The sequence below is a fragment of the Mucilaginibacter sp. 21P genome (genome assembly GCF_019331605.1).
Lineage (GTDB): Bacteria > Bacteroidota > Bacteroidia > Sphingobacteriales > Sphingobacteriaceae > Mucilaginibacter > Mucilaginibacter achroorhodeus.
Genome location: NZ_CP063061.1, coordinates 4,035,175 through 4,150,517 on the forward strand (window position 1 = coordinate 4,035,175; position 115,343 = coordinate 4,150,517).

The following is a 115,343-nucleotide window of genomic DNA, read 5'->3' on the forward strand; positions in this document are numbered from 1 at the left end:
TCTATTTTCAATCGCTTAGGAAACGTTTATACCTGCTTTATAGCGGTAACAACGTATTCTCGGCAAGTTTTTCAAAAGAGCTGATAAATGATGCAGCCAACTACAAACCGCAACGCGAGCAGCATGTTTTTATGCTGTTACCTGATCAGCAAAACGCTAACTCCCTCATCAATCTCTACGTAAACTACCAGCACCTCGACCCGTTGTTTGGTCAGTTATTTAAGGAAAACACAGACATATTCAAACCATTCAGGATGTTACCTGCCTTGGCTGCGCTGAACATCAACTTTAAAAATAATGCGGTAATGTTTACAGGTTACACCAATATTGAGACTAATAAGCCGGGGAGCTATCTTAATATTTTTGCCAACCAACAACCAATTGTCAACAATCTCAAGGACATCTATCCATCTACTACGGCTTATGCAATAGATATGGCCATATCAAATAGTCCGCAGTTCTTTGCCGATCTATCTACTTTTCAGCAAAAGGCGGGTTTACAAAAAGAAAAAAATGCCTTGTTGGCTAAAGTAAAACAGGAAACGGGCATTAACATAAAACCTGAGTTTGAAAAATTGGTAAGTAATGAGTTTGGAGTGGTGATAACTCGTTTTCAGGAAAGGTTTGCAATAATATCTGTGAAGAACGGATCGCTGTTGCGCCCATTCATGACCAATATTAGCACAATGGTGACAGACGATATTGGCCAGTTCAAATTTCAAAAATTACCCTACTTCTTATTGGGGGATGCATTTAGTGCTTTCAGAAGACCATACTTCCGAATTATTGATAACTACCTGATATTAGCCAACAGCCAAACGGAACTGACCAGCTATGCCGACACTTATCTTAACAGGAAGTTTCTAAGCAAAACAAACAGCTACCTTCCTTTTGATGATCTGCTTGCCGAACGAAGCAATATTTCGTTCTTTTTACACTTTAAGAATGCGCAACAAATTTTAAAACAAAGTTTAAAAGACGACTTCTATCTTTCTTATAAAGACAACGATTTATCATGGCGAAATTTCTACGCTGCTTCTTTTCAGTTTGGCGCAACTGATAAAAATTTCTACACTAATTTTTGCTTATTAAAAAATACGCCTGATAGTACCGCTTCTTCTAAAAATGATTAGAACCTTTAAAAAACGCAACCCAAGGCCTTTTTTATACGTTTAAATACCTGATATTAGCAGCCCATTAAAAGCTGATCGCTGCGAACATTATACAGATATATGAATCGTTTTTTACTGGTTGTATGTTTCTTATTTGTTTCTGCTACAACATTTGGCCAGCAATTTTCACAGTATAATACCGGTACTTTATTTGACTCGTTCGAGAATCCGGCGCAAACCAACTTTACGCCTGATAGCAGCCGATACGTATCCTTCAACTTTTTTATACCAAATTTTGGCGCAAACATCTTCCTTACCGGGAACGGACAAATTCCGCTAAAAACACGTGCTTTTACCGGCAGGTACGTTAATACAAACCTTACTCTTGATCCTAACAGATATAGCCGCGCAAATGCTGATGCAAACACCTACCTGCTGATGCTGCGCATATTTAAAAGCCTTGATGGCGACCAGGAGATAGGTTTTTCCTGGCAAACGCGTGCCGAAGGCAAAGGCATATTTACAGATCAAACGCTAATGCTGCTTAACGGCGCAAAAGAATTTCAGGACGGTGTTACTTATACCGGGCTAAATAACAATTATCGCTATCAGGGCTATCATCAGATAAGCTTTGCTTACAGGGAAAAGTTCAGTAAAAAGTTTTCTTTCGGGGTGAAGTTGAGTGCGCTTTTGGGAATCCAATATCAGCGGTTAAACATCAATCAATCTTCATTGCAATTTGATAATGCCAACAATACCGCATTGCTTGGTTTACAGGGCGATTACCGAATAAGCTATACATCCGGAAAATTTAACCGGGGCGATCTGATCCCAAACTTCAGAAATCCGGGAGCTTCAATAAGCATAGGTACAAGGTTGCAAACACGCGATAACTTCATTATACAAGCCAACATCAAAGACCTTGGTTTTATACACTGGTACGGAAAATCTGCACAGAACGTGTTTAATAATGTAGCAAGCCCTGATACGGTAGCTAATGTTAACGGAACAAGACTTGAAGACAGGCTTTATGCAACAGCATATCAAATTGTACGCTCTAACGGCCAGCAAACGGGCTTTACAACACCTACCAATGCCAAATTTGAGCTGAGTGCTAACAAATCCTACTGGCTGGATAACGAGATGCAATACAAATATTCTCCTACACTTATCTTACAGAAGGAACTGTTTTATGAGGGTTATACAGCCGCTTTATCAAATCCGTTTCAGTACAAAAATTACACCGGTACTATCGTAGCTGCTATCAATAATTATAAAGTAATCAACGCCGGGCTTCAGTTTATGGTAAAATCAACCAACGCTGAGTTTTTCATCGGCAGCGACAGGTTATTGCAAACTGTAAGTTTAGCGCAGGCATCAAGAAAAAACGAAAGCCAGATCAATAGCTCGGGCTTTTACAGCGGTGCCGACGTGTTTATGGGGTTCTCCCTTAAATTCGGCCACGTAATAGAGCATCCGCTTAATGCCAATCTTATCCCGATAGGCGAACGCCCGGGACTTCTAAAACGCCTGTGGAATGGTATATGGGGTAAAGATAACGGCGATTAAACGTTTGCCTTTTTACCTGCTATAAAATCTTTAAGATAATATGGCTCAAAGTAAGCCACATCCTCAAATTCCTTATCAGCAAATTTCTGTTGTGCCAACGCGGTAAGATCACATGCTGAATTTGAGAAATCAGTATCAAATAATGCGTTAGGATTTTGCCCCAGTACATCAATACATTTAGCCGCACCATCTCCGAAGAATAACACCTTATTGTTTAAAAGCAGATTGGCAAAGCTTTCATCTGTAATGATTTCAGCGGCAGTCGGTTTTACTAACGTACCATCAGCTTTGTAAACAGCAGTATAAACTTCCATGCGGCGGGCATCGATCATGGGGCAAAGTAAAGTATCGGTGCTCAAGTCTATCCGTTGCGCTACGCCTTTAGCCATTGCTTCAAGTGTATTTACAGCTATCAGTGGCTTGTCCAAGGCAAAACATAATCCTTTTGCGGTAGAAACGCCTATACGCAAACCTGTGTAAGACCCGGGTCCACAGCTAACTGCTATGGCATCAATGTTATCATACGTGGCGTTTTGCTGCTTTATCAGGTCGTTTATATAAACGGTGACAACCTCGGCATGTATATTACGTTCGTTGATCTCCTTAAAAGAAATAAGCTCGCCATCGGCAGCCAATGCCACAGAACAGGTTGTAGTTGCAGTTTCTATCTGTAAAATCATTTTCTGAAGTCAAAAGTAAAAATTCAAAATTCAAAATTGCTCATCGATCTGTGTTTTTGACTTTTTAATTTTGAATTTTGGCTCAACAAAGGAGCAAACTTAAGCTCCTCCCCAACCCAAAGGAAATTTCTTTTGAATTTTACCTTTTGAATTTGACTTACAATCAAGGTACCGGATCATGCCCGTGCCCGCCCCAGGGGTTGCACCGGGCAATACGTTTTAATGCTAACCAGCCACCTTTAAAGGGTCCGTATTTTTTTATAGCTTCTGCTCCATATTGCGAACAAGTGGGCGTATAACGGCATGAGTTAGGTAGTATAGGAGAAATAAGGTATTGATAAAGCTTTATCAGCAGCAAAAAAAAAGCGCTGAATATGGCTTTTATTGCATTCCAAAGCGCATTCATTTGGTAGCCTCCGCTGCAAGTTGCGTTAACAGCTTAGCCATTTTTTTTTCAAAAAAATCGTAGGGAGCAATCTCTTTGCCTATATAGCTTATAAATAACAACAACTTTTTATCGCTATTATTTAACGCATCGTAAAGAAGAGATTGTTTATTGAGGCGATAAGCCTCGCGCATGCGGCGCTTAACCGTATTACGGTCTACAGCGTGTTTATAACGCTTTTTAGCTACTGCGAATACCACTTGCACAGGATATTGCTGCATAGCATCGGCAGGCATCCACGATACCTTGAAGGGATAACATAAAAAAGAAGAACCGTTATGAAAAAGACCATCGATAAGCCTTTTATTACATAATCGTTCTTCTTTTTTGAAAGTATACATAGTTGTTAATGCCGAACCGCAGCTATCAAACACAAAAACGGTTAGCCCCTCTGCTTAGCAGAAGATACAACCATTATTATGCTTTGTGTGTGCGTTCGTCAGATACAGTTAATCTTTTTCTGCCTTTAGCTCTTCTTGCAGCAAGTATTCTTCTGCCGTTTGCAGATGACATGCGCTCACGGAAACCGTGCTTATTTTTTCTTTTCCTTACTGAAGGTTGGAACGTTCTTTTCATGGCTATACTTTATTCTATTCGTATTCTAATCTTTTTGCTTTTAAAAACAAGAGTGCAAATGTAGCGTAATTTTTAGTTTTTTCAAATACTAATGCAGTTATTTGGCTAATTTTATTAACATTGAAATCAACATCAATTTAATGAGAAAGATTATTGCCTTTTTGCTGCTGTTAGCCCCTGTTGCCACCATTGCGCAAGATACCATGCTATCTCATTATAAAATATATAACACAGCTAAAAAAGCGCCGGCTACGGTTGATGATATCATAAACAGCATGGATAAGGCTGATGTGATTTTCTTTGGCGAGGAACACAATGATTCTACCGGCCATTACCTGGAAGCTTTATTATTTAAAAAGCTTACAGAGAAATATCCGGGCAGATCAGCTTTATCATTGGAGATGTTCCAGACCGATTGCCAAATTGTTTTAAACGAATACCTGGCAGGCCTCATCCGCGAGAAGAACCTAATCACCGAAGGCCGCGCCTGGAATAACTATAAAGACTATCGCCCCATGATAGAGCAGGCAAAACAAACCCACACACCTGTGATTGCCGCCAACGCCCCCACCCGCTACACCAACATGGTAACTCGCGGCGGTTTAGCCAGTTTAAACCAATTAAGCGCACAGGCCAAAGCGTGGCTTGCCCCCTTACCAATTGATACCGCTACAGGGCCCTACTATGAAAAATTTGTGACCATAATGGGCGGCCACAATGCAATGGGCAGTATGAAGATCTATCAATCGCAAAACGTATGGGATGCTACTATGGGCTATAACATCGCCCAATTCCTTAAAGTACATAAAGATTTTAAAGTAATGCAGGTAAATGGCGGTTTCCACAGCGAAGAGAAACTGGGTACGGCAGCGCAGTTAAAGAAATACTCGCCCAAAGTGCGCATAGTAAACATTGCCGCCTACGCCGATGACAGCTTTGATAACCCCGACTGGACCAAATTTGAAAAACTGGGCGACTTTATTATCCTGACTGATCCTAAATTGCCGAAGACTTTTTGATCATTGGGTCATTGGGTCATTAATGACAAGCTTGTTTTTAGCGGACGATTTTAATCCTCCTTAAAAGTTATTTGGGCGGCGAGGTGTTTGGGAGCGATGCCGCAGTAGGCTGTTTTTAATATCTCGGTGAGCATGTTGGCTTGCACTAATAACAGGTTGATATGCGTCCAGCCTTGTTTGCCCCACTTGTTGGGTACTGGATAGATCACCTTATTATCAAAAGTGCAGAAGATATCCTGCTCTTCCGGGGTAAGTTTAACAGTGGCGCGGTTTTGTTCCGCCACCACTGTCGCAAAGATCTTTTTATTTACCCTGAAGGATGTTTTCTCGAAGTGAGGCTCTTCGGTGACTTCAGGAAGCGAGAAAGCTATCTCGCGAAGCATTTTTGAATTATCCATCATCAATATTTTAATCACCAAAGCGGGCGGGCTAATTCAGGATCATTAGGCAGGCAAACCATTTTTACGGTATCATTCACGTTGTAATTAGGCCGGTCAGCAATATCCTGAAGGTATGTTTTATCACCATAAACGTATTGCACAATAGCCCATTTGCTTGAAGAGCCACGGCTGTATGTACTCCCCTTGCTAATAATAATGGCTTTTACTTTCACGCCGTGCGCTTTAAGTACCCTGGTTTCTCGCTGCCCTTTCAACGTAAGAAGGGTTGCAAAAAGCCCAACTCCTATCAACAGATAAACTACCCACGAGGCAATTTCTAAAACCCGGTGCAGGTTGCCGCGTAAACTAAACCAATTTAAACCCAGCCCTGTAAAGCCTATAGCCATGGCAACGCACGCCCCTGTTGCAAATAAACTATTGCTTTTATATGAGTAGAAATAAAACATAAAAGCCCCTGCCGTAAGTATAACAAACAGCAAGAGCATATTGCTAAATCGGCCCAAAATGCTTAGCCTTTCCTTGCCAACAGGTCGCGTATTTCTGTCAATAATATTTCTTCTTTTGTTGGTACAGGCTCAACTGTAGGTGCAGCGGCTTCTTTCTTTTTAAAGCTATTAAGGCCTTTAATGATCAGGAACAACGCTAACGCAATAATGATAAAGGAAATAACCTGAGATATAAAGTTACCATACTTAATGGCAGTACCGGGTATCACCAGTTCGCTAAGGTTGCTTAGGTGTGCGGCTTTAAGTGCCGGGGTAAGTATTGCGGGGGTAATGATATCATCAACCAATGATTTTACGATGCTGCCAAAGGCCGCACCAATAACAACCGCAACTGCCAGATCTAATACATTGCCCTTAACGGCAAACTCTTTAAATTCTTTTACAAATCCCATATCCTTATTATTTGTTGTGTTATTAAAGTTATCAATAAAAAGTTGACTGCTCCAAACAAAACCTGCTTAAAAACATTTTAGGATTATTATTACAGCAACAAAACCATTTTAAAACATAAGCTAATTGCTGTACTTTTGACCTCGCGTCTTACACTATGTTAAAACAGAATCTCCAGCAAAAGCTCCTACAGAAACTTTCGCCTCAGCAAATTCAATTTATAAAATTGCTGCAGGTGCCTACCGTGTCGCTCGATACCCGTATCAAAGAAGAACTGGAGGAAAACCCTGCGCTTGAAGATATGAGTTTGACCAATATCAATGAGCCTGAAGAACAGTACCCTGACCGCGACCCCGACGATAATTACGATAGTGATAATGAGGGTGGCGAAATGGATGAGTTTAACATAGACGATTACCTGCAAGACGATAGCGTGAGTGATTACGGAAGCCGCTACGATAATAACGGTGATGATGAAGATGACCGCAAGGAAATTCCAATTGCCGTACAAAGCTCTTTCTTTGAAAACCTGCAGGCACAATTAGATCTGCTGCCACTATCTGACCACGATTTTGCCATTGGCCGTCAGATTATAGGCAGTTTGGACGATGATGGCTACCTGCGCCGCCCCATCATGTCCTTAACCGACGACCTTGCTTTTTCGCAGAATGTAATGGCCGAGGATGAAGAGGTTGAGGATATGCTTAAGGTTATCCAATCCTTTGACCCACCGGGCGTTGGTGCCCGCACTTTACAAGAATGTTTGTTGATACAGCTTCGCCGTAAAGATGGGAACGACCCGATTGTAAAGAAAGCTATCCTGGTGGTAGAAAACTATCTTGAGGAGTTTACCCGCAAACACTATGATAAGTTAGAAAAATCGCTAAGCATGAACTCGAACGAGTTGCGTGCAGTGGTTGGTGAGATATTGAAGCTTAACCCCAAACCGGGTGATAGCAACGAGGTTAGTACCAAGCAAATGCAGGTGATACCTGATTTTCACATCAAGAACAATGATGGTGTACTATTATTAACTCTTAACTCTAAGAATGCCCCGGAACTAAAGGTAAGCCGCTCTTACCAGGAGATGTTTCAGCATTACGATAAGGCATCACAAAAAGATAAAAAGCTGAAAGAGGCCGTTCAGTTTGTAAAACAAAAGCTCGATTCTGCTAAGTGGTTCATCGATGCTATTAAACAGCGCCAGCAAACGCTGCTTAAAACCATGAACGCCATTATGCAGTATCAATACGATTTCTTCCTTACCGGAGACGATAAGAACCTTAAGCCAATGATCCTGAAAGATATTGCCGACCGCATCGGTATGGACATATCTACGGTATCGCGCGTAGCCAACTCGAAATACGTACAAACCGAGCATGGTACCTACCTGCTAAAATCATTCTTTAGTGAGGCTATCCAAACTGAAAGCGGCGAGGAAGTGTCAAATAAAGAAGTGAAAAAAATATTGGAAGAAAATATCGGCAAAGAAGATAAACGCCATCCGCTTGCCGATGAGAAATTGACTGAAATATTAAAAGAGGCCGGCTATAATATTGCCCGCCGCACAGTTGCCAAGTACCGCGAACAAATGAACATCCCGGTGGCAAGGCTCAGGAAAGAGCTATAAAGAGGATCAAGACTTTTAGAGTCAGGAATCAAGACAAAAGAAAGCCCTTAAATTTTTAAGGGCTTTCTTTTTTTACACAATCACGCGGTCTTGATTCTTGGCTCTTGATTCTTGTTTCCTCTGTGAAATTACCATCCATGTTGAGGCGCCGTTAGTCTGTATTTGTTATTGAGTAAGATCCCGATCACCAATTCGTGTGATCCATTGCTTACCGTATTTAACGGAGAAGTGGTAATGTCATAAGCATAGCTAACGTTGATAAGCGAATTGAGATTAAAGCCCGCAAGCACACCAAATGAATCATTACGGCGATAGGAGCCACCAAACCAAAACCTATCGCGGAAGGACAGCTTCATATTGATATCAAAACTTGTTGGCGTGGGTTCTATAAATTTAAGCAGCGCAGATGGTAAAAGCATCACATCGTCTGACAGGTAGAACTTAACTCCTGCTGTGGCAAAAAAATGTGGCACAGTACGGTTCAGAGATGAATTAGCCGTTCTGGTTGAGATGTATTGTACCTGCGGTAAGATTTGCTGAGCAGATACGCCGAAGTAATAATTTGCAGCATAGCCCCAAATACCAACTCCTAAATCAGGCTTCCATTTATTATTCTCAATCCCCTGTAAAACAGGATCGTCAGGGTTTTCAAATGCAAGTTCTGACGTAGCCAGATGCAAATGATTAGCTCCTGCAGATACACCTACTGAAAGATTAAAATTACTAGTGATACCCAAATGGTAAGCATAAGAAGCGGCAACGTTAGTTTGATCGAGCGGGCCAGCCTTGTCGGTCACCACCATAAAACCGATACCATGGTGCGGTGCCGATGCACGGTAATCAGAAGTGTACATCCGGCTGTAAGGGCTCTCGCCATCATAAGGCAAAAAGCCGGCAGCATCTCCTTGTGTAAACTCAGAACCTAAAGGAGCAGTGATACTTGCATAAGCTGTTACCGGTGCACCCTCAATACCTCTCCATTGGCTGCGATAGCCTAATTTAACATCGGTATAATTCTCTATGCCGGATACCGCGGGATTTAATAAAAGGTTATTGAATATATACTGCGTGTACTGTGGCTTTTGCTGTGCTAAAGCAATTGTCCCAATAAAGCAAATTGTGATAATAATTGGTAATGCTTTTTTAAGCATTTAATTGGTTTTAGAAAAATTTGTCAGGATTGGGAACCAAGTTAAGAAATTTCTCAAACTTTTCTTCATAATGAGACTGATCCAACTGGTAGTAAAAAGCCCCCTTTTTTGATGACTGTTTATCCTTCTCATTTTGCTTCACGAGCAAACCGGTAGATAGTAATTTGCGGCTAAAGTTCCTGTCATCGAATCTGGTTTGATAAACCCCCTCGTAAAGTGCCTGCAATTGCGGGATGGTAAATTTACCGGGTAATAATTGGAATAATATGGGATGCAAAGCCGCCTTGTAGCGTAACTCCTTTAAAGCGAGTTTAACCATTTCGGCATGGTCAAATATCAGATCGGGCATATCGGTAAGCAGGAACCACTCGGGGTGATTATCGCTTACCAACTGTTGCTGGTATTGTTGTATATCTATCAAAGCAAAGTATGCAATTGAAAGTGTGCGCTCAACCGGGTCGCGGTCTGGCTTACCAAACACCCTAAACTGCTCCATGTATACGTTGTTGAGTCCTGTGCGTAGCTGTAACACACGATTGGCCGCATCTTCCGGGCTTTCGTTGGGGCGCATAAAACCGCCCATCAGGCTCCACTTACCTTTATCAGGCGCAAGGTCGCGCTCTACCAGTAGTATTTTGATATCTGATCCGTCGAATCCAAAAATGATACAGTCAACGGCAACTAAAATTCGCGTTTGGCCGGTATACTCGCCCATAAGTTAAAGGTTATCAGCTACAAGGTTAATAAATCTTGCTGATTTAAAAAATTATTTAAGCGTTGGCCAAAGCACGGTCTAAATGCACGTATCCACCGTCAACATAAACGATCTGTCCGGTAGTATGGCTTGATCTGCCGGACAGCAAGAATACAACAGCATCACCTATCTCAGCGGTAGTGGTCATCCGGTTACCAAGGGGTATTTTGGCCTCAATTTCTTTTCGTTTACCATTAGGGTCGGGCAGTGTTTTTATCCAGCTTTCATAAAGGGGTGTCCAGCATTCGGCAACTACCACGGCGTTAACCCGTATGCCATATTTAAGAAGTTCTACAGCCCATTCGCGTGTAAGCGCGTTTCGCCCACCATTGGAGGCAGCATAAGCGGATGTATTGCCCTGCCCGGTTTCGGCAGTTTTTGAGGTGATATTTACGATAGGCCCTTTTGATTCCTTTAAGTATGGCAAGGAATGATGCGCCATTAAGTAATAATGCACCATGTTTTTATGCAGAGAAGCCATAAATCGCTCATAGTCGCCATGCTCTAAACCTACACCATCGTTCGCACCGGCATTGTTCACGAGGCCGTCGATACGGCCGTATTTCTCTGCAACTGCCTTTACTGCTGCAACACATTGTGCAGGGTCGCTAAGTTCAGCTTGCACCTGGAAACTTTGAACGCCTTTAGCCTCAAGCGCATTAACCACTTTAAGATTATCCTGCTCACTACGGCCAATAATAACCGGGATGGCACCTTCTGCCGCAAGCGACTTAACAATGCCCTCACCTATACCTTTTGCACCACCGGTAACGATGATCACTTTATCTTTTAAATTCAGATCCATAAAATTTTCAATTAATGGCCGCCCACAACATCAAGTTTTTTCACTTTGAGGTTTTGCAGCGCAAACCAAAGTATTACTGCAAAGCTCACCCCCGGTACAACATAAGCGATTTGTATGTTAAACATATCTGACAGCTGGCCCATTATCGGCGGCATAATTGCGCCGCCAACAATACCCATTATCACTAATGATGAACCTAACTTGGTTTGCGGCCCTAAGCCCCTTATACTTAAAGAGAAGATAGTTGGGAACATGATAGACATAAAGAACAGCACCGCCATCAACACATAAACCACAAACGGCCCATGCAAGGTTACTGCAGCTGCTATTAAACAAATATTGATGATCGCATAGGTTACAAGCAGCTTAACGGGGTTAAAAACCAGCATTAAAGCAGTGCCGGATAAGCGGCCCAGCATAAATAACAGCAAACCAATGCTCAACAATTTTGCAGCGCTATGTTCGCCAAAGCCGGCTACGTGTTCACTGTATCGAATAAAGAAACTGGTTACGCACGCCTGCCCTCCTACGTAAAAAAACTCTGCCACTACGCCCTTCATCAAATGTTTGTTTTTGGCAAGGGCGATTATCCTGCCCAGGAGAGGTTTATTTTCTATCGCTTTTGTTTCGGCAGATTCTTCTTTAATGGCCGGGAAAGCAGTACGCCAAACAAAGATGGCCACCAGTAAAACTGCAATGCTGATTACAAGGTAAGGGACCTGTACTGAGGATGCCTCATGATTTAAATACGCCTCCAACTGTTGCGACGACATTGCCTTTTCCTGGGCATCTGTTAAAACAGTGCCTGAGAGTATGAAGGTGCCACCAATAAACGGCGCCAAAGCAGCCGCCATACCGTTAAATGATTGTGCAAAATTAATACGTTGGGTAGCACTTGCAGGGTCGCCTATTAAGGTGATCAACGGATTGGCAGCGGTTTCCAGGAAAGCCATGCCTGAGAAAACCACAAACAATGCACCTAAAAAAAATGCGTAGTTACGTACAGCAGCAGCCGGATAAAACAGCGCGGCCCCAACAGAGAACAGCAAAAGGCCGAGTATGATGCCACCTTTATAGCTGTAGCGCTTCATAAACTGTGCTGCAGGTATAGGCAACAGAAAATAGGCTATGTATGATGCTGAATCTATTAATGATGATTGAAAATCTGTTAATTGGCAGGCCTTTTTCAAGTGTGGGATAAGTATCGGGTTAAGGTTTAATGCAAACCCCCACAAAAAAAACAAGGATGTAATGAGCGCAACCGCGGCCAGGCTTTTGTCTTTAGACATTAATGTGTGTATTTAACAATTAATAATTGGAGGGCTCAATATAATTATTTAAAGGCAGCTAACAACAGTTTTAATTAACTTCCAGTTCATCTTTTGTTGGCAGTTTAGGAAATGCGCCATGCGGACCTTGTTGATACCAGAACACGGTTGATGCCAGATCGTCCTGCAAGGGCAGGTAGCGGCCGTCGCCACGCCAGCCAAGGTCCTGCAGGGTTACCCTAAGGCTTTTTTCAAAACGGATGGGGTCTGCGATGTGCCAGCGATATAAGCCAAAGCGTTGCGCTACATTGTACAACCCGTCCCCTTTTATCACCTGCGCCAAACCTGTGTAAGGGCCCGAGAATTCGGTGTAATTACGGGTTTCTCGTCCCTGCTCGTCTCGTTTGCGGGTCTCGAAATTGTATGATCCGCAGAAATAATCTTCGGTACCGGTGCCAATGATGGTTGGGTACTTGGCGTCTCCGTCCATGTAGAACTTGATCTCCCCTTCGCCCCACCAGCCATTTTTGTTTGAGCCATAGGCAAGGTAAGTACCTACATACTGGCCCTTGCCTTTAATGCTATCTACCAATACAAAGTCTTTTTTATATGGCAGCGGGTTTACACGCCTGAACTGCGCGTGGAAATAACCCGCATCCTCGGGCACCTTGGTCAGGGTATAATCTACCTGGTAATAAAGCACCATGTCGTTGTCATCGATATTCTCCATGGTAATGCGGCACTTTTTGCGGAACGGCATCGGCCAGTAACAATTAAAGGCACTACCAGGGTTAACGGTTACCGCCAGTGAATTAACAGGTGCGTATTTGCCCCAGCCCATGCAAAAGAAATCGCCAACAGGTGCCTCTACAGATGGTGTGCTCTCGTCGTCCCAGTACATCCTGATAATAGAATACCGCCAGTTACCTGTCGGGGTCATCCATATGTGTTGGATGGCACCTTCGCCGTTTATCTCGGCCACGGTGAACGTAGTATGTTTTTTTATGATTACACTGGGGCTCACCTTCCAACCCTGGCCCAGGTCGCGTGCAGCAGCCTTACCTGTACCCTCTGTGGCCATCCCACCTTTCCCTTTTTCACCTGTAAAATTCTCCGGACTAATAGAACGGCTAACCGCATCTGATGTACGGAAGATGGTACCCATGTTATTTTCTAATCCGTTAAATTTTTGCTGAGCGTGGGCGCTTAGGCCAAAGATGCCCAGCATCCCGGCAAATAAAAAAAGCTTTCTCATGGTTTTTCAGGTTAGTAAACCTAAATGTAGTAAATATCTTTATATGGGTTATTTCAAAATGTTGTCTGCAATAGCTATCATCAGCGGCAAATATTTATTAGTTATCTTTGCAGCTTTTAAAGTTGATATGGCCTGGGCAGAAAAATTTAAGCTGAACAAACAGCTGGTACGATCATTAACGGAAGCGGGATTTGATAATCCTAAAGAGTTACAGCAAAAAACCTTAAGCCGTATCAATGGCGGGCAGGATGTAATTGCTATTGCGCCAGAGGGCGGTGGTAAAACCACTACCTTAGTACTTGCTACGCTTAACCGTTTTAAACATAGTGCCGATAATATACCTGCCGCGCTTATTTTATCGCCAGACCAGGAAGGTGTTGAAGCTATTAACGAACGCTTTAATCTGCTTAACCGTAATAAAACTATCCGCATAGTTTTATTACATCCCGGTACCGGTGTGGACCAGCAAATGGACGACCTTGCCGAAGGTGCTGATATTGTAATTGCCACGCCTGACAGGGCCCGCGCCATTTACCTAAAGCTGGGCTTAAACCTTAATAAGGTTGAGTTATTGGTGATAGATGATGCACATGCCATTGTCAAAAAAGGTTTGCAGCTGCCAACCACGGAGCTATCAACAAGCATAGGCAAAGCGCAACGCCTTGTGTTTACCGAAGTAATGCACGATAAGCTTGCCAAAATGATAGATCCGCTTATGCATCTGCCATCTACCGTTGAGGTTGAGGAAATGAGCGAAACTCAATTGGGTGTGCTCCCGCAGATGTTATACCACGTACCTAACTTTGGCACCAAGATAAATTTGCTAAACCTGTTTTTACAGGATGTTGAGGTGTTTACTAAAACGGTTGTATTCACCAATACCAGGCTTACTGCTGAAACCATCTACAAAAGCCTGCTTAGGAAAGCACGATTATCGAGCGCTTTTATTAAACCATTATCATACGAATATCCAGTTGCAGATAACGTTGCTGATTTTTTACGTAACGATAAACTAAGGGTATTGCTGATAGCTAACGAACTGGATGAGCAGGTTGATCTTACTGATGTACCGTTTATCATTAATTTTGATCTCCCGGCTGATAAAGAAGTTTACATTAAACACATTGAAATCCAAGCCAGTGACGAGGAAAGCGAAACCATCGCTTTAACTTTTGCCACAGATCTTGAGCTGGATCAGGTAAGGCGAATTGAGCAGGCCACCGGCCAAAAAATGCAAAATGCAGACCTGCCCGATGAGCTGGTGATAGAAAAAGACCGTAAGGAAAAAGAAGCTGAGAAAGCCGCCCGCCCAAAGCAGGTACATAAAGCAGAGGATAAATACACACCCGGCCCGGCGTTCCACGAGAAAAAGCCTGAGAATGCCAAAACCTACAATATCAGTTCATCTAAAAAAGCAAAGATGAACAAGGCTAAAAAGCATTAAGAATTTAACTCTTTGTAGTACTCCACGTATAGGTCTTCTACCTTTTGGCGTGCCCATGGTGTTTTGCGCAGGAACTTTAAACTTGATTTGATGCTGGGGTTATCCAGGAAGCAATTGATGCGGATGCGATAGCCCATCTCAGGCCAGCCCAAATGAGCAACTAATGCTTCAAGTATAGCCTGTAAAGTTTTACCATGCAATGGGTTATTGGGTTGTTGATGCATTATTTGTAAAATTAAAAAAGTCCCGCAAATATGCAGGACTTTATGCTATCGTTCCAAGTCAGGATCAGATTATTTAACCACCAAAACGCCATCAGCCATAATGCTTATATCGCGCTTTGGCTCTTTTATGGCAGCTATCTCTTCTTTGCTTTTACCCGCGTCTGCGGCATAGTGCCTAAGGCGCTCAACTGAAGTTTCTTTAACTTTAGCCTTACCTTCAACCACTACTGTTTTACCCACAATATTTTGCGGCATAAAGTAAGCGTAATCTGTAAACTGAACCATTACAGGTGTGCCATTAGCCTGTTCCAGTTTCATAAAGCAACCCTTCTTCTTGCAAACTTCCACAACCGTACCGGTGATCTTGCCGTTGTAAACAGAATCTGTTGAAAGCGTTTTATTGAGATCAGCAGTGGTAACAGCATTATCAGCAGTAACGGATTTGCCGTAAGTAACACCTGCTTCTGCAGGCTTTATGGTTGTTTGCGCAAAAGTAATGGTGGTTAAACCTAAGCATATCGCAAAGAGAATAATCTTTTTCATTTGGTTTATTGTTTGATCGACAAACAAATATAGTGGATTATTTTAAATCCTTTAAAGCCTGCCGGTACGCTTGCTCCAACTCATAATCAGGGGAAGATTGCATTTTTTCAGCACTGATCTTTATTTCCTTATCAAGTTTAACGCCCTGCCCCTGCTTAAAGCTATTGTTAGGTCCAACAACTTTAACTGCAGTGTAAGCGGCAGCTATTCCGCCTGGGTAATCGGTAAAAAACATATTACCGGTTGCTCCTGCCGTTTGCCTGCCCATTACAATAGTGTTTGGACGGCATCTTAGCGCCGCTGCAACGCTTTCGGCAAGGCTTTGGGTAAACTCGTTCACAAGTACAATCAAGCGCCCTTTATAGTGCGGCAAATTCAAAGTGTCCGTAGTTATATCGCCAACCTCTTTGTGAGCCTTATACATCCCTGGATAAAATAGTTCGGCATTGTAATTCACTTCCTCGCTCGTTTCGTTTCCAAATAGACCAGGGCGATAGATCTGCGTTGTAGGGAAGTATGGATAATCACGCATCTCCCATATCACTGTTTTAGCATTTTGGATAGCTATATACATTTGCTTCAATTGGTTGCTATCGGTTATTTTACAGAAACGTACGTAGAATACACCATCCCCCATATCTTCCCAAAGTTTTGGTTGGTGCTTAATGCGGTATTGGTAAAGCTCACTGTAAGAATAGAGTTTCAATTGTTGAGTAATGATTTTTCCGTTGCGTCGTATGGTTATCTGAACGCTTTTGGCGGTATCCATTCTAAATAGGTTTCTACCAATCTCTCTATGCAGCGTTGCTTCGTTACTCCCTGTACAATATTGCGTTATATGATCTTCACAAGTCCTTATATTTTTTTTGTTTATCGAAATTATCTCATCACCTGGTTTAATATCTTGTTTGTTTAAAAGCTCAGGATATTGGTCGTTCCCAACGAGGTATTTACCGCCAGAGTAATACACAAGGAAAGGTGCGTTTTGCAGGTGTTTATTGTAAAATTCATTCTGCCTGAAAAAAGAATGACTGTCTTTTATCTGAGCCGTAAGTTTTAAAAATACCAGCCGATATTGTTCTTTATTGGCTGCATTGATAAATTGTGGAATAAAATCGGTAAGTACCTTGTCCCAGTGCGGCGCAAACTCCCGCTTATGAGGATACCAGTGTTCAATGATATTCCAGTACCTTACCAAAGCCAGTAACCGGTGCGCTTCATCAGGATAGTCTGGCTTTGGATATTCCTCCTCTTTGAAATAAACATAATCAAGAGTAACATCGGGCTTATAGCGATTATCGACATAGCGATTAGAATCCGGCTGGCGGTGAAGGTAAAGATCACTGAACTCTGCTTTCATCTGAGCAGAAATGTTGAAATCCTTCAAGTCATTTTTGTTAAATACATGAAAAACGGAGTCACCGTTTGGTGGCATCAAACTATAATCAATTTTTTGTTTAGGTAAACTATTATAAAAGCTGATTATAAAATTATTATATTCATTTAATGCACCAATTTTCTTTATAGTTAACACCGAATTTAGCAATTTTTTATCCCAATTTGCAGTGTCTTTAGCTACCGCCGGATGATAGTATTTTAAAAATCCCCACACCTTAGCAAAAGTAGCGAGATGATCAACCTGCCTGCGGTTTTGCGCGTGCGTAACACATATGGTAAAGGTTAAAATTATGATGAGAGTTAAGGTTAGCTTTTTCATACCTCAAACATGCAAATGACTCCAGCAAGCATTCAATATTTTCGATTAACTGCCCTAACAACTCGTTAAATCATCGCTTTTAAAATTCAACGAGCAAAACAGGCCATTCATCTAAAAACTCAATATCTTAACGTATGTAAACTTACCTTTGTTTCTATGCCCTACCCCACCACCCCGCTCACTTATAAACAAAAAAGCCTTATTGCCGAGCTTTCGTATCTTGTGTTTGTGAGCGTGTTAAGCCCGTTTGCGGTGGGCTATCAAATTTGGGGTAATCTATCGTTCACGTTTAGTTTGGTGCTCCTAAACATACTGGATATCCTCGCGATAGTATTGTATTACCGAGCATATCTCCCACTAACAGTAGGTCGCAAGAAATACTGGTTGTTTGTATTGCTTTTACCGGTCTATATCATGATTTATGAAGTTTGGGGCCGCCTCACAACCATTGCAATGATCCATATGCCGTTTGTGCCGAAGGCCTACAGAGACAATCTTCAATCAGCCCATCCGGAAGATTTCTCTCACGGATATTTTAATCAAACGCTCGGTTATACCAGCCTTGTTCTGCTGGCTGCAACGTCCATCTATGTGATACGCCTACTGTTTAAAAACCAGGAGAATTTGAACACGTTAGAAACCGCTAAACTTCGCTTGGAGTTAGACCATCTAAAACAGCAGGTGCAACCTCACTTTTTCTTTAATACATTGAATAATATGTACGCGCTAAGTGTGCAGGCTTCGCCTAAAACTCCGCAAATGATTGCAGACCTATCAGCCATCATGCGGTATGTTTTGTACAACAGCCGGCATGAAAAGGTGAGCCTTGAAAGGGAAATTGATTTCATTAAAAGTTACATTCATCTCGAAAACGTGAGGCATGATAAGCCCGAAGCAATAGAGTTTATGATACAAGGCAATATTAGCCACATTGATATTGAACCCCTGCTGTTTTTGCCTTTGATAGAAAACACCTTCAAGCACTCGTTACAGAAAAACATTTCAGACAAGTGGGTGAAGATAGTACTGGCTATTGATGATGATGAACTGATATTCCAAACTACAAACCCCGTTGCGTGGACTGCCGAAGATGATATTGAAGGGGGTATCGGCCTTCATAACGTAATAAAAAGGCTTGAACTGCTTTACCCGGGTAAACACACCTTGCTTATGCACCAGTCCGATGGCATTTATACCGTAACTTTAACTATCCAATTACCCCAATGATCAATTGCCTTGTTGTAGATGATGAACCGCTTGCCCGCCATTTGCTGGAGGGTTATATAAGCCAATTGCAGGGATTTAATTGCCTTGCCGCTTGCCAAAGCGCTGTTGAGGCTTTCGGTTTGCTGCACCAGTATAAGGTTGATGTACTATTTCTGGATATACAAATGCCAGGCATTACAGGGATCAATTTCATCAAGTCTTTAAGAGATTCGCCAAAGGTGATATTTACCACTGCTTACAGTGAATATGCCGTTGACGCCTTTGAATTGGAAGCGATAGATTACCTGCTGAAGCCCATTACCTTTGAGCGATTCTTAAAAGCTATCCAGAAGATCAGGACTACCAATGACGTAGCTACCGATAGGTTAGTAAGCACTTTGCAGCCGGATAACCCTGCTCATATATTTTTAAAGATCGACAGACGCCTGGTTAAGATAGATCTTGCCGATATTATTTATATAGAGGCCTATGGCGATTACCTGAAAGTGCATACTACTACCCAAACCTATGTGACCTACATGACCTTCGCCAGGATGGAAAAATTGTTACCTGCATCAGGGTTTATCCGCATCCATCGCTCAACCATGGTAAATACTACTTGTATTAGCTTTATTGAAGGTAATTTTTTGCGCGTGGGTGAGCGTGATCTGGCTATAGGACAATCATACAAGGAGAGGTTGATAGCGAGTTTAAATCAAAAAGAGATGTAACTTGCAGCCCCTACCCTATCACCCTAAAAGTTAAATTTATCCTTTCCTTTACTGCTTTGGTTGATTTGGGTACCCGGTGCTCCCAATTGTGTTGCAGGTCGCCTTTCATAATGAGGAGTGAGCCGTTCTCCAGTTCTACCGAGTGGCGCAACTTGTGGTCTTCCTTGTGGCGGATATCAAACCGGCGTGCCTGACCAAAACTTACTGAAGCAATGATCGGGTTATGTCCAAGCTCCGGCTCATCATCGGCGTGCCAGGCGACAGAATCGTTACCGTTGCGGTAGTAATTTAACAACACGCTATTGAAGTTGATGCCTGCAGCGTCGTCCACACGCTGTTTTATCTGCAATAATTCGGGCGTCCATGGCATAGGGAAGTATTTGTTACCGCTGTAGGCGTACGTCTTTTCGTTATCGCCGTACCAGGCGGTGAGGCGGGGCGTATTCAATAGCTTACCGTACATCTGTATGGTTTCCTGCTTCCAGTCTATATCCGTTTTAAGCTTCTCCATAAAGTCCTTGCTCTCCCCGGCAGTGAAGAAGTTTGAGCGATAATCAAGCAGATGAAGCGGCAGGTGCCTTGTACTTTGCAGGCCGCCATCAAAAAAGCTAAGCTGTTCCATCTTATTTATAACAAGGTTTCGGCACGAATAGTGTTATACCTAAGCTTTAAATATACTATTATGAGTTCAGCATTTGTTAAAGAGGGCGATAGCCAGTGGTTGCACGAGATAGGGCCATCCATGAACGCCCTTATGGTTTTTTTGCAACGAGAAAACAATGGCATCAGGATTTATGAAAGGCGAAATTATTACAGCAGTAATGAAGGCCGGGATGTACACCAAATGAGCGATGGCTTAAGTTATGCAAAAAACGATGATGGAAAATGGTACGTGGTGTGGGATTAAGCCGCTAAGCAAGTTGCTTTTTAATGGTGAAGGTAAAAACAGAACCTTCTCCAAGCGTTGATTCAACCCTGATATCTCCCTGCAATTTATTCACAAGTGATTTAACGGTATACAATCCTAAACCTTTACCGGGTTTGTTAAATCTATCAACCTTGTTAAGGGTTACCGACCGGTCAAAAATACGATCAATGTTTTTAGCGGCTATGCCTATGCCGTTATCTTTTATGGTGAAGCTGTGATGTTCACCTTCGTCGGTGTAACTTATTTTAATATCTCCTGCTTCCTTATCATTATACCTAACGGCGTTATTAAGCAGGTTCATAAAAATCTGCTCAAGCGCCACGGCTGATGTACGCACAATGCATTCGTGCTGTGGTAAACTAATATTAATGTTGTTTGGAAGATCGCTATAATCCACAATGCTTTTTAGCAACGTGGGCAGGCAAACATCTTGTTGTTTCAGCACTAAAGCAGATGGCTCTTTGGAATAATCGAGCATCTCGTTAAGCAGATTTATAAGGCGTTTGGCAGCTTTATAAACCATTACAGCCAATCCTATGCTTTTTTCGTCACCAACGGCTTTTAACCTTGCCTCAAGCGCCTGTGCCGTTAACATAATGCTGCTCATTGGGTTTTTAATGTCATGCGCGGCCATGTGCGCAAACTTCTGGATAAAGATATTGGCTTCTGTTAACGCCTTATTGATATCTTCCAGCTGAGCGATCTTCCTGCGCAACTCCATTTGTGTAAGCACCTGTTTGGCAAGCGTACCTAAAGCCTTAATCTGCGAATCGCTCAGTTGTTTTGGTTCATGATCAATAACGCAAAGTGAACCTAAGGCAAAACCATCCTCGTTAACCAACGGGATACCCGCATAAAAAACAACTTGTGTATCACCGGTTACCAGCGGATTATTCTTAAACCTGTCATCACGCCGCGCATCCTGAACAATCATCGGTTGCGACTGATCCATTATGGTATGCGAACAAAAAGCGTGTTCTCTGGGAGATTGTTTAAGTTCTGTTCCATGCGCCGATTTGAACCATTGGCGGCTACCATCCAATAACGTTACCAGCGCAATGGGTGTTTGTGCTATTTCTGAAGCAAGCGCAGTAAGTTCGTCAAAAGCGGTATCTGCTTCGGTATCCATCATATCGTAAGCAAAAAGCGACTTTAGCCGGCCGTCTTCATTTTCAGGAACAGGAAAGGTATCGTTCAAATTAAGATCTTAAAGGTGATTTAAAGTTAATCTATTTTATGGGCAATGTAAACCAAAAAGTGCTGCCCTTTCCTAACGAGCTATTAACACCTATTTGTCCGTGATGTTTCTTAATGATCTCAGCACTGATAAATAACCCCAAGCCTAAGCCGGAATTATTGTATCCAGATGGATCTGTCTGGTAATACCTATCAAATAAACGGGCTTGCTTATCAGCAGGTATACCCGGCCCATTGTCTACAACCGACACCTTTACCCGGCCATCGGTTTTATCAACGTTCAGCGTTATCTCTTTAGAGTTAGGTGCATATTTAACGGCATTGTTAACCAAATTGACCACTACCTGATCTATCCGGTGTTCGTCTGCAAAAACTTCGAGATAATTTTCTCCTGTTTGCAAAATTACATGTTTACCAGTTGCTCGCACATGGCTGCAGCAATCGTCAATCAATTTAACAATATCAAACGTTGACTTGCTTAGCTGCAACTGTCCTTCGTTCATACGGCTCAGGTTAAGCAGGTCTTCTATCAGGCTGCTTATCTTATCCATACTTCGGTTGCTTTGCTCTATGAGGCGCGCCATCATGCCGGGAGATGGATTATCTTTCATCCTATCCAACAATTGCAGGGCGGCCTTTAGGCTGGTTACCGGCGTTTTAAGTTCATGGCTGGCAATACTTATAAAATCATCTTTCTGCTGGTCGTGCGCCTTGCTTTCGGTGATATCCAGCATGGTACCTGCAATACTCAACGCTTTACCGCTGTCGTTATAATAAGCTTGTCCGGTAGAACGCAGCCAACGTGGGCTGCTGCCATCCATCGGAGTTATCCTGTACTCAACCTCAAAACTCTCGTGCGTATCTATGCTGCGTTGTATGCTATCCTGAACGGGAATAACATACTCCGGTAATATAAGCCTGTATGATTCATCCAATGTGATGTTTGCATCAACAGGGATAGATTGCAAGCGCAAAGCCTGGTCTGAAAAAGTAAGTTTACCGGTTTCCAGATCAGCCGACCAGGTGCCAATATCAGCCGACTCTATTGCCAGCTTTAGTGTGTCGCGGGCTTGCTGCAATTCCCTGCGGGAGTTTACCCTTTCGGTAATGTCCATTACCGTTGCCATAATAGCCTCTACGTTGCCTTCCATATCAAACAATGGATCGTATGAAAAATCAACTATATAGTTAACCATCCCCATAGCAGTAGAAACATCTACCGAAATTTCTGGCAAAGCAAACTTTTTACCTGTGTCAAATACACCCTTCAGCATATCGGGAAAGGGCTGCCCTATCAGTTCAGGAAAAACATCCAGCAATTTTTTATTGATAACCTGGCCCGGCGTACGCCCCCATATCTCAAACATGTGTTGGTTTGCCAATTCTACTACCAGGTCGCGGCCCTTTAACACCGTCATAGCAACCGGCGCAGTCATTACCATACTGGCAAGCCGGTTTTTGCTTTCCTGAAGTCGTTTACGGGAGTTAACTTGTTCGGTAACCTCCGTAGCTATCATCAATATAGCATATACCACGCCATCACTGTTTTTAAGCGGATGGTAGATAAAATCGTAATAGCCGTGGTAAAGCTGCCCATCGTGCATAGTATTGGTAACCGCCTCAGAACCATAATATTCTTTACCCGTGTTAAAGGTATCGTTGAGCAATTGCAAAAAGTCCTGGCCTTGTAACTCGGGTAAGGCATCAGCTATTGGCATACCTATGATATGATCCGTTCGCCCCCAAATATTAAGTACGCGTTCATTAGCTGCCTCAATCACGAGATTCGCACCGGTAAACATGGCTATAGCCACAGGTGCCTGTGTGATCATGTTCCTGAACCGTGATTCGCTTTCGCCTAAGTTGTAGTTGGCCTCGTTAAGCTCCTCGTTGGTACTAAGCAATTCCTCATTGCTGGCAGCCATCTCCTCGTTACTTGCAGCAAGTTCTTCATTAGCCGCAGCGAGTTCCTCATTGGTGCTAATTAATTCTTCGTTTATAGCCTTTAACTCAGTTTGTAAATTAGATTCGCGCTGATGCGCAAGAACTTGCTCGGTAACATCTTTTGCTGTATGCAATATGCAACGGGTGCTACCATCCGGGTTTAAAACAGCCCTGTATTCAAAATCATAATAAAACTGCTGTAGTTTCCCGTCGCGGGTTAAAAACGCAGGCGTTTCCTCTCCCATATAGGTTTGCCCGGTACGCCAAACGTTGCGAAGAATATTTATAAATTCCTGATCTTTTAAAATAGGTACAGCTTCCTCAAGCGGTTTACCAATAACCTCCCGGCCAACATCCCAAAAACGGAGCATGGCATCGGTTGCTGTTTCAATAATAATATCTTTTCCGGTGTATACGGCTATAGCTTTATTGGCTAAAGAAATAATTTCAAGGAGTTCTTCGCTGCTTAAACGGGTTGTATCGGTATCCATCAAGTAATTATGCTGCTGCTAAACTAATAAACTTAATACAAACCTTAACCTTTTGGGGTTTCTTATTTGAACTTTTAAGCGCCAAAGCAACAGCCTTAAGTGGTAAAAACATTACTCTGTTCCTGCATTTCCTGATAAGTATAGAACCCGGCAACAGGCAGGCTGGTGTTGTAACAGATACTTACCCGTAAAGCCTTTAATCCCGATACGCCTTGCAGGTCTTCAACCTCCAGCATTTCTACTTCATCTTCTAACAACTTCTTTGCCTGCAGAAAGCGGATATAGTTAAGATACTCTACCTCTTCTTCGTGGTTAGAGTACACAATTGTCATCTTGCCTATGGCAGTGATCCTTTGCTGTGTTCCCTTGATAAATGCCTTGTCTATACGTTTTTTTACAATCTCGAACCGGGCGTTATAACTGCCATCCACATCAAAGCGTTTTTCATCCATGCGGAAACGGATAGACATTTCATGACTGTATACCAATATCAGCGAAGTTACATCCAGCGGGTAAGGCAATTTACTTTTCAGGAAACGTTGTTCCAGTTCCATCTGGCACATCACCTGCAATTGCCATAAGCGCAGGTTGTAAAGCTTGGTAACATCGTAGATCTTAGCCGGGCTGATGGAAGCACCTATATACATGTTATGCTCTACCCCATCAGTTTTAAAACGCTCGTAATAGTGCGGATAGGCTGCCTGTGCACCAACCTGGGCCATGTCAATAATTGATGCCATCTTTTGGTTGATCAGCGCTACCGTATCCTCATACTTGCGGCGATTGTTATGAAACTTACCGCTCTTTTCGGTCTGCGTAAAATAATCATCAATGGCGTTACGCTGGGCAACAGTAAGGTTGCGGGCAGATCGTAATATAGGGTGTATATGTGTTTCTAAATAATTCTGTATAAATTGTTCGGTATCAGCCTTTAATGTGCTCTGCACATCCATTACAAGCTCCTGCAGGTTTTTGATGTTTTGTTTAAGGTCAGGATCCTTTGAACCCTGGTGCAAATCTTCAAATAAAGGTATCAGATCAGTCAACTGCGTCTGCAAATCAAGCTGTACGCTGCGGTTGCGGGTATCTGATGAACCTTTAATATCTATTTGCCCGTAAAGCGGCACAACATCAGGGAAGGTCACCTCTCTCAGATTATACTCTTTCTTCTCAGCGCGGGCTTTAAGTGCCTTTTGTGCTTCTTTTCTAAATTTCCAGTAAACGCTTGGGTGTATGGTGGTGTATTCATTCTGAATAAGGGCCTGTACCTGGTTTTGCATAAAGCTGTACTGCCTGTCAATAGTGTCCGTAATGTACGGCATTACGATCTCTAACTGGTTGGCATTAACGCTATTCAATTCGCCAACATTTTCTGATGCCACCTCAATAATACCCAGCAAATGACCATTCTTTACAACCGGTGCAAGTATTATGCTTTGTACGCCCTGGTCTAATAGCCGCTGCGCCATCACGTTGCCCGGCTCCTGCTGCAGAAAACGGTAAACGTTTGCGATAGCAAAATACTTTTGTTCCTGAACCAACTGCTGCATTGATTTTACGCAGATAGCCTCAAAACACTCTTCGTCATCACCATCCTTTAACAAAAAACTTTTTAGTTTAGAGTTGAAGGTAGCCTGGCTGAATTTGTTCTCTGCCTCATTAAATGAAGTAAAACCAAGCTTAAGATCAGGTATCTTGAAAATAGAGCGAAACACCTCCAGTACCTTCTCCCGCAGGTCGTTACCCTGAGATCCTCCAAGCAAGGTGCCTTTAAGCGCCGATACAGCGTTTTCAACCGTTGCATCATACATGTTCAAAATGGCAAAGCCCTTTAATATCCAGCTGCCGATTGGGAAATACTTTTTCCAAAGCGCCAGATCATCAAAATTATCACGAAGCAGCTCAATGTCCTCAGGCGTTATATCTACAGCTTTATCTGTAGGTATAAGGTCCATAAAATCTGCATTGTATAATATGCGATAATGTTTCATGATACCCTGCGCGTTAGGTATATCATAAAATAACGGGCGGGAGAAATTGAAGTTAGTACCGTAATGCTCATTTAAAATAAGGCAGCAGGTACTTACATATATCTGGTGATCGGTAAAATCTCGTATAGAGATATCAAAAGCAGGACCTGCTTCCGCTAAAATATTCTGTAACCTTTTGGTTGGATTTAGCAGCACATCCTGGAAAGGCACAGTTATGGCCTTTATCTCGTTTTTTGTGAGGATAGCCGGGAAAAGATCAGCCAAAAGCTCTTTGATCAGGTCGATATGTTTTTCAATCAGCTCAATATCATCTGTCCCTTCCCTTAGCTCCGGGAAAGGTTCAACCCGTTCAAGTAAATGTTTTGCCCGTTCCGCATCAAATCCCTGGCCGGTTGCCGCAACTTCTTCAAGGTGCTCAATCAGCGCGTGGAAAGAGATACAATTCTCTAACGGGCTATCAATATATCTTTTTAAATTCATTAGTAACAAAGTGGGCTAAAAGCTTAGCGCCAACAAATTATAATACAAAATTATACAATATCATATACGATATTATTGTAAAGCCGATTTTATGACTTTAATAAGAAGAACGATTGAGGCAAATTAATCTTTTAAAATAAGTATCAAGAAGCTATTTTATTCGTACAGAAGTGTTCCTGTTCGGTGGGCGTCTCACTGTCTACTCACGTGCATTAGCTTCTCACCCTCTTTTCGCGAAGCGAAAGAGAAGGTGGTTCAGCGTAACGCAGACCGGGTGAGTCAGAGCTTCTTTAAGGGCTGCAGCAGTAATGCTGTGCCTGTACCTAAAATAGCACCGGTAGTAACATCAGTAGGATAATGTACCCCCAGGTACATCCGTGAATAGGCAACAGAACCCGCCCATAAGAACGATGGCGCTATAACATACCATTTTGGATAAGCATTTGACAGCGCCATAGCGGTTGAAAACGTGCTGGTAGCATGGCCCGATGGAAACGATGTGCTGCTTGCACGGTAAACCGGCACAATGTTAATGTTTTGCACAAAAGGTCTTGGCCGTTTGGTGAGGTGCTTTATAAGCAGCATGGCACCGTAAGATATTGCCGTGCTGCTGGCTATGTACATAGCGTTCTGGCGCATTTGCTTATCATTGCTAATGATGCCGCCTACCAGCAAACCGGCAGGAACACCAACATCAACATATTTGTAGCTTTTTGACAGAAAAAGCATTACTTCGGTTTGCCCGGGGGTGCGACTGGCCGCCAGATCAAGCATTATCCTGTCATCAAATTGTTGAATTTGCGACTGTGCAAATGAAGTAACAGCGGTAAATAGCACGAGAAAGGACTGTATTACAGCTATAAGCCACAATTGATATGTTCCGTTAACGTGCTTCATTAACTTTTGGGTGATATTTATTTTTATTTTTACCAAAGTAAAAAATATTTACACGTTTAAAAGGTCAGTGGCGGGTAATAAAGCAAATGGGCCGCATCTACTTATTCAAAAGCTCATGAGTTATACAGGCCTGCTTCACAAGGTTAAAGATTATGCCCTGCTTTATTATAAAACACACGCCGATGACCGGCTGGTTTATCACAATATTGAGCACACCGAAAACATGCTTACGGCCGCAACCCAGATCGGCAACCACTACCAGTTAGATGAGCGAAAATTTTTTATCATACATGCTGCTGCCTGGTTTCATGACCTGGGCTACATGGTTGATATGCAGCGCCATGAAGAAGAGGGTGCTAAACTGGCTGCCAACTTTTTAAAACAGTATGACGTTGACCCGCAGATTATTGGTGAAATAGAAGGCTGTATTATAGCTACCCAAATGCCACAAAGCCCCAAAACAGAACTCGAGAAAATAGTTTGCGATGCCGACCTGTTCCATTTAGGTACCGATGATTTTTTTAAGACAGATAAACAACTGCTTAAAGAGCTTTCTACTGTACACGGCATCGAAATGAGCAAGAACGAGTGGCGCAAAAAGAGCATCAGGTTTTTAGAGGCTCATCAGTATCATACTGATTATTGCAACGTACTGCTCAACAGCGGCAAACAAAAAAACATTCAAATATTAAAAGATAAGTTAGCAGCTTACGAAGCCAAGCATAAACTTTCACCTGGCACACTTGCCCCCCAACCTCAAACACATCACGAAGTGGAAATAGAAGAACCCAAAAAGAAGAAAAAGGAAGACCGCCCGGACAAGGGTATCGAAACCATGTTCAGGATAAGCAGCGGCAACCACCAACGCCTTAGCGATATGGCCGACAACAAAGCCCATATCATGATCACGGTTAACTCCATCATCCTATCGGCTATAATCAGTTTGCTGTTGCGTAAACTTACCGAGTATGAATATCTCATTATTCCTACTTTCATATTGCTGGCAGTAAGTTTACTGGCTATGACGTTCTCTATCCTATCCACCCGCCCGTCAATACCAAAGGGCACCTTTCAGCGCGATGATGTGGACCAGAAAAGAGTTAACCTGTTGTTCTTCGGCAATTTCTACAAAATGTCGTTAGATGATTATACCTACGGTATGGTAAAGATGATGGAAGATAAGGACTTTCTATACGGTAGCCTTATCCGCGATGTTTACGCACAAGGTGTGGTACTTGGTAAGAAGTACCGCCTACTGCGAAATGCCTATAATATCTTCATGTTCGGATTAATTATTGCTGTGCTGGCTTTTGTTATTGCCGCAACCGTTAATAATGCCAAAGACAAACATTAGCATGCTGAAGCCTAAATATTTTAACCGCGATATTAGTTGGATAACCTTTAACGGCCGTGTGCTTGAAGAGGCCGCCAAGCCCGAAGTACCCCTAATAGAGCGGATAAAGTTCCTTTCTATATACTCATCTAACCTGGATGAGTTTTACCGCGTGCGTTTCCCGGTGCTGCAGGCTTTAAAAAAGATAAGCAAAAAAAGCGACGAGCTGGACACCGATGAGCAAACCAACGTTTTGCAGCAAGCTAGTGAAATGGTTATGGCACAACAACAGCATTTTGGGCAAATATTAACCAAACAGCTTTTGCCTGCTTTAAAACAGAAGGATATTTCGCTGCTATACAATGAGCCATTACCCGACTTTTTAAAAAAAGAGACAACGGATTATTTCCAGTCGGACATACTGGCTTTTTTACAGCCGGTATTTATCAATGCCGATACCACCTACTTCCCGGAGAATAATAAGCTTTACTTTTTGGTACAGTTGTACGATGGCGTTAAGGCGGAGAAGCTGGTGCTCATCAACATACCATCAGATAGCTTACCTCGCTTTTACAGCAGCAAAAAAGGCAGCGAGCAATACATCTGTTTTATTGACGACATTGTTCGGGACAATCTACCTGCTTTATTTAAGGCTTACACCGTTGGCGGCTGCTACAGCATTAAAGTAACCCGTGATGCAGAGCTTGACCTGAAAGATGAGTACCCCGGCGAGTTATCAGACCAGATAGAGCGTCAACTTCAAAAGCGCGACCAGGGATTTGCCACCCGTTTTCTTTATCAGGCAGATACACCGTTGAGGATCGTACAAATGTTAACCGATCATCTTGGTTTGGAAAAGGCCAATGCAGTAGAGGGCGGCAGGTATCATAACCTTAAAGATCTGATGGCTTTTCCTGCAAGCAAACCGGAACTGGTTTACGACAAATGGCCTTCGCTTTCACTTAGCATACCAACACACGAACCGCTGGCTGATACCATTGCCAAAGGTGACCTGCTCATTAATACCCCCTATCAATCATACAATACGGTGCTTCGCTTTTTTAACGAAGCGGCCATCAACCCTGATGTAGAGGAGATCAACGTAACACTTTACCGCGTTGCCAGCGATTCACGAATCGTGAATGCACTGATCAGCGCTGCAAGGAACGGCAAAAAAGTGAACGTTGTAGTGGAGTTAAAGGCCCGTTTTGATGAGGCTAACAATCTCAAGTGGGCTAAAAAAATGAAGAACGCCGGCGTGCAGATCATTTACAGCGTTACCGCACTTAAGGTGCATGCCAAGATAGCGCTGGTGAAAACCCGCAAAGGCGACCGCATTACCTACACTGGTTTGCTGGCTACAGGCAACTTTAACGAGGGTACCGCAAAGTTTTATACGGATCATATCCTGTTTACGGCTAACCACAAGATCCTGCGCGAGGTTGAGCTACTGTTTATCTTCTTGGCTAAACGCGAGAAACCCACTGCAGATAACCAGATAGATTTTAAGAACTTGTTGGTAGCGGGTTTCAACCTTCAGCGCCGTTTTATGGATCTGATTGATCGCGAGATTGAATTTGCAAAGCAGGGCAAAGCCGCAGCTATCAACATTAAGCTTAACAACCTGGAAGAACAGGTGCTGATCAATAAATTATATGAGGCATCGCAGGCCGGGGTGAAAGTGCAGTTGATAGTGCGCAGCATTTGCTGCCTGGTGCCCAACGTTAAAGGCCTAAGCGAAAATATCACTATCAAACGCATTATCGACCGCTACCTTGAGCATGGCCGTGTTTTTATCTTCAATAACGATGGCGAGCGGGAAGTTTACATGGGATCGGCTGATTGGATGAACAGAAACATTTACCACCGTATTGAGGTTTGTTTCCCGGTTTATGACGAAGCCATTAAACAACAAATTGAAAAATTGATAGAACTGCAGTTGAATGATACCGCACAAGCTGTAATTTTAAATGAGCATTTGGAGCAGCTAAAGCCCGAAACACACGGTGAACTATTAGCTTCGCAAAAGGCAATCTATCAGCATCTGAAAACATCACTATGAAAAAACTAAGCTACTTCATAACCATACTTTTTATTGGTATTACAACGATTTCATGCGGACAAGGTAAAAGCGCATCGGGCAATCTGCCGGGATACGATCTTAACCACCCGGTTAAATATGATATGCCTGCAGATCTGTTGGAAATATCAGGCATAGCCTTTAACAACGGCGACGCAAGCACCATTTATGCCGAGCAGGATGAGGACGGAAAACTTTTCTGGTTTAAGCCGGGCGATAAAAACATCAGTCACACCAAATTCGGCAAGCATGGTGATTATGAGGACGTAGCTATTCTGAATAACTACGCTATCCTGATGCGCAGCGACGCCAGTTTTTATACCTTTCCGCTAAGCGGCATCCACACCAAAGATGCGAGTGGCGTGCAGGAATTTAAACAACTATTGCCCGTCGGCGAATACGAAGGCATGCATGCCGACGGTGGTAAACTCTACGTGCTATGCAAAATTGGTAAAGGTGTGGATCATAATAAGATCTGCAATGGCTACGTCGTAAGCCTGGCATCAAACGGTTCGCTTAGCAAAACGGGTAATTTCAGTATCGATGTTAAAAAAATAGCGGCACTGGCAGGTGCAAAAAAAATGAAGTTCCATCCTTCGGCATTGGCTAAAAATCCGTTAACCAGGCAATGGTACATCCTGTCGTCAGTAAACAAGATGATCGTTGTTACCGACGCCAACTGGAACGTGCAACAGATATACCCGATAGACCCCGATATGTTTTTACAGCCGGAAGGTATGGCTTTTGACAACCAAGGCAACCTCTACATATCTAACGAAGGCAGCAAAACACAACCCGGCAATATTTTGCTCTTTAAATACAAACGATAACTGTAAACCCTAAGCACTTATCAAACATGAAACCAGCAAAACACATTATAACGCTTTTGTTAGTCACGGCAACGGTATCAGCCTTTGCACAAAAAAAAGCTAAAGATATTGAACCTGATTACCGCTTTCGCGATAGCGTAGTGGTTAGGGTGCACCCACGCTATAACCAACGTGGTAAGGTACACCGCTGGCTTTTTGGCGAGAACTATCGTAAGGAATGGGCTACCGCCGTTAAGCTACCGGTTATTCGCATATCCGAAATAATGGGCGGACTTGAGCCCGAAAAAGAAGGTGGAGGCATGCAGTCAAAATCTTTGCGCCTAAAGGACAAAGATGGCAAAGAGTGGGTTATCCGCAGCGTAGAGAAAACGCCGGATAAATTGCTGCCCCCTACCTTGCGCCAAACGTTTGTAATAGATTGGCTGGACGATGCTTTGAGCGGTCAGCACCCATTCTCGGCGTTGGTAGTACCGCCTATGGCAAAAGCTGCCGGCGTTCCGCATTCGCATCCGGTTATTGGTGTGATTGCTGAGGATAAGGCGCTGGGCGAATACAACGCAAAGTTTAAAAATATGGTTTGCCTGCTGGAGGAACGCGAACCCATTGGCGACTCAGATAACAGCGAGAAATTGCTGGATAAGCTAATGGATGATAACGATAATCATTTCGACGGCGATGAATTCCTGAAAGCCCGTATGCTGGACCTGCTAATAGGCGACTGGGACCGCCACGAAGACCAATGGCGCTGGGCCGATGTGAAAAAAGGCAAAGGCAAAATGTACTTGGCCGTTCCGCGCGACCGCGACCAGGTATTTCACCTGGAAGAAGGGGTATTCCCTACCATAGCGGCTTTGCCATATATTAGTCCGCTGCTTGGTGATTTTAGTTATGATATCCCCAAGGTAAAATACAACCTGGCCAAAACCCGCTTTCTTAACCCTTATCCTGATTTCCAGATGTCGCATGAGCATTGGATGAAAGTGGTGAATGATTTTATAACTACACAAACCGATGCGGTTTTTGAAGAAGCGCTTAAACAACTGCCGGGCGATACTTATAAAATGGGGCACGATGTATTGTTGGCTAAATTAAAATCGCGCAGGGCGGCTTTACCCGATGCTATGGACAGGTATTACCGTTTCATCTACCGCATTGTTGATGTGAGGTTGAGCGATAAGAACGAAAAAGTAGTGATAACCGGCCAGCCGGACAGCAGCTTACTGGTACAGGTAAACAAGATCAATAAAGAAGGTGAAGTTAAAGACACGCTGATGTCGATGATATATCAACCACGTTACACCGATGAGCTTCGCTTTTATACTTCAAAGGGCGACGACCAGGTTACAGTTGATAATAAAACCTCTCCTATCCATATCAGACTTATAGGTGATAAGGGCGATAAGGTTTATAATATTGTAAATTCAGAAAGTACACTGCAGGTTTATGCCCGGAAGGATGCAAAGTTTGAGGGACAGACCAATAAGGCTGGCAAACACCTCTCAAATGACAGCCTCAACACACGCTTTTTGCAAACCAACCTCTACAACGTTTGGATGCCGCTTGCCACCGCCGGTTTAAACGCCGATGACGGTGTGCTAATTGGCGCAGGCGTTAAATACATCAAAAAGGATGGTTTCAGGAAAGAACCTTACACAAGTTCGCAGCAAATTATGATCACACACGCATTTGCTACAGATGCATTCCGCGTGAAGTATAATGGCGAGTGGATAAAGGCGATAGGCAATGCCGACATTTTATTGCAGGGTTATGCACAAGCACCAGACAATACCGCAAACTTCTTTGGTTTGGGAAATGGCACCCCGATAAATAAGAACCAGCCCCGCTACCGCAGGTTTTACCGAACCAGGTTTGACAACTACCAGGTTGATGCTGCGTTGCGCTGGAATGTAGGCAAAAACAGTACCTTTACGGCAGGCCCATCCTTTGAGTTTTACCACCTCGACCTGAAAGATAATGAGGGCCGTTTTATCACCAACACATCCAAAATAGGATCTTACGACAGTGCCTTTGTAGACAAGGATAAAGCGCATTTAGGCGTAACCCTCAACTTCAACAGCAACCAGCGTAAAGGTGGTGTGCTGCCTGTTGGTGGCTATTATTTTAACCTGAATGTGCAAGGTTATGACGGACTAAACAGCTACTCAAAAGCCTACCTGCAAATACGGCCCGAGTTCACTTTCTATCAAAAGATCACTGCTAATGGTTCTGTGGTTATTTCAGATCGTATTGGTGGGGGTGTTAGCTTCGGTCAGCCTGCTTTTTACCAGTCGATGTTTTTGGGCGGGCAGGGTAATTTGTTAGGTTACCTGCAATACCGTTTTGCGGGCAGGCACATGGCTTACAACAACCTGCAGGCAAGGGTTAAACTTTTTAATGTAAACAGCTATATCGTTCCGGGTCAGTTAGGGATAACGGGCTTTTACGATGCCGGCCGCGTTTGGGCACCAAGCGAGATATCAGATAAAATTCACCAGGGAGTTGGCGGTGGCGTATACTTCTCGCCTGCCGGGTTAACTATTTTGCAAGTGCTTGTAGGGCACTCTGAAGAAGGCTGGTACCCGTATGTGTCTATGAATTTTAGGATATAGTGATGCTCAATCGCCGCGGAGGGCTGTTACTTTGTCTTGATACAAAGTAACCAAAGATCAAGTCAGCAAAGAGGCTTCTTTTGCCGCACAGGGCCTTTACCCTGCAAGCAGTCAGAACCACGGGCTGCAAAATCTTGCCGCTACTTCGTTCGCTTATAGCCATCGCTTCAGGCAAGTATTGCTATGCCCTTGCCAACACACAAGGCCAAATTGTTCTGCCCGCTTTCGCCCGAAGCTTTTTTGCTGACAAGGAGGAAATAAAAAGTAGAATATAAATACCGTGATAAACCTAACGTAACCTAATAAAGGCTGCATAGCGTAACGTGCGGTCGCACAGGTATTGCAGAAGCAGAAACTTTGTAGCGCGTTACCGTAGCAGCGAGTTTTATTGATTGTTGCTTGTTTTAATAGGTATCAATGAGCTCGCTGTTGCTCGGTTCTTTTTGGTACTTTTTCTTTAGCGGAAAAAGAAAAAGTACATCCACAGGCTTGTCAAAACACCACTACCCTTCCTAACGAAGAAGCAAAATTACAAGGCTATACTTTAAAAACCGTCCTATCTAAGTGTCCATTTAACACACCTTTAACATTTCAATTGTCATCCAATTTTCCATCCGCCTGACTTTTGTCAGCCAAAAGTTAAAAACTGTTAAAAATGGTAAATTCAGTTGACGAATATAGTCAACTCGGTTTACATTTGTGCCATTAATAACGGGCACTCATGAAAGCGTTTACTTTACCTTATTCAAACTCAGTTCCTTTCCAGGTTAAGGAGCAAGCGGCCGATCAGTTCCGCACTGATAGGGCCGACGCTAAACTTAAACAACAACTTACTCCCGCACAATATGTGATCGGTGTTCTTAGCGAAGGTTTAAAGCAAAACCTATTGGGTGCCGATATCGACATGGAATTTTTAACGCTAACCGTGCGCAGCTATGCATCTGGATCTGTAAAAGCAGTGCGAAGGTTTATAAGCAAAACCGGCAATAAAAACATCAGCCAAACCTCTATCTAACATCTCAACACAAATAATGAAATTGTCCTTTACCCTATTTAATAAATTCTTTTTAACCTGTTTAGTATTATTATCGTCGGTTGCGGCGTTTGCGCAAACAAAGGTTAGCGGTGTGGTTACCGATGCCAAAACCAAACAGCCCATGCCTTATGTTACGGTAACCTTTGCAGGCACAACCATTGGGGCCGGCACCAATGCCGACGGCCGTTACACCATAACCACCACGCAGGATGTAAAGCAGATCCAGGTATCCTTTGTTGGTTTTCGTACTGCCGTAAGAAACATAACCCCCAACCAGGAACAAACCATAAACGTTGCCCTTTCAGAAGACAACCGCAGGTTAAGCGAAGTGATGGTTAGGTCCGGCAAGAAAAAGAAGTACAGCAATAAAAATAACCCCGCTGTGGAGCTGATACGCAAAGTAATTGCCCACAAAGCACAAAACCAGGTTGAGAATTACGATTACGCCCAATACAAACAGTACGAGCGTATGAACGTATCGTTAAGTAACCTGAGCGAAAAGTTTAAGAACAAAAAGATCTTTAAGAACTACCAGTTCCTTTTCCGTGAACAGGCAGATTCTACCGCAATGGGCGGCAAGATCCTGTTACCTGTTTACCAGGAAGAAAAGCTTTCTGAAAACTATTATCGTAAAGTGCCTTACGCTAAAAAGCAGGTGATCACTGCAAGCAAACAGGTTAAATATGATGAGAACTTTGTAGATAACAATGGTCTTAAATCATACTTCGACCGGATGTACCAGGACATTAATATCTATGATAACAATGTATCCTTACTCAGCAATCAGTTACTTAGTCCTATTGCAGATAATTCACCATCGTTTTATAAATTCTTTATCACTGATACCCTTAAGGATGTTACGCCGCAACTGATAGAGTTGAGCTTTACGCCGCGCAACACCAACAATATGTTGTTTGAGGGCCGCATCTACATTACCATGGATGGTAACTATGCCGTGCAGAATGCCTTTTTAACTGTCAACAAAAACATCAATCTTAACTTTGTGCGCCAGATGCAGGCCAATCTTTCTTTCGAGAAAAATCCTGACGGCCGTTACCATCTGAGCCAAAGCGACCTGAAGATAGAGTTTGCTCTTAATAAGGAAAAAGGCGGCGGCATGTATGGCGAGCGCCTGGTGAACATTAGCAACTTTGAGCTGAATAAGCCGGCAGATAAGAAAACTTACGAAGGCCCGTCGCAGGTGGTTGCGCTTAACGCCGAAGAACAAAACGATGCCTACTGGGAACAGGCACGCCCGGATACACTTGATGCTGCATCGGCCAGTATCTACAAGAACATTGATAGCCTGCAAACTATCCCATCGTTCAAAAAAACAATGGACATTGCAACGCTGGTTTTAGCCGGGTACAAAAACTTCGGCAAATTTGAGTTAGGCCCTGCCAACACTTTTTACAGCTTTAACCCGGTAGAAGGTTTCCGCTTGCGCGTAGGTGGCCGCACCACACCAGAATTGAGCAAAAGATACTATTTTGAAACTTACGGCGCTTATGGTTTCCGTGATGAACGCTTTAAATACTTTTTAAGCAGTACCTACTCGCTTAACAATAAGTCTATCTATTCGTTCCCGCAGAATTACATCCGCGCCAGCTTCCAGCACGATACCAAAATACCGGGCCAGGAACTGCAGTTTGTGCAGGAGAGCAACTTCCTGCTATCATTTAAGCGTGGGGTGAACGATATATGGTTGTATAACGATATTTTCCGGTTGGATTATGTAAAAGAGTACAGCAACCACTTCTCGTACTCATTAGGTTTTAAAACCTGGGCACAAAGCCCTGCCGGTGCGCTGGTTTACCAAAACCTACTGCCAAACGGCACGCTAAATAACGTTAACCAGCTAAAAACCACTGAATTTTCTGCCCAAATACGCTGGGCACCGCATGAGCGTTTTTACCAGGGCAAGCTTTACCGCGTACCAATACCTGATAAATACCCAATATTTACTTTGAACTATACACAGGGTGTATCGGGTTTATTTGGCAGCCAGTATAATTACCAGAATGTTATCGGTAACATCAGCAAACGTTTCTACTTTTCGCAATTGGGTTACACCGATGTTACTACTGAGGGTGGCTACCTGTTTGGCAAAGTACCTTTCCCGCTATTGGATATTCATCATGCTAACCAAACATATGCGTTTCAGTTACAATCGTACAACCTGATGAACTTCCAGGAGTTTGTGAGCGACCATTATGCCAGCATCTTTGTAGACCATAACTTTAATGGTTTCTTCTTTAATAAGGTGCCCCTGCTTAAGAAACTGAAGCTGCGCGAGATCATAGACGTGAAAGCATTATGGGGCGGTGTACGTGCAGAAAACAACCCAAGTAACGATCCTTCGTTACTGCGATTCCCTACTAATATAGGCGCGGGCGGCGTGGGTACTTACACATTAGGCAGCACCCCTTATGTTGAGGGTAGCTTTGGTGTTGGTAACATATTTAAAATATTACGTGTTGATCTGGTTAAACGCTTTACTTACTTAGACCATCCCGGCGCACCGGAATGGGGCGTGAGGTTCTTTGTTAAGTTTGACTTTTAATGGTAAATTCGTAAACCAAGTTGACCTATTTTCAGTTTAAAAGATATTATGGCGAACCCAAGTTTAATTACTGAAGAAAGTAAAAAGGTTGCTCCTAAGCTGGTTTATCTGCTTAAGCGCCTTTTGGACGAGTGGATGGGGAAAAAACTTTGCCGCATTAATGAGCCTGGTTTTAACAGCGCACACCTGCCCCTGTTTATGACCATCGGTAAAAGCGGTATCTCAAACAACGAGCTTGCTGCTAAAATGAATGTTACTAAACAGGCCACAAGCAAAATAGTAAAAGAGCTTGAAGCCATTAATATGCTTAAAAGCGAAAAAAGCCCCGATGATGCGCGCGTTGTAATGTTGCACTACACCACCCAGGGCGAAACCTTTTACCATCACCTTAAAAATCAGGTATTAGACCTTGAGGCCCAATACAAAAAAGTAGTAGGCTCTAAAAATTACGACATTGCCATTGATGTAATGTTAAAACTGGTACAATTTCACGAAGAACATAACTGCATCGAAAAAAATTAAAAATTACGATGCAAATGACAATTAAATGAAACGGTGTTTAATTTAACGTTGTACATTTGCTTAACACTGTTAAATAATCTAATAGGAGTAGAAAAATTAAGGCATGGCCAGCAAGGAAAGAATTGCGAGACTAAAAGAAGATACCAGGATAAACATCCTGAAGGCTGCCTTTGATATTGTAAAAACAGAAGGCTGGCAGGCATTAAGTATGCGTAAGATCGCTGATGCCATTGAATATACAGCCCCTATTATATATGAGTACTTTGCAAATAAAGAGGCTATAATATTGGAGCTTACCCGCCAGGGGTATTTAAAGTTATCCAAACAACTGCAGGAAGTAAAAGACAAACACACATCTCCGGCCAAGCAATTAGAGGATATGTGGCTTACCTACTGGAACTTTGCATTCGCTAATAAAGAGCTCTACCAGATCATGTTTGGTATTAACGCAAGCTGCAGCTGTGAAATGGTTAACAAACTACCTGAAGCCGGTTGCCCATGGGACATCATAGCCGATTCGATAGGCAAGCTCATGAAAATTGAAGATATGGACTCAGAAGTGATCTGTACTAAGTATTATACCTTTTGGTCAGTAGTTCATGGTCTGGTTTCTATCAATCTGGTAGATCGTGGTAACTCTGATGAGGTAAACAAGCAGGTACTGAGAGATGCCATCACAGGTATCATTAGGTCTATAACTCCTTAAAAAATTTAAACTTTTTGCAACATCGTTAAACAATTTAACGGTGTTAAATTGAAATTTTTAACTTAAGCAGATATGAAAACGCCATCAACAACTTTTAATATTTACTTAACACTGTTAAATAATCTATCAATGTTAACAACTTTTACGCTTAGGCACTATTAGCTACGGTGATATATACACTAAAACTTTAACATCTATTAAAACCCAACCGATTTAGCGCCATGTACTACAACAATACAAAAACAACCGACACACTATATATCAGCAGCTTTAGGGCTGCACTCACATCAAGTAAATCATCATCAAAACTCATCATTATGAAAATTATCCTAGCTGCTATAATAGCAATATCATTATTCAGCTGCTCAAGCGGGCCTCAAACGCCGCAGGCCCCGCCCCCACCGGTGCTGCCGGTAAGCAGCGTTGAAACAGGTAACGAAACAACTTACCAGGAATACCCTGCGTCTATAGAGGGTACTGTTAACGTTGAGGTTCGCCCACAGGTAAGCGGCGCTTTAGACAAAGTATTTGTTGACGAAGGTGCTTTTGTAAAAGCAGGTCAGCCAATATTTAAAATTAACGATCAGCCTTACCGCGCTGCTTTAAATAATGCATTAGCTGCACAACACGCTGCTGAAGCTGCTTATGCTAATGCGGCTTTAGAGATCGATAAACTTACTCCGCTGGTGCAAAATAAAGTGGTGTCAGACTTTCAACTTAAATCTGCCAAAGCAGCACAACAAGTGGCCAAAGCAAACATCGAATCGGCTAAAGCAAACGTTTCAACCGCACAGATCAATTTAGGTTACACACTGATAAAAGCACCTGTAAGCGGTTACATTGGTCGCCTCGAGAAAAAACAAGGTAGCCTGGTATCACCGCAGGATGTTACGGCATTGACCCAACTTTCTGATGTGCATGATGTGCATGTGTACTTTTCTTTAGGCGAAAAAGACTTTGTAGCCTTTAAACAACAATATGCCGGTGCAAGCATCCAGGAAAAACTGAAACACCTGCCTGCAGTTGGTTTATTATTGGCTGACAATACCGAATACAGCAAGCCCGGCCACATTGATATGATAGACGGACAGTTTGATAAAACTACCGGCGCTATCAGTGTAAGGGCGAGCTTCCCTAACCCGCAAGGCTTGTTGCGCTCAGGCAATACAGGTAAAGTAAGGTTAAGCCTGCCACACCCAAATGCACTGATCATTCCGCAGGATGCTACTGTTGAAATGCAGGATAAGGTATTTGTTTACGCCCTTGCCGATAGCAATAAAGTAAAGAAACTGCCTATCACCATCATTGGCACAAGCGGCAACAATTACCTGGTGAAAGACGGTGTTAAAGCCGGCGACCAGATAGTTACCAGCGGTGTTGATAAACTGCAGGAAGGTATGGTGATAAAACCACAACCTCAGGGTAATAAAGTAGCAAGCAGATAAGCAACCCACAGCTCAGAGTCAAGAAAACAAGAGACAAGAATCAGGAAAGAGAAGCAAGCAGGAAAGAAAGAGATCCAGGAAAATGAGAATCAGTAAGCAAGATAAAAAATCTTGTCTACTCACATCCTGGCTCTTGATTCCCTTCGACTAAATAGACGTGAAACAGCGTCTCTTAGCCACTGCTTTGCCCAAAAAGTTCCGCAATAATTAATAAAATGTTTAAGAAATTTATAGAAAGGCCGGTACTCTCAACCGTTATCTCTATCCTGTTGGTGATAGTTGGTATCCTTGGCCTTACCAAATTGCCCTTAGAGCGTTTCCCAAATATTGCCCCTCCGGCTGTATTGGTATCAGCTGTTTACCCAGGCGCTAACGCCGAAACCATTTTGCGTTCGGTAACACCTTCGCTTGAAGAAGCTATCAATGGTGTAGAGAATATGACCTACATGACCTCTACCGCAAGTAACGATGGTACTTTGGGTATCACTGTTTATTTTAAACAAGGCACCGACCCTGACCAGGCGGCGGTGAACGTGCAAAACCGCGTTTCGCAGGCATCAAGCCAACTACCAGCTGAGGTTTTGCAGTACGGTATCACCACAACCAAACAGCAAAACAGCTTTATCGGTGCCATGGCCATATACACCGAAGATCCTAAGAAGTATGATGCAACGTTTGTTGCCAACTACGCGCAGATCAACATTGTTCCGGAGATCAAACGTATCCCGGGTGTGGGTTCTGCACAAGTATTTGGTGGTGTTAAGGATTACAGCATGCGTGTATGGTTAAACCCAGCACAAATGGCTGCCTATAAAGTTACCCCTGCCGAGGTAATGGCCGCCATACAGGATAAAAACCTGGAAGCTGCACCGGGCCGTTTTGGCGAGCGCAGTGATAAAGCTTTTGAGTATGTAATTAAATATAAGGGTAAACTTACTAAGCCGGAAGAATATCAGAATATTGCTATTCGCGCCAACGCAGACGGTTCTGTATTGCACCTTAAAGATGTGGCACGTGTTGAGCTGGGTGCCTACTCGTACAACAGCTACAGTAACCTGAATGGTAAAGATGGGGTGATCATCGGTATCATCCAATTATCAGGCTCAAACGCCAATGAGATACAGATAGCCATTGATAAACTGATGGAGAAAGCATCTAAAAGCTTCCCTGTTGGTATCAAATACAACCAGTTCTATCGTACCAAAACCGATTTGGACGAGTCTATCAACCAGGTTGAGCATACACTGATAGAAGCATTCGTGCTGGTATTTATCGTTGTGTTCCTGTTCCTGCAAGATTTCAGGTCGACGCTTATTCCGGCAATTGCGGTACCGGTAGCCATTGTAGGTACGTTCTTCTTCATGAGCCTGTTTGGGTTCTCGGTAAACTTACTTACGTTGTTCGCACTCGTCCTGGCGATAGGTATTGTGGTGGATGATGCCATTGTGGTGGTTGAGGCCGTGCACGCCAAAATGGAGCACGACCCAAGCCTTTCGCCTAAGCAGGCAACTACCGAAGCAATGCATGAGATCACGGGCGCTATCATATCCATTACGCTGGTAATGGCAGCAGTGTTCCTGCCTGTAAGTTTCATGACGGGCTCTACTGGTATCTTCTACCGCCAGTTTGCCTTAACTATGGCTATCGCAATCATTATATCTGCAGTAAATGCGCTAACACTAAGTCCCGCCCTGGCTGCATTGTTCCTTAAAAACAATCATACCGGTGGCCATAACGCACCAAAACAAGGCTTTGTACAAAGGTTTTATGCAGGCTTTAATGGCAGCTTTAATTACATGACCAATAAATATGTTGGCGGTATCAAAGTACTTATCAAAAATAAATGGATAAGCGTTGCCGGCCTTGTATTGCTGACTGCTATCACCATATTTATGGTGAACCGCACAAAAACCGGCTTTATCCCTACGGAAGACCAGGGCTTTGTGGCCATTGCGGTATCAACACCATCAGGTACATCGCTTGCGGGTACAAACAAGATCTTTAAAGACGCAGAGGACCAGTTGAAAACCCTGCCATCTGCAAGGTTCGTTACTGCGCTATCAGGTTTCAACTTCTTAACGCAATCAAGCAGTCCATCAGCGGGTGTCATATTCCTACTGTTGAAGCCTACTGAAGAACGCGGCGAAGTGAAGAACATTGATGAGATCCAAAACATCGTTCGCGGCAAACTTGGTTCAGTTACCGGCGGTACCTTCTTCGTATTCAGTTTCCCGACCGTTCCCGGTTTCAGTAACGTGGAAGCTCTTGACGTGATGCTGCAAGACCGTACCAACGGTAAACTGGATAAGTTTAGCGGTGTAGCAAACAACTTCATTGCTAAACTAATGCAGAAACCTGCTGTGGCTTACGCCTTTACATCATACAAAGCAGATTATCCTCAGTTACAATTAGAGATCGATGACGAGAAAGCTAATCAGTTGGGTGTAAATGTGAAGGACATCCTGTCTACCATGCAGGCTTACTTTGGTACTGCGCAGGCTTCAGACTTTAACCGCTTTGGTAAATATTACCGTGTGGTTGTACAAGCTGATATTGCCGACCGCACCGACCCTACAACTATCGACCGTGTGTTTGTGAAAAACAAAGCAGGCGAAACCGTGCCTATCAACACCCTGGTAAAACTAACCCGTGTGTATGGTTCAGAGACCGCCTCTCGTTACAATCTGTTCAACTCTATCGAGGTGAACGCTATACCTAAACCCGGCTACAGCTCCGGTGACGCCATCAAGGCCATTGAGGAAACTGCTAAAGAGCAACTACCTGCTGGTTATGCCTACGAGTTCTCGGGCCAAACCCGCGAGGAGATCTCATCAGGCGGCCAGTCAGCGGTGGTATTCCTGCTGTGTCTGGTGTTTGTCTACTTCCTGTTATCAGCGCAGTACGAAAGCTATATCTTGCCATTGGCGGTTATCCTGTCGATCCCTACAGGTATCTTCGGTACGTTTGCGGTACTGGGCTTAACAGGTATTGAAAACAACATCTACGTGCAGGTAGCACTCATCATGCTTATCGGCTTGCTGGCCAAGAACGCTATTTTGATAGTAGAGTTTGCGGTGCAGAAACGCCGCCAGGGTATGAGCCTGGTTACCGCTGCCATAGAAGCTGCAAGATTAAGGATCCGCCCTATCGTGATGACCTCGCTTGCCTTCGTGTTCGGTTTGTTCCCGATGAGTATTGCAACCGGCCCATCTGCACAAGGTAACCACTCTATCAGTATTGGTGCAGCCGGCGGTATGGTGAGCGGTGTAGTGTTAGGTTTGTTCATCATCCCGGTACTGTTTGTCATCTTCCAGCATCTGCAGGAAAAAATCAGCGGTACGCCGATAGAGAAACACCTGGATGGTACCAACCAGGACCAACACGCTAAACAATTGGAACCGGAATTATCATAAATCAACTCACCCCGACCACGCTACGCTGGTCGACCCTCTCTGCTCCGCAAAGAGGGTTACAAAAGGCTAAACCCTCTTTCCGCAAAGCGGAGAGAGGGTGGTCAAGCGGTAGCGATGACCGGGTGAGTCCTCAACACAACAACAAAATGAAAAAGATATTAAGCGGGCTATTGGTATTATCACTGATAATAAGCGCCTGTAACGTTTCAAAAGACGTTAAAACACCAAAGCCTGAACTGCCTGTGGCTTTCAGGAATACAGTGACTACTGCAGATACCAGCAGCATTGCAGATATACAATGGAAGAATTTTTTTACTGATGCAACTTTGCAAAAGCTGATAGATGACGCCATCCGTAATAACTATGACCTGCAAATAGCGTTGAAGAACATTGAATCATCAAGGTTATTGTTTAACCAGATCAAGTTCAATTATACCCCGCAGGTAAACCTGAATGTTACCGCTAACACTACCCGCCCAAGCGATAACAGCCTTAACGGCTTAAGCTTAGGTCAGTTTTTAGGTGCTAAACACATTGAAGATTACGACGCTAACCTCGGCCTGTCATGGGAAGCAGATATCTGGGGCAAGATCCGTAACCAAAGCAGGGCCGCCCTGGCACAATACCTGCAAACTGCAGAAGCACGCAAGGCTATCCAGACCAACATCGTTGCTTCAGTTTCGCAAGGTTATTACAACCTGCTGATGCTGGACGAGCAGCTGCAGATTGCCAAACGTAACGTAACACTTACCGATAGCACATTGCGTATTTTAAACCTGCAATTCAACTCAGGACAGGTTACATCGTTGGCCGTTCAGCAGGCTGAGGCACAGCGGCTGGCAGCTGCACAACTGGTGCCCGAATTTGAGCAGAACATCACTATACAAGAAAATGCCTTGCGCATACTTGCAGGTGCATTACCTTCTGCAATTGAGCGTAATACCCGTTTAGATCAACTGCCAGTAGCTGAGAATGTGCCTACAGGTTTGCCATCAGCCATTGTAAGCCGCAGGCCGGATGTGCGCAGCGCAGAACTGGAACTCAATGTTGCAAATGCCAACGTGGGTATAGCTGCTGCCAATATGTACCCATCGCTTACCATTACTGCGCAGGGTGGTGTAAACTCATTCAGGGCCAGCAACTGGTTCAGCTTACCAGCTTCGCTGTTTGGTACTGTGGCAGGGGGCATTACACAACCGCTATTTAATCGCAAAAGGTTAAAAACCCAATACGAGGTTGCTAAGGTTGAGCGCGAAAGAACCGTATTACAGTTCCGCCAGTCGGTGTTGAATGCCGTTGGTGAGGTATCAGACGCGTTAGTAAAAATAGAAAAGCTTAAAGCGCAACAAGCCATCGCTGCCAACAGGGTTAACACCTTACAGCAGGCAACAGGCAACGCCAACCTGCTGTTTAAGAACGGCATGGCCAATTACCTTGAGGTGATCACCGCCCAAAGTAATGTATTGCAAAGCGAACTGGAACTGGCATCCATAAAACGCCAGCAGCTAAGCGCCGTAGCCGAGCTCTACCGCTCGCTTGGTGGTGGCTGGAAATGATCTCTTGTTGATGAGTGATCTGAGGAGCCGCTTCCCAACTTAGGTTGGGGGCGGCTTTTTTGTTGGCTTCGTCCTGTGTTATAGTGCGCTCGTAGTGCCCTACTATGTGCCTGGTTAGGCATTACTTTGGCTTAGTTTTTCTGCTTACTACCCACAAATCCCCCCTTACCAAAAGCGTTCACGTTCACGCCATGAACACTCGTGAACACCGTGAACGCTGACAGGATCTTGGCAGTGGTGCTTAGCGCGCTTGTCACGCTTGCAACAGACATAAACGGATTTTTCGCAATAGCGATGATGAGCTTGTCGAACTGCTGTTCACTTAATTAAATTCTGGTAAGGTTGGAGTGAGAGCTTTTTATTAGATAAACATACATTTGCCAATAGTCAATATTACCGCAAACCGATGACAGAAAGAAATTGGAAGCTAAAGCTCAGATATGGAAAGAAGAAAACACCGTTTTCGCATTACACTATAATTACTCCTGTCAGGATAACAGAGTATATTGAAGATTTTAAATCGGGACCCGGAACAGCTTATTTGGGCGTTAAAATTTGGGCCACAACTACCGATGAAGCCATTGAGTTAGTACAAAATATAGGTCAACAAACCGGTTATGAGATCATCGGTAAAATAGAAGTCTACGATACCGACCCATTAGAACCACCCGGAGACAATCCGTATGCTTATGGCTTTAATTTTTCTTATTATAGTTCTTAATATGGGTTATAACCCTTGATGTTATTCTTATCGAATAATAGTAGGCTTACCGGGGCTTTGATGGGCTCAAACGGCGTATTCTTTACACCGTCCCTTCCGAATCTTCGTTAATAGCCTGTATATGTACATCGTAACCATTTCTTGCCAGTTGCAGTTCTTCTTTGATGCGCTTGCGTAAACTGCGCGGACCAAGCACCCTTAGCCTTGAGCCGAACCCGAGCAGTTCGCGCTCCAATTCAAAATTTGGTATAACCCTTATGCTGAATATCTTGCCGTCCATTTCATCCGTCAAAAACTTTTGCGTGTGGTGTATCGGCTTGGTTATTACGTAAGGCGCATTGCTGTCATCTACCCAAAAAACCACTTCGCATGCCCTTTGGTTAGGGGTTTTAGTTACACCCAAAACATCGTCATAATAGGTACTCAGGTCTATCTGCCGGTTAGGGATGTACGCATCCGGATGTTCTTCAATAGTTTCTATCCTATCCAATGCCAGGTTAAGTAAAGGTTTATTGCGCGCATGCGATACCCCTAATACAAACCAGCGGTTACGATACTCCTTTAGCAGGTACGGACTAAAACAAAAGGTACTGGCCTGCCTTGCCTTAAATGACCTGTAGGTTACGCAGATGGTTTTATGCGCAACAATGGCTTTGCGGATGGTCTCAAGCCACTCAAGTCCCTTCAGATTTTCGTTCTTCTCAAAATCAATAACTGCTGGGCTGTTGGTTTTTTGCGTGTAGATCTTATCCTCCAGCTTGCTCACCATCTCGTTAAGATCGGCAAAGTGATTAAAGCCCTTAAACTGTTTCAGCAGGTTTGATACTTCTGTAAGTACCTGCATATCCTGGTGGTTAAGCGGGATATTGGTAATGCTGTAATCCTTATCGCTGTAGGTATAATACTTCTTATCAACCACAACAATAGGCGCTTCGTAACCCAGTTTGTTGCTGCGCATCATCTCAATATCGGCCTGGATGGTGCGCCGGCTTACCCCTTTGTCTATACCCTGAAACTCGTACAAGGCATCTGATACAGCGTCTATTAAGGCCTCCAGCGTCCATTTCTTAAAACGGTTGCGCAGGCAGTTATCGATAGTGCGATAGCGGATAAGGGCATTGCGGTTAACAGGCATAGTTGAGCAATTGATTTTATTGTCTGAGTCTCAGCAGAAGTACGATCACGATAATAATTAACACAAGTGGTACCAGTGCTATCGCATTCCTTTTCTTTTTGGTGTCAATTGATAATTTATAAGACGTTGAAATACCATACCTCTCCCCTATAAGACTGACAAGTTTTTCACAAGCATCATAAGCGCGGGTTTTGTTAGATAAAACAAACTCTTCGTTTACGATGAAATGAAAAAATTCTTTAGGATCAGGATCATTTTTTAGAATTACATAAACAGAAGGCTGCGGCAAAGAAGATGAACCGCGCCTTGGGTGATCTCCAATCTCAAATTGGATTTCTTTGACATCGGCAACGTTAAAAAAGGTTTTTACGTTGTCATTGATATAGCAAAAAGTTTCGCTCTGTAACGTTATCTGCCAGCGTTCTTTTCCAAACGATGCGTCATAATTACCGTAGATAGTATTTTCATCAGTCTGTATCCAACAGCCCCCATACCTTAGAATCGTTTCCACTTTAAGTTTAGTGATAGGTGTTTCACAATAATAATTAATTTTTATTGAAAATATTTTTTACTGCGCAAAAACACTGCGCACTTGGTATTTTACTTTGTATCATAATCAAGAAAAGAAAAATAAAAAACGTCTCCGCCTAACACGGGGCGGAGACAAAAAAGAGGTTATGGAAAAGGAAAAAATATCAAACGGAGAAATAAGTGCTTTAGGCATTAACGACCTGGAACTGCTGGTTGCATTTAGCCGCGTGGCTAATGGCTTGCTTAAGAACCAGGTGATGGATAAACCGCAAATACTGGCCAACCTTGAATCGTTGATCGATGACCCGATGCCGTATGCATTAAAGAAGGGTGGCAAGTTTAAGAACATTGCCGAAAAGGTTATAGACCTGAGAAAAGAGGGCAAGTTTGTTAAACAAGCGCGCAGCGTGCATGAGTTAAAAAAAGAATTAGCAGAGTTCCCGGTTTACGGGATAGAACATATTGAGGCCGGGGCGCTGGCGCAGATGAGGACGGCTATACAATTGCCAATAGCCGTTGCCGGCGCCCTTATGCCCGATGCACACCAGGGCTATGGCCTGCCCATTGGCGGCGTGTTGGCCACAACAGCCAATACCATTATCCCCTATGCAGTGGGTGTGGATATTGCCTGCAGAATGTGCTTAAGTATTTTTGAGTTGCCTGCTGCTACCATTGATACTAAACAGGATAACCTAAAAAGCTTACTGTTAAAAAACACGCATTTTGGTATGGGTAGCGAAAGCGGCGCCTATTATGATGATAGCTTGTTTGACCGTGCCGACTGGAGTGCTACCAAGCAGATACGTTCTTTAAAAAACAAAGCTTACAGGCAGTTAGGTACATCAGGCACAGGTAACCACTTTGTGGAATGGGGCGAGCTAAGCATAGCCGATGGCGCTTTAGAGGGCATACCAGGCGGTAATTACCTGGCGCTGCTGTCGCATTCCGGCTCACGTGGTTTTGGAGGAAGCATTGCCAATTATTACTCAGAAATTGCCATGAAGAAAACCAAACTGCCGCATGAGGCTAAGCATTTGGCATGGTTAGATCTGAATACCGAGGAAGGCCATGAATACTGGCTGGCTATGAATTTAGCCGGTGAGTACGCAAGCGCCAATCACCACGAGATACACAATAAGATAGCTAAAGAAATGATGCTTGAGCCTTTGGCGAGGATAGAGAACCACCACAACTTTGCCTGGAAAGAGCAGCTGGCCGATGGCACCGAAGTGATGGTACACCGTAAGGGTGCAACCCCTGCCGGCAAGGGTGTGCTGGGTATCATCCCCGGAAGTATGAGCACACCGGGCTTTGTGGTGCGCGGTAAAGGCGAAGCTACTTCTATAAATTCGGCAAGCCATGGTGCAGGGCGGGTAATGAGCCGTAGCGCGGCCTTTAAAACCATTAAACGCGACCTGGTTGTGGCCGAACTGCTGGATAAAAAGATAACCCTGTTGGGTAGCGACATTGACGAGGCGCCGATGGTGTACAAAGACATACACACCGTAATGGCTGCACAGCATGACCTGGTTGATGTGCTGGCCAAATTTCAACCGCGGATAGTCCGCATGGCTGACCCTAAGGAAAGGCCGGAGGATTGATAACAACCAAACGGCAATCTTTATTAGATTGCCGTTTTAATTTTTTAAACATGGATGCTTCGCTATCAGATTATAAATTACTTCTGCAGGCATATAGGTTAGGATTACGCATAGGTTTGATAACAAAGGCCGATGTTGTAGCGTGGGCAGACGAGATCATCATGCACACTGATGAACCGGATTATACGTTTATAGCCTTATCTATGAGCCGGGATGACAATGAGTTGATAGGGGTAATAAATCAAACCGTTCCTGAATCTGACGATCTCGTAATTACAAGAGCTTTACTTTCTGAAGTTTGGCGTAGGTTTGACAACCAGACTATCAATGTTGCCGAAGCCGTATTCTATATCGAATCTTTGCCCCGCTATAAATTAACTGATTATGAAAGCCTGCAGGCTTATGACTTGGAAGACTATGAGTTTTTGTACGGCCATGCGAACGAACCAAATTTAAAGTTCAATGTAATAAGGTTCCTTAGTATTTATCAGAGATTCAATTTTGATAATTATCCAGAATGGAATAAGCTTAGCGACGAACTAACAGCAGAGATAGAAATAAAAAAAAGCCTGGAATGCAGACATGATCTGTATATGTATCCACAACCGCAAATAATACCTGCTACACCCAAAAAGGTGAGCATTAATTTAATTGCATTATTAGCAATCTTACTGCTTTTAAGTGTAGGGTTTCTCCTGCTTACCGGCTACATCAAAGACGGTAAAGGTGAGTCACTATCTACAGTCGGAATAATTTGCATAGTTATGGCAATAGTAACCTACCGAAATTCGAAGCAAACGTAAATATCATCCAAGTACGAAGCCCTCTCCTATGCCGGAGAGGGCTTTTCTATTTGATTATTATAACACCTTATAAACCTGCCCGGTTTGTGCGCCCATTACGCTTTTAACATAGGCCTGTGCTACGCGGTGCATGGTTACCGGTATATCTCCTTTAAAGTATGGGAAGTATGCCGGGGATTCTTCTACTACACCCGGCGCTACGGTATTGATGCGGACACCGTTCTCCAGTTCGATTGCGGCGCCCCTGGCAAATGAATCTAAAGCGCCGTTTGCGGTTGCTGCGGCGGCGGCCATAGGCACGGGGTCGTCGGCTAAGCTGCCGGAGGTTAGGGTGAACGAGCCTTTTGGGTTAATGTGATGCTGACCGATGAGTACCAGGTTCACCTGCCCCATCAATTTGCTATCGATGCCTACGCGCATGCTGGCTTCGGTCATGTCTTTGAGCGAGCCGAAATGGGCATCGCCGGTGGTGCTCACCAGGGCATCGAACGGACCAACCTGCTCAAACAGTTTTTTGATAGAAGCCGCATCGGCGATGTTTATCTGGTAATCGCCGGATTTTGAGCCTACCTTAATGATCTCGTTACCCTCTGCCAGTGCGTTCACTACGTGTTTACCAATGGTGCCGGATGCACCTATCACTATAATTTTCATATGATTATTTCTTTTGTTTTTTGACAAATGTATCCCAATACTATACTTTTGTCAAGTAGTTATCTTTTTGTCTACTAATAACAATTTGGTAGTAATTGTTTGTACGTAAAGCTATGGCCGAAAATAATTTACAAAAATATCACGGAGCCGAAGAATGCCCCATTACCGCTACCATAGATGTGATAGGCGGCAAATGGAAACCACCCATTTTGTGGCTGCTGATGAGAGGCCCTTTACGTTTTGGCGAACTGCATAAAATAATCCCCGGCATGGCGCTTAAGGTACTCTCGCGCACGTTGAAGGAACTGGAAGCCGACGGCATCATTATCCGCAAGGCCTACCCAGAGATACCGCCACGGGTGGAGTACTCGCTAAGCCCCAAAGGCGAGACACTGCGCTCTATCCTCACCCAACTCTCCAACTGGAGCCGCCAACATATCATGAACCTGCCGATGGTGGAGGAAAATTGAGGTGTTGCGTTCACGCGATGAACGCTGATAGGATTTTGGCGGTGATGATGAAGCTTAATCGCATTCTTTATTAGAAAAGAGCTATGACATTTTTTTACATGCTCTTACCTATACTTTCGAATAAGTAGTTATATTTATACATAACCTTATTCAAATGGCGTCAACAACCAAATACCCTCCTTACCTAGATGCATATAACGCAGTTCCAAAAGTTTTAAATGAAATCAAAAAAGCATCTGTGCCTCCGAAGTTCACACTTGATTTTCTCGCAACCGTACTTGGCTTAGGCTCGTCCAGTTATAGAGCTATCATACCTATTTTAAAGAAATTAGAATTTTTGGATCAAGCAAGTGTTCCAACAAATTATTATAAGGAATACAGAGATGACACAAAGTCTGAAATTGTTCTTGGAAATCAAGTTAAGAAAGCCTACGCAGATTTATACAAAACAGCGGAATATGCGCATAAGCTTAATAAAGAGACTTTGATAACTAAATTAAAAACTTTGTTAGGGGTTGGTGATGACGACAAAATAATTCCTAAAGTTATTGCAACCTTTCAAGAACTTGTAAAATTATCAAAATTTGATGGCACAATTGAAACTGAAAAAATGACTAGTCCACCACCAGTAGACGAATTTGAAAAAAGAAAAGAAGAACCGATCAAAGCAACCCAAAGCACAACTATTTCCAAATTGAATAGAAGTTTAGGGATTTCTTACACAATCAACTTGAACCTACCTGCCACGACCGAAATTGAAGTTTTCAACGCAATTTTCAAAGCATTAAAAGATAATTTATTAGATGAGTGAGTTTAATAAAAAATTAGAACGGTTTGCTTTTAAAAACTTGATGTTAGAAACAGACCTCTTAAAATTGGAAGAATCAGGCATTGATATTCAACATATTGATACGATTATCAAAAAAGATATTGTTGATATCGAATTATTTGAACATGATATTTTAATGTCAGCAAGGAAAATGGCCAGGTTCTATGTTTACTATTATGCATTTGAAAACTCTATAAGAAGCCTTATATCTGGCCGTTTAGAAGAAAAACACGGTATAAATTGGTGGGACATTAAGGCGCCTGCAGGTGTCGCAAAAAACGTTGCAGAGAACCAGGCAAAAGAAAAAGAAACTGCGATGGCAATCAGATCGGATGATCCTTTGTCTTATACAAATTTTGGTGAGTTAATTGATATCATAACATATAATTGGGAAGATTTTTCAGACACTATTCGCAGTAAAAAATCAATGGAGTCTGTTGTTAGTCAATTTAGCAAAATTAGGAATGTAATCGCCCACTCTTGCGAATTGGAAGAAGATGATATAATAAGATTAAAATTATTAATCAAAGACTGGTTTCGAATTCAAAGCTAGAATCCTAACTGCATCATTTATTTAAAATAAACACTTTTTCCGCTGGCGCATGCCTGTCACACATCTACCCCTTAAATCCCCACTTCCTCCTAAACCAAAAAGCCAGTTTCACCAAGCCTATTAAGGCGGGCACTTCTACCAGCGGACCAACTACGCCTGTGAAGGCTTCGCCGGAGTTGATGCCGAATACGCCTATGGCGACGGCTATGGCCAGTTCAAAGTTATTGCCGGTTGCGGTAAAGGCTATCGCTGCCGATCGCGAGTAATCGGCCCCAAACCATTTGCCGATAAAAAAGCTGCACACAAACATCACCGCAAAATAGATAACCAGCGGTATGCTTATCCGCAACACATCCAGCGGTATTTTCAGGATCAGTTCGCCCTTTAAGGTGAACATCAGCACAATGGTAAACAACAGGGCAATCAATGTAACCGGCGAAACCACGGGCACAAAGCTGTTTACAAACCAGTATTTGCCTTTGGCCTTAATTAAAATAAACCGGCTTGCTACCGCGGCTAAAAACGGTATGCCCAGGTAAATACCAACACTTTTAGCGATATCTTTTACGGTAACGTTGATGCTAAATCCCTTAAGCCCAAACATGGGCGGCAGCACGGTGATAAACAGGTAAGCCAACACGCTGTAAAGCAAGATCTGAAAGATGCTGTTAAGGGTGATCAGTCCGGCGGCATATTCACGGTTCCCTTCGGCCAACTCATTCCATACCACCACCATGGCAATGCACCGGGCCAAACCAATTAAAATAAGCCCCACCGTGTAATGCGGATGATCGTGCAAAAACATAATAGCCAGCAAAAACATCAGCACCGGGCCGATTATCCAATTTAAAACCAGGGAAACGCTTAACACCTTCAGGTCTTTGAAAACCTCCCCTATCTTGGTATAGTCTACCTTTACCAGCGGCGGGTACATCATCAGTATCAAACCAACGGCTAAAGGAATATTGGTGGTCCCGTTTGAAAATGAACTTACAAAACCGGACGACGACGGCACAAAATAACCAATGGCCAGGCCGATAATCATGGCGCTAAAGATCCAAACGGTTAAATAACGGTCAAGGAAACTCAGTTTTTTGCGCTCTGCAGCCGGCGCACAATGATCTGGCATTAGCTTAAATACTTTTCGGTAAACGTTTTACTGTAATCTTTTATCATCCCGCGCACCTTACGGAACTCTGCCATTATCTCTTCTTCAGTGCCCTGCGCTTTAGCCGGGTCGGGGAAGTTGTGGTGTAGTTTAATGGCGTTGGTTGGGAAGTACGGGCAATTCTCTTTAGCGTTATCGCAAACGGTTATCACGTAATCAAAGGGAACATTGGCATACTCATTTACATTATTTGAGGTATGGGCGCTGATATCGATACCGTCCTCCTGCATGGTAGCAATGGCCCGCGGGTTAACGCCATGTGTTTCAATACCGGCGCTGTAAATGTTGGCTTTCCCTTTGGCGAAATGGCGCAGATAACCCTCGGCTATCTGGCTGCGGCAACTATTGCCGGTGCAAAGCACTAATATATTTTTCATGTGTGTGGTTCTTTAATTAGCAGCATCCCGGCGGGCAGCAAGCGGCATCAGCAGGTTTTTCGGCATAAACGGTAACGCTGAAAATGCCTGTGCTCCCGGCTTTAAAACTTTCAAGTTCGGCAGTACCCAGGTATTTATTCAGGATATCATCGGGCACTACAATAACCTTCTCTTTTTGTACCGTGACGTTAGTAAAGCCATTGCTTTTTATAAGGCTTAGGTAATCGTCTTTCTGAATAGCACCGGCCACACAGCCCGCATACATTTCGGCATCCCTGCGCAGCGCATCGGGCAGGTTGCCAACCAACACCACATCAGATATACTGAAGTGCCCACCGGGTTTCAGTACCCTGTAAATATCCCTGATAACGGCATCCTTATCTGGCACCAGGTTAAGCACGCAGTTGCTTACAATAACATCGGCAATGTTGGCGGTAACGGGCATGTGTTCAATATCGCCCTGCCTAAACTCTACGTTGTTGAAGCCAAGCTTTTCGGCATTGGCGCGGGCCTTATCAATCATGGCCGGGGTAAAATCAATACCTATCACTTTGCCGGTTTCGCCGGTTTCGGCGCGGGCTATAAAGCAATCGTTACCAGCACCGCTGCCCAGGTCTATCACCACGTCGCCCTTTTTTATCTTGGCAAATTGGGTAGGCAGGCCGCAGCCCAGGCCAAGGTCGGCATCGGCATTGTAGCCTTCCATCTGGGTGTAATCATCGCTCATGATGTTATAGATCTCGGTTGAGCAGCCCGTTGCCCCACAGCATGATGATGCGTTAACATCCTTATCCTGCAAGGCTATCTCGCTGTACTTTTGCCTTACAATTTCCTTTAGTTGTTCGTTAGTTTCCATCGTAATATTGCGATTAATTGTTTCAAATTTTTTTAGCAGCAGTTATTAGTGTCTTTATAGGAAGTAAAAAGCTGGTTCAGCTCGGCTTGCAGGCTTTTCCATGCTTTGGGTTCAATACAATAGCAAACACTAACACCCTCGATGGTGCCTTGTATCAAGCCGGCGTTCTTAAGTTCCTTTAAGTGTTGTGAGATGGTTGCCTGTGCCAGGCCGAGTTCGGTAACCAAGTCGCCGCAGATGCAGGCATTGGCTTTGATGAGTTCCTGCAGAATGGCAATACGTGCAGGATGCGCAATAGCCTTCAATTGCATAGCCAGCTTGTTCTGCTCCTCCGTATATATCTCTGATTTAGTAACTCCCATATCAATCGCAATATTACGATTAATATGGAAATTGCAAAATATTTTTAGCGAAGTTTTAAGATCCTGTCCGCATTGCCATGTGCAAACTTTTCAAGGTCATCTGTCGGCATATCTAACTGGTTCAGAAAATCCGTACCCATTTCATTGGTACTAAACGGATAATCTATGGAAAACATCATATTATCTATCCCGAAGGTATCCAATGCAATTTGCATAGGCGGCTGCGTAAAAAAACCGCTTGTGGTGATGTAAACCTGCTCATGAAAGGTTTCCTGCAAGCCACGCTGATTTTGACCGCCCGCACCTGGTTGAAACCCACGTTGCGACCGTACCCACATCATAGGAAGCATTTCGCCCATGTGGCCTATGATCACCTTAAGCTTTGGAAATTTATCAAACGTACCGGCGGCCAGAAGCCTAAGCACATGTATAGCAGTCTCAGAATGCCAGCCCCAACCCCAACAAGCTAATGAATTTAACGTACCTGCTACACCGCCAACATTGCTGTAGTATGCATCCATTACCGGTTGCGGTGGTATCCCGGGGTGAATATAAATGGGCACATCAAGCTTTTGTGCACACTCAAATATCGGTGCAAACTTGGGGTTATCTAAAAATTCGCCGTTGGTATGGCCCCTTATCATGGCCCCTTTAAAGCCGTATTGGGTAACGGTACGCTCTAACTCATCGGCAGCGGCGGCAGGGGCCGTCATTGGCAGATGCGCAAACGCAGCAAACCGATCAGGGTGATGGCTTATTTTTTGAGCTATCAGATCATTGTAATGCGATGCAAAACCGGGTGCCTGTTTGCTATCGAGTAAATTTACATCGGTATTTTCTACAGAAAGCACCTGCACCGTTATGCCGTTTTTATCCATCGAGGCAAGCCTATCGCCGGTTATATCTGCTAACCTGGGCATCATCTGCGCGGCTGGGCCGGATGTATCCTTAGCTGCAACAATAGCTGCCGGCAGCAACTCATTCATTTCGGGGAAAGAGATATGCTCTTCCAGTGTTACTATTCTCATTATGAATGTTATAAATTATTATGAAGTTTGCGCACCGCCGTAGCTCCTGTCATCAGCCGAAGGGCCGTATATCGACGGCACATCAATATTATTGAGGCGCATGTAAACGGTAAGCTGACCGCGATGATGCACCATGTGGTTAATGGTACTCTCTATCTGCTCGCGCTTGGTAGACTGCAGCAATATCTCACCGCTTCTTTTTAAATAAAACGGCTGTTCCAGCAAGCCGTCCTCAACATAGCTAAGCGCATTTTTAGCTTTAGCTATATTATCATGAAAATGATCTACTATTTGCTGCGTGGTTTTAGCTTCGCGATGCTGATAGGTGGCGAAATCGATTTCGCCCTGCTCAATTATCAAGGCTATCCACAAGGGTATCTCGGCAACCAACAAGGTAAGGTAACCCATTTCCATTGATCGCTCGTGCGGTTTGTAGCTATACAACTCCGGCGGAATACGCTCCAGGCATTTAAGGGTTGATGGGGTTTCCATGTCAAGCTCGTGGGCAAATTGCTGTGCAAATACTTTGTCGTTCATGGCGTTAGCGTTTTCAATGAATAACAAACAGCTTTTGCGAAAGTTTAAAGCAATTGCTTAAGAATGGGTTACATCAGGTGGATTCAGTATAAATGTTGGGAATAAAAAACAAATCGCCCGGGAGGGAAAAATGATTGTCAGCCTGAGCTTGTCGAAGGCCTATAAAGCGAAGAGTAGTTCGAAGGGCTCACCATGACATCTATCGCCGCCGCCCCATCAAAGGCAGAATAAAATAAAGATTTTTCTTTATTTTAAAACATACCTTCCCCTACCCATCTGTAGATGATTTTAACTCTAATATTGCAGATAAAAAGTTATGTTTTCCTGCATGGACTCGAACCACGATCTTCTGAACCAAAATCAGACGTGCTACCATTGCACCACAGGAAAATAGAACAAGTGGAAATAGAAGGACTTGAACCTTCAACCGGTACCGTATAAGGGTACTGCTCTAACCATTAAGCTATATTTCCTTATAAATCAGTAGGGTAACCCGGACTCGAACCGGGAGCCTCCGCATCCCAAATGCGGTAATCTAACCAATTGATATACTACCCTGAAATGGCCTGAAAACAAAAAATCCCCTTAGAAAATGTCTAAGAGGATCTCAAGTATTAAGTTATTTTTTACAATACATACCCAATCACCTCCGACTAATCGGTTGCGGCAATTGTAGTTGTATTGTTGTTGTTTTCATGATGCAATTATAAGTATTATTTTTTAAAATCAAGATATTTCTGAATTATTTTTTTTCTTCTTCCACGTCCGCTAATTCATTTAGCGGTTTATCTGCTGTTTCGCTTGCAACCCATGCTGTATTTTCATTTGCCGGTGCAGGCTCCGGTACAAATACTGGCTCTTCCTTTTTACGTCCTTTAAATAACTTGCGGAAGAAACTCCCTACCGCAACAAATGCCAGCATGATCAATTTCCAAAATTTGAGCAACAGGGCAAAGAAACCTACCTTAGCCAGTATTTTACCGGCTACAAGTCCGCCTATCGTCCAGGCAGCTACCTTATCTACGCCAGAATCGAAGTCAGTGTATTTGTAGCCATCTGCAAAGTTTACAACATTTAAAACATGCGGCACACCTGCTTTAACGGCATTTACCTCTTGCATTGTTGCTATAGCATTAAGCACCAACACTCCTTTACGGCCAAGCACACGTACGTTATAGTTAAGTGTATTTACACTATCGGCACCAAATTTAACCTCTTTTGCCCAGTGCAGGATATGGCGGTTAGCATCGTAATAAGGCTTGGCAGCCCAGCCAACCACTTCAATAGGTTGGTAACCTTCTTTGGTGCGTTCGTCATTTTCGTCAGCCGTTTCTTTCTTCAGGTTGGTTAGTAGTTCATCGTAATTGATATCATTAGCATCATCATCCTTTACATAACCGATAGCATCATACTGGATATTGAACACATAACCGCCGGTGGTTAAAATGCCCTGCTTTTCGGGCAGAATAAACCCAAGCGTCATGTTTTCTGTTTTCGGATTATTCCATAAAACGGTAAGCACTTTAAGTGCCTGTACAGAGTCGAGATATTTAAAGCCTGGTGGAACTGTAATTGAACCTACACCGTTGCCAAGCTTGATGGTACCATGTTGATAGGTGAATTTTTTTTCAAGCGAATCAATCTGGAGTTGCGCATTGTCTTGGGCTTTAGATAGCTTACAAGCAAAAATCCCAATAATTAGAATTGTGTAAAGTTTTTTCATGCAATAAGGTTTTTTTTGTTAACACGAATATAATGTATCAGGTTTATAATCAAAATACTAATATGCATTCACTTTAATTGGACAAGGGCATTCGCGATTACAAAGCCTTAGGTTTACACCATTATCTTACCTTTGTTTACTAACCATATGAACTACCACTACACCATCAAACATTTTAACGAGCTTACCACGCATGAACTTTACGCCCTGCTGCGTTTGCGTGCCGAGGTTTTTGTTGTTGAACAGAACTGCCCGTACCTTGACCCGGATAACAAGGACCAGCAAAGCCATCACCTGCTGTATTACGCCGGCGATCAGCTTGCAGCCTACACGCGTTTGCTGCCTGCGGGGTTATCTTTTGATGAAGTGTCTATAGGAAGAGTTATCACCTCCCCTGCCCACCGCGGAACCGGTGTAGGAAAGAAATTGATAGAAGCTTCCATACAGGGTTGCTATGAGCTATTTGGCCGCGAACCTATACGCATTGGCGCACAGTTGTATTTGTTGAAATTTTACCAGTCATTTGGCTTTGTGGAGCAGGGTGATGTTTACGATGAAGATGGCATCCCGCACGTGGAGATGGTGAAGGGGGTATAAAGTGGAATTTGATGTGGTTCGACAAGATCACAATGACAAGTCCAGATAATACGTTCTTCTATCATTTTAGCAAGTGTCAGTCTGAGCTTGTTGAAGACCGACCGCGCGATTAGTGGTTCAACAGCCTAACCATGACAGACATAGATGACACACTCCGACCCCTCTCGAGAGATGAATGGAAGCTGCCGACTGCAAACTTGCAACCGCAAACTGAATAACTACCCCTTAAAATGCCCTATATGCCACAGCACGCCTGACGGGTCGTGTACAAAGCATTCGTCGCCCCAGGTATCAACACGTACCGGCGACACGCGGGCGCCGGGATATTTTGATGGCAGATCAAGCGCTTTCAGTTCTTCGTAGTAGCGCTGCGCGTTATCTACTTCCATAAACAGCATGGTATTATCTACCCAATCCTGGTTATAGTATTTTTGCAGGTAAAAAGCCATATCGCCCAATTTAAAAACCGACATATCGGGTGAGATAACAAATTCCTCGAAACCCCATGCGCTGTAAAACGCGCGCGACAGATCGTAGTCCTTGGAGCCTATAAACGGCCTGATGCCTTTTGCATTGTGCTGCATAATATTTATCAATTGGTAGTAAAGTAAAGCTACGTCAATAATCTTTTAAAGCAAAAGGCCCGTTGAAAAATCAACAGGCCCTTGATGCTATAAATTAAATTTGACCGTGTACTAATTATTGCAGTACGGCATTAATACCGTTTACTACGCCGGTACCACCTTTAAGGTCGTAAAGTACAACCTGGGCGCTTTTGCCTGCTGCAGTGGTCAACTGGAGTTTTTTATCAGCAGTTACCGAAAGGGTTAGCGTTTGGCCGTCAAGCGTGGTTACGGTAGCTTTACCCTTACCCGCACTTAAGGCTTTAATTAATCCGGCTTTATCATAAGTGCCATTTACTACGTGGCCTTTTAATATAGTAGCCAATTTTGCCGGGTCTTTTTTCAAGGCATCAAGCGTACCTGCAGGCAGCGCGTTAAATGCATTGTTAGTTGGTGCAAAAATGGTATAAGGGCCACCTACTGTTAAAGCAGAATCGAGCTTTGCTTCTTTTACCAGCTCAAAAGCGGTTGAGTAATCTGAGTTACTTTGCAGGGCCTGTACAACGTTTGCTGCATCAGACTGGGCAGGTGCAGGAGTTGTTGTGGTTGTAGTAGTTTTTTTGGCGGTATCGGGCGTGGTTTGTGCGGATGCATTGTTAGCAGCAACACCTATAAATAATACAACACCCAAAGCTAAAATTGATCTTTTCGCGTAATTCATAAACTAATTCAATGTTTGGTTAATGTGTATTATTTTTTTCTATAGGCTCTACGTTTGTTCTGTTTTAACAACTGTTTAAACGCAAAAAATGTTTGTAAGATTGCCCTGCAAAGGCTTTTTAATCAAAAAACAAGTATTTAAAAACTGGTTCCCAGCAATTTACAAATGAAGTTTTTTACACTTCTCACCGCTTTTTATATCTTTCAGCAATGAGAAAGCACCTTATCCTCGTCGTACTATTTATTATCGGCCTTGCCACATCTGCCATTAAACCCCATGATTATTTCACCTGGTTGCTGGAGGTCTTTCCGGCGATAATTGGATCTGTTATATTGATACTGACCTATCAAAAATTCAGGTTTACCAGCCTTACCTATTGGTTTATTCTTTTGCACTGCTACATCCTATTTATTGGCGGCCATTACACCTATGCAGAGGTGCCCGCTTTTAATTGGCTGCGCGATGTCTTACATCAGTCGAGAAACAATTATGATAAGATCGGCCATTTTGCGCAGGGCTTTGTCCCTGCAATGATTGTTAGGGAGCTATTTGTACGCAAGAAAATAATTAACGGAAAACGCTGGCTGGCTTTTTTAACGGTATGCGTTTGTATGAGTATCAGCGTTACTTACGAATTTATCGAGTGGCTGGTGTCGGTTCTCTCAGGTTCATCAGGCGATTCCTTTTTGGGTACGCAAGGGTATGTTTGGGATACGCAATCTGATATGCTGTTTGCCACTATCGGCGCCATTACTATGGTTGTTTTGATGAGCAGCTTACAGGATAAAGCTATCAACAGACTCAAACATCAATAGAAAAAATTGCATATCCTGCCAGGCCTCGCGCCGGGGTTATTTGGATATGCAATTTCAAACAATAAACTAAGCACTCACTACACCCATCCTTTTTAACAATTTACGGTTTTCGCGACGGTGTATCAGGCGATATACCATAGCATATATCACCGGTAATATTAAGAGGGTAAGTATAGTAGAAGTTATTAAACCACCTATCACCACAATGGCAAGGGGTTTTTGGGTTTCGCTGCCAATACCGGTTGATATTGCAGCAGGCATTAAACCAATGGCAGCCATCAGGGCGGTCATCACCACAGGGCGCACACGTGATATCACACCTTCAAGTATCGCCTCGTTCAGCGGCATTTTTTCTTCAAGGTTCTTTTTAAATACCGATATCAGGATCACCCCGTTCTGGATACACACCCCAAACAAGGCAATGAAGCCAATACCAGCAGATATACTGAAGTTGATCTGCGTGATATGCAAAGCCAATATACCCCCTATCAGTGCAAATGGCACGTTAAGGATCACCAGTATGGCATCTTTGGCGTTGCCAAAGGTTACATAAAGTATCAGGAAGATAACCAGCAAACAAATAGGTACCACGCGCGATAAGGTATTAGATGCGCGGATCTGGTTCTCAAATTCACCGTTCCAGGTAAAGGTGTAGCCTTTATCGAGCTTAACGGCTTTGCCAACTTTCTGCTGCGCTTCGGCGATGGTGCTACCCAAGTCGCGGCCACGTACAGAGAATTTTACCGCTATATAACGGGTGTTGTTATCCCGGTAAATAAATGCAGGGCCGGTAAGCTGTTTAATGGTCGAGATCTCTTTGATGGATATTTTAGAGCCGTTTAAAGTTGGCACCATCAGGTTCTCGATCTTTTCCTCGGTATCGCGAAAATCTTTTTGATAGCGGATACGAACATCAAACTTGCGCTCGCCTTCGTAAAGCTCAGTTGCCGCCTTACCACCTATGGCCATCTCTATCACAGAGTTTGCATCGGCAGTAGCTACGCCATAGCGCGCCATTTTTTGCTGATCCAGCTCTATCCTAAACTCAGGCTGGCCCAAATTGCGCAGTACACCCAGGTCTTCAACACCTTTTATTTGTTTCAGTACAGCCATTACGCTGTTAGCTTTTTGGTCTAACGTTTTAAAATCAGGACCAAATATCTTCACCGCCATGGATGCAGGCACACCTGCCACAGCTTCGGCCACGTTATCGATAATAGGCTGTGAGTAGTTGAACACGATACCGGGGAACTGACTGAGCTTTTTATCCATTTCGGCTATCAGCTCTTCCTGTGTTATGTGGCGTTTCCATTCCTTCTTCGGTAAAAGGTCAACCTGTATCTGTACGTTAAAGAAACCTTTAGGATCGGTACCGTCATTGGTACGGCCCACTTGCGACATGGTTTGCCTAACCTCGGGGAAAGATCCCAGGATCTGCCGCATTTTATTGGTTACGTTAACAGATGCATCAAGCGAGGTACTCATGGGTAACTGCGCGGTTACCCAAAGGGCACCCTCGTTAAGTTGCGGAAGGAACTCCGTACCTAAAAATTTGGCTGATATAAATGTTAACGCCATAAAACCTGTTGCGCAAAGCAGGCTTAGCTTTTGGTTCTTATACGTAAAATTGAACATCTTTCGTATACCGTTCTCAAAGAACAGTACAACCGGGTTGTGTTTCTCTTTTACATTCTTTTTAAGCAGGATGCTTGATAATGCCGGCACCAGCGTCAATGTAAATATCAAGGCACCTAATAATGCAAACGCCAGCGTGTAAGCCAAAGGCGAAAACATCTTACCCTCAACCTTCTGGAAAGCGAAGATCGGGATCAAACAGGTGATGATGATCAGTTTAGAGAAGAAGATAGCCTTACCCATTTCGGCACCCACGTTTTTGAACAGGCCAAGCTTAGCTATCTTGTTGAATTTCTCCATGCCGAGCTCTTTAGCACGATGGTCTAAGGCAACAAATATCCCCTCTACCATCACCACGGCACCGTCTATGATAATACCAAAGTCAATAGCGCCCATTGAGAGCAGGTTGGCCGTCATGCCCTTTATGCGCATACATATAAATGCGAACAGCAATGCAAGCGGGATTATAATGGCCACAGTAAGTGTTGTACGCCAGTCGGCCATAAACAAGAACACGATTACCGTAACCAGTACAATACCTTCTAACAGGTTATGGATCACCGTTTCGGTACAAAAATCCATCAGGGTTGTACGGTCGTAAAAGGTATCTATTTTGACGCCTTTTGGCAGGATGTTATCGTTAAGATCTACAACTTTGGCGCGGATGCGCTGCAGTACGTCGGCTGGGTTTTCGCCCTTACGCATTACCACAATGCCTTCAAGCACATCGTTGTTCTTGTCGCGCCCTACCTGGCCTAAGCGCGGTAAACCGCTTTCTTTAACGTCGGCAACGTTTTTAACCAGGATAGGTACATTGTTAACATTCTTAACGATGATGTTCTCTATCTCGCCAATGTTATTGATCAAACCTATACCGCGCACCACAAAAGCTTGGTTATTCTTCTCAATCACATCGCCACCAACATTGATGTTGCTGCGATTAACCGCATTGTAAATGTCAAGAGACGTTAGCTCATATTTACGAAGCAACGCAGGGTTAACGCTTACCTCATAAGTTTTTTCTTCACCACCAAAGCTGTTCACATCGGCAACGCCGGGGATAGCTTTAAACTGGCGGTCTAACACCCAATCCTGTATGGCAGTAAGCTCGTGCAGGGATGCGGTTTTACTTTTAAGCGTGTAGCGATAGATTTCGCCTGTTGGGCCGTAAGGCGGCTCAATTTCCGGTTTAACACCATCCGGCAGCTCCACATTCATAATGCGGCTCATTACCTGCTGCCGCGCAAAGGCGTCGTCTACATCATCGTCAAAGATGATACGCACGTATGACAGACCGAATGATGAAGTAGTACGCAGGTTTGCTTTTTTTTGCACTGAGTTTAAAACGGTTTCCATTGGGATGGTCACCATCTTCTCTATCTCCTCAGCACTGCGGCCAGGCCATTGCGCTATGATGATGATCTGCGTATTGGTAACGTCAGGGAAGGTTTCAATAGGGGTATTTAAATAACTCCAGACGCCTAATACAGCCAGCACACCGGTCATGAAGAATACCATCGCCCTGTGCCTCAGCGAAAAGTATATGATATTTTTGATAAGCTTGTTCATGTTGAGATTTTAAGAGAAGCAGGATGTCAAGAGGCAAGAATCAGGAGAGCACTACGCTTTCCTACTTATATCTTGGATCTTGTAATCCTGATCCTATTCTTTATATCTGATTTCTTCTATCCTGAATCTTGATTCTTGACATCTTGTTTCCCTATTCCTGGGTTAGCGCATTGTAAAGCAGCAGCTGGCTTTTAGATACAACCATTTCGCCGGGTTTAACGCCTGATGAAATGTAAGTTACATTGTCTACGGTTTTAATGGTATCTACCGCACGCACTTGCAGATCGCACTTGCTTTTGTACACTACTACAAAGAACTTGCTGTTATCAAATATTACTGCCGATGCCGGTACTGCCACAGATGTAGCCGATTCTTTATTGGTAACCACCACATTGGTAAACATCTCCGGCTTAAGCAATAGATCGGGGTTGCTGAGCGCTATGCGCACTTTCATCACCTTATTATCAGGGTCAAGTACTGAACTTACTTCGTCTATCTTACCGTTGAATACTTTATCAGGATAAGCAAGGGTGGTTATCTTAGCATCGTAGCCCTTTTTCACTTTGGCAATGTCGGTCTCAAAAACGTTTGCCCAGATCCATACATCTTTCATATCTGATATAGTGAAAAGGCTGCTGCTGTTATCCGGGCGAATAAAGTTACCCGCAGCTATATTTTTTTCCACAACATAACCGCTGCCCGGTGCCTTGATAACCAAAGTACCGCTGGCGCTGGTGTTGCCGCCGCCATTGATGGCAATTTGCTGCTTTACCTTTGAGTTGGCTGCAACCGCTTTATTGTAATTCTCTTTCGCTTCAGTGTAATCACGCTCGCTTGAGATACCGTTTTTAAACAGATATTCTGCCTGGTCTAACTGGCGTTTTGCGATTGAAAGGTCTGATTTAGTTGACGACAGGTCTGTATAGTTGCCGGCAACATCAGCACTGCGTAAAACGGCAAGTGTTTGGCCTTTAGTTACTTTATCGCCCAGGGAAACCTTTACTTCCATTACCTGGCCGCTGGTTACCGGGAAAACCTTAACCACTTTATTCTCGTCAAATGATACCTCGCCCGATAACGGAAGCTCATCTGCCATTTGGGTACTTTTTGCGGTGTCAATTTCAACCATTTTAGCTAACGAATCGCTGATGCAAACCTGTTTGGTTTCCATGGTACCCGTTTTCTTTTCCTGGCAGGCGGTGAGGCCCAGCAAACCGAGGCCTAAGTATATGAATTGCTTTTTCATCAATGTTTATGCGGGGGTATATATTGTTATTTTTATGTTTTGTTTAGCCCCCTCTAAATCTCCCCCGAAAGGGGAGACTTTTAGTCCCTCTCCCCCGGAGAGGGGTTTGGGGAGAGGCTTACTTCTTTACTTAAAGCGGTGATACCACCGTTGCGCCAACGGCAAAGTTTAATTCGGCAATGGCCTTTTGCAGGTTCAGTTTCTGATTAAGTATTTTCAACTTGGTATCGCGGTACGAGTCAAAAAAGTCTACAAACTCCTGAAGGCTTATCTGCTTTATCTGGTAAGCTTTGGCCATACCACGGTACAACTGATCGTATTTATCGTAAAAATCATCTTCCTGCTTACCAAGCAACTGCTGACTTAAACCATACTGCTTTACTGCCGAATACACATCGTTATTTAACCCTACTTCGGCGTTTTTAAGAGTGTACTCCTGGCTTTGCGCCGTAAGCCTGGCGTTTTTAATGTTACCCTGGTTGCGGTTCCATAAAGGCAGCGGCAGGCTTATTTGCAAGCCCACATAATTACGGGCATAGCTGCTATTCTGGTCAAAGGCACTTCCAACGGTAACATCGGGCACAGCAATTGCCTTTTGTAAAGCAAGGTTGTGCTGGTTTTGGTTTAACTGGTAAACGTTAGATAAGTAGTCACCACGGTTTGCCTTAGCCTGTTCAATCAATGATGGTACATCTAATGCTACCTGGTTATTTATAAATCTTATTTGAGGGGCAATAAATTTTGATGGATCTGTAACCAGCAGCGTTTTCAATTCAGCTTCCAGATCGTTTATCTGGCGATCTATCTCCACCAGGTCATTCTGTAAACCAAATAGCAATGCCTTTAAACGGATAAGATCTTTTAGCGAGTTATTACCGTTTTGGTAAGATTTATCGATAGCGTTAACCATGGCACTTGCCGAAGTGATCTCAGTTTGATAAACCTTGCGTTGTTCCATCAGGTTGTTAACCTGCGTAAAATCAAGTAAAAGGTTGTAACGAAGGTTACGCATCAGATCATTAAATTCTGCTTGTTGTATCTGCACCCCATCCCGGGCTATTTGCACTTGCTTACCACGTTTGCCGGCTGTTGTAAACACCTGGCTTAACTGAACAAAAATTTGCCCGCGGCCATTGCTATGGTCAAAAAATTTCTTGTTGGCGTCAGTAATGTTTTGATCAGTGCTAAGTACAGGGTTGTCCCATAATTTGGCTTGTTTAATAAGCGCCTGGGATGCATCAACATTATACTTCTGCGCTATAAGTTGCAGGTTATTAGTGAGGAAGAGTTTCTCTGCATCCTGAAAGGTTAAGCGGAGTGTATCGGTTTGTGCCGATGCTCGCTGACCAATTAAAAGTGCAGAAAATACACATGCGGATATCTTTAAATATCTGAGTAACATTAGTGCGATTGTTTGATGAAACAAAGCTATCACACCAAAATTAAAGCTACATTAAAGGTGCATTAGAAAGTAATTAGAATTAATGTAAGGCTTATTTTGTGTCCTGATAAATAAATAGTTAACGATTAATTAAAGCCTTAAATCACAACAAAATTTCCTCCGGCTTGGTAAATTCCACAATGAAGGTACTACCGTTTTGCCCATCAGATTCAACACGAATGGAGCCATTAAACAGCTCGATAATTTTAACGGTTATGTACAATCCTATCCCACTGCCGGCCACCATTGTATCTTTATTTACCCGCACAAAAGGCCGGAAGATACGATCGATATTTTCTTTGCTTATTCCGGGCCCTTCGTCAGTAACGGAGATACGTATCCATGCTTCTGTGGCTTCAAATGCCAGTATAACGGGCTTGGCGTTTGAATATTTAAACGCGTTATCGATAATATTATTTAAGGCGATATAAAGCATTTGCTTGTTGGCCGGAATGGTCAACAAAGCTTCGTCTTCGGGCAGGTCTGCTAATTTTATACGCAGCATGCCGGCTCCCTTGCGGATAATCCACTGCTCGTCCAGTTCCCATATCAACTCATCTACCCTAACCGGCGAAAGTTTTGCGCGGGTATAATTAAGATCAACCTGGGCAAGCTCCATCAGGCTGGCAATGGTTTCCTGCAGTCGTGCGCCGTCCATTACTATCGATGATAAAATTCGCTGGTATTCCTTAGGCTCGCGGTCTTTCTCCAAAGCTACTTCTACCTCCCCCATGATACTGGTAAGTGGTGTACGCAACTCGTGCGATGCGTTGGCTACAAAGGTTTGCTGCAATTCAAATGCATTTTGCAGGTGGGCAAGCAAGCGGTTAAAATTATCTATCAGTACTGCTATCTCATCCTTATTTTTTACCTGGTTAACCCGCATGTGCAGGTTGCTTGATCTGATGAGCCTTATTTGCGCAATTATGCTATCAACGGGCGATAAAGCGCGCTGAGCAAACCACCGCCCCACAAAAAACAGCAATACCCCGAAAATAATGAACAGCGAACCGGCGATCTCTCCCAAAACCAGCATACGCCTCGGCGTATTGTTGTCTACAGCCGAAGCCAGTATCACAAAATCGCCCTGGTTGTCATGGAAAAACTTACCAACTACCTTGCGGGTGCCCTCTTCGTATTCAACCAAACCCTCCCGGCGTACCTGTTCAATAATACTTTTTGTCCAGTAAATGTTATGGTTCACCTTAAAGGCCGACATGTTATCCTTGTCGTACACGCGTATCACTTCATCGGGCAACTTCTCCAGATATTCATCCTGTACCTGTATCAGGGAATCGGCGGCAAGCTCATCGGCTTTCAGGTAAACCTGCGAGGCCAGGTTAACGCGGTCGCCCAGGCGGTTGTAAAAATCCGCAACAAAAAACGAATACACTGCAATGTAAAGTGCCACCAATACCAGCAACAACGCGCCCGAACTGAGCAGGGTAAAGGTGAGCGAAAGGCGGGTTTTTATTTTCACGCTGGTGGAATATTGATTTAACGCATAAGGTCATTTCGAACGAGGTATGAGGAAAAATCTTCTACAAGCGATACTTACAAGTTTCCTCCTCTCTCGCAATGACGTGTAGGATGTTTTGGAATTTAATCCTTCAAAATATATCCCATACCTATCACGGTATGAATCAGTTTCTTCTCAAATCCCTTCTGGATCTTGTTACGAAGGTAATTTACATAAACATCAACCATGTTGGTGCCGGTGTCAAAGTTAATTCCCCATACGCGCTCCATAATATGCTCGCGCGAAAGCAGCTTATTCGGGTTTTTGATGAACAACTCCAGCAGGCTATATTCTTTTGCAGTAAGGTTTATCTGTTTACCATCGCGCTCGGCGGTTTTATCCCAGGTGTTCAGGCGCAGGTCGGCAAAGCTCAGCACGTGGCTATCGCTGTCGGCCAGTTTACGGCGGCGCAGCATGGCCTCTATACGGGCCAGCAATTCATTAAAATGGAAAGGCTTAACCAGGTAATCATCCGCACCGGAGTGCAAACCGCTTACTTTATCATCTATGGTACCTAAGGCACTCAGCATTAAAACAGGTATCTGCGGCTCGTCCATGCGCAGTTGGTGGCATACTTCTATACCGGTCATATCGGGCAGCATCACATCAAGTATCACCAGATCATAATCATTGCTGTCAAATAACTTTAAAGCAGCTTCTCCGGTTGCGGCAACGTCTACCTCATAATTATGTTCGGCAAGTCCCTTTTTTATAAACGACGATACTTTTTCTTCGTCTTCAACAACGCAAATTTTAGCCATTGTGATGTGCTTTTGTCAGTTAACTTTCACAAATATACGTGTTACAAGCAGATTAGTTTGTGCAGGGTTTGACCGCAACCCCCAATTATTTACGTTTGCACCGTAAATGAACTCAACTGCCACCAACAACACACCCAAACTTCACCCCGCAGTAATACCCGTTATGGCTGTTGCGGCCGGTGTAACCGTTGCCAATATCTATTATAATCAGCCCATTCTTAAGGACATAGGGCAATCGGTACAAGCTACCGGTGCCGAAATAGGAAAGGTATCGATGTTTGCGCAATTGGGTTACGGCCTGGGTATGTTTTTTTTGATACCCCTTGGCGATAAAGTAAATCGCAAAAACCTCATATTGCTTTTAAGCTCGCTGCTTATTGTTGCTTTAACCAGTTTTAGCTTTGCCACCAAAATATACCAGGTTTATGCACTTAGCTTACTGGTAGGCCTGCTGGCAACATCGGCACAGATACTGATGCCTATGGCAGCTACGCTGGATAGCGTTAACCGCGGCAAAACCGTAGGCAAGGTTTTTAGCGGCATATTGGTTGGCATTTTAGGCGCGCGGGTAATAAGCGGCTTAATTGCCGACTGGCTGGGCTGGCGCTGGGTTTATGGCATGTCTGCCATAATGGTTTTTATGGTGGCCATTATGCTTAAATTTTACCTGCCCAACGTACCCGCTAAGTTCAAGGGCAATTATGGTAGCCTGCTAAAATCTGCCCTGTCACTGATACCCGAATTTAAGATATTAAGACAGGCTGCTCTTTTAGGTTTCTTTACCTTCGGGATATTCTGCTCGTTCTGGACAACATTAACTTTTCACCTTAGTTCAGACCCACTGAATTACGCTACCGGTACCATCGGTTTATTTGGATTGATAGCTATTGGCGGCGCACTGGTTGCACCATGGTTTGGTAAACTGGCCGATAAAGGTGATACCCATCGCTCTTTGCTGATATCCGTAGGGATGATCATTGCAAGCGTGTTGCTGATAAAAGTACTACCCTATTCGCTTATGGCGCTCATCGTTGCTATCTTCTTCCTTGACATCGGGGTGCAGGCTGCCCAGATTACCAACTTTGCACGTATCTACAGCCTCGACGAACATGCGCATAGCCGGTTAAATACCATATACATGACCACTTATTTTATAGGCGGTTCCGCTGGTACGTACTTCGGCCTGCTATCATGGAAGCTGGGCGGCTGGGACATGAGCACCTGGCAAATGCTGCTTTGGGGCGTTATTGCTATCGTTATTGTAATGGCAAGCAAGTCGCCAAAGTCTGCCAAAGGAAAAGCATAAGGCGCTTAGTTTTTTACCGTTTCTTTCTTCATGCCGGCGAGGCTCTTTTCCTTTATCAGTTCAGTGTAGTTGGTGAGCACAAACTTCTTGTTCACTAAAGCTTTAAACTCGGGCGATAGCATCATGTTCAATTCCGTTTGGCGGTGCAGGCTGGTAAGCGGTTTGCCATCTTTGCCATTCATCATGTTGCTATTCATATCAAACAGGGCGTTCATTTCGGGCTGCATAAGGCCAACGTGTATCACCACCAGGTTTGGGCGTGTAGCATTCAATTTTGTGCTTACATAATTTAAGAATGCCGATTTTTTAGTTGCCACCGGCTCGCCCCACATCTCATGGTAAGTTTCGCCGAAGTAAACTACATCGCTGAGGGTTGATATAGCTAACTTGTATTTGCGGGCAAGCTTCTCAGTAAGGGCACGCAGCTCAGGCGTTGACAACGCAATACCCATATGCGGATCTATGTAGGTTATTTTTAATCCCGATGCCTGCGCACGCTCAATCTGGGCCGAAAGCTCTTTCTCTACGTCATCAAGTTTATAACCGCTTTTAGCGAAGGCATCGGTTGATTGATGGAAGTAACCATCTTTATCAACTAAACTTGGCACAGCTTCGCGGCCAGTTACCGGTCCCCAGCGGTAATAGCGCCATTCTGATGTAAGCGTTAGGTGCACGTCTACGCTTATCTGGGGGTTTTTCTTTAAAATAGCAACAGCCTCCTGGTACCACGGGCAGGCAAATTGCACGGAGGCCGAGAACGGCATTTTAGTGTCGGCCATTTTTTGCATGGCCATGTTTACGGCGTGGCACATGCCTATATCATCCAGGCGGAGCATTAACTTTGGCAGTTTTTGTTGCGCGGATAGGTTACCGGTGATCAACAAAACAGCTAAGCCTAACAGGCAAATAGTTTTTCTCATATGAGTTATACTTTAAGAAATGCTTTTTTACGATATAGAAAATACAGCATGGCCCATTTTACCATTACAAAGCAAATAGCCATTACCACAATGTTCCAGGGGTCGCCAACTAACTGGCCCAGCCAGCCAAAGAAACCGGCGGTGGCATAATTCCAGTTGATGAATTTGCTGGAGATGTAGATGAGGATGGAGTTCATGCCGATCACCTTAAAATAGAAAGCCCAGCTTTTATAGCCCAGCACATCTATAATGTAATAGAACAAGGCAAGCAGCAATAAGCTAAGCCCGCCTACATGCATCACGAACGAACTTGTCCACAGGTTTTTATTGATAGGGAAATCAAGGTTCCATAGCTGAGCTACTACCAGGAATAGCACACCTGCTGCGGCAAGGATAAATGCTTTACGCCCTTTATGCTGATGACCCGTTTTGAGCAGTGTGCCTGCCAGGATACCTAACAAGCCTGTACTGATTGCCGGGATGGTTGAGAACAAACCTTCCGGGTCGTGAATTTTAAGATATAGCCTGCCGGGCAATATCAGCCTATCCATATAAGAGGCAAAATTGCCTTCCATAGTAAGATCGCCGGGTTTAAAACCGGGTGCCGATGTAAATTTGAGTAACAGCCAATAACCGATGATAAAAATCCAAAACCAGGCAAATTGCCACTTGCGATTGGCAAAAAGATAAATAAGATTCGCAAACATGTACGCAATACCTATGCGGCCCAATACCGATGCAAAACGGATCTCCTCTAAAGGTTTTAACTCCTTCAGGCTGTTATTGACCAACAGACCCAGTAAAATAAGAATGATAGCACGCCTAACAACCCGCCAAACCAGTTGGCCTTTTGTAGCGCCCTTTTCCAGTTCGCGGCCAACAGAATAAGGTGTTGCCACCCCTGCCAGGAACAAGAAAAGCGGGAAGATGAGATCGTAAACGTGAAAGCCATTCCAATCCGGGTGGGTGAACTGTGTAGACAAAGCCTTCCAAAACGGCGAGCCCGTTACCTTAGCCATGGTGTGGAAGATCTCTTCGCCGCCGATGATCCAGAACATATCAAACCCGCGCAGCGCATCTAATGAATAAAGGCGCTCATAAGTAAAAGGAGATGTATTTACATCTGCAGAAGCAGGGATATCAGGTTCAGTTGCAGCCATTATGATCAATGTTAATTGTTCCCGGAAATTGGTTTAGCTAAATATAGTGCACTTTTTAAATTATTTAAGAAAGTGTGATGGAAATATCTTTGTTACAATGATTTGGCTGGGTAATTCAATTGCCCGGTGAAGTTTGTTTTTACAAATACGATGAGAAAGAATAAGTGAATCTACTGCGGTGAAGGACCAAACGTCAACGAATTTATGCGGCCTTCGCAAAAGGCGGTAAGCACTCCACTGGTCGAAGTTTTTAACTTCGATCTAAAGTATTGCAAGCATCCTGCTTGCGTGTTAAGCTGCAAGGTTAACACATTTCGGGTCGGAAGTTACGCTGCGCTAAACTTCGACCAGTGAATGATAATAGCTTTAAACAACAAAGCCCTCAAATGAGGGCTCTTTCTAATTTATTTTTTCGGCATCCAGACATTATCAGCCGGGGTGGCATCCATAAATATGCCGTTATCCAGCGTTATGGATTTTAAGCTTTTGCCGCGTTCATTTTTAAAGGTAACCAGCGTTTCTTTTTGGTTCTTTTCCCAAACAGCGGGGGTTTGGTGGATAGTTTTCTTGGTACCATCGGTGTACTCGGTGACCACATCGAACGGAATAGCGAAACCGCCAATGTTGGCAACCGTAAAGGTGTAACCATCTTTGCCTGTCACTACATTTTTAATAGCCAGATCATCATAACCATTGGTAAAGAACCAGTTGTTAAAGAACCAGTTTAAGTTATGGCCCGATACGTTGCTCATCGAGTTGAAGTAATCCCAGGGAATAGGGTGTTTACCATGCCATCTGTCCATGTATCCGTGCAGGGCTTTTTTAAATAGTTCATCGCCAAGCATATCCTTAAGGGCAAGGTAACTTAATGATGGTTTACCGTAAGCATTGTTACCGTAGCCGGTAGTAAGTTCGCTGGTTTGGGTAATGGTAGGGATATCCTGATTGCTTGATTTATTGTTGATCCAGCCGTTGATACGGAATTGTTTATAGAAGGCATCAGCTTTCTCTTTGCCTTTTTCGGCAGTGCCTATCAGGTACTCAAGCGTTGTAGCCCAACCCTCGTCCATAAAGGCATAGCGGGTTTCATTGATACCCATGTAAAAAGGGAACCAGGTGTGCGCTATCTCGTGGTCCTGCACCAGTTGGGCAAAACCCGGGTCGCCCATTTGGCTGTCGTTCACCATCATTGGGTATTCCATATCGGCAAAGCCCTGGAAAGCTGTCATCTTAGGGAACGGGTAAGGTACGCCCGGCCAGTTACTGCTGAACCAGCTTAGTGCGTTGCGACCAAATTGTACCGATTGTTTGAAATCAGTTCCCTGTACAGAGTACGCAGCCTGCATACTTGAACGGCGACCGGTAGCCTTATCAACCACAACACTGCCGGCATCCCATATATAATGGTTACTGATACCCACAGCCATATCACTGATGTTGTTGGCAGTCCAGGTCCAGGTGTTGGTCTCGTTTTGGGCAGTTACTTTGCCTGCGGTCATTTCATCGGCGGTAGCTACATGTATGGTGCTATCACTGGTAAATGATTTTTGAAGACGCTCATTGATATCTTTCTGTAATACCTTAGTTGGGTTCTGCAGCATACCGGTAGCCCAAACAACATAGTTTTTAGGTACTGTTACGTTTAAGGTATAGTCGTTAAAATCGTTATAAAACTCCTGTGCATCTACAAATGCTACGCGGTCCCAGCCATTGTAATCATCATAAACAGATACACGCGGGTAGAAATAAGCCAGATAGAAACTTGTCTGATCTATCATACCCTCACGGCCGCTTTGTTTTGATACATCAAAGTGCCAGGTGATATCCAGCTTAACCGAATCATGCGGCATCAAGGGCTTTGGCAGAGCGATCATCTCGTTAGTGGACGATCTTTGGTCGTTATTCCATTTGCTGGTTTGGCCGCCAACCTTAAAGTCATCTACCTGTACACCTTGCGTTAAATAATCAGGGCTGGTGTTACCCATCCGTGCAGCACCGGGGCGGTGAATGTTCAGGATGAGTTTCATGTTCAGCCTTTTCAAAGTATCGGGGCTGTTATTGACATAGGTTATGGTCTCAACACCTTTTACAAGCGAAGCTGGCGGAGCGGTAGTTATTGAGATCTCGTAACGGGCACGGTTTTGCCAGTACTTTGGTCCGGGCTTTCCATCCATGCTACGGGTACCCTTGGCGTAAGCTGCCTTGATATCCCTTGGCTGGTAAAGCGTTTGAGCTTGCAATTGTAACAGCGCCGTGCCGAACAATGCGGTAACAAATAGTTTTTTTAACATCGTTTTATTGATAAATAGTGGGTTCAGTGCAGCAAATGTAGGGTTTCTGGCCCGTATTAAAGTTTTCTTTAAAGGTAAACGAATTGTTACAAAGGCCCTATTGTATGCTGCCCTGTTATTCCTTTACTTTGTGATAAGTTATTTTAGTAGGGGTATTAAATAACTATACAGAGCCGGACGCTTTTAGTCCGGCTTTGTTTTTTTATGCGGTTTTGTCCTTAGTTATATATTCCCTGGCTATCAGTGTAAACAACTTGTCGTTGTCTGCAGAATCATCTAAATTTTCAGTTAGTATTTGCGTAACCTCGCTGTAGTTCAGTTGCTTTGCAAGCATCATTAACATACGGTATGAGGTGATATTGATGTGTTCCAGTATCTGCACGTATAGCATCAGGTCAAGATCATTCAGTACCGGCAGGTCCTGGTTATCGTCCATGCAAAAGTCATCATTAACCATATTGCTGATGGGGTTGCATTGTTCTGCCGACGGACTTTCGTTAACCAGCGTATAAATTTCTTCCATACGCTTAATTTGCTTTACCACATCGCCGGCAAATTCCTGCAGGGCTAACTTCAAGCCTTTAAAGGATGCTTGTTCTATGAGGCTGTCTGCATGCTTGCGCAAAATGCATTTGCCGCTATAAATACGGTTAAGATGATGCAAAAAAATGCGCTTAAGCGTAGCGGCGTTGGTGTTGTGAGAGGTAGTCATTATTAATGTAGATAGGTAAGGCAAATGTATGAAACAAACATATTTGCAACCAAAACTGACGGTTAAATGTTGATTAGAAAAGCCATGTTTAACTTATACTTGTGCCATGAAATATAAATTAGGTGATTTTGTGCGATTTGTTGACGAGAAGATGGAAGGCTACGTAACGCGCATTATTGATGAGCAGATGATTGGCGTTACCGGCGACGATGACTTTGAGATACCGGTGCTTTCCAATAAAGTAACTTTTGTACACGGCCGTGGCGAAGACAGCCATAACGAAGAGATTGTACAGGAAGTTAAAGCCCCTGCCGGTGAATTTAAAAGCAGCGGTGTGCATGTGGCTGTAGTAGCAGATGCGCACGCTAATTCATTAGTGCATTTTTACCTGGTTAACAAAACATCATACCAGCTGTTGCTAACGCTAACTTCAGAACAGAACAAGCAGTACAAAGGCGAATTTGCAGGCATGGTTGAGCCGCAAGGGATTGCTAAAATTTACTCTGCAAAACTATCTGATCTGCAGCTTTGGCCAAAATTTACGTTCCGCGCGTTGTTTTTTACGAAGCAGAACCAGCCGGCGTTAAGTCCGCTTGATGTAAATGAGCAGTTTAAGGCCAAGGATTTTGCGGGAGCCAAGAAGACCATCCCCTTTATTAAACAGCAAGGCTGGATGATTCGGTTGGATGAACCCGAACTGATTATCGATGCTGAAAAATTAAAGGAAAGCTTTTTTAAACCGGCTGAAGAAAAGCAGGAAGTGCAAAAACCAGCTTCAGAGATAGACTTGCACATTGAAAAGCTGCGTGATGACCATCATTTTTTAGGTAGCTCTGAGATATTGAATATCCAGGTAGATCGCTTTAAGAAAGCTCTTGAGGCGGCCATTGTACACCAGATGCATGAGATAACTTTTATACACGGTGCAGGCAATGGAATTTTAAGGCACGAATTGCATAAGCTGTTAGCTAAAAACCAAAAAGTGCAAACTTTTATGGACGCTCAAAAGGAAAAGTTTGGCTACGGGGCCACCAAGGTGATCATTAAGTAGAACGTGCGACTTTAAGCGTAAAACCAATAAAATATGTAAATTATTATCCTTTGGCATGGTAAATGTTATTCTTTAGTTAAGAATATAAACCATTAATAACATACTACTATGAAAAAGATGAGTGCAATAATGGCGACAGCGATCGCGGCGATCGGTTTAAATTATGCAGTGGCAAAAAACCACACCAGCAACGTAATTAGCAAGGCAACTTTTGATAATAAGGCATTAACTGCTAACCAGGACACTGTTCCAAAAAAACAAAAGACCAGGACAACAAGGCCTATAGTACCAAATACGCCAACAAACCCTACAACGCCTGCTATGCCTACAACGCCTAACACGCCAGCAAATCCTACAAACCCAAGTTACCCAACTACACCTACAAATCCTACAATGCCAACTACGCCAACATCACCAACGATGCCGGCACCAACAACTCCGGGTGTGCCAAGTACAACACCATCAACCATGCCTGGTACCACACCGGCTACACCAACACCAATGCCGTCAACTTCGCCAACAGCGCCAAGTACAACGCCGGTGGGTGCGCCAACAGTGCCACGCAGCACAGGCAACTAATTTCAAATTGCTCGTTTTATATAATCGAAAGAGCTCCGGACTTCCGGGGCTCTTTTTATGTAATATATTACCTGTTTTACATATGGTCTAAACCATTGAAGAAGCCGACGGTTATATCTTAAATATACACCTGTTATGGCCGACATTGCTAAACGATTTCCGCAAAACCCCCTGCTTTCTCCCAAAGATCTTAAACCCAGTACCGATGGCCTGCTCATTGCCTGCCTGTTAAACCCGGGGGTGTTCAGGTACGAAGATAAGACCTGGTTACTTGTACGTGTTGCCGAGCGGCCGCAGCAGAATGAGGTACACGTATCCTTTCCGATACTTACCGAAACCGGGGAAACCAAGATAATGGAAATTGCGCTTAACGATGCCGACCTGATTGCTACAGATGCGCGTGTTGTGCGCTACAAAGGTGTGGACTACCTCACCACCCTATCGCACCTGCGCTTGCTTTGCAGCGATGACGGTATTAAGTTTTATGAACCCGAAGGTTATCCAAAACTGTTTGGTAAAGGGCCATTGCAAACCTTTGGTATAGAAGATTGCCGGGTTACCGAACTGGAAGATAAATTCTATCTCACCTTTACTGCCGTTAGTGATAGCGGCGTAGGTGTGGGTATGCGCACCACCGCTGATTGGAAAACGTTTACAGAGCACGGCATGATATTGCCGCCGCACAACAAAGACGTAGCTATTTTTGAGGAAAAGATAAACGGTAAATATTACGCTTTGCACCGCCCCAGCAGTGTTGATATAGGCGGCAACTTTATCTGGATCGCCGAATCGCCGGATGGCGAATATTGGGGTAACCACAAATGCATACTTAAAACCCGCGAAGGAATGTGGGACAGCGGCCGGGTTGGTGCAGGCGCAGCACCCATCAAAACAGAAAAAGGCTGGCTGGAGATTTACCATGGTGCCACCCGTGAACACCGCTATTGCCTGGGAGCCGTTTTGCTTGATCTAAACGATCCGTCAAAAGTATTGGCACGCTCCGTTGAACCTATCATGGAGCCTATTGCACCATACGAGATAACCGGTTTTTTCGGGCATGTGGTGTTTACCAACGGCCATGTACTGCAGGATGATGGTGATACGCTCACCATTTACTACGGTGCGGCTGATGAACATGTTTGCGGAGCTAACTTTTCTATCAAAGAGATATTTGCCAATTTGGGCGTGTGAGGGCATTTTTTTCGCTGTGGTCGACTCACCCCGACGTCGCTTTCGCTCGTCGACCCTCTCTACGCAGGCGTAAAGAGGATGAAAAACTTTCCATAATTAATTTTTTCACGCTTTCTACTGCAAACAGCAAAGGGGGTAAGAAATAAAACTTTTCTGCTTATCCTATTTTTGCGTAGCGAAAAGAGGGTCGATGAGCGAAAGCGATGTCGGTGTGAGTTAACTATCCGATAAATCAAATTTCAAGTTTTTGGACTTCGGACTTTTGAATTTTAACTTAATACAATACATTGCCTTATTATTAGCCTTGTATGAAAAGCTTTTTAGATGATGACTTTCTGCTGCACTCTGATACCGCCCGTCGCCTGTATCATGATTATGCGAAAGACATGCCTATTATAGATTACCACTGTCACCTGCCGCCCAATCAGATAGCCGGCAATATCAACTTTAACAACCTTACCCAGGCCTGGCTCTACGGCGACCATTACAAGTGGCGCGCCATGCGGGCAAACGGTATCAGTGAAGAATATATAACCGGCGGAAAATCAGACTTTGAAAAGTTTGAAAAATGGGCGGAAACTGTGCCCTATACACTACGAAACCCTTTATACCAATGGACACATCTGGAGTTACGCAGGTATTTCAATATCGATTCGAGGTTAATGGCCGGCACTGCAGATTATATTTATGAGGATGCCTCCGCCAAATTACAACAACCCGACTTTTCTGTGCAGCAGTTGCTTAAAAAAATGAACGTTGAGGTGGTTTGCACTACCGATGATCCGCTGGATGATCTGTCCCATCACGAGAAATTGAAAAAAGAAGGCGGTATCGTTAAGATGTTTCCTTCTTTTAGGCCGGATAAAGCCATGTACATAGAGGACGCAGCCGCGTTGAATGCCTACATTACCCGGTTGGAGGAAGTGGCCAATACGCCTATCGTTAATTTTGATGATTACCTCTACGCGCTCAAAAATCGCCATCATTACTTTGCGGCCAACGGCTGCATGGTGGCCGATCATGGGTTGGAGCACATCTACGCCGAAGACTATACCGACGAGGAGATAAGAACCGTATTTGAAAAGGTGCGATCAGAAAAGCCTGTTACCAATGCAGAAAAGGTAAAATTTAAATCGGCGATGCTTTTTAACCTGGCACTGTGGCATCACGAAAAAGGCTGGGTACAGCAGTATCATTTGGGTGCTTTAAGAAACAACAACAGTCGTTTATTAAGCAAATTAGGGCCTGATACCGGTTTCGATTCTATTGGCGATTTTAGTCAGGCACGTGCCTTGTCGCGTTTCCTGAATAGATTGGATAAAGACGACCGTTTAGCTAAGACGATCATCTACAACCTTAACCCCGCCGACAATGAAGTAATGGCTGCCATAACCGGTAATTTTAACGATGGATCGATGGCTGGTAAAGTGCAGTTCGGCTCGGCCTGGTGGTTTTTAGACCAAAAGGACGGGATGACCAAACAGCTCAACGCGCTATCAAACATGGGCTTGCTAAGCAGGTTTGTAGGCATGCTTACCGATTCGAGGAGCTTTTTGTCTTTTCCGCGACACGAATATTTCCGCAGGTTACTGTGTAATTTGTTCGGCGAGGATATAGAGAACGGCGAACTGCCCAATGATATAGAGTGGACAGGGAAAGTGGTCGCCGATATCTGCTATCATAATGCCAAGGATTATTTTGGGTTTAAGATGTGAGCCGTTAAATGACAGATCGATTGCGTCTATAGAATAAGGTGTCACTGCCAAGAACAACAGTGCGGCAACCGCATAAGCAGTTCTTCGTTAGGAACGGCAGTAAATTATCAAAGTCAGTGGATGTACTTTTTCTTTTTCCGCAAAAGAAAAAGTACCAAAAAGAAAACTCGCGGCTGCCGCAAAATGCTTTAAAGTTTCTGCTAAAGCAATGCCTGTGGTTATCGCCTTTTGCGAAGGCCGCATGAATTCGGTTATCTTAGGTCTATCACTGTACTTATAATTCACCTTCTTACTTTTATTTCCTTCTTGGCAGCAAAAAAGCTTCGGGCAGAATGACGGTTTTGCCATAGCTTAAAATTATTTGCAATTTTACGGTGATATATCCCGCTCCTACCGCACATCATTATAAAAGCAAGTATATGGTAAGCACAACAAGCAGAGAGCAATTACTAACGGAGCTTTATGAAAGCATGTTCCCTGTAGTGGCAAAGTATGTGGCCAGGATGGGCGGCACTTTTGATGACGCCAAAGATATTTTCCATGATGCGTTAGTTGTGTACTATGAAAAGGTTATCGCCGGCGATTTTGAGGTTTCAAATAATAAAGCTTATCTCACCGGCATTGCAAAGCATCTTTGGTTCAAGAAATTCAATGAGCAAACTGAATTAAAATCCATAGATGATAATTCGTTTGATATAGCTGATGAAGCCGACGAACAGCCATCGACCAAAAAAATACTGCATTACCTGCAAACAGCTGGCAAGCGCTGTATGGATATTTTATGTGCGTTTTATTACGACAAGCTTGCCATGCGTGATGTGGCAGAAAAATTTGGCTATGCCGGTGAACGGTCGGTTACTGTGCAAAAGTATAAATGCCTTGAGAAAGTGAGAGAAACGGTTAAGCAACAATCCTTAGAATATGCGGACTTCGTTGAATAACACCAAACTAACAGACGACTATGTGAATGGTATGCTGCCTACCGGCGACGCGTTGCTGATGGAAGCACGGCTTATCCTTAATCCGGACTTAGATGAGGAAGTAGACTTGCATAAGCGCACGCTTAACATTGTTCGCCAGTATGGCCGTGAATCACTTCGTGCACAGATCGAGGATATTCACCAGCAACTGTTTACTAAACCACAGCATCGAAGTTTCAAAGATCTTGTCTTTAGCTTCTTTGAACGTTAACCCTTAATATTTAAGAAATGAACACAAATGAGTTCCGCAAGTATGCGGTGAGGCATCGCCATGTCCAAAGTTTGCATGTAGACCGGTTTATTGCTCGAGTAAACAACGCCAATATTACTGCCTCGCTCACACCTGCCATTATGGAGGAGCGACAGATGAACATCACCCAAATGGATGTATTCTCCCGTTTAATGATGGACAGAATTATATTTCTCGGTACCGCCATCGATGATCAGGTAGCTAATATTATACAAGCCCAACTCCTGTTCCTGCAGTCTACGGATGCCAAGCGCGATATACAGATTTACATCAATTCACCGGGTGGATCAGTATATGCAGGGTTCGGAATTTATGATACCATGCAATTCATCAATCCTGACGTTGCAACCATTTGCACAGGTATGGCAGCATCTATGGCGGCTGTAATTTTATGTGCGGGTGCTGCGGGGAAAAGAGCAGCGTTAACGCACTCCAGGGTGATGCTGCACCAACCCTCCGGCGGCGCACAAGGTACCGCCTCTGATGTGGAGATAGCAGCAAAACAGATTGCCATCATCAAACAGCAGCTCTATGAAACCATTGCCAAACACAGTGGACAAACCTACGAACGCGTTCATCAGGTGTCAGACCGTGACCACTGGATGATAGGCGCCGAAGCAAAGGAGTTTGGTATTGTTGATGAAGTACTGGGAAAGGAGATGTAAATTCAATTTGAGAGAGGGTCTCCGTTAGGAACGGTAGTGAGCAGCATGACCATTCACTGGTCGAAGTTTAGCGCAGTGTAACTTCCGACCCGAAATGTGTTAAGCTTACAGCTTAACACGCAAGCAGAATGCTTGCAATACTTTAGGTCGACGTTAAAAACTTCGACCAGTGGAGAAACACATCTCTTTATTCTTCATCTGCCAATCAAACATATCATCATGCAAAAATCCTTTAATCAACCTTCAAAAAATATCACTTAATTTGGAGAACTACATTCTCCTGACCATGAAGAAACTGCTAACCGCTGTATTACTGCTTACTACAACGTTCTATTGCTCAGCTCAAACTAAAACAGATCTTTCTACGCTTCAACAGCGCTTTGTCGACCTTAAATTTGGGATGTTCATACATTTTAATATGCCTACCTACTGGGATGCAGACTGGCCTGATCCTGAAGCTTCGCCGGCGATGTTCAACCCAAAAAAGCTTAACGCCGACCAATGGGCTAAAGCTGCTAAAAGCGCTAACATGACCTACGGTTGCCTTACCACAAAGCATCACAGCGGTTTCTGTATCTGGGATACCAAAACTACCGACTACAACGTGATGAACAGTCCGTTAAAGCGCGATGTGGTGAAGGAATATGTTGATGCTTTCCGTAAGAATGGGTTGAAGGTAATGCTGTACTATTCTATTTTGGATACGCATCATAAGCTACGTCCTAACTCTATCACCCCAAAACATTTTGAGATGGTGAAAGCACAATTGACTGAGCTTTTAACAAAATATGGAAAAATAGAAGCGCTGATAATTGACGGCTGGGATGCACCATGGAGCCGTATCAGCTATGACGATATCCCGTTTGAGGATGTATACCGTTTGATAAAGTCGTTACAACCGGATTGTGTGGTGATGGACCTGAATGGTGCAAAATATCCTGCCGAGGGTTTGTTTTACAGCGATATCAAAACCTATGAAATGGGTGCCGGCCAGCGTTTGGATAAAGGCAACAACATTATGCCATCGTTGGCTTGTTTGCCTTTACAATCAAGCTGGTTCTGGAAAACCAACTTCCCAACCACCGCTGTTAAAGACCCGGCTAAGATGGTTAACGAACTAACCACGCTAAACAATGCGGGTTGTAATTACATCCTGAATGTGGCACCAAATCGCGACGGCTTATTTGACGATAATGCCATCGCTGCGTTAAAAGAAATAGGTAAGCAATGGAAAGGCAATGCAGCTGCACCTAAACTTGCGCCAACCGGCGAGCCTATCATATCTACCAATTTGGCAAAACGTAAACCAACCAACAGCAGCTGGAGCGATGATATGAACATTATGGACTTTGCCAACGATGACGATTTTACCACCTCATGGACCTCAAATAGCACCGTAAAAACCCCATGGTGGGAAGTTGACCTTGGCCGCGATACTGAATTTAACGCCGTAGGACTTACCGAACCTAAAAGCAACATCAGCAATTACCATATAGAGTACCTGCAAAACGGTGTTTGGAAACCGCTGGCCACCGGTGACATTGCCAAACGTGTAAAGGTACACCGCTTCAATACCGTTTGGGGCAACAAAGTGCGCGTTACAATAGATAAGGCCGAGAGCCAGCCCAGCATTGCAGAATTTGGCATTTACAACGAGAAAAAATAGGCCTTAGATGATGAAATGAGTGATTATTGTATTTCCTCTGCACTCGCTCATTCCATCATTCACTAATTCCGGTCATTCACATTAAGCCCTATCGTAACATTTACAATATTGTTACTTACAGGTAAAACACTGCGGATAGATTTGCGGTTGTTATCGCAATATAGCTACTGCAATGTTAACGTTTCGCGCCATTCGGGTTTATGTGTTTTCGGTGCTTTTAATTTGCCTGGCAAGCAGGCAGGCTAAAGCCTATTCGGTGTTGGCGCATGAGGCCATCATTGATGCATCATGGAAGCCTGTGCTGTACCCAATGATCAAAGAAAAATACCCCAATGCTACCCGCGAGGAAATGATAAAGGCCCACTCCTACGCTTATGGCGGCAGCATAGTTGCCGATATGGGTTACATGCCTTTAGGCAACGCATTCTTTACCGATCTGCTGCATTACGTGCGTAGCGGAGATTTTATCATTAATTTGATAAATGATGCCCAAAATATCAACGAATACGCCTTTGCACTTGGTGCTTTGTCACACTATATGGCAGACAAATACGGCCATTCCATGTCTACAAACCTCAACGTGCCGCTTGTTTACCCTAAACTGCAAAAGAAATTTGGCAACGTGGTTACTTACGAGGAGAACCATATGTCGCACAGTCGCATGGAATTTGCCTATGATGTTTTGCAAATTGGGCAGGGCGGCTATACATCAGAAGGTTATCATGATTTTATAGGTTTCAATATCTCCGTGCCGGTTTTAGAACGTGCCTTTTACAAGACCTATGGGCGCAACCTGAATACTATTTTCGGTAATATCGATGCCGATATAAACACCATGCGCTGGGGCGTACGCAATCTTTTTCCAAAATTGACCAAGGCTGCTTACGAATCAAACAAAGATCAGATATCAAAACTTAACCCGGGTATTACAGCCAAAGAGTTTCAATATAAAATGACCAGGCGGGCATTTAATCTTGAGTTTGGTAAACAACGGCAGGAACCTAAGTTTTGGGCTAAAGCCGCAGTTTTCCTGATAGGGATATTGCCAAAGGTTGGCCCCTTAAAGGCTTTAAAGTTTAAATCTCCCGGCGAAGAGGGGCAAAAATTATTTGCGCAAAGCTTTGATGCTATATTGAAGAACTATCACGCAGCACTTGCGGAGGTGCAAACCAATTCACTTGTATTACCCGATATTAACTTTGATACCGGTGAGCCAACCCAGTTAGGCAATTATCACCTGGCTGATAACACCTATGCCAAGCTGTTAGAAAAATTACAAGAGCAGGGTTATAAAACAGTATCGCCCGACTTACAGAAAAACATTGTTGAGTATTTTGCCAAGGCAGATACAAGTCGCATCAACAATTTAAAAAATAGCGACAAGAAAAAGTGGCTGCAAACAGCAGAGAGGGTAAGCGAAATAAGCAACCTTAAAACAATGCCAAGGGATAGCGTCCGCTCTTTAGCTACCGAAAATTAACGACGAAACTTTTAAGTTCCCATTCGCCGGCCATTGCTACTGCACATAAGTAATTATTGCTAAGTACCAGGCTTTGTAATTTCCAGTTATTAGCATTGCCACTCAACGCGTCAGCAAGTTCATGCGCGCCATCAAGCGCTGGCGTAATTATAAGATGTTCACCAAGCCCCTGCCCTGTCGCTTTTAAAAAAGCCTCTTTGCGTGTCCAAAGCAGATAAAATCTTTGTGTGCTTTCGTTTAATTTTATGAAATCGATCTCAGTTTCGCTAAAATGGTCGGGCAGGATATCATCAAACGGAAATTCAGGATCAATAAATTCAACGTCTGCGCCTACCGGCGATGATGCTATTGCAAGTGCTATCCAATCGCCGGAGTGTGATACATTATAATGAACAGCCGTTCCGTCATCCTTAAGCAGATAGGGCTTTTTATTATCGCCTAAAACAAATCGTAAAGCTTCGGGATCTTGATCGAGATATTTCCCCAATATCATTCGCTGCAGTGCCCTGCTTACCACAAACCGCTGCCTGTCTTTAAGCTGATGATACTTTTCCGCGCGCTGCAATTCATCAGGTTGCAAAATTGCCCGCAGTTCATTCAACCGGTACAGATTTTCCGGAATGTTTATCCGCCAAAGATGGGCTTCCCGGCTGCCGGGCAATTTAAAATCAGCTTGGCTGAGCCATATTACCTGTTCAATAAAAATATTTGTGAGCTGTCCCAAACCGCCTTAATAATTGATCTTATCAAGGCAATCCTGCAATACACGGGCAAATATTTTATCGTTTGGCTCTTTAAACATGGTAGTATGTTCACCCGGAACGCTATGGATGTTGATACCTTTTAAAGCATAAGGTCTCCATCCCATATATTCATAGTCATCGAGATAGTAAGAACGGGTCTCCGCGCGGAAAAGCTCGATTTCCAGATCTGATGGAGCGATAAGATAATACTTCTGCGCCAAGTTATTAGCCTCATCAATACGGTTAGAGTAACCGAAAAAACCTACCTGATCTTGCTTCTCGCCGTGCCTCAATTTCCAGAATAACCTTACCAAACTTCTCTTAATGGCCTCACTGCGCTTGCGAATGGTTTTAAGGAAACCATCTTTAAAGGTAACGCTATGCCAAACTTTACGCCCTAAATATAGCCCGCGTTTCACTTGTTTGGTCGCCCATGGATCGTAATGCGGTGTACGGTAAGCATAGGTGTCAAACATAGCCAGCATGCGTACATCTTTATTAAGCGCTTTCATTTGGCGCGCCATTTCAAAGGCTATTAATCCGCCGAACGAGAAACCCGCCAAAGCATAAGGACCATCCGGATTTTGTGCAAGGATGGAAGAAACGTAATGGGCCGCCATATCCTCCATCCTGTTTAAAGGCTCATCTACACCGTTAAGGCCCTTTGCCTGTAAGCCATATACAGGCTGCTCATCATCAACATTGTTGGCCAGCGTGTTAAACAGCAAAACGTTTAACCCTGCTCCGTGGACAATATAAATTGGCACTTTGCTACCGGTCGGCTTTATTGGCACCAAAGAATCCCATGATACTGCAGACACATCGCTATCCATAACGGCGGCAAGCTTTTCGATGGTAGAGTTTTCAAACAGGATGGCAAGCGGTAAGCGTTCGCCTGTTTCCTGTTCTATACGTGCCATAACTTTTACCGCAATAAGCGAGTGGCCGCCCAACTCAAAAAAGTTATCATTGATACCCACCTGCTCAATGCCTAATAGCTCTTTCCAGATAGTTGACAACAACCTTTCGGTATCGGTGGTTGGTGCTACGTATTTAACCGTTTCTGCAGCATCAATATCGCTGGCTGCCAGCACCTTTTTATCCACCTTGCCGTTAGGCGTCATCGGCATTTCATCAATAATGGCAAAGTTATCCGGCAGCATATAGTCAGGCACCGAGTTTCTCAGATCAGTGCGCCATTTCTGGATCAGATCAGTGGGGTTTTCAATGCCTTTAAAGTTATCGTTCAGCAACACATAGGCCACCAGTTTGGCCACGCCGTTCTTATCATTACGGGCAACCACTACGGCCTGTTTAATAGCCTCTTCCTTCCCAAGATTGAATTCGATCTCGCCCGTTTCAATGCGGTAACCCCGTATTTTAACTTGCGCATCTATCCGTGATATGTACATCAGGTCTCCATCGGCAGTAAAAGTACCGAGGTCGCCGGTGCGGTACATGACGGGGTTAGGCGTTATGGTATCAAATGGATCATGAACAAATTTCTCTTCTGTTAACGCAGGTTGGTTAAGATAGCCTTTGGCAACACCTTCGCCCGCTATGTAGATCTCGCCTGCAGCACCCGGCCCTAACGGGTTTTGAAACTTATCTAAAATATAGATGTAAGTGTTATCTATCGGTCTACCAATGCTGATAAAACCGTCTGATGCTTTGATCTCTTTAAGGGTAGACCAGATAGTGGTCTCCGTTGGCCCGTAAACGTTCCATAAAGATGAGGCGCGCTCCAGTATGCGCTGTGCCAGGTCCATCGGCAAGGCCTCTCCACCACAAATTACCTTCACCTGCTCTGCACCCCAGCCAGCTTCAAGCATAATACGCCAGGTGTAAGGCGTAGCCTGCATAACGGTTATCTGCTCGTTACGGATGGTTTGTAATAACTCCTGGCCATCCTTAACCATAATGGCATCTGCAAGCACAATTTGTGCACCGGTTATTAATGGCAGCCAAAGCTCCAGCCCGGCAATATCAAAGCTAATGGTAGTTACAGCAAGCAATTTATCAGCAGCGGTTAGCCCCGGCTGCTTTTGCATACTGTATAAAAAATTAACTGCGTTATGATGCTTTATCTGCACGCCCTTGGGCTGCCCGGTAGAACCGGATGTATACAGGATATAAAGCAGGTCTTCGCCTTGCACAACTACGGCCGGGTCACTATCAGCATAATTGCCAAGCTTAGGCATGATATCATCCAGCAACAGCTCTTTAGCGTTGGAAATGTATTTACCGCTATATTTTTTCGTAGTAACCAATACAACAGCAGCCGAATCTTCCAGCATGTAGTTGATACGGTTGATGGGGAATATCGGATCGAGCGGAATGTAGGTTGCTCCTGCCTTCATAATACCCAGAAGCGCAATAACCAGGTCGGCATTGCGGTCAACAGAGATAGCCACTTTATCGCCTACTCTAACGCCATTCTCTATCAATACTGCGGCAAACTGGTTTGATCTGTCATTCAGCTTTGCATAGGTGTATTCTTCTTTACCAAACTTTAATGCCACCTTATCGGGATACTGCATTGCCGTTTCACTGATGATCTTATTCAATGGCTTATCGCGCGGATAATTAACGCGGGTATTATTCCAGCGGTTAAGTTGCTCGCGCACCTGTTCTGCGTTCATCAAAGGCAGTTTGCCTATCAGTACGTCGGGTGTTTTTACCACGTAACGCAGCAGGTGCTCAAACTCCTGCATAAAACGGCTAATGGTAGCCGCCTGGAAAAGCTGTGTATTATATGACCACTCAAAAGTAAGTGTACCCTTATTATCCGTAACGTTTAGGAATATCTCGAACGTTTCATATTCCCTCGGATTGTTGATGTAGCGGTGTTTAAGGTTATGGAAACCTATCCCTTCGTCCATACCGATATCGATATTGAACATTATTGGCACAAGCGGCAAGCGGGAAGGATCGCGCGGGATGGCCAGTTTCTTCAGTAAGCTGCCAAAGGTGTATTGCTGGTTATCGTAAGCATCTAAAATGGTGCTTTTACGGTCTTTTAAATAATTGGCAAACGTTTGTGCACCATGCGGAAAACTGCGCAGTGGTAATAAATTAACACAATGCCCTACCAAACCAAAATTACCGGTTGCTGCTTGCCCTGCGGCAGGCAAACCTACAATCACTTCGTCCTGCCCGGTTAACTGATGTAAAAACACCTCGAACGATGCCAAAATAGCTGTTACCAAACTGGTGCCGGTTTTACGTGCCAGGTTCCTCAGGTCGGCAACCAATTGGGTATCCAAACCGTAGTCTGCACGGGTACTTTTAAAAGTACGTGGCGTTGGGCGCGGATTATCGGTAGGTATATCAAGCAAATGATCGCTGCCTTTAAATTGCTCTACCCAATATTGCTCGGTAGCAAGATGCTCAGCACTGTTCTTAGCATTCGCCTCTTCCACAGCAAAAACGCTAAAATGCGGCGCCGGTGGCAGATTCGGCTCAACGCCCTGTGCAAAGGCGTTGTAAAGCTTACCCAGGTCCTGCATGATCAACCCCATCGACCAGCCATCGCAGATAATGTGGTGGGTAAGTAATATTACCTGGTGCTCAGTATCATTTAATTTGATCAGTGCTATCTTAAACAGCGGGCCGTTTTTAAGATCTAAAGCAGTGATGGCTAACTGCCTGCAATAGTTTTTTACAAAATCACGGTTTTGTTCATCATCCTGATCGGATATATCGTGATAATCTACTAAAACATCAAGGTGTTTGTAAATAATGATATGTGCGCCATCTGCACTAAAAACACTGCGCAGCGCTTCGTGCCTGTCGCTTAAAGCTTGTGCAGCCTTCAGCATAGCTTCTTTATCAAAAGCTTCGCCGGAGAGTACTATAGTAGCAAAATCGTTATATGCACAGCTGGCATCGTTACCACCTATGAGGCACGACGTCCAGATCTCCATCTGCGGTTCGGTAGCCGGTGCAACCAGGGCTATCTCCGGCCCTGCAAACGGATCAAAGTCTTCTACGCTAACCCGTGAATTATTAGTAAGGGTTTGGTTTAGCATTAGTTATTATTAATGTTATACTGCACGTATTTAGTTGGGTCTGCTTCATCTTTTACAAACCATGCCGGGTTACCTTCTTTATCACGGCCGAGCTTCGCGCCTTCTACTGGCGGGGTGTTCATCGCTTCTAAATTTACATTGGTTGCCGTGCCGTTTGTATTTACGGTGCCGTTGGCAACAAGTTGTGTATGGTTTTCTGCCGATGTAAATTTAAAGAAACCTACATCAACCATTTCATGTATGCTCTGCCTAAACTGCTCTATCATGAAATCCACATCCTCCTCGGTATGGGCATCAGTCATAAAGCATGGGAAACCATCCAATATATGCACCCCGCGCAAACGCATTAGGGTAAATAATAACTCGTTGTATGGTACATCTTCCAAAAACTTAATGCGCCACAACGAACCGTAACCCACGGTTGTAACAGGAATATTTGCATCGCTGCAAACTTTTGCAAAACCATCGCGCAGGCGGGTTGCCATTGCCGTAAGTTTTTCCTGTAGTGACGGGCCCTGCTCTTTCATGTATTCGAGCGAAGCTTTGGTAGCCGCAAGCGCTAAGGGATGGCGAACAAATGTACCTGCAAAATAGGTTACACCAACTTCTGGCACCGAGCTATCGCCAAACTCCCAAAAACCGCCGTCAAGGGCGTCCATATATTCTTTTTTGCCGCAGATAGCACCTACGGGCATACCCCCACCTATCACTTTACCGTAGGTACCTAAGTCGGCTTTAATGCCAAAGATTGCCTGCGTACCACCGGGATGGAAACGGAAACCGCTGATCACCTCATCAAACACCAGGCAAATATGCTCGTCTGCAGTAAGCGTGCGCAATTGCTTTAAGAACTCTATCGGCTGAAAATCAGGCCGGCGGCTTTGCACCGGCTCTACCAGTACGGCGGCAATTTCATCAGCACGTTCTTTAATGATGCGCAACGCCTCATCGGTACCGTAGTCCAGTATCAGCATATTCTGCACATTATCCATCAGGATACCGGATGCAGCCGGGAACGTCTTTAATTTTTTGGTACCACGAACGATAACTTCATCCATAATACCATGGTATGAACCACTGAAAGCCACGATAAGTGAGCGACCTGTTACTGTACGTGCAACACGCATTGCACCTAATACAGCCTCAGAACCGGTGTTACAAAGGGCAGCACGGTCATGACCGGTAAATTCGCACAACAGCTTACAAACCGGCCCTGCCAGCTCATGTTGCGGGCCAATTTCGTAACCTTTGTCTATTTGTTCGATAATGGCCTTCTTCAAAACATCCGGCTGGTAACCCAGCATGTTTGAGCCAAAACCATTTAAAGCATCGATGTATTCGTTACCGTCAACATCCCACAAGCGATTGCCTTTTGAGCGGTTGATCACAACCGGATAAACCAGTTCCTTTGTGAGCGGGCGGAACCCACTTACCACGCGTGGATCAGCCATGTAGGCACGGTGTTCCTGCGTTTGCTCTTTACTTTTGCGGGTTTTATCGTTGTAGCGTTTGGTAAGGTCTTCTAACCACTGTAATTGCTTTTCATCAAGCTCCTGCACTTTGCGCTCTATGCGGGCAGTGGCGCCAAATGGTTTTTTTATCTCCACCATTTCTTCGGCTGTTACTTCCGGCTCTGGTTCTAAAACCGGCGGCGCTACAGGTTCGCCTTTCAGTTCATTAGCCATTGGTGGTGGCTGCAGCGTAACGGTTTTTGTTTTAACCTCGCCGCCTTGTAAGTGCGCGATTTGCGTAGCCAGCAGCTGCAACTGCTGACTGATCATATTTAAAGCCATCTCGCTACCGGCACCAGTTACAGGAGCCGTTGCTGCCTGCGGATAAAATGCTACCGGTTGCGGTGTAGCGGCCTGCGCATAAACCGGCTGAGATTGCGGTGCGGCGGCGGCTTTTTTAGCTGAGGCCGGTGGCCCAAACTGGTCTGCCGGTAGTGTTTTATCCAGGAAGTCGGCCAGCAGGTTGATCGAATTATAATCCTCAAACAGTTTCCTGAACGTGATATTTACATTAAAGGTTTTTTTAAGATTGGTGGCTATCTGGGTTAGCAAAAGCGAATCGAACCCAATTTCAGGGAAACTTACATCGGCAGAGGCATTGTCAATATCAATACCTGCGGCATCCGTAAAAATGCCCTGAAGTTTTTCGGCCAGAAAATCTTTTCTCGTTATCATGCTTGGTGTAGTATCTTCTTCAATTTTAGCGGGTGGCGTATCTGGTACTATCTCCTCCGGCTGGTAATTTACCATGCCTGCGGGGTTTATTTTAACAGGTTCCACCCAATATATTTTCCGGTCGAAAGCATAAGCAGGTAATCGCAACCGCTTACGCTGACCGATGTAAAACTCATTCCAATTTGGTTCGATGCCGTTTAACCATAACTGCCCAACGGCCTTTAATACGGATTGATATTCCGATTGGTTATTGCTGTTATCCATCCCCCCGATAGTAACTACCGGCTTATCTGCTGTTTGCTGTGCTGCCAGTGTAGCCAGCGTTCGGCCCGGACCAACTTCAAGATAAACACGTCCTTTATCTTCTGCAAGTTTTTCAATCGCATTTGCAAAACGTACGGTTTTACGCAAATGATTAGCCCAGTAAGCCGGATCACAAGCCTCTGCTTCTGTTAACCAATTGCCTGTAACAGTAGACATGATAGGCTTAACCAGCGAATTTATCTTTACCGACCTTACAATCTGCTCAAAAGGTTTAACGATGTCATCCATCATGGCTGAATGGAAGGCATGGCTGGTTTGCAATAACCTGCCCGGCGTACCTCGTTCATCCAATACTTTTGCAAAGGCAGCAACGGCCTCCTTTTTGCCTGCCACTACGGTTAGTTTTTTACTATTGATGGCAGCTACAGAAAGATCTTGTGGCAAGATAGCTTCCAGTTCTTGCGCCGTTAAACGTACCGAGAGCATATCCCCTTCAGGTGCTTCACTTACCAACCGGGCTCGCTCTGTAATAAGTTTCAAAGCATCGGCCAGGCTAAATACGCCGGCAAAATGAGCGGCAACAAATTCACCAATACTATGGCCCACAAATATTGTTGGCTCAACGCCCCAGCTCATCCATAGTTTAGCCATAGCGTATGATGTAATGAAAATGGCTGGCTGGGTGTAAAAAGTATTCTTTAATTTTTCTGTTGCCTCCGGCGATTCCGGTGTATATATCACATCAGCAATATCGGCCTGGCCGGTACCTTGCAATAATGCGACGCATTCATTTACTGCATCAGCAAAAACAGGTTCGCCTGTGTAAAGCTCGCGGCCCATGTTCAGGTACTGCGCGCCTTGGCCGGGAAACATAAACACTACTTCGGTAGCGCTTTGGCTAAGTACTTTTGAATTGGTTATATCGCGCTTAAAGTTGGTCAGCTTTTCCAGCAGATCATCATTATCAGCAGCTAATATGAAATTACGCTCCTTGAAATTATTTCGCGTGGTATGCAGGGTATAGGCAATATCTGCTAATGGCGCTTCCGGATTATTTTGAACGTAGTGATACAGTCGGTCTGCAAATTTTGAGGCACTTGTAGCCGTTTTTGCCGACCAGCTTATCAATTGCAGCGGCCTGCTCTCGCCTGATGATTGCACTTCGTTATCATACTCTTCCAGGATAACGTGTACATTGGTACCACCTACCCCAAATGAGCTTACCCCGGCAATGCGTTTACCATTTGTTTCCCACTCGCGAAGCTGCGTGTTCACAAAGAACGGACTGTCGCTGAAATCGATATTGGGATTGGGTTTGGTAAAATATAACGAAGCCGGTAGCTGCTTGTAGAACAGCGCCAGCGTTGTTTTAATGAAACCCGCCACACCTGCTGCGGCTACCAAATGCCCCATGTTACTTTTAATGGAGCCTATAGCGCAGTACTGGTTCTTTTCTTGTTTGCCAAAGGCCAGGTTAAGTCCTTCAATTTCAATAGGGTCACCTAAGGCAGTTGCGGTACCGTGTGCCTCTACGTAGGAGATATCAGCCGGCTTAACTTCTGCATCGGCGATAGCCATTGCAATAGCACCGGCCTGCCCGGCTGCACTTGGCGCGGTAAAGCTGCCTTTGCCACCGCCATCGTTGTTAACGCCAACGCCTTTTAAAACGGCGTAAACACGATCGCCATCGCGTTCGGCTTCTTGTAAACTTTTGAGCACCACAATGCCGGCACCATCACTAAACACGGTGCCATCGCTTTCGGCATCAAACGGGCGGCAATGGCCATCGGCACTTAGCATGGTTCCCTGCTGGTAAAGATGCCCGCTTTTAATGGGCGCACTTATAGAAGAGCCGCCAGCCAGCGCCACGTTACATTGCCCATTACGGATACTATCCGCAGCCTGGGCTATCGCCAGCAAAGATGTTGAACAGGCTGCGTGTACGCTTACCGCAGGGCCGGTAAGGTTTAACTCGTACGCGGTGCGGGTAGCAATGTAATCTTTCTCGTTAATAGTTGCCGTTAAAAAGCGGCCAATATTCTCAATCTTATCGGTATTGGATAATACATTATTAGTGTAGTAAGTATTGTTGCCCACCCCTGCAAAAGCCCCTACCGGGCCGTCATATTTACCGGGCAGGTGACCGCTGGTCTCTAAAGCTTCCCATGCCAACTCCAGGAACACTCGCTGCTGCGGATCCATCAATTCGGCGACCTTGGGGTTTATACCGAAAAAAGCAGCATCAAAGCTTTCGGCGCTCTCTACTATACCACGGGCCTTAACATAGTTTGGTGCATTGCGTATGTGCTGCGGGATGCTTGCATCCAGTTCATCATCAGTAAAAAATGATGTGGTTTCGCGGCCTTCTGTCAGTAAATTCCATAGATCGTAAATCGTATTGGCGCCGGGAAAACGTACGGCCATACCGATAACGGCAACATCGTTATTGATTTTATCGCGCTTGCTCTTAACAGCGGTAACCTTTGCTACAATTTTGTTGCCATCAATATACGAGGCTATGCCGTTAACCGTTGGATACTGATAAAGCTTTGTTATCGGTAGCGTATAGCCGAATTGCTTTTTAAGCGCAGCTACGGTTTTTAAAGCCAGGATGGAGTTACCGCCTAACTCAAAAAAGTTATCGTAAACGCCAACTTTATCTAATTGCAGTAAGTCTGCCCAATAGCCTGCAATATTCTTTTCGACACTGTTGGACGGTGCCTTATAAAGCACCGAAAGCTCGGGGCGCTGCATATCAGGCGCGGGCAGCCTGTTTCGGTCTATTTTACCGCTTGTAGTTTTTATAAAATCATCTACCCATACAAATGCAGCCGGCATCATGTAATCGGGCAGCTTCTGTTCTATGTTTTCTCGCAGAAATGATATTTCTTTTTTATTACCGTTGGCGATCAGGTAAGCTACCAACCGTTTTTGACCGGGCACATCTTCCCTGGCTACCACAACGGACTGCTGTATGCCAGGCAACTGATTTAGAACTACTTCAATCTCGCCAAGCTCTACCCGGTTACCTCTTATCTTTACCTGCGTATCTTTACGGCCAAGGTATTCTATGTTTCCATCGGGCAGGTAGAAGCCCAGATCACCGCTTCTGTATATTTTGAAGATTTTTCCGTTGGCATCCGTCCAATCAACAAATTTTTCTGCAGTAAGGTCGGGGCGGTTTAGGTAACCGTAGGCAAGGCAAATGCCGCTTATGCAAAGCTCACCCTGTTCGCCCTGAGGAACCTCTTTCAGTTCATCATTAAGGATGTGTACGGTTACATTATTTAACGGCTTACCTATGTTTGGCAGCAACGGCCAGCTCTCAGCCGGGCCATCTAATTTCAATCCTGTGGTACAAACGCTGGCCTCGGTTGGGCCATACATATTGTAAAACACGCAATTTGGCAAAGCTTTAAAAAAACTTAATACCTGCGGCGTTATCTTAAGTTGTTCGCCCGCGCTTATTACCTCCTGTAAAGATGCCGGGAAATATTGCTCAGCATCGGCGGCCTCAGTTAAATACTGCAGCGCCACAAACGGAACATTAATCCGGTTGATTTGCTGATCATTGATGTAGCGCAGCAACCTGGTTGGGTCTATCCGTGTTGCCTCATCTACCAGCACCAGCGTACCACCTACACTCAGCGTGCAAAAGATTTCCATTACTGATGCATCGAATATCAGCGGCGAAAACTGCAGCATTTTGTGCCCGGCAGAAAGGTACGGGGATATCTTGTGATGCCATTTGATCAGATTGACAACACCCGCATGGCCAACACAAACACCTTTTGGTTTACCCGTTGAGCCCGATGTGTAAATGATGTACGCAACTTTGTTTTTTGCAACCTTTTCAGGCTGATGAACAGCGGGTAAAGGCTCGTCAGAAACCACAACGTTCTTAACGATTTGTCTGAATACTTCGGCGTCGCTTGCCGGCGACAAGCAGGTATCCATGCCGCAATCGGCTATGATATCCTCTAAACGATCTGCAGGAAAGGTTGGATCGAGCGGCAGATAAGCCTTGCCGGCTTTTAAAATGGCAAATAAGCTTATGATAGTTGTAACAGAACGCGTTGCGCTGATACCGATAACTGAACCTTCAGGCGACGTAGCCCCGATAACACGGGCCAACTCATCAGCCTTACCGTTAAGCTCGGCATAGGTAATGCTGTCATTCCCAAATTGAACCGCAATAAGTTCGGGATGTTCGGTAACACGTTGTTCAAACACATGATGTATCAACACTTCATTACCAGGCTCGCCGAAATATATATTATCAGTAAGAATACTCATTAAGTTTATTATACATGGTTAAATAAATAACCACTGGGTAATAAATTGTGACGGTTTAAGATGGGTTCAAGTTATAAAATTTAAAGCATCTGTAAATGATACATTTAAACTTTTTCATCCAAATTTCATCATAAGAAACTCTGGTTCACCCTTATTTACTTTAACTCAATTTGCTTTGGTTCCGTGGCAACAATTTCGGGCCTGTCCTTATGTAAGGCAAAAACACCCGTAACAGAAATATTTTTGCCTTTAAGGCTTGGCCAATCCATTTTTATCTTATCGCCTTTTACGGCAATGGTGTATTTCTGATTAGGGTAGGCACCACCCATATTTATCAACGTTAGCGTATCGCTAAATGTTCTAACCGATGCAACAACATCGCACAAGGTTTTGGTTTTGCCTAAATTGGCTTTAAAATCATCGGCAGAAAATGTTTGAGCCGAGGCCTTGGAATAAAAGGCGCACAAAATAAGCAGGCAGTATATTAAATTTTTCATCGATTTTAAATTAGCCTAAATATGGTGATAAAGCGACAAATCTTAGTACATGAGCTACTGAAATTTTATCATGTAAAAGGTTCTTCATTAATGATCGTCATTTAATGTAACAGGGCTTTCAGTTATAATAAGAAAATCACCGATGACATCCATAAAAAATAAGAACATAGCTATTATAGGTGGTGGACCAGGAGGCCTTACCCTTGCACGCCTGTTACAAATGCGCGGATTAAGTGTTAAGGTTTATGAACGAGACGTACACCGCACTGTAAGAGTACAGGGTGCCTCTTTAGATCTCCATCACGAATCAGGCTTGAAAGCATTAAACGCCGCCGGTTTGATGGGTGAGTTTGAAAAATATTATCGCCCCGGTGCCGACTTGATGACTATCACCGACAAACATGCCGAACCCTTGCTGCGAGATACGGAAAGCCGCGAAGGTGCAGATGCGCGCCCGGAAATTGACCGCGGCCCGTTACGAGACATACTAATCGATTCATTGGAGCCAGGCACAATTGTGTGGAACAAACGGTTTCAGTCTATGCAACGGAATGAAAATAAATGGCTTATTGCTTTCAACGATGAGTATGCTACTGAGGCCGACATAGTGATTGGTGCTGATGGTGCAAACTCTAAAATACGCCTGTACCTCACCACACTCAAAGCATTTTTTGTTGACATCACCGTTATAGAAGGTGCTGTTTACAATGCCATTGAAAAAGCACCGAGGATTATGAAACTCCTAAACGGCGGCAAAATCTTTACTCTTGGCGATTCTTGTACACTAATTGTAAGTTCAAAAGGCGATGGCAGCATAGCTTTCTACGTTGGCTTTAAAAGTGAAGAGGACTGGGCTATTACCTCAGGAATTGATTTCACCAAACCGCAGGAGGTAGCAAACTGGTTCAAAACCAAGTTTGCAGGATGGAGCGACATCTGGCTTGAGCTATTCGAAAACGCCGAGTCGCCGATTATTCCGCGACCGCAATACTGTATGCCACTTGATCAGGACTGGCAGGCACAAGCTGATTTAACTATTATTGGTGATTCTGCACATTTAATGCCACCGTACGCAGGCGAGGGTGTTAACATGGCCATGCTGGATGCCCTTGAATTAGCCGAAGCCTTAACCGGCCCTCTCTTTGATGATTCCTTGGCTGCTATTGCCAATTACGAAACCAGCATGCGTAAGCGCGCCGCTGAAACAGCAGCGGTTACTTTACAGCAGACGGAATTGATGCACTCGCCCAACGGCCTGGAAGAAATGCTTGCATTTTTTAAATCCTGATTAAAAACATGATCGCCTTAACATTGGTAATCACCAAGAGGATCCTAAAATTTAAATTTAAAGTCTTTTGTAAATAAAACCGAACCAACCTGGCGTTACGTAGTTATACTTTGACATGAAAAGTTGATAGTCATGCGATCAGGAGCGATAAAAATTGCGATCTTATACGTCATCGCGGGGATATTATGGATAACCCTGAGCGATAAGCTGTTGCTTGCCCTACGCGATCATGTTGACCTTGAACTAATGCTTTTTTTGAGCAGCGTAAAAGGCGTTGCTTATGTTTTAATTACCGGCATCTTTCTCTATTACCTCATCCGCTCAAACACTGCCACCATTGCCGAAAGCGAAAAGCGATATCATGGCTATTTTGAAGAAAACCCCCACCCTATGTGGATTACCGACGCACGCACCATGGCTTTTACCGATGTTAATGAAGCTGCGTTAAGTTTTTAAGGATGAACCTGCTTGATATCAGCCCCCCTGAACACAAAATAGAAACTTATAGCACTCTCCGCGCATTAACTCACGGCATCAATAAATGTGTTTCATTTGCGCACAAAACAAAAAACGGTAACATCGTTACGGTTACCACTTCATGCCATTTAATCAGCACAAAAAAAGGCGGTAATTTAATGTGTATGGTAGAGAATGGATGACATCTTGCAACCCGCCTTAAATTACTTTGAAAGAAAATAATTATCGCCAATAATCGTTATTGAGTTCATACGATTATGATCAGAAGCCGTTTGGGTGTTTATTTCTTTGTATCGCTATTGATTGCAATTACGGGTTGCAGGTTATTTAAATCAGTTGGCAGAAACCCAAACAAAGCCGCCGTTACCAAACTGGAAGAGCAGCCCAACTACAAGAACGGTTCTTTTGAAAACCTGGCCGAACAGGCTGATACGACAAAAAAGCGCAGCCTTCTTTTTCTGCGTACCCATAAGCCAAAAACGGTAAGGCCATCGCGGCCAATGCCTTGGGTGAAAACAGATCTTAACGCTTTAACGCCCAAAGCGCCTACCGTGGTTTGGTTCGGACACTCTTCGTTGCTCATAAAAACTCTGCAGGGCAACATTCTCATTGATCCCATATTTAATAACCACGCAGGGCCTATCCCGGGTGTAATGCGTGCCTTTGCAGGAACGGGGCATTACCACGCTGAGGATATGCCACCTATTGATGTATTGCTGATATCACACGACCATTATGATCACCTGGATTACCAAACCGTAAAAAGATTGAAAAGCCGTGTAAAATTAGCTGTAGTGCCTTTGGGAGTAGGTTCAAACCTGATATACTGGGGTTTTGACCCTAAGAAAATTATCGAACTAAACTGGAACCAATCTACAACCTTGCCGGGTGGGTTGCAGATCACAGCTACAAAAGCGCAGCATAAGAGTAACCGCACCTACTCCAGCAGAAACAAGACCTTGTGGGCATCCTACGTGATACAAAGCGCTCAATACAAAATTTTTTATAGCGGCGATAGCGGCTACGGCCCACACTTTAAAGAAATAGGCGAAAAATACGGTCCTTTTGATCTGGCGCTTTTGGAATGCGGACAATATAGCCCCAATTATCCATGGACGCATTTATGGATAGGCCAAGCGGCACAAGCTGCTATAGATCTGAATGCAAAAATGTTGCAGCCGGTGCATTGGGGTAAGTTTGTTGAGGCTTCACATCCCTGGAATGAGGCCGTTGAAAAGTTAGTACCAGCTGCCGGGAAAGTGAATATGCCTTTCAACGTCCCTAAAATTGGAGAACCTTACACCATCGGCGACCCGCCGAAGACTGATGTTTGGTGGAATTTTAGATGATTATTTAAGCGCCAACCATAGCTGGACTGCGCCTGCGGATAGGTGTTTTCTTATGTTTCTTTTGCCGCTTATTGTACCATATCATAAAACCGGTTACAGGCAATGATGCACAAACCAGCGATGCCAAAAAAGCCAATATTTTGGTTGGTAAACCTGCATAAGCGCCGGTGTGCAGATCGTAATTAAGGCTTCTTGTTTTTTCACCACCCTTAACATCGGCATTGCTGTAATGCAGCAGTTGCAGGCCGGTGTTTCGGTCAAAATAGTACCACTCAAACTCATGCGTTCTGTTGGCGGCAAGCCTTACCTGTATATTAAATGGATCGGTAGGTTTATCGCGCAGGCGGATAGCAAACACATCGGCCGTATCATGTTTGCGCAGCAAGGTTTTTATTGCGCTATCGATAGCGATTGTTTTGTATGCTTTCGCAGGGGATGATTTTGGGATAGTTCGCTTTTTAACTGTTTGCCCGCCATCCGCAATAAACTTAACGGCATTATCTGCCCAGTCGAAGGCGAAGACGAGCCCCGTCATAGTGATAATCAGAGCAGGAATTAAAGTATAAAAGCCAAACGCGTTATGCACATCATAATTTAAGCGCTTTGGCCCTGCATTTCGTTTGATCTGTAGCTTTCCTTTAAAACCCTTGATCGTTAAACGTTTTGGCCACCAGATGATAAGCCCGCTTACCAAGATCACGAAGAAACAGGCTACAGATATGCCGGTAATAGGTTTACCTACCTGATCGCCGAGCAGCAGGTTAAGGTGGAGGCTCAACATCAGCTGGAAGAATTCGTTTTTGGTATCTTCTATAGATACAACTTTGCCGGTATAAGGGTTAACATAAACGCGGTAGTAGTATTTATAATAATTCCAATGACCAAAACCTTTAGGGTCAGTTTTACTTGCCCTGAAAACCCAGTTGCGATTGGCCGCAGGGTAAACTTCGCACCGCGATAATTTGTACTTTTTACCCAACGCCTGTTGCGCATTGTTAAGCAACATGCTGAAATTTAAGCGCTCCGCAGGTTGCGGTACAGATTGGTTAAAGTACCTGTCGTGATAAAAATATTCCTTTAATTCGTCTGCAAACACATTGATGCAACCAGTTATGCTTACAATAATAACTACTATGCCAGTTACCAAGCCCAGCCATCGGTGCAACCAAAGAAATATCTTTTTTATCATCGTTTTTAGAAGCTATAGTATAAGTTGAGGTTGGCAGTAGTACCCACGCCCATGGCGTAGTCTGCATCCATGGCACGGTACTGGGCCACCACCGGGTAGTATGCTTTATTAAATAAATTCTCGATACCCAAACCAGCCGAAAACTTTGTGTTGAACTTATAGTTAGCACCCAGGTTAAACAGGTTTATGGACTTAATGGGGCCTTCGCTATTAGCGTACAAGCGGTTTGAGCGTACAGCAAACCTGTCGCGGTTACCGGTATAGATCCAGTAAAGCTTAACGTCAAATTTATTATCAGGGCGGAAGCCTAAATAACCGGTAGCCTTTGGCGGTGCTATGCGTAAACCATTAAGGTATACCTGTGTCCCGTTAGGCTGCTTAGACTTACCCTCAACATAAGCGTAGCTGCCCCCTACCGACCATTGCTGACTTAAATTCACATCAGCAGTAAGCTCGTAGCCATGTACGTTCTCCGGTTCGCGCTGGGCAACCAATACACCGTTACCGTTATCAACCAGGTTGGCACCCAGGTTTGATGTGCTGATATAATAAGCCGCCGTTAAATTAACAAGGCCTAACCTGCTGCTAAAACCAGCCTCGTAATTGTTGGTAATAACCGGTTTGGTATTGATGGTTTCAATAGTGTTGCTTGTTGCACTCCTTAAAATCCGTCCCAGTTCGGTAATGGCAAAACCTTGGGAGAAACTCACAAAGGGATTAAACAAATCATACTTGTTGTAGCGTAAACCTGTGTTAAAGGTTGTGGCATTGTAAGGTATCTTACCGCCTGTAACTGGTATGCTGCCCTGGTTGTTAGGGCCTTTGGCAATGGTGCTGTAATCCTTAACTGTCACAGTTGCATTCTCGTAACGGATGCCGGCCTTAAATACCAGGTTAGTCAATATATCGAGTTTCATTTGTGCGTATGGCGCCAGGTTAACCATATTCATATCGGGTATGTAAACGCGGCCATCGGTAAGGATCTGGTTGGTGCGGTCGTTCAGCAGGTCGAGGCCGTAGGTAACGTTGCCATCGCCCCAGTTACCCAGTTTCCAGGGGGTATTTAAGGTAAGGCGCACACCTTTTTTGTACGATTGTATCTTGGTTTGACCGGGACCATACCATGCCGAGCCCTGCGCTACGTAGCGGTTCATGGATTGGAAACCGTTGTAGTATGCAGATATGTCAAGTGATGAGTTGAGCGGTAATGCACGGTTTTGATAGGTTAGCAACACGTTATGGTTGTAAGGCGTGCCGGCAGGTTCGCCGGGGTCATCTCCCTTTTGCCCAACCGAAGGCTTTACGCCATACTTGCCAATCACGTTAACGTAATCGCTGTTTTGCGTGCTTGTGTAAAGATTATAGGATGCGGTTACATCGCTATTGTCATTTATTTTATAGTTGGCTTTAACAAAGGCATTGTACGTTCTGCTCTGACCTAAACCATCGGGCTGTGCATTCACATTTCCCTTAGCATCTTTTTGTACGCCGGTATAGTTCACCGTACCGCTAACCACGTAAGAGAAACGATTTATATTACCCGAGAACATCTGCGAGAAACGGTAACCCAAGGTATTAGCCGGATGTACCACATTGCCGCTGATGCCCACGCTGGTAAGGCCTGTAAAGCTTTTGCCCGCTACCGGTTTTTTAGTTATAAAGTTGATTATACCACCTGCAGAACCATTTCCATAAATGGAGGTGGCGCCTTTAATTACTTCTACACGCTCGATCACTGCAGGATCGATCGTACGTATATCACGACTGCCATTCATCAATGGTGTTGATTGCGGTATACCGTCAATAAGCACTAAAACCTGCCTGCCGCGAAGAGTTTGGCCTGCGTTATTAGCCTTATTGGTTGCAACGCCCAGCCCCGGAATAGTATTGCCTAATATGGCCGCTACAGATGGGTTGATATTGAGCTGTTCTTTAACCTGGCGCTCATTGAGGATGCTAACCGATGAAGGCACTTCTTTAATACTTTCTACTTTTCGGCCTGCGGTAACAACTACTTCTGATAATGAGTTTCCGGGTTGGAGGGTAAAGACTACGTCTAAACTCTGGCCGGCGGCTACATCCACATTTTTGCTTGCCGTTTGGTAACCTACCATGCTGGCTGTGATGGTGTATTTTCCAGGTTTAATATTGTTAGCTATAAATTTACCCTGTTCATCAGTATGGCCGCTTTTACCACCGGTAATAGTAATGGTTGCATAGCTTAACGGTGCGCCATCAAGGGTGGTGACGGTTATAGCCAGATCTGCCTTTGTATTTTCCTGCCCAAAAAGGTGGAAAGGTATTATGATGGATACAATAAGCAATATTGATACGAGAAACAGATTTTTTAAAGGAGTAGTATTAGTTTTTTGCTCGGCAGTGATATAAAGCATGGTCTTAGTACAAATATTTCTGCCGCAAAAATAGTTTATTTAGACTAATTCCAAACAAAGAAATAAAAATAGAGTTATAGCCTAGGATAAATCCCTGATCAAAAATGATAAAATATTTACTATAAGCTATTTAACCCGCTGCAATATGATGTAGCATACCCTTAAAAATAAAGAAATGGAAAGGAAGCATGGCGTACCAATACAACCTGCCGGCAAGCCCCAGGGGCCTAAAGGTAGCTGTTTGTACTACGCAATTTTTATCATTTATCTTAAATTCAAGCCAGGCTTCGCCGGGTAGTTTCATTTCAGCGTAAAGCAGCAGGCGTTTTTCCTCTTTACTTACCAGTATCACCCGCCAAAAATCAAGCGCCTCCCCTACTGATGTTTCAGAAGCATTTTTACGACCACGCCTTAAGCCAACTCCTCCGAACAACTTATCAATAAAACCCCTGAACTCCCATAGCCAGTTGGCATAATACCAGCCGTTACGGCCACCAATAGCAAAGATCCTTTTCAGCGCGTCGTCCGTATTTTTCGTTTTTTCGGTCTGTTTGTTTTTAAACACACCAAACTTTGGTACCTCAATATGCTTTGACAAACCTTTTCGGAAGATCTGGCTGTTTCCCGCATCATTCCAACTGGAGAGAACGAGATTCTGCTCTATTTTTTCAAACGCCATTTTTATAGCTTCCTCGTAAGGTATCAAATGAACGTGCAGTTTTTCAGGTAGTTCATTAGCCTCTCCTATCACATCAACCTTCATGCTGTCTACCAGGTTTTTAGCCAATGGGTAAGCCGTTGAGGTAACAAAGTACAACCAGTAAGATGATAAGCGGGGCGTAAATACCGGCACAGTAATAATCTTGCGTTTCAACTTACGTACTTTGGCAAAACGCTCAAGCATCTGTTTGTAAGTAAGCGTATCCGGCCCGTAAATGTCGAAGTGTTTGTTGTAAGTGAAATCCTTACCCAGTACGCCACTTAAGAACTGTATAACATTGCGTATAGCTATAGGCTGGCACTTTGTTTTTATCCATTTTGGAGCGATCATAAACGGCAGCTTTTCCACCAGATCACGAATGATCTCGAACGATGCGCTTCCCGACCCTACAATAATTCCAGCCCTTAAGGCTGTTACCGGCACTTTGCTTTTACGCAACTCGTCTTCCACAGCTTTGCGGCTGGCCAGGTGCTTGCTTAGGTGCTCTTCGTTTACTATACCGCCTAAGTAGATGATCTGCTTAGCTTTGGTTTTATCCAGTAATGCCACAAAATTTTGGGCAGATTTACGTTCCTCTTTACTAAAATCGCCCCCGCTCATATTCATGGAGTGTACAAGATAGTATGCGGCATCGATATCTTTAGGGCAGTCGTCGAAACTTTTAGGTTTCATAAGGTCTCCCTCAAATACGGTCACCGAGCCGGGCTTGTACCTTTTGGTATCAAAGCGATACTTATCACGCACCACGCAAATAACATGATGACCTTCATCTATCAACGCCGGTAAAAGCCTGCGGCCTATGTAACCGGTTGCACCTGTGAGCAGTATCTTCATATCTGACTAACACAGTGAGGGTTTAAATGTTCGATGGGAAGAATTAGCCAATTGCCATTTGCAGATCAATATTAGAACTTTCAAGTGTCTAAGTATGCTGCATCATATGTGGCGCAGCTAATACTCCCTTACGGAATAACATTTTCTGTATATGCAAATACGGTTTAACACTATGCAAATTTGCATCAATATTAATTGTAGGTTATTCCCTAAAATTGAATTAAACCTATGTGACTTAATTTTTCCCTTCAGGCAATATATATTAGATACTGATTAGAGAAGGATAAAATATGAATGCTTAAGCACTAAAAGCATTAAATATTAAACCAATTTTTAACTTATAATAAACCATTATGAAAAAAATGTACCCACTGCAGTTGGCGGCTTTTGGCTGTCTGCTGATGCTTAATGCTGCTTGCAGGAAAAATCAAACTTTAAGCAACCTATCACCAGGTAAATCTGCTGAAGATATGGCAGCCAATGCTAAATTTTCGCGGTTATCAACGCAAGCTTTACCAGCTGCGGGGCAAAACAAAGTTGCTTATTATGCATTTGACGTAACGCCTGCAAACCAGGGCGTTTTACCCTTAACTACCTTTACTGATAAAGCCAACGTTGTAGTGGTTTTTGAAGGGACACTATGGGAACTGGCTGACACCGTACATTACAATTCGGGATGGATGCAAAACGCTTACTACAAGAACAAAAGGCAGATTTTACAGGATATTCAAACGCTCCGGTCAAGGGGTGTAAAGGTATTGATGAATGTTGATGATGCTTCTTCATGGAGCACAGCAACCCCGTTTACCACGTATAACGGAACAGCTTATAATTACACTCAATTTGCATCTTTTGTAAATGATTGCGTAAATACTGTAGGGCTTGATGGTATTTCGCTGGATGTTGAGCATAACGCTACAGATAATACTAATTACCGCAACCTGATCAAAGAATTAGGTAAGTACTTTGGGCCGCTTTCAACCAACAGCACAACAAAAATGTATTTAGGTGCCTTTTATGACGGTGGTGCTCCTGGCCCTATTTTCCGCGAAACTGCCTTAAGCCAGTACCTTAATTTTGTAATGGATATGGGTTACTTTGAAGATAACACTTCAAGGTTTAATTACTGGGCAAACACACTTGGCAATGCCAAGGTAGTGCTTGGCATGTCTTATGATGACAATAGCCAATCGAGCGCTGTCGCGCAGGCCCAATGGCACCCAAGCCCGGATAAGGCAGGCATAATGGTATTTGCAGCCAACAAAAATAAAACCTACAGTGATGCCATATTTACCGCCCTGGATGGTGGCACAACTACTACAACCGCCCCTTCGGGCGCAGATCTGACCGATTACTCAGGCACGCTAAGCGCACAGTATCAAACTGGGTCGCCGTCAGGTGAAGAGTACACTATGCTTATCGATAATAATACTGCCACTAAATACTTAACGCAACATGCTTCTGGCTGGGTGCAATTTAAACCAAATGTAGCAGCGACGGTAGTTAAATATACCATTACCTCGGCTAATGACGTTCCGGCCCGCGATCCGAAGAACTGGACGTTACAAGGATCTAACAACGGAACCACCTGGACCACGCTTGACACAAAGACAAATCAATCCTTTGCATCGCGCTTCCTGAAACAAACCTATACCATAAGCAATACAACCAGCTACGCGTATTACCGGCTTAACGTTACCTCAGTACAATCCGGTTCTATCCTCCAATTCTCCGAGTGGGAATTATTCCGCAATTGATTTACCTTGATCTGATAGGTCAATATTTAAAAGCCGCTTTAAAATTGATTAAAGCGGCTTTTTATGTGTTGTTTTAAACCATTTGGATTATGACAGCGTTTTGGATAAGACAACAATTTAGATAAGACAACAATGGCTTTATCACTACGGCGCCAAGTTAATTTATGGCCCATAGTGTAGAAGAGCATACGTGTAAATGAAAAGCTACAATTTAAGCCTGTAGCCTTTCATTATGTCGCCCCGAGTGAGTTTCTCAAATGCGGCGCAATAATCCACATCGAAAAGAACAGATTGTTACTCAATTACCAAGTCTGATCCAATGACTTTAACCAACTGTTAATCAAGTTAAACTATTGATTTAAGAAAAGATATTTTTTCGCTTTTAAAACTAATAGCTATAGGAATTATTGCCATTAGTTTTAATAATAGCAATATGTTAGCTGTTCATTAACAGTAGACCGATGCGCTTTTTCGCTGCGTTTTTCATTTTAACCTTAATTTTTAGTATTGATACGTCAGCTCAAACTACTGGAACTGGATGCAATTTGGGTTCAAGAGTTTATACTCAATATCTGGGCATGGACAACGTATACGGAGGGGCTCCTCAGCGAGTATATGCAAACCCAGGAACTTATTACGATATAAATTTCAATGGATATAGTGCAACAAAGCCCAACAATGAAAATTATGTTTGTGGACAGATAAATACTTATCCTGGTCCAGTACCGAGAAATGATATAACCACTTCCAGCACGCCCTGTGTCACCGAGGTATCATTACATGGGCCGCCTAATGGTAATGGCTTTTTAGCTACATACAAAGTCAATGATCCATCAAAGTGCGGACCTACCAATGTCCCAATTGACCAAAATTATATTTTTATACCTTTCACTCTAATTGCTATGACGACGGCCGGTTTTGCATTACGAAAAAGAGGTGTCTATGAAATTACAAATTAATACGAATTCAAAACCACGCAATTTTATGAGTATGGATCCATCGACACATTCAGCTTTTTATCTTAGAAAAATTCTGCTGCTGCCCACCCTATTATTAACAGTATAAAAAAAATGGATATTTCTGTGTTACTTTTCATTTGAAAATCCCGAATCATTTTGGAGAATTTTACCCATTATATTTTTGCCAAAAGGAGTGCCTTGTCCACAATCCACTGCTTAGATTGAAGTTCATTTCCTTTAATGTAAATAATTAGAAGCTGCCTACTGGCTATTCATAAAAAACCCCCTAAATATGCTATTTAGAGGGTTTTTTGTATATCTTGAGGGTAACATTAAGTGATCCCGTTTGGATTCGAACCAAAGACCTACTGCTTAGAAGGCAGTTGCTCTATCCAACTGAGCTACGGGACCATCGCAAAATTTTTCGCGGTGCAAATATGCAAAAACAGGTTGGATTAGGCAATAGCCTGGTTCATAATAAGCAATTATTTATCGCAGGTGAAGAAAGTCTCCACAAGTTCTGCCACCCGCCTATCAATATTCACAGGTAGACAGATCTGGTGTGGCTGCACATAGCCCTGTATATTTTTTAATCCATCCGGACCATTTGTTTTAAAAGACATCGTCCACGTATCAAATTGGCGCTCTGTAATCGGCTGCTCTGCAAGCTTTATAACTGCTGTATTATTAGTGTCGTTTTCTATATTGTCAAATAGTTTTGTAACATATTGCCTGTTCCCCTCTATAACACCCATAAAAACACCATTATTATATAATAATAAACCGGTTATACCAAAATCTGAATTGCGTAACTGGCTTTTTACAAGCAGGTCTTTGAGTTCATTTGTGGTTAAAAGGGTGGCAGCGGCACTTATATAAACTGTATACAGCATAGATAACTTTTCATGAAAATTTGCATTGGGGCGCCAAAATTATAAATTGACATACGTATTCAAAAATAAAGCCAAGGCTTTAAACAAGTTAAATCAGATGACAGGTTTAAGAGGTGGGATTCGCTGTTTTTAGCAGCGGGTAACATTGGCAAATACGGTATGAAGATAACTAACGTAAAAAAATATCGCAAATAAATTATTATCAAAATATTGTATATAATTGTAACCTGTAACAAGCTTGCATTTTTTGCAAAATTGATATTATAACCAAAAATTTGTTGAGAGGAGAATTTTCTTGGTACAAGGCATTCGCCAGGTACTTATCAGCATCAAAAATATTTCATTTTGAGCTTCAAACAAAAGTTTATTCACTGTGTATCAGATTTTTACTTTTTTAAATAATTTAGTGTTTTATTTACAATAAGTTAATCATACTTTTAGCCAATTTTAAAAACTTATTTTATGATCATAATTGCTGACGGTGGCTCTACCAAAACCAATTGGTGTTTAGTTACCGAAGATGGTAAAAAGGTGTATTTCAATACCGAAGGATATAATCCGTACTTCTCAAACACAGAATACATTATCCAGTCTTTAAAAGAAAGCCTGCCTACAGACCTGAACAAAGGAGAAATCACAGAAGTTAATTACTACGGCGCCGGTTGCTCAACACCCGAGATGCGTAAGGTTGTTGAAGATGCCATGCAAGTGGTTTTCGATAAATCTAAAGTAAACATTGGACACGATCTGCTTGCTGCTGCACGCGCTTTGCTTGGCAATGAAGAAGGTTTTGCCGCCATATTAGGCACAGGTACAAACACCTGCCTGTACAATGGCCGCGAAATTACCCATAATATTGACTCAGGTGCTTACATCCTTGGTGATGAAGGAAGCGGCTGTTACATCGGCAAAAAATTATTAATCGATTACCTGCGCGGCTACATGCCTGAGGCGGTACGCAAAATTTTCTGGGAAGAGTTTAAACTTACCCCTGATGATATTAACGAGATAGTTTACACCCAACCGCGTGCAAACCGTTTCTGCGCAAGCTTTAGCAAATTTGTTTACGATAACAACGTAAACATTGAGTATTCGCGTAACCTTGTACGTACGTCTTTTGTTGATTTCTTTAACAACCTGGTTAAACATTACCCGGATTATCAACGCTATACGTTTAACTGTATAGGTTCTGTTGGTTACAATTTCCGTAACGTACTTGAAGAGGTTTGTGTTGAAAACGGCATGACCGTTGGCAGCATCATCCGCTCTCCTATAGATAATTTGGTTAAATACCACCTGCAAGCTGCCTCTACTAAAGCGTAGTTTGATCAGAATCCGGATGTCTTGATTCAAGAGAAAAGACATCCGGATGTTTAATAATATAAAAGCCGCCTGTTTTAAACAGGCGGCTTTCTTTTTCTTACTATCTTCTTGATCCCTGACTCTTGACCTCTTGGAGCTCTTTAGCTATCCAGGTTCAATTCGTTCTGGAATATCTTGGTGTATTTACGGCGGTCAAACTTGTAAAGTTTCGCAGCGCGATATGATACGCCTTTTTGCTTTTCGTCCAGCTCTTTCAGGAAACCATAGCTCAGCATCTTTTTACGGAAGTTGCGTTTATCCAACTTTTTGTTAAGCACGGCCTCATAAAGGGATTGCAGTTGGGTAAGTGTAAACTTCTCGGGCAGCAACTCAAACGCAATAGGCTGATAATTTAAACGGCGACGCAGTTTATTAAACCCTGTCTGGAAGATCTCGGTATGGTCAAACGCCAATTTTGGCAATTCATTAACGGGATGCCAGAAAGCGCTTTTAGCATATTGTGTAATGGGCTTCAGTTCTTTTTGCCCGTTAATACGTATTAATGCATAGTAGGCTACAGTGATCACACGACCTTGGGGGTGGCGGTTCACTTCGCCGAAGGTGTGGAACTGCTGCATGTGCAGGTCGCGCAGGCCGGTAAGTTCATACAATATCCGCTCGGCAGCATTATCAATACTTTCGTCCTGCTCCACAATATAGCCGGGCAATGCAAGCCAGTCTTTGTAAGGCTCCTCATTTCGCTCAATAAGCAATATTTTCAACTCCCCCGCTTCAAATCCAAATATGACACAGTCTATCGAGAATACGGAGTTAAACGTAGGTAACTTAACTTCCAATGTTGGTTTAATTTTAGGTTTATTGGTCTAAGATAATTGTTAAATCTTATTGTAAAAATAAAAAATAAATTTAATGGTGTAAATCTGACACCTTATATTCGCACTACAATTTACTTGAGTAAAGAGAAGATGCAGAAAATTTCGAAGATCGCAGTCCTTACATCAGGTGGTGATGCCCCGGGCATGAATCCATGCATCAGGGCTGTTGTACGTACCGCTATATATAACGGCTTGCACGTAGCCGGTGTTCGCCAGGGCTACCAGGGGCTTATCGACAATAATATGTATGACATGGACCCACGCTCGGTTAGTAATATACTTAACCTTGGGGGTACCATTCTTAAAACCGCAAGATGCTTACCATTCCGTACTGATGAAGGTATGGAAACCGCATATAAAAACTTAAAAGCTAACGGCATTGACGGCCTTGTTGTAATTGGTGGCGACGGTACATTTACCGGTGCGCTGCGTTTTTCAAAAAAGTACCCTGATATAGCTGTTATAGGTGTACCCGGTACTATAGATAACGACCTGTACGGATCAACCTACACACTGGGTTTTGATACCGCTACCAATACCGTAATCGAAGCTATTGACAAGATACGCGATACCGCAGATGCACACGACCGCCTTTTCTTTATAGAGGTTATGGGCCGCGACTCTGGTGCTATTGCCCTGCGTGCAGGAATATCCTGCGGAGCAGAGGCTATTTTATTACCCGAGCGCGATACGGCTATTGAGCATCTTATAGAGAATCTTAAGGCTGGGCAGTACAATAAAAAGTCATCAAGTATTGTTATAGTTGCAGAGGGTGATAAACGCGGTGCTTATGACCTTGCCGAAGAAGTTAGGAAACAGGTTAAGTTTTACGATATAAAAGTTACTATCTTAGGCCACTTACAACGCGGTGGCAGTCCGTCGGCATTTGACCGGATACTGGGTAGCCGCCTTGGTTTTGCTGCCGTAAATGCCTTAATAAAAGGCGAAACACAAAAGATGGTTGGTTTGGAGGCCAATCATATCAAATTAACCGACCTCGAAGAGGCCTTAACCCAACATCAGTTTAAACTGGAAGAGGATCTGATGGAAATGTCAGATATATTATCGATATAAATGGTTGCAGTTGTATATAGTGGATCTAACAATGCCGGCTGGCGATTAGCCGATAAGACGAGAACCGTCGCATCATTCAATACCGCCGCCATAAATCCCTATTTTAGCGATGAAAAGTACATCGTACAACTTTTTAACAAGAACATCAACCTTATCCACCATGCCGAAGAAATAAAGCGCATTTATTTTTATGGTGCAGGTTCATCAACGCCCGAGCTGCAGCGCATTGTGCATGCCGCCTTTTCAACTTTTTTTAAGTTCGCCAAGGTGCATATAGGGCACGATATTGAAGGTGCAGCCATAGCTTGTTGCCGTAACATGCCGGGCATCATCAGTATTTGTGGCAGCGGAAGCAATGCCGCCTGGTACGATGGTAAAAGGGTAATTAGTAATAATTACGGCCTGGGATACGTGCTGGCAGATGAAGGTTCCGGCAACTGGCTTGGCCGGCAGTTGATAAAGGGTTTTATGAATGAGACCCTACCGGCTAACATTAAAAAGAAATTTGTACAACGCTACGATGCCGACCGTAAAACGTTGCTCGAGAAGGTTTACCGCCAAAAGCAGCCTGCGCTGTTCTTAAGCTCTTTCAGTGATTTTTACCTGGAAAACAAACAGGATGCCTACATCCAAAATGTGATAACTACCGGGTTTAAAAAACTGATGGATACTTACATAGTACCACTACAAAAAAAGCATCCCGATACCCCTGTGCATTTTGCCGGTAGTGTGGCCTCAAACTTTCAGGAGTACCTGCACGAGGCTGCAAAGCAAAGCGGCGTGGTTGTAAATGATATTATTAAAGAACCTATAAACCACTTATTGACTTATTATACAAGCAAAAATTAAAAATCATGAAAATAGGAATCAACGGCTTTGGCCGTATCGGCCGCTTGGCTTTCAGAGCAGCTATTGAAAGACCAGATGTTGAAGTAGTAGGTATCAACGACCTTGTTGAGCCTGATTACATGGCTTACATGTTAAAATACGATTCAACTCACGGCCAGTTTAAAGGTACCATCGCTGTAGAAGGCGGTCACCTTGTGATTAACGGTAAAACTATCCGTGTAACTGCTGAAAAAGATCCTGCAAACCTTAAATGGAATGAAGTTGGTGCTGAAGTGATCATCGAATCAACAGGTTTATTCCTTACCCAGGAAACCGCTCAAAAACATATCGACGCCGGTGCTAAAAAAGTAGTAATGAGCGCGCCTGCTAAAGATGATACCCCTACCTTTGTTATGGGTGTTAATCACAAACAATTAAAGGCAGATCAAAACATCGTTTCAAACGCATCATGTACTACCAACTGTTTAGCGCCTATCGCTAAAGTATTGGATGATAAATTTGGTATCGAAGAAGGTTTAATGAGCACTATCCACGCAGTAACTGCAACTCAAAAAACAGTTGACGGCCCATCGGCTAAAGACTGGAGAGGTGGCCGTGGTGCTTACCAGAACATCATCCCTTCATCAACAGGTGCTGCTAAAGCTGTAGGCTTGGTATTACCTCAGTTAAAAGGCAAATTAACAGGTATGTCATTCCGCGTTCCGGTTGCAGACGTATCTGTAGTTGACTTAACTGCACGCTTAAAAACTCCTGCTACTTACGAGCAAGTTAAAGCTGCTATGAAAGAAGCGTCAGAAGGTGAGCTTAAGGGCATCTTAGGTTATACTGAAGACGAAGTAGTATCAGAAGACTTTAAAGGTGATGCACGCACATCTATCTTTGATGCTAAAGCTGGTATTGCACTTAGCGACACTTTTGTTAAAGTTGTATCTTGGTACGATAACGAGTGGGGTTACTCAAACAAACTGATTGACCTTGTTCAGGAAATTGGTAAACTGTAAGTTTTAGCCACTTATAAGAAAGAGCCTCGCAATTGCGGGGCTTTTTTTTGCCCACACTTTTTTTCACAAGGTGTCATTGTGAGGCACGAAGCTATCTGCAAACTTAAAAGTGCCACTCACTGGTCGAAGGTTATACCTTCGATCCAAAACAAAGCAAGAATCCTTCTTGCGAACAAACAAAAACATTCTGCCCTCTCCCCTGCTTAATACTACCATGAAAGATCTGATCAAACGTTTTAAAGTTGCCGATACCAAGAAGTTCTCGCTGGATGATTACAGTACGGATGACACTTTGAATTTTAAAAAGGAAGAAGCCGAAGACCTGTTAGCCGAACTGATCGAGGAAACTGCAAAGCTGCAGAATCGCTTATATGCAGCAAACTCCAAGTCGTTGCTTATCATTTTTCAGGCGATGGATGCAGCAGGGAAAGATAGTGCCATCGCACATACCATGTCGGGCTTAAACCCGCAGGGTTGCCAGGTGTATAGTTTTAAACAGCCAAGTGCCGAAGACTATGAGCATGATTTTTTATGGCGACATTATAAATCACTTCCCGAGCGTGGGCGCATTGGCATACATAACCGATCGCATTATGAGAATGTACTAGTAACTAAAGTACACCCAGAGTTTATCCTGAAGGAAAACATCCCCGGCATAAAAAAGGTGGACGATATTGATAAAAAGTTTTGGCAGCAACGTTACGAGAGCATCCGCA

Annotated in this window: 98 protein-coding genes and 4 tRNA genes (2 of these 102 only partly in view); 47 read left to right on the plus strand and 55 right to left on the minus strand. The window is 43.8% G+C overall.

Annotated elements, in window-relative coordinates; all coding sequences use genetic code 11:
* Both INP83_RS18010 and INP83_RS18015 read left to right on the plus strand, forming a co-directional pair.
* A protein-coding gene (locus tag INP83_RS18010) for a hypothetical protein (protein ID WP_219125353.1) crosses the window boundary here: on the plus strand, positions 1–1,133 show its 3' portion. Its footprint begins 460 nt before the window's first position; the window shows 1,133 of its 1,593 coding nt (coding positions 461–1,593); its start codon lies off the left edge, out of view; it ends in the stop codon at positions 1,131–1,133.
* Between the two features lie 99 nt (positions 1,134–1,232).
* Positions 1,233–2,681: a DUF5723 family protein gene (locus INP83_RS18015; protein WP_219125354.1), complete on the plus strand. Its 1,449-nt coding sequence runs from the start codon at positions 1,233–1,235 to the stop codon at positions 2,679–2,681.
* Here the strand turns inward: INP83_RS18015 and tsaB are convergent.
* The 4 genes from tsaB to rpmH all read right to left on the minus strand — a co-directional run bounded on the left by tsaB (position 2,678) and on the right by rpmH (position 4,382).
* A complete protein-coding gene (gene tsaB, locus INP83_RS18020; protein ID WP_219125355.1) occupies positions 2,678–3,361 on the minus strand; it encodes a tRNA (adenosine(37)-N6)-threonylcarbamoyltransferase complex dimerization subunit type 1 TsaB in 684 nt (227 codons plus the stop codon). The two genes, INP83_RS18015 and tsaB, sit on opposite strands and share 4 nt — an antisense overlap.
* Before the next feature lie 163 nt (positions 3,362–3,524).
* The gene (yidD, locus tag INP83_RS18025) at positions 3,525–3,767 is read right to left on the minus strand and encodes a membrane protein insertion efficiency factor YidD (protein WP_219125356.1); all 243 of its coding nucleotides are present in this window, start codon (positions 3,765–3,767) and stop codon (positions 3,525–3,527) included.
* Positions 3,764–4,147, minus strand: coding sequence for a ribonuclease P protein component (locus INP83_RS18030; protein WP_219125357.1), 384 nt, complete (start codon positions 4,145–4,147; stop codon positions 3,764–3,766). Before INP83_RS18030 ends, yidD begins: the two co-directional genes overlap by 4 nt.
* A 76-nt stretch (positions 4,148–4,223) precedes the next feature.
* Positions 4,224–4,382: a 50S ribosomal protein L34 gene (gene rpmH, locus INP83_RS18035; protein ID WP_146270402.1), complete on the minus strand. Its 159-nt coding sequence runs from the start codon at positions 4,380–4,382 to the stop codon at positions 4,224–4,226.
* A 140-nt stretch (positions 4,383–4,522) separates the two neighbouring features.
* On the opposite strand from rpmH, the gene INP83_RS18040 reads away from it, so the two are divergent.
* Positions 4,523–5,401, plus strand: coding sequence for a ChaN family lipoprotein (locus tag INP83_RS18040; RefSeq protein ID WP_219125358.1), 879 nt, complete (start codon positions 4,523–4,525; stop codon positions 5,399–5,401).
* Between the two features lie 50 nt (positions 5,402–5,451).
* Here INP83_RS18040 and INP83_RS18045 read toward each other — a convergent pair whose 3' ends face one another.
* Genes INP83_RS18045 through mscL form a run of 3 tightly spaced genes read right to left on the minus strand, consistent with a single transcriptional unit; the run spans position 5,452 to position 6,700 of the window.
* Positions 5,452–5,802: an MmcQ/YjbR family DNA-binding protein gene (locus tag INP83_RS18045; RefSeq protein ID WP_255563187.1), complete on the minus strand. Its 351-nt coding sequence runs from the start codon at positions 5,800–5,802 to the stop codon at positions 5,452–5,454.
* 11 nt (positions 5,803–5,813) lie between these two features.
* Positions 5,814–6,287 carry a hypothetical protein gene (locus tag INP83_RS18050; protein ID WP_219125359.1) on the minus strand — a complete coding sequence of 158 codons (474 nt, stop codon included), beginning with the start codon at positions 6,285–6,287 and terminating at the stop codon, positions 5,814–5,816.
* A 23-nt stretch (positions 6,288–6,310) separates the two neighbouring features.
* Positions 6,311–6,700: a large-conductance mechanosensitive channel protein MscL gene (gene mscL / locus INP83_RS18055; protein WP_146270410.1), complete on the minus strand. Its 390-nt coding sequence runs from the start codon at positions 6,698–6,700 to the stop codon at positions 6,311–6,313.
* 155 nt (positions 6,701–6,855) lie between these two features.
* Here mscL and rpoN point away from each other — a divergent pair, with 155 nt between their 5' ends.
* Entirely contained in the window at positions 6,856–8,328 is a 1,473-nt protein-coding gene (gene rpoN / locus INP83_RS18060; protein ID WP_146270412.1) for an RNA polymerase factor sigma-54, read from the plus strand.
* A gap of 128 nt (positions 8,329–8,456) precedes the next feature.
* On the opposite strand, the gene INP83_RS18065 is transcribed toward rpoN, so the two are convergent.
* The 5 genes from INP83_RS18065 to INP83_RS18085 form a co-directional block, all read right to left on the minus strand.
* On the minus strand, positions 8,457–9,479 hold the full coding sequence (locus INP83_RS18065) for a type IX secretion system membrane protein PorP/SprF (RefSeq protein ID WP_219125360.1): 1,023 nt from the start codon (positions 9,477–9,479) through the stop codon (positions 8,457–8,459).
* A 10-nt stretch (positions 9,480–9,489) separates the two neighbouring features.
* The gene (locus INP83_RS18070) at positions 9,490–10,194 is read right to left on the minus strand and encodes an NUDIX domain-containing protein (protein ID WP_146270416.1); all 705 of its coding nucleotides are present in this window, start codon (positions 10,192–10,194) and stop codon (positions 9,490–9,492) included.
* A 55-nt stretch (positions 10,195–10,249) separates the two neighbouring features.
* Positions 10,250–11,038, minus strand: a complete 789-nt coding sequence (locus tag INP83_RS18075; protein ID WP_219125361.1) for an SDR family oxidoreductase — start codon at positions 11,036–11,038, stop codon at positions 10,250–10,252.
* 11 nt (positions 11,039–11,049) lie between these two features.
* Positions 11,050–12,327, minus strand: coding sequence for an L-fucose:H+ symporter permease (gene fucP, locus INP83_RS18080; protein WP_219125362.1), 1,278 nt, complete (start codon positions 12,325–12,327; stop codon positions 11,050–11,052).
* A 70-nt stretch (positions 12,328–12,397) separates the two neighbouring features.
* A complete protein-coding gene (locus INP83_RS18085; RefSeq protein WP_219125363.1) occupies positions 12,398–13,561 on the minus strand; it encodes a glycoside hydrolase family 172 protein in 1,164 nt (387 codons plus the stop codon).
* A gap of 43 nt (positions 13,562–13,604) precedes the next feature.
* Here INP83_RS18085 and INP83_RS18090 point away from each other — a divergent pair, with 43 nt between their 5' ends.
* Positions 13,605–15,005, plus strand: a complete 1,401-nt coding sequence (locus tag INP83_RS18090; protein ID WP_255563189.1) for a DEAD/DEAH box helicase — start codon at positions 13,605–13,607, stop codon at positions 15,003–15,005.
* Here INP83_RS18090 and INP83_RS18095 read toward each other — a convergent pair.
* The 3 genes from INP83_RS18095 to INP83_RS18105 all read right to left on the minus strand — a co-directional run bounded on the left by INP83_RS18095 (position 15,002) and on the right by INP83_RS18105 (position 17,489).
* Positions 15,002–15,229 (minus strand): VF530 family DNA-binding protein, encoded by a 228-nt coding sequence (locus INP83_RS18095; RefSeq protein ID WP_219125364.1) that lies wholly within the window; start codon positions 15,227–15,229, stop codon positions 15,002–15,004. The two genes, INP83_RS18090 and INP83_RS18095, sit on opposite strands and share 4 nt — an antisense overlap.
* A gap of 69 nt (positions 15,230–15,298) precedes the next feature.
* On the minus strand, positions 15,299–15,772 hold the full coding sequence (locus tag INP83_RS18100) for a DUF4920 domain-containing protein (RefSeq protein WP_219125365.1): 474 nt from the start codon (positions 15,770–15,772) through the stop codon (positions 15,299–15,301).
* Positions 15,773–15,809: 37 nt separating this feature from the next.
* Entirely contained in the window at positions 15,810–17,489 is a 1,680-nt protein-coding gene (locus tag INP83_RS18105) for a S41 family peptidase (RefSeq protein WP_219125366.1), read from the minus strand.
* A 156-nt stretch (positions 17,490–17,645) separates the two neighbouring features.
* On the opposite strand from INP83_RS18105, the gene INP83_RS18110 reads away from it, so the two are divergent.
* Both INP83_RS18110 and INP83_RS18115 read left to right on the plus strand, forming a co-directional pair.
* Positions 17,646–18,716: a sensor histidine kinase gene (locus tag INP83_RS18110; protein ID WP_219125367.1), complete on the plus strand. Its 1,071-nt coding sequence runs from the start codon at positions 17,646–17,648 to the stop codon at positions 18,714–18,716.
* Positions 18,713–19,426: a LytTR family DNA-binding domain-containing protein gene (locus tag INP83_RS18115; RefSeq protein WP_219125368.1), complete on the plus strand. Its 714-nt coding sequence runs from the start codon at positions 18,713–18,715 to the stop codon at positions 19,424–19,426. Before INP83_RS18110 ends, INP83_RS18115 begins: the two co-directional genes overlap by 4 nt.
* 10 nt (positions 19,427–19,436) lie before the next feature.
* Here the strand turns inward: INP83_RS18115 and INP83_RS18120 are convergent, their stop codons facing one another.
* Entirely contained in the window at positions 19,437–20,048 is a 612-nt protein-coding gene (locus tag INP83_RS18120; protein ID WP_219125369.1) for an alpha-ketoglutarate-dependent dioxygenase AlkB, read from the minus strand.
* Positions 20,049–20,108: 60 nt separating this feature from the next.
* On the opposite strand from INP83_RS18120, the gene INP83_RS18125 reads away from it, so the two are divergent.
* On the plus strand, positions 20,109–20,333 hold the full coding sequence (locus INP83_RS18125) for a hypothetical protein (RefSeq protein WP_146270437.1): 225 nt from the start codon (positions 20,109–20,111) through the stop codon (positions 20,331–20,333).
* A gap of 4 nt (positions 20,334–20,337) precedes the next feature.
* On the opposite strand, the gene INP83_RS18130 is transcribed toward INP83_RS18125, so the two are convergent.
* From INP83_RS18130 to INP83_RS18145, 4 genes are all read right to left on the minus strand, one after another.
* Positions 20,338–21,552: an ATP-binding protein gene (locus tag INP83_RS18130; RefSeq protein ID WP_219125370.1), complete on the minus strand. Its 1,215-nt coding sequence runs from the start codon at positions 21,550–21,552 to the stop codon at positions 20,338–20,340.
* A 31-nt stretch (positions 21,553–21,583) separates the two neighbouring features.
* Positions 21,584–23,986, minus strand: coding sequence for a PAS domain-containing protein (locus INP83_RS18135; RefSeq protein WP_219125371.1), 2,403 nt, complete (start codon positions 23,984–23,986; stop codon positions 21,584–21,586).
* Between the two features lie 95 nt (positions 23,987–24,081).
* Complete coding sequence (locus tag INP83_RS18140; protein WP_219125372.1) at positions 24,082–26,457, minus strand: GAF domain-containing protein; 2,376 nt, start codon at positions 26,455–26,457, stop codon at positions 24,082–24,084.
* Between the two features lie 279 nt (positions 26,458–26,736).
* Complete coding sequence (locus tag INP83_RS18145) at positions 26,737–27,354, minus strand: phosphatase PAP2 family protein (RefSeq protein ID WP_219125373.1); 618 nt, start codon at positions 27,352–27,354, stop codon at positions 26,737–26,739.
* 115 nt (positions 27,355–27,469) lie between these two features.
* Between INP83_RS18145 and INP83_RS18150 the strand changes: the two genes are divergently transcribed.
* The 12 genes from INP83_RS18150 (at position 27,470) to INP83_RS18205 (ending at position 46,168) form a co-directional block, all read left to right on the plus strand.
* Positions 27,470–28,708: a Pycsar system effector family protein gene (locus INP83_RS18150; RefSeq protein WP_146270444.1), complete on the plus strand. Its 1,239-nt coding sequence runs from the start codon at positions 27,470–27,472 to the stop codon at positions 28,706–28,708.
* A gap of 1 nt (position 28,709) precedes the next feature.
* The gene (gene ppk1, locus INP83_RS18155; RefSeq protein WP_219125374.1) at positions 28,710–30,749 is read left to right on the plus strand and encodes a polyphosphate kinase 1; all 2,040 of its coding nucleotides are present in this window, start codon (positions 28,710–28,712) and stop codon (positions 30,747–30,749) included.
* Positions 30,746–31,597, plus strand: coding sequence for an SdiA-regulated domain-containing protein (locus INP83_RS18160; RefSeq protein ID WP_219125375.1), 852 nt, complete (start codon positions 30,746–30,748; stop codon positions 31,595–31,597). The genes ppk1 and INP83_RS18160 overlap by 4 nt, the downstream gene beginning before the upstream one ends.
* A 26-nt stretch (positions 31,598–31,623) precedes the next feature.
* Positions 31,624–34,206 carry an outer membrane protein assembly factor gene (locus INP83_RS18165; RefSeq protein WP_219125376.1) on the plus strand — a complete coding sequence of 861 codons (2,583 nt, stop codon included), beginning with the start codon at positions 31,624–31,626 and terminating at the stop codon, positions 34,204–34,206.
* Positions 34,207–34,927: 721 nt separating this feature from the next.
* Entirely contained in the window at positions 34,928–35,221 is a 294-nt protein-coding gene (locus tag INP83_RS18170) for a hypothetical protein (RefSeq protein WP_219125377.1), read from the plus strand.
* Positions 35,222–35,237: 16 nt separating this feature from the next.
* A complete protein-coding gene (locus INP83_RS18175; RefSeq protein ID WP_219125378.1) occupies positions 35,238–37,805 on the plus strand; it encodes a DUF5686 and carboxypeptidase-like regulatory domain-containing protein in 2,568 nt (855 codons plus the stop codon).
* Positions 37,806–37,853: 48 nt separating this feature from the next.
* The gene (locus tag INP83_RS18180) at positions 37,854–38,327 is read left to right on the plus strand and encodes a MarR family winged helix-turn-helix transcriptional regulator (protein WP_219125379.1); all 474 of its coding nucleotides are present in this window, start codon (positions 37,854–37,856) and stop codon (positions 38,325–38,327) included.
* 103 nt (positions 38,328–38,430) lie between these two features.
* Positions 38,431–39,033, plus strand: a complete 603-nt coding sequence (locus INP83_RS18185) for a TetR/AcrR family transcriptional regulator (protein ID WP_219125380.1) — start codon at positions 38,431–38,433, stop codon at positions 39,031–39,033.
* 317 nt (positions 39,034–39,350) lie between these two features.
* On the plus strand, positions 39,351–40,478 hold the full coding sequence (locus tag INP83_RS18190) for an efflux RND transporter periplasmic adaptor subunit (protein WP_219125381.1): 1,128 nt from the start codon (positions 39,351–39,353) through the stop codon (positions 40,476–40,478).
* Positions 40,479–40,693: 215 nt separating this feature from the next.
* Positions 40,694–43,891, plus strand: a complete 3,198-nt coding sequence (locus INP83_RS18195) for an efflux RND transporter permease subunit (RefSeq protein WP_219125382.1) — start codon at positions 40,694–40,696, stop codon at positions 43,889–43,891.
* A gap of 146 nt (positions 43,892–44,037) precedes the next feature.
* Entirely contained in the window at positions 44,038–45,447 is a 1,410-nt protein-coding gene (locus tag INP83_RS18200; RefSeq protein ID WP_219125383.1) for an efflux transporter outer membrane subunit, read from the plus strand.
* A gap of 406 nt (positions 45,448–45,853) precedes the next feature.
* Positions 45,854–46,168: a hypothetical protein gene (locus INP83_RS18205; protein WP_219125384.1), complete on the plus strand. Its 315-nt coding sequence runs from the start codon at positions 45,854–45,856 to the stop codon at positions 46,166–46,168.
* An 82-nt stretch (positions 46,169–46,250) separates the two neighbouring features.
* Here INP83_RS18205 and INP83_RS18210 read toward each other — a convergent pair whose 3' ends face one another.
* Positions 46,251–47,303 (minus strand): YafY family protein, encoded by a 1,053-nt coding sequence (locus INP83_RS18210; protein WP_219125385.1) that lies wholly within the window; start codon positions 47,301–47,303, stop codon positions 46,251–46,253.
* A 16-nt stretch (positions 47,304–47,319) separates the two neighbouring features.
* Positions 47,320–47,814, minus strand: coding sequence for a hypothetical protein (locus INP83_RS18215; RefSeq protein WP_219125386.1), 495 nt, complete (start codon positions 47,812–47,814; stop codon positions 47,320–47,322).
* A gap of 166 nt (positions 47,815–47,980) precedes the next feature.
* Here INP83_RS18215 and INP83_RS18220 point away from each other — a divergent pair, with 166 nt between their 5' ends.
* Positions 47,981–49,435 carry an RtcB family protein gene (locus tag INP83_RS18220; RefSeq protein ID WP_219125387.1) on the plus strand — a complete coding sequence of 485 codons (1,455 nt, stop codon included), beginning with the start codon at positions 47,981–47,983 and terminating at the stop codon, positions 49,433–49,435.
* Positions 49,436–49,485: 50 nt separating this feature from the next.
* Complete coding sequence (locus INP83_RS18225) at positions 49,486–50,238, plus strand: hypothetical protein (RefSeq protein ID WP_219125388.1); 753 nt, start codon at positions 49,486–49,488, stop codon at positions 50,236–50,238.
* Between the two features lie 57 nt (positions 50,239–50,295).
* On the opposite strand, the gene INP83_RS18230 is transcribed toward INP83_RS18225, so the two are convergent.
* On the minus strand, positions 50,296–50,931 hold the full coding sequence (locus tag INP83_RS18230; RefSeq protein WP_370630624.1) for a short chain dehydrogenase: 636 nt from the start codon (positions 50,929–50,931) through the stop codon (positions 50,296–50,298).
* 74 nt (positions 50,932–51,005) lie between these two features.
* Here INP83_RS18230 and INP83_RS18235 point away from each other — a divergent pair, with 74 nt between their 5' ends.
* From INP83_RS18235 to INP83_RS18245, 3 genes are all read left to right on the plus strand, one after another.
* A complete protein-coding gene (locus tag INP83_RS18235) occupies positions 51,006–51,362 on the plus strand; it encodes a helix-turn-helix domain-containing protein (protein ID WP_219125390.1) in 357 nt (118 codons plus the stop codon).
* 154 nt (positions 51,363–51,516) lie between these two features.
* Positions 51,517–52,173 carry a DUF5343 domain-containing protein gene (locus INP83_RS18240; RefSeq protein WP_219125391.1) on the plus strand — a complete coding sequence of 219 codons (657 nt, stop codon included), beginning with the start codon at positions 51,517–51,519 and terminating at the stop codon, positions 52,171–52,173.
* Positions 52,166–52,744, plus strand: a complete 579-nt coding sequence (locus INP83_RS18245) for a Swt1 family HEPN domain-containing protein (RefSeq protein ID WP_219125392.1) — start codon at positions 52,166–52,168, stop codon at positions 52,742–52,744. Before INP83_RS18240 ends, INP83_RS18245 begins: the two co-directional genes overlap by 8 nt.
* Before the next feature lie 64 nt (positions 52,745–52,808).
* On the opposite strand, the gene arsB is transcribed toward INP83_RS18245, so the two are convergent.
* From arsB to INP83_RS18295, 10 genes are all read right to left on the minus strand, one after another.
* Complete coding sequence (arsB, locus tag INP83_RS18250) at positions 52,809–53,873, minus strand: ACR3 family arsenite efflux transporter (protein ID WP_219125393.1); 1,065 nt, start codon at positions 53,871–53,873, stop codon at positions 52,809–52,811.
* Positions 53,873–54,289, minus strand: a complete 417-nt coding sequence (locus tag INP83_RS18255; RefSeq protein WP_219125394.1) for an arsenate reductase ArsC — start codon at positions 54,287–54,289, stop codon at positions 53,873–53,875. The genes arsB and INP83_RS18255 overlap by 1 nt, the downstream gene beginning before the upstream one ends.
* A 16-nt stretch (positions 54,290–54,305) precedes the next feature.
* The gene (locus INP83_RS18260; RefSeq protein WP_219125395.1) at positions 54,306–55,145 is read right to left on the minus strand and encodes an arsenite methyltransferase; all 840 of its coding nucleotides are present in this window, start codon (positions 55,143–55,145) and stop codon (positions 54,306–54,308) included.
* Between the two features lie 32 nt (positions 55,146–55,177).
* Positions 55,178–55,507 (minus strand): helix-turn-helix transcriptional regulator, encoded by a 330-nt coding sequence (locus INP83_RS18265; protein ID WP_219125396.1) that lies wholly within the window; start codon positions 55,505–55,507, stop codon positions 55,178–55,180.
* A gap of 44 nt (positions 55,508–55,551) precedes the next feature.
* Positions 55,552–56,535: an amidohydrolase family protein gene (locus INP83_RS18270; RefSeq protein ID WP_219125397.1), complete on the minus strand. Its 984-nt coding sequence runs from the start codon at positions 56,533–56,535 to the stop codon at positions 55,552–55,554.
* Between the two features lie 18 nt (positions 56,536–56,553).
* The gene (locus INP83_RS18275) at positions 56,554–57,072 is read right to left on the minus strand and encodes a DinB family protein (protein ID WP_219125398.1); all 519 of its coding nucleotides are present in this window, start codon (positions 57,070–57,072) and stop codon (positions 56,554–56,556) included.
* Positions 57,073–57,391: 319 nt separating this feature from the next.
* Positions 57,392–57,462: transfer RNA gene (locus tag INP83_RS18280), tRNA-Gln, on the minus strand.
* A gap of 10 nt (positions 57,463–57,472) precedes the next feature.
* Positions 57,473–57,545 (minus strand) — tRNA-Ile (locus tag INP83_RS18285).
* A gap of 11 nt (positions 57,546–57,556) precedes the next feature.
* Positions 57,557–57,630, minus strand: a tRNA-Pro gene (locus INP83_RS18290).
* A gap of 184 nt (positions 57,631–57,814) precedes the next feature.
* Positions 57,815–58,795, minus strand: a complete 981-nt coding sequence (locus tag INP83_RS18295; protein ID WP_146270490.1) for a DUF2167 domain-containing protein — start codon at positions 58,793–58,795, stop codon at positions 57,815–57,817.
* Positions 58,796–58,942: 147 nt separating this feature from the next.
* Here INP83_RS18295 and INP83_RS18300 point away from each other — a divergent pair, with 147 nt between their 5' ends.
* Positions 58,943–59,392, plus strand: coding sequence for a GNAT family N-acetyltransferase (locus INP83_RS18300; RefSeq protein ID WP_146270492.1), 450 nt, complete (start codon positions 58,943–58,945; stop codon positions 59,390–59,392).
* Positions 59,393–59,610: 218 nt separating this feature from the next.
* Here the strand turns inward: INP83_RS18300 and INP83_RS18305 are convergent, their stop codons facing one another.
* Both INP83_RS18305 and INP83_RS18310 read right to left on the minus strand, forming a co-directional pair.
* A complete protein-coding gene (locus INP83_RS18305; protein ID WP_219125399.1) occupies positions 59,611–59,976 on the minus strand; it encodes a glyoxalase in 366 nt (121 codons plus the stop codon).
* A gap of 115 nt (positions 59,977–60,091) precedes the next feature.
* The gene (locus INP83_RS18310) at positions 60,092–60,676 is read right to left on the minus strand and encodes a fasciclin domain-containing protein (protein ID WP_219125400.1); all 585 of its coding nucleotides are present in this window, start codon (positions 60,674–60,676) and stop codon (positions 60,092–60,094) included.
* 209 nt (positions 60,677–60,885) lie between these two features.
* Here INP83_RS18310 and INP83_RS18315 point away from each other — a divergent pair, with 209 nt between their 5' ends.
* Positions 60,886–61,491 (plus strand): DUF2238 domain-containing protein, encoded by a 606-nt coding sequence (locus INP83_RS18315; RefSeq protein WP_219125401.1) that lies wholly within the window; start codon positions 60,886–60,888, stop codon positions 61,489–61,491.
* A gap of 66 nt (positions 61,492–61,557) precedes the next feature.
* Here INP83_RS18315 and INP83_RS18320 read toward each other — a convergent pair whose 3' ends face one another.
* From INP83_RS18320 to INP83_RS18340, 5 genes are all read right to left on the minus strand, one after another.
* A complete protein-coding gene (locus tag INP83_RS18320) occupies positions 61,558–64,695 on the minus strand; it encodes an efflux RND transporter permease subunit (protein WP_146270500.1) in 3,138 nt (1,045 codons plus the stop codon).
* Between the two features lie 151 nt (positions 64,696–64,846).
* Complete coding sequence (locus INP83_RS18325) at positions 64,847–65,941, minus strand: efflux RND transporter periplasmic adaptor subunit (RefSeq protein ID WP_146270502.1); 1,095 nt, start codon at positions 65,939–65,941, stop codon at positions 64,847–64,849.
* 130 nt (positions 65,942–66,071) lie between these two features.
* On the minus strand, positions 66,072–67,343 hold the full coding sequence (locus INP83_RS18330; RefSeq protein ID WP_219125402.1) for a TolC family protein: 1,272 nt from the start codon (positions 67,341–67,343) through the stop codon (positions 66,072–66,074).
* Positions 67,344–67,485: 142 nt separating this feature from the next.
* Complete coding sequence (locus INP83_RS18335; RefSeq protein WP_219125403.1) at positions 67,486–68,862, minus strand: HAMP domain-containing sensor histidine kinase; 1,377 nt, start codon at positions 68,860–68,862, stop codon at positions 67,486–67,488.
* A 122-nt stretch (positions 68,863–68,984) separates the two neighbouring features.
* Positions 68,985–69,662, minus strand: a complete 678-nt coding sequence (locus INP83_RS18340; RefSeq protein ID WP_219125404.1) for a response regulator transcription factor — start codon at positions 69,660–69,662, stop codon at positions 68,985–68,987.
* Positions 69,663–69,768: 106 nt separating this feature from the next.
* On the opposite strand from INP83_RS18340, the gene INP83_RS18345 reads away from it, so the two are divergent.
* Entirely contained in the window at positions 69,769–70,968 is a 1,200-nt protein-coding gene (locus INP83_RS18345) for an MFS transporter (RefSeq protein WP_219125405.1), read from the plus strand.
* 5 nt (positions 70,969–70,973) lie between these two features.
* Here the strand turns inward: INP83_RS18345 and INP83_RS18350 are convergent, their stop codons facing one another.
* The 4 genes from INP83_RS18350 to INP83_RS18365 form a co-directional block, all read right to left on the minus strand.
* On the minus strand, positions 70,974–71,888 hold the full coding sequence (locus INP83_RS18350) for a ChbG/HpnK family deacetylase (RefSeq protein ID WP_219125406.1): 915 nt from the start codon (positions 71,886–71,888) through the stop codon (positions 70,974–70,976).
* Between the two features lie 5 nt (positions 71,889–71,893).
* Positions 71,894–73,048, minus strand: coding sequence for an acyltransferase family protein (locus INP83_RS18355; RefSeq protein ID WP_219125407.1), 1,155 nt, complete (start codon positions 73,046–73,048; stop codon positions 71,894–71,896).
* Between the two features lie 404 nt (positions 73,049–73,452).
* Complete coding sequence (locus INP83_RS18360) at positions 73,453–75,339, minus strand: M1 family metallopeptidase (protein ID WP_219125408.1); 1,887 nt, start codon at positions 75,337–75,339, stop codon at positions 73,453–73,455.
* Between the two features lie 202 nt (positions 75,340–75,541).
* Positions 75,542–76,051, minus strand: coding sequence for a DUF892 family protein (locus tag INP83_RS18365; protein WP_219125409.1), 510 nt, complete (start codon positions 76,049–76,051; stop codon positions 75,542–75,544).
* Between the two features lie 106 nt (positions 76,052–76,157).
* On the opposite strand from INP83_RS18365, the gene INP83_RS18370 reads away from it, so the two are divergent.
* From INP83_RS18370 to uxaC, 4 genes are all read left to right on the plus strand, one after another.
* Entirely contained in the window at positions 76,158–77,102 is a 945-nt protein-coding gene (locus INP83_RS18370; protein ID WP_219125410.1) for a Smr/MutS family protein, read from the plus strand.
* Between the two features lie 108 nt (positions 77,103–77,210).
* Positions 77,211–77,681: a hypothetical protein gene (locus INP83_RS18375; RefSeq protein WP_219125411.1), complete on the plus strand. Its 471-nt coding sequence runs from the start codon at positions 77,211–77,213 to the stop codon at positions 77,679–77,681.
* A gap of 135 nt (positions 77,682–77,816) precedes the next feature.
* Positions 77,817–78,872, plus strand: coding sequence for a glycoside hydrolase family 130 protein (locus tag INP83_RS18380; RefSeq protein WP_219125412.1), 1,056 nt, complete (start codon positions 77,817–77,819; stop codon positions 78,870–78,872).
* A gap of 308 nt (positions 78,873–79,180) precedes the next feature.
* On the plus strand, positions 79,181–80,587 hold the full coding sequence (gene uxaC / locus INP83_RS18385) for a glucuronate isomerase (protein WP_219125413.1): 1,407 nt from the start codon (positions 79,181–79,183) through the stop codon (positions 80,585–80,587).
* An 87-nt stretch (positions 80,588–80,674) separates the two neighbouring features.
* On the opposite strand, the gene INP83_RS18390 is transcribed toward uxaC, so the two are convergent.
* On the minus strand, positions 80,675–80,935 hold the full coding sequence (locus INP83_RS18390; protein ID WP_219125414.1) for a hypothetical protein: 261 nt from the start codon (positions 80,933–80,935) through the stop codon (positions 80,675–80,677).
* A 71-nt stretch (positions 80,936–81,006) separates the two neighbouring features.
* On the opposite strand from INP83_RS18390, the gene INP83_RS18395 reads away from it, so the two are divergent.
* The 5 genes from INP83_RS18395 to INP83_RS18415 all read left to right on the plus strand — a co-directional run bounded on the left by INP83_RS18395 (position 81,007) and on the right by INP83_RS18415 (position 85,628).
* Complete coding sequence (locus INP83_RS18395; protein ID WP_219125415.1) at positions 81,007–81,528, plus strand: RNA polymerase sigma factor; 522 nt, start codon at positions 81,007–81,009, stop codon at positions 81,526–81,528.
* Positions 81,509–81,778: a hypothetical protein gene (locus INP83_RS18400; RefSeq protein WP_219125416.1), complete on the plus strand. Its 270-nt coding sequence runs from the start codon at positions 81,509–81,511 to the stop codon at positions 81,776–81,778. Before INP83_RS18395 ends, INP83_RS18400 begins: the two co-directional genes overlap by 20 nt.
* Positions 81,779–81,795: 17 nt before the next feature.
* The gene (locus INP83_RS18405) at positions 81,796–82,482 is read left to right on the plus strand and encodes a ClpP family protease (RefSeq protein WP_219125417.1); all 687 of its coding nucleotides are present in this window, start codon (positions 81,796–81,798) and stop codon (positions 82,480–82,482) included.
* Between the two features lie 286 nt (positions 82,483–82,768).
* Positions 82,769–84,148: an alpha-L-fucosidase gene (locus tag INP83_RS18410; RefSeq protein WP_146270534.1), complete on the plus strand. Its 1,380-nt coding sequence runs from the start codon at positions 82,769–82,771 to the stop codon at positions 84,146–84,148.
* Positions 84,149–84,320: 172 nt separating this feature from the next.
* Entirely contained in the window at positions 84,321–85,628 is a 1,308-nt protein-coding gene (locus INP83_RS18415) for a zinc dependent phospholipase C family protein (protein ID WP_146270536.1), read from the plus strand.
* On the opposite strand, the gene INP83_RS18420 is transcribed toward INP83_RS18415, so the two are convergent.
* The 4 genes from INP83_RS18420 to INP83_RS18435 form a co-directional block, all read right to left on the minus strand.
* Positions 85,615–86,352, minus strand: coding sequence for a 4'-phosphopantetheinyl transferase superfamily protein (locus tag INP83_RS18420; protein ID WP_146270538.1), 738 nt, complete (start codon positions 86,350–86,352; stop codon positions 85,615–85,617). The genes INP83_RS18415 and INP83_RS18420 overlap by 14 nt on opposite strands.
* Before the next feature lie 6 nt (positions 86,353–86,358).
* On the minus strand, positions 86,359–90,402 hold the full coding sequence (locus INP83_RS18425) for an amino acid adenylation domain-containing protein (RefSeq protein ID WP_219125418.1): 4,044 nt from the start codon (positions 90,400–90,402) through the stop codon (positions 86,359–86,361).
* Complete coding sequence (locus tag INP83_RS18430) at positions 90,402–97,148, minus strand: polyketide synthase (RefSeq protein ID WP_219125419.1); 6,747 nt, start codon at positions 97,146–97,148, stop codon at positions 90,402–90,404. The genes INP83_RS18425 and INP83_RS18430 overlap by 1 nt, the downstream gene beginning before the upstream one ends.
* A gap of 155 nt (positions 97,149–97,303) precedes the next feature.
* Positions 97,304–97,645 (minus strand): hypothetical protein, encoded by a 342-nt coding sequence (locus INP83_RS18435; protein WP_219125420.1) that lies wholly within the window; start codon positions 97,643–97,645, stop codon positions 97,304–97,306.
* A gap of 142 nt (positions 97,646–97,787) precedes the next feature.
* Between INP83_RS18435 and INP83_RS18440 the strand changes: the two genes are divergently transcribed.
* The 3 genes from INP83_RS18440 to INP83_RS18450 all read left to right on the plus strand — a co-directional run bounded on the left by INP83_RS18440 (position 97,788) and on the right by INP83_RS18450 (position 100,759).
* The gene (locus INP83_RS18440; protein ID WP_219125421.1) at positions 97,788–98,933 is read left to right on the plus strand and encodes an NAD(P)/FAD-dependent oxidoreductase; all 1,146 of its coding nucleotides are present in this window, start codon (positions 97,788–97,790) and stop codon (positions 98,931–98,933) included.
* A 132-nt stretch (positions 98,934–99,065) separates the two neighbouring features.
* Entirely contained in the window at positions 99,066–99,389 is a 324-nt protein-coding gene (locus tag INP83_RS18445) for a hypothetical protein (protein ID WP_219125422.1), read from the plus strand.
* Positions 99,390–99,667: 278 nt separating this feature from the next.
* Complete coding sequence (locus INP83_RS18450; RefSeq protein ID WP_219125423.1) at positions 99,668–100,759, plus strand: MBL fold metallo-hydrolase; 1,092 nt, start codon at positions 99,668–99,670, stop codon at positions 100,757–100,759.
* A gap of 4 nt (positions 100,760–100,763) precedes the next feature.
* Here the strand turns inward: INP83_RS18450 and INP83_RS18455 are convergent, their stop codons facing one another.
* The 3 genes from INP83_RS18455 to INP83_RS18465 form a co-directional block, all read right to left on the minus strand.
* Positions 100,764–101,948: a PepSY domain-containing protein gene (locus tag INP83_RS18455; protein ID WP_219125424.1), complete on the minus strand. Its 1,185-nt coding sequence runs from the start codon at positions 101,946–101,948 to the stop codon at positions 100,764–100,766.
* Between the two features lie 5 nt (positions 101,949–101,953).
* On the minus strand, positions 101,954–104,341 hold the full coding sequence (locus INP83_RS18460) for a TonB-dependent receptor (protein WP_219125425.1): 2,388 nt from the start codon (positions 104,339–104,341) through the stop codon (positions 101,954–101,956).
* A 130-nt stretch (positions 104,342–104,471) separates the two neighbouring features.
* A complete protein-coding gene (locus INP83_RS18465) occupies positions 104,472–105,896 on the minus strand; it encodes an SDR family oxidoreductase (RefSeq protein WP_219125426.1) in 1,425 nt (474 codons plus the stop codon).
* A 353-nt stretch (positions 105,897–106,249) separates the two neighbouring features.
* On the opposite strand from INP83_RS18465, the gene INP83_RS18470 reads away from it, so the two are divergent.
* Both INP83_RS18470 and INP83_RS18475 read left to right on the plus strand, forming a co-directional pair.
* Positions 106,250–107,653: a glycosyl hydrolase family 18 protein gene (locus INP83_RS18470; protein WP_219125427.1), complete on the plus strand. Its 1,404-nt coding sequence runs from the start codon at positions 106,250–106,252 to the stop codon at positions 107,651–107,653.
* Positions 107,654–108,114: 461 nt separating this feature from the next.
* The gene (locus INP83_RS18475) at positions 108,115–108,612 is read left to right on the plus strand and encodes a hypothetical protein (protein WP_219125428.1); all 498 of its coding nucleotides are present in this window, start codon (positions 108,115–108,117) and stop codon (positions 108,610–108,612) included.
* 337 nt (positions 108,613–108,949) lie between these two features.
* Here INP83_RS18475 and INP83_RS18480 read toward each other — a convergent pair.
* Together INP83_RS18480 and INP83_RS18485 are read right to left on the minus strand one after the other, a co-directional pair.
* Positions 108,950–109,023: transfer RNA gene (locus INP83_RS18480), tRNA-Arg, on the minus strand.
* Positions 109,024–109,097: 74 nt separating this feature from the next.
* The gene (locus tag INP83_RS18485; RefSeq protein ID WP_146270558.1) at positions 109,098–109,505 is read right to left on the minus strand and encodes a BLUF domain-containing protein; all 408 of its coding nucleotides are present in this window, start codon (positions 109,503–109,505) and stop codon (positions 109,098–109,100) included.
* A gap of 462 nt (positions 109,506–109,967) precedes the next feature.
* Between INP83_RS18485 and INP83_RS18490 the strand changes: the two genes are divergently transcribed.
* Complete coding sequence (locus tag INP83_RS18490; RefSeq protein WP_146270560.1) at positions 109,968–110,828, plus strand: N-acetylglucosamine kinase; 861 nt, start codon at positions 109,968–109,970, stop codon at positions 110,826–110,828.
* A 140-nt stretch (positions 110,829–110,968) separates the two neighbouring features.
* On the opposite strand, the gene INP83_RS18495 is transcribed toward INP83_RS18490, so the two are convergent.
* Positions 110,969–111,664: an NUDIX domain-containing protein gene (locus tag INP83_RS18495; RefSeq protein ID WP_146270562.1), complete on the minus strand. Its 696-nt coding sequence runs from the start codon at positions 111,662–111,664 to the stop codon at positions 110,969–110,971.
* Positions 111,665–111,793: 129 nt separating this feature from the next.
* On the opposite strand from INP83_RS18495, the gene pfkA reads away from it, so the two are divergent.
* The 4 genes from pfkA to INP83_RS18515 all read left to right on the plus strand — a co-directional run.
* Positions 111,794–112,777 carry a 6-phosphofructokinase gene (gene pfkA, locus INP83_RS18500; RefSeq protein ID WP_146270564.1) on the plus strand — a complete coding sequence of 328 codons (984 nt, stop codon included), beginning with the start codon at positions 111,794–111,796 and terminating at the stop codon, positions 112,775–112,777.
* Positions 112,778–113,626 carry a hypothetical protein gene (locus tag INP83_RS18505; RefSeq protein ID WP_146270566.1) on the plus strand — a complete coding sequence of 283 codons (849 nt, stop codon included), beginning with the start codon at positions 112,778–112,780 and terminating at the stop codon, positions 113,624–113,626.
* 5 nt (positions 113,627–113,631) lie between these two features.
* Entirely contained in the window at positions 113,632–114,627 is a 996-nt protein-coding gene (gene gap, locus INP83_RS18510; protein ID WP_219125429.1) for a type I glyceraldehyde-3-phosphate dehydrogenase, read from the plus strand.
* Positions 114,628–114,841: 214 nt separating this feature from the next.
* Positions 114,842–115,343 carry the 5' portion of a polyphosphate kinase 2 family protein gene (locus INP83_RS18515; RefSeq protein WP_219125430.1) on the plus strand. 383 nt of this gene lie beyond the right edge of the window, so the window shows 502 of its 885 coding nt (coding positions 1–502); it begins with the start codon at positions 114,842–114,844; the stop codon falls past the right edge of the window.

Excerpts from the sequence above, each read along its gene's own strand:
- INP83_RS18015 (WP_219125354.1), top strand. The coding sequence starts at position 1,233 with ATGAATCGTTTTTTACTGGTTGTATGTTTCTTATTTGTTTCTGCTACA.
- tsaB (WP_219125355.1), bottom strand. The coding sequence starts at position 3,361 with ATGATTTTACAGATAGAAACTGCAACTACAACCTGTTCTGTGGCATTG.
- yidD (WP_219125356.1), bottom strand. The coding sequence starts at position 3,767 with ATGAATGCGCTTTGGAATGCAATAAAAGCCATATTCAGCGCTTTTTTT.
- INP83_RS18030 (WP_219125357.1), bottom strand. The coding sequence starts at position 4,147 with ATGTATACTTTCAAAAAAGAAGAACGATTATGTAATAAAAGGCTTATC.
- rpmH (WP_146270402.1), bottom strand. The coding sequence starts at position 4,382 with ATGAAAAGAACGTTCCAACCTTCAGTAAGGAAAAGAAAAAATAAGCAC.
- INP83_RS18040 (WP_219125358.1), top strand. The coding sequence starts at position 4,523 with ATGAGAAAGATTATTGCCTTTTTGCTGCTGTTAGCCCCTGTTGCCACC.
- INP83_RS18045 (WP_255563187.1), bottom strand. The coding sequence starts at position 5,802 with ATGATGGATAATTCAAAAATGCTTCGCGAGATAGCTTTCTCGCTTCCT.
- INP83_RS18050 (WP_219125359.1), bottom strand. The coding sequence starts at position 6,287 with ATGCTCTTGCTGTTTGTTATACTTACGGCAGGGGCTTTTATGTTTTAT.
- mscL (WP_146270410.1), bottom strand. The coding sequence starts at position 6,700 with ATGGGATTTGTAAAAGAATTTAAAGAGTTTGCCGTTAAGGGCAATGTA.
- rpoN (WP_146270412.1), top strand. The coding sequence starts at position 6,856 with ATGTTAAAACAGAATCTCCAGCAAAAGCTCCTACAGAAACTTTCGCCT.
- INP83_RS18065 (WP_219125360.1), bottom strand. The coding sequence starts at position 9,479 with ATGCTTAAAAAAGCATTACCAATTATTATCACAATTTGCTTTATTGGG.
- INP83_RS18070 (WP_146270416.1), bottom strand. The coding sequence starts at position 10,194 with ATGGGCGAGTATACCGGCCAAACGCGAATTTTAGTTGCCGTTGACTGT.
- INP83_RS18075 (WP_219125361.1), bottom strand. The coding sequence starts at position 11,038 with ATGGATCTGAATTTAAAAGATAAAGTGATCATCGTTACCGGTGGTGCA.
- fucP (WP_219125362.1), bottom strand. The coding sequence starts at position 12,327 with ATGTCTAAAGACAAAAGCCTGGCCGCGGTTGCGCTCATTACATCCTTG.
- INP83_RS18085 (WP_219125363.1), bottom strand. The coding sequence starts at position 13,561 with ATGAGAAAGCTTTTTTTATTTGCCGGGATGCTGGGCATCTTTGGCCTA.
- INP83_RS18090 (WP_255563189.1), top strand. The coding sequence starts at position 13,605 with ATGGGTTATTTCAAAATGTTGTCTGCAATAGCTATCATCAGCGGCAAA.
- INP83_RS18095 (WP_219125364.1), bottom strand. The coding sequence starts at position 15,229 with ATGCATCAACAACCCAATAACCCATTGCATGGTAAAACTTTACAGGCT.
- INP83_RS18100 (WP_219125365.1), bottom strand. The coding sequence starts at position 15,772 with ATGAAAAAGATTATTCTCTTTGCGATATGCTTAGGTTTAACCACCATT.
- INP83_RS18105 (WP_219125366.1), bottom strand. The coding sequence starts at position 17,489 with ATGAAAAAGCTAACCTTAACTCTCATCATAATTTTAACCTTTACCATA.
- INP83_RS18110 (WP_219125367.1), top strand. The coding sequence starts at position 17,646 with ATGCCCTACCCCACCACCCCGCTCACTTATAAACAAAAAAGCCTTATT.
- INP83_RS18115 (WP_219125368.1), top strand. The coding sequence starts at position 18,713 with ATGATCAATTGCCTTGTTGTAGATGATGAACCGCTTGCCCGCCATTTG.
- INP83_RS18120 (WP_219125369.1), bottom strand. The coding sequence starts at position 20,048 with ATGGAACAGCTTAGCTTTTTTGATGGCGGCCTGCAAAGTACAAGGCAC.
- INP83_RS18125 (WP_146270437.1), top strand. The coding sequence starts at position 20,109 with ATGAGTTCAGCATTTGTTAAAGAGGGCGATAGCCAGTGGTTGCACGAG.
- INP83_RS18135 (WP_219125371.1), bottom strand. The coding sequence starts at position 23,986 with ATGGATACCGATACAACCCGTTTAAGCAGCGAAGAACTCCTTGAAATT.
- INP83_RS18140 (WP_219125372.1), bottom strand. The coding sequence starts at position 26,457 with ATGAATTTAAAAAGATATATTGATAGCCCGTTAGAGAATTGTATCTCT.
- INP83_RS18145 (WP_219125373.1), bottom strand. The coding sequence starts at position 27,354 with ATGAAGCACGTTAACGGAACATATCAATTGTGGCTTATAGCTGTAATA.
- INP83_RS18150 (WP_146270444.1), top strand. The coding sequence starts at position 27,470 with ATGAGTTATACAGGCCTGCTTCACAAGGTTAAAGATTATGCCCTGCTT.
- ppk1 (WP_219125374.1), top strand. The coding sequence starts at position 28,710 with ATGCTGAAGCCTAAATATTTTAACCGCGATATTAGTTGGATAACCTTT.
- INP83_RS18160 (WP_219125375.1), top strand. The coding sequence starts at position 30,746 with ATGAAAAAACTAAGCTACTTCATAACCATACTTTTTATTGGTATTACA.
- INP83_RS18165 (WP_219125376.1), top strand. The coding sequence starts at position 31,624 with ATGAAACCAGCAAAACACATTATAACGCTTTTGTTAGTCACGGCAACG.
- INP83_RS18170 (WP_219125377.1), top strand. The coding sequence starts at position 34,928 with ATGAAAGCGTTTACTTTACCTTATTCAAACTCAGTTCCTTTCCAGGTT.
- INP83_RS18175 (WP_219125378.1), top strand. The coding sequence starts at position 35,238 with ATGAAATTGTCCTTTACCCTATTTAATAAATTCTTTTTAACCTGTTTA.
- INP83_RS18180 (WP_219125379.1), top strand. The coding sequence starts at position 37,854 with ATGGCGAACCCAAGTTTAATTACTGAAGAAAGTAAAAAGGTTGCTCCT.
- INP83_RS18185 (WP_219125380.1), top strand. The coding sequence starts at position 38,431 with ATGGCCAGCAAGGAAAGAATTGCGAGACTAAAAGAAGATACCAGGATA.
- INP83_RS18190 (WP_219125381.1), top strand. The coding sequence starts at position 39,351 with ATGAAAATTATCCTAGCTGCTATAATAGCAATATCATTATTCAGCTGC.
- INP83_RS18195 (WP_219125382.1), top strand. The coding sequence starts at position 40,694 with ATGTTTAAGAAATTTATAGAAAGGCCGGTACTCTCAACCGTTATCTCT.
- INP83_RS18200 (WP_219125383.1), top strand. The coding sequence starts at position 44,038 with ATGAAAAAGATATTAAGCGGGCTATTGGTATTATCACTGATAATAAGC.
- INP83_RS18205 (WP_219125384.1), top strand. The coding sequence starts at position 45,854 with ATGACAGAAAGAAATTGGAAGCTAAAGCTCAGATATGGAAAGAAGAAA.
- INP83_RS18210 (WP_219125385.1), bottom strand. The coding sequence starts at position 47,303 with ATGCCTGTTAACCGCAATGCCCTTATCCGCTATCGCACTATCGATAAC.
- INP83_RS18220 (WP_219125387.1), top strand. The coding sequence starts at position 47,981 with ATGGAAAAGGAAAAAATATCAAACGGAGAAATAAGTGCTTTAGGCATT.
- INP83_RS18225 (WP_219125388.1), top strand. The coding sequence starts at position 49,486 with ATGGATGCTTCGCTATCAGATTATAAATTACTTCTGCAGGCATATAGG.
- INP83_RS18235 (WP_219125390.1), top strand. The coding sequence starts at position 51,006 with ATGGCCGAAAATAATTTACAAAAATATCACGGAGCCGAAGAATGCCCC.
- INP83_RS18240 (WP_219125391.1), top strand. The coding sequence starts at position 51,517 with ATGGCGTCAACAACCAAATACCCTCCTTACCTAGATGCATATAACGCA.
- INP83_RS18245 (WP_219125392.1), top strand. The coding sequence starts at position 52,166 with ATGAGTGAGTTTAATAAAAAATTAGAACGGTTTGCTTTTAAAAACTTG.
- arsB (WP_219125393.1), bottom strand. The coding sequence starts at position 53,873 with ATGCCAGATCATTGTGCGCCGGCTGCAGAGCGCAAAAAACTGAGTTTC.
- INP83_RS18255 (WP_219125394.1), bottom strand. The coding sequence starts at position 54,289 with ATGAAAAATATATTAGTGCTTTGCACCGGCAATAGTTGCCGCAGCCAG.
- INP83_RS18260 (WP_219125395.1), bottom strand. The coding sequence starts at position 55,145 with ATGGAAACTAACGAACAACTAAAGGAAATTGTAAGGCAAAAGTACAGC.
- INP83_RS18265 (WP_219125396.1), bottom strand. The coding sequence starts at position 55,507 with ATGGGAGTTACTAAATCAGAGATATATACGGAGGAGCAGAACAAGCTG.
- INP83_RS18270 (WP_219125397.1), bottom strand. The coding sequence starts at position 56,535 with ATGAGAATAGTAACACTGGAAGAGCATATCTCTTTCCCCGAAATGAAT.
- INP83_RS18275 (WP_219125398.1), bottom strand. The coding sequence starts at position 57,072 with ATGAACGACAAAGTATTTGCACAGCAATTTGCCCACGAGCTTGACATG.
- INP83_RS18295 (WP_146270490.1), bottom strand. The coding sequence starts at position 58,795 with ATGAAAAAACTTTACACAATTCTAATTATTGGGATTTTTGCTTGTAAG.
- INP83_RS18300 (WP_146270492.1), top strand. The coding sequence starts at position 58,943 with ATGAACTACCACTACACCATCAAACATTTTAACGAGCTTACCACGCAT.
- INP83_RS18305 (WP_219125399.1), bottom strand. The coding sequence starts at position 59,976 with ATGCAGCACAATGCAAAAGGCATCAGGCCGTTTATAGGCTCCAAGGAC.
- INP83_RS18310 (WP_219125400.1), bottom strand. The coding sequence starts at position 60,676 with ATGAATTACGCGAAAAGATCAATTTTAGCTTTGGGTGTTGTATTATTT.
- INP83_RS18315 (WP_219125401.1), top strand. The coding sequence starts at position 60,886 with ATGAGAAAGCACCTTATCCTCGTCGTACTATTTATTATCGGCCTTGCC.
- INP83_RS18320 (WP_146270500.1), bottom strand. The coding sequence starts at position 64,695 with ATGAACAAGCTTATCAAAAATATCATATACTTTTCGCTGAGGCACAGG.
- INP83_RS18325 (WP_146270502.1), bottom strand. The coding sequence starts at position 65,941 with ATGAAAAAGCAATTCATATACTTAGGCCTCGGTTTGCTGGGCCTCACC.
- INP83_RS18330 (WP_219125402.1), bottom strand. The coding sequence starts at position 67,343 with ATGTTACTCAGATATTTAAAGATATCCGCATGTGTATTTTCTGCACTT.
- INP83_RS18340 (WP_219125404.1), bottom strand. The coding sequence starts at position 69,662 with ATGGCTAAAATTTGCGTTGTTGAAGACGAAGAAAAAGTATCGTCGTTT.
- INP83_RS18345 (WP_219125405.1), top strand. The coding sequence starts at position 69,769 with ATGAACTCAACTGCCACCAACAACACACCCAAACTTCACCCCGCAGTA.
- INP83_RS18350 (WP_219125406.1), bottom strand. The coding sequence starts at position 71,888 with ATGAGAAAAACTATTTGCCTGTTAGGCTTAGCTGTTTTGTTGATCACC.
- INP83_RS18355 (WP_219125407.1), bottom strand. The coding sequence starts at position 73,048 with ATGGCTGCAACTGAACCTGATATCCCTGCTTCTGCAGATGTAAATACA.
- INP83_RS18360 (WP_219125408.1), bottom strand. The coding sequence starts at position 75,339 with ATGTTAAAAAAACTATTTGTTACCGCATTGTTCGGCACGGCGCTGTTA.
- INP83_RS18365 (WP_219125409.1), bottom strand. The coding sequence starts at position 76,051 with ATGACTACCTCTCACAACACCAACGCCGCTACGCTTAAGCGCATTTTT.
- INP83_RS18370 (WP_219125410.1), top strand. The coding sequence starts at position 76,158 with ATGAAATATAAATTAGGTGATTTTGTGCGATTTGTTGACGAGAAGATG.
- INP83_RS18375 (WP_219125411.1), top strand. The coding sequence starts at position 77,211 with ATGAAAAAGATGAGTGCAATAATGGCGACAGCGATCGCGGCGATCGGT.
- INP83_RS18380 (WP_219125412.1), top strand. The coding sequence starts at position 77,817 with ATGGCCGACATTGCTAAACGATTTCCGCAAAACCCCCTGCTTTCTCCC.
- uxaC (WP_219125413.1), top strand. The coding sequence starts at position 79,181 with ATGAAAAGCTTTTTAGATGATGACTTTCTGCTGCACTCTGATACCGCC.
- INP83_RS18390 (WP_219125414.1), bottom strand. The coding sequence starts at position 80,935 with ATGGCAAAACCGTCATTCTGCCCGAAGCTTTTTTGCTGCCAAGAAGGA.
- INP83_RS18395 (WP_219125415.1), top strand. The coding sequence starts at position 81,007 with ATGGTAAGCACAACAAGCAGAGAGCAATTACTAACGGAGCTTTATGAA.
- INP83_RS18400 (WP_219125416.1), top strand. The coding sequence starts at position 81,509 with ATGCGGACTTCGTTGAATAACACCAAACTAACAGACGACTATGTGAAT.
- INP83_RS18405 (WP_219125417.1), top strand. The coding sequence starts at position 81,796 with ATGAACACAAATGAGTTCCGCAAGTATGCGGTGAGGCATCGCCATGTC.
- INP83_RS18410 (WP_146270534.1), top strand. The coding sequence starts at position 82,769 with ATGAAGAAACTGCTAACCGCTGTATTACTGCTTACTACAACGTTCTAT.
- INP83_RS18415 (WP_146270536.1), top strand. The coding sequence starts at position 84,321 with ATGTTAACGTTTCGCGCCATTCGGGTTTATGTGTTTTCGGTGCTTTTA.
- INP83_RS18425 (WP_219125418.1), bottom strand. The coding sequence starts at position 90,402 with ATGCTAAACCAAACCCTTACTAATAATTCACGGGTTAGCGTAGAAGAC.
- INP83_RS18430 (WP_219125419.1), bottom strand. The coding sequence starts at position 97,148 with ATGAGTATTCTTACTGATAATATATATTTCGGCGAGCCTGGTAATGAA.
- INP83_RS18435 (WP_219125420.1), bottom strand. The coding sequence starts at position 97,645 with ATGAAAAATTTAATATACTGCCTGCTTATTTTGTGCGCCTTTTATTCC.
- INP83_RS18440 (WP_219125421.1), top strand. The coding sequence starts at position 97,788 with ATGACATCCATAAAAAATAAGAACATAGCTATTATAGGTGGTGGACCA.
- INP83_RS18445 (WP_219125422.1), top strand. The coding sequence starts at position 99,066 with ATGCGATCAGGAGCGATAAAAATTGCGATCTTATACGTCATCGCGGGG.
- INP83_RS18450 (WP_219125423.1), top strand. The coding sequence starts at position 99,668 with ATGATCAGAAGCCGTTTGGGTGTTTATTTCTTTGTATCGCTATTGATT.
- INP83_RS18455 (WP_219125424.1), bottom strand. The coding sequence starts at position 101,948 with ATGATAAAAAAGATATTTCTTTGGTTGCACCGATGGCTGGGCTTGGTA.
- INP83_RS18460 (WP_219125425.1), bottom strand. The coding sequence starts at position 104,341 with ATGCTTTATATCACTGCCGAGCAAAAAACTAATACTACTCCTTTAAAA.
- INP83_RS18465 (WP_219125426.1), bottom strand. The coding sequence starts at position 105,896 with ATGAAGATACTGCTCACAGGTGCAACCGGTTACATAGGCCGCAGGCTT.
- INP83_RS18470 (WP_219125427.1), top strand. The coding sequence starts at position 106,250 with ATGAAAAAAATGTACCCACTGCAGTTGGCGGCTTTTGGCTGTCTGCTG.
- INP83_RS18475 (WP_219125428.1), top strand. The coding sequence starts at position 108,115 with ATGCGCTTTTTCGCTGCGTTTTTCATTTTAACCTTAATTTTTAGTATT.
- INP83_RS18485 (WP_146270558.1), bottom strand. The coding sequence starts at position 109,505 with ATGCTGTATACAGTTTATATAAGTGCCGCTGCCACCCTTTTAACCACA.
- INP83_RS18490 (WP_146270560.1), top strand. The coding sequence starts at position 109,968 with ATGATCATAATTGCTGACGGTGGCTCTACCAAAACCAATTGGTGTTTA.
- pfkA (WP_146270564.1), top strand. The coding sequence starts at position 111,794 with ATGCAGAAAATTTCGAAGATCGCAGTCCTTACATCAGGTGGTGATGCC.
- INP83_RS18505 (WP_146270566.1), top strand. The coding sequence starts at position 112,778 with ATGGTTGCAGTTGTATATAGTGGATCTAACAATGCCGGCTGGCGATTA.
- gap (WP_219125429.1), top strand. The coding sequence starts at position 113,632 with ATGAAAATAGGAATCAACGGCTTTGGCCGTATCGGCCGCTTGGCTTTC.